Annotated in this window: 102 protein-coding genes and 1 tRNA gene (2 of these 103 running past the window's edge); 59 read left to right on the top strand and 44 right to left on the bottom strand. The window is 72.5% G+C overall.

What is annotated here, in order from left to right; translation table 11 throughout:
- Nucleotides 1-458, bottom strand: partial view of a pyridoxal phosphate-dependent aminotransferase gene (locus AB5J51_RS19470; RefSeq protein ID WP_369778165.1) — the 5' end (the start) only. Its footprint begins 733 nt before the window's first position; only the first 458 of its 1,191 coding nucleotides appear in the window; it begins with the start codon at nt 456-458; the stop codon falls past the left edge of the window.
- 687 nt (nt 459-1,145) lie between these two features.
- Here AB5J51_RS19470 and AB5J51_RS19465 point away from each other — a divergent pair.
- From AB5J51_RS19465 to fbaA, 6 genes are all read left to right on the top strand, one after another.
- Nucleotides 1,146-1,688, top strand: coding sequence for a DUF2617 family protein (locus tag AB5J51_RS19465; protein ID WP_369778164.1), 543 nt, complete (start codon nt 1,146-1,148; stop codon nt 1,686-1,688).
- Between the two features lie 139 nt (nt 1,689-1,827).
- Entirely contained in the window at nt 1,828-3,468 is a 1,641-nt protein-coding gene (locus tag AB5J51_RS19460; RefSeq protein ID WP_078987792.1) for a polyamine aminopropyltransferase, read from the top strand.
- 47 nt (nt 3,469-3,515) lie between these two features.
- Entirely contained in the window at nt 3,516-4,409 is an 894-nt protein-coding gene (locus AB5J51_RS19455) for an SRPBCC domain-containing protein (RefSeq protein WP_369778163.1), read from the top strand.
- A gap of 15 nt (nt 4,410-4,424) precedes the next feature.
- The gene (locus AB5J51_RS19450) at nt 4,425-5,213 is read left to right on the top strand and encodes an aldose epimerase (RefSeq protein WP_053789596.1); all 789 of its coding nucleotides are present in this window, start codon (nt 4,425-4,427) and stop codon (nt 5,211-5,213) included.
- Between the two features lie 31 nt (nt 5,214-5,244).
- Nucleotides 5,245-5,808, top strand: coding sequence for an orotate phosphoribosyltransferase (gene pyrE / locus AB5J51_RS19445; RefSeq protein ID WP_234382703.1), 564 nt, complete (start codon nt 5,245-5,247; stop codon nt 5,806-5,808).
- A 245-nt stretch (nt 5,809-6,053) separates the two neighbouring features.
- Nucleotides 6,054-7,076 (top strand): class II fructose-bisphosphate aldolase, encoded by a 1,023-nt coding sequence (fbaA, locus tag AB5J51_RS19440; RefSeq protein WP_030299162.1) that lies wholly within the window; start codon nt 6,054-6,056, stop codon nt 7,074-7,076.
- 76 nt (nt 7,077-7,152) lie between these two features.
- Here fbaA and AB5J51_RS19435 read toward each other — a convergent pair whose 3' ends face one another.
- Nucleotides 7,153-8,385: a transposase gene (locus AB5J51_RS19435; protein ID WP_063785281.1), complete on the bottom strand. Its 1,233-nt coding sequence runs from the start codon at nt 8,383-8,385 to the stop codon at nt 7,153-7,155.
- Nucleotides 8,386-8,584: 199 nt separating this feature from the next.
- Between AB5J51_RS19435 and AB5J51_RS19430 the strand changes: the two genes are divergently transcribed.
- From AB5J51_RS19430 to AB5J51_RS19415, 4 genes are all read left to right on the top strand, one after another.
- On the top strand, nt 8,585-8,998 hold the full coding sequence (locus tag AB5J51_RS19430) for a DUF3151 domain-containing protein (protein ID WP_030299166.1): 414 nt from the start codon (nt 8,585-8,587) through the stop codon (nt 8,996-8,998).
- A 202-nt stretch (nt 8,999-9,200) separates the two neighbouring features.
- On the top strand, nt 9,201-10,046 hold the full coding sequence (locus AB5J51_RS19425; RefSeq protein ID WP_030299170.1) for a tryptophan 2,3-dioxygenase family protein: 846 nt from the start codon (nt 9,201-9,203) through the stop codon (nt 10,044-10,046).
- The gene (gene kynU, locus AB5J51_RS19420) at nt 10,039-11,244 is read left to right on the top strand and encodes a kynureninase (RefSeq protein WP_053789594.1); all 1,206 of its coding nucleotides are present in this window, start codon (nt 10,039-10,041) and stop codon (nt 11,242-11,244) included. Before AB5J51_RS19425 ends, kynU begins: the two co-directional genes overlap by 8 nt.
- Nucleotides 11,245-11,410: 166 nt before the next feature.
- Entirely contained in the window at nt 11,411-12,295 is an 885-nt protein-coding gene (locus AB5J51_RS19415; RefSeq protein WP_053789593.1) for a S9 family peptidase, read from the top strand.
- Here the strand turns inward: AB5J51_RS19415 and AB5J51_RS19410 are convergent.
- Nucleotides 12,220-12,696, bottom strand: a complete 477-nt coding sequence (locus AB5J51_RS19410) for a hypothetical protein (protein WP_369778162.1) — start codon at nt 12,694-12,696, stop codon at nt 12,220-12,222. The two genes, AB5J51_RS19415 and AB5J51_RS19410, sit on opposite strands and share 76 nt — an antisense overlap.
- Before the next feature lie 248 nt (nt 12,697-12,944).
- Here AB5J51_RS19410 and AB5J51_RS19405 point away from each other — a divergent pair, with 248 nt between their 5' ends.
- Complete coding sequence (locus tag AB5J51_RS19405) at nt 12,945-14,603, top strand: PKD domain-containing protein (protein ID WP_369778161.1); 1,659 nt, start codon at nt 12,945-12,947, stop codon at nt 14,601-14,603.
- Nucleotides 14,604-14,709: 106 nt separating this feature from the next.
- Here AB5J51_RS19405 and wrbA read toward each other — a convergent pair whose 3' ends face one another.
- On the bottom strand, nt 14,710-15,321 hold the full coding sequence (wrbA, locus tag AB5J51_RS19400) for an NAD(P)H:quinone oxidoreductase (RefSeq protein ID WP_369778160.1): 612 nt from the start codon (nt 15,319-15,321) through the stop codon (nt 14,710-14,712).
- 97 nt (nt 15,322-15,418) lie between these two features.
- On the opposite strand from wrbA, the gene AB5J51_RS19395 reads away from it, so the two are divergent.
- Nucleotides 15,419-16,033 (top strand): TetR/AcrR family transcriptional regulator, encoded by a 615-nt coding sequence (locus tag AB5J51_RS19395; RefSeq protein ID WP_369778159.1) that lies wholly within the window; start codon nt 15,419-15,421, stop codon nt 16,031-16,033.
- 101 nt (nt 16,034-16,134) lie between these two features.
- Nucleotides 16,135-17,796, top strand: coding sequence for a hypothetical protein (locus AB5J51_RS19390; protein WP_369778158.1), 1,662 nt, complete (start codon nt 16,135-16,137; stop codon nt 17,794-17,796).
- 91 nt (nt 17,797-17,887) lie between these two features.
- On the opposite strand, the gene AB5J51_RS19385 is transcribed toward AB5J51_RS19390, so the two are convergent.
- Nucleotides 17,888-18,385, bottom strand: a complete 498-nt coding sequence (locus AB5J51_RS19385) for a DUF4232 domain-containing protein (RefSeq protein WP_369778157.1) — start codon at nt 18,383-18,385, stop codon at nt 17,888-17,890.
- Nucleotides 18,386-18,622: 237 nt separating this feature from the next.
- A complete protein-coding gene (locus tag AB5J51_RS19380) occupies nt 18,623-19,906 on the bottom strand; it encodes an adenylosuccinate synthase (RefSeq protein ID WP_030299184.1) in 1,284 nt (427 codons plus the stop codon).
- A 184-nt stretch (nt 19,907-20,090) separates the two neighbouring features.
- Between AB5J51_RS19380 and AB5J51_RS19375 the strand changes: the two genes are divergently transcribed.
- The gene (locus tag AB5J51_RS19375; protein ID WP_053789587.1) at nt 20,091-20,885 is read left to right on the top strand and encodes a hypothetical protein; all 795 of its coding nucleotides are present in this window, start codon (nt 20,091-20,093) and stop codon (nt 20,883-20,885) included.
- A gap of 51 nt (nt 20,886-20,936) precedes the next feature.
- On the opposite strand, the gene AB5J51_RS19370 is transcribed toward AB5J51_RS19375, so the two are convergent.
- On the bottom strand, nt 20,937-21,437 hold the full coding sequence (locus tag AB5J51_RS19370) for a GbsR/MarR family transcriptional regulator (RefSeq protein WP_053789586.1): 501 nt from the start codon (nt 21,435-21,437) through the stop codon (nt 20,937-20,939).
- Between the two features lie 75 nt (nt 21,438-21,512).
- Here AB5J51_RS19370 and AB5J51_RS19365 point away from each other — a divergent pair, with 75 nt between their 5' ends.
- Nucleotides 21,513-22,496: an ABC transporter ATP-binding protein gene (locus tag AB5J51_RS19365; protein WP_133897365.1), complete on the top strand. Its 984-nt coding sequence runs from the start codon at nt 21,513-21,515 to the stop codon at nt 22,494-22,496.
- On the top strand, nt 22,493-24,067 hold the full coding sequence (locus AB5J51_RS19360) for an ABC transporter permease (RefSeq protein WP_369778156.1): 1,575 nt from the start codon (nt 22,493-22,495) through the stop codon (nt 24,065-24,067). Before AB5J51_RS19365 ends, AB5J51_RS19360 begins: the two co-directional genes overlap by 4 nt.
- 65 nt (nt 24,068-24,132) lie before the next feature.
- On the opposite strand, the gene AB5J51_RS19355 is transcribed toward AB5J51_RS19360, so the two are convergent.
- The 7 genes from AB5J51_RS19355 to AB5J51_RS19325 form a co-directional block, all read right to left on the bottom strand.
- Nucleotides 24,133-25,329 (bottom strand): cytochrome P450, encoded by a 1,197-nt coding sequence (locus AB5J51_RS19355; RefSeq protein ID WP_053789583.1) that lies wholly within the window; start codon nt 25,327-25,329, stop codon nt 24,133-24,135.
- A 53-nt stretch (nt 25,330-25,382) separates the two neighbouring features.
- Complete coding sequence (locus AB5J51_RS19350; protein ID WP_053789582.1) at nt 25,383-26,042, bottom strand: response regulator transcription factor; 660 nt, start codon at nt 26,040-26,042, stop codon at nt 25,383-25,385.
- A complete protein-coding gene (locus tag AB5J51_RS19345) occupies nt 26,039-27,400 on the bottom strand; it encodes a sensor histidine kinase (protein ID WP_369778155.1) in 1,362 nt (453 codons plus the stop codon). Before AB5J51_RS19345 ends, AB5J51_RS19350 begins: the two co-directional genes overlap by 4 nt.
- An 87-nt stretch (nt 27,401-27,487) precedes the next feature.
- Nucleotides 27,488-28,168, bottom strand: coding sequence for a response regulator transcription factor (locus tag AB5J51_RS19340; RefSeq protein WP_053789580.1), 681 nt, complete (start codon nt 28,166-28,168; stop codon nt 27,488-27,490).
- Nucleotides 28,165-29,538 (bottom strand): sensor histidine kinase, encoded by a 1,374-nt coding sequence (locus AB5J51_RS19335; protein WP_369778154.1) that lies wholly within the window; start codon nt 29,536-29,538, stop codon nt 28,165-28,167. Before AB5J51_RS19335 ends, AB5J51_RS19340 begins: the two co-directional genes overlap by 4 nt.
- A gap of 10 nt (nt 29,539-29,548) precedes the next feature.
- Complete coding sequence (locus AB5J51_RS19330; RefSeq protein ID WP_369778153.1) at nt 29,549-30,778, bottom strand: acyltransferase; 1,230 nt, start codon at nt 30,776-30,778, stop codon at nt 29,549-29,551.
- Nucleotides 30,771-31,691, bottom strand: coding sequence for an alpha/beta hydrolase (locus tag AB5J51_RS19325; RefSeq protein WP_324616761.1), 921 nt, complete (start codon nt 31,689-31,691; stop codon nt 30,771-30,773). The genes AB5J51_RS19330 and AB5J51_RS19325 overlap by 8 nt, the downstream gene beginning before the upstream one ends.
- A 337-nt stretch (nt 31,692-32,028) precedes the next feature.
- On the opposite strand from AB5J51_RS19325, the gene AB5J51_RS19320 reads away from it, so the two are divergent.
- A complete protein-coding gene (locus AB5J51_RS19320; RefSeq protein WP_234382700.1) occupies nt 32,029-32,562 on the top strand; it encodes an HIT family protein in 534 nt (177 codons plus the stop codon).
- A gap of 88 nt (nt 32,563-32,650) precedes the next feature.
- Here AB5J51_RS19320 and AB5J51_RS19315 read toward each other — a convergent pair whose 3' ends face one another.
- The 4 genes from AB5J51_RS19315 to AB5J51_RS19300 all read right to left on the bottom strand — a co-directional run bounded on the left by AB5J51_RS19315 (nt 32,651) and on the right by AB5J51_RS19300 (nt 34,883).
- Complete coding sequence (locus tag AB5J51_RS19315; RefSeq protein WP_369778152.1) at nt 32,651-33,253, bottom strand: LysE family translocator; 603 nt, start codon at nt 33,251-33,253, stop codon at nt 32,651-32,653.
- Between the two features lie 5 nt (nt 33,254-33,258).
- A complete protein-coding gene (locus AB5J51_RS19310; protein ID WP_369778151.1) occupies nt 33,259-33,672 on the bottom strand; it encodes a nuclear transport factor 2 family protein in 414 nt (137 codons plus the stop codon).
- Nucleotides 33,673-33,784: 112 nt separating this feature from the next.
- The gene (locus AB5J51_RS19305; protein ID WP_369778150.1) at nt 33,785-34,261 is read right to left on the bottom strand and encodes a MarR family winged helix-turn-helix transcriptional regulator; all 477 of its coding nucleotides are present in this window, start codon (nt 34,259-34,261) and stop codon (nt 33,785-33,787) included.
- Nucleotides 34,254-34,883 (bottom strand): DJ-1/PfpI family protein, encoded by a 630-nt coding sequence (locus AB5J51_RS19300; RefSeq protein ID WP_053784967.1) that lies wholly within the window; start codon nt 34,881-34,883, stop codon nt 34,254-34,256. The genes AB5J51_RS19305 and AB5J51_RS19300 overlap by 8 nt, the downstream gene beginning before the upstream one ends.
- Before the next feature lie 199 nt (nt 34,884-35,082).
- Here AB5J51_RS19300 and AB5J51_RS19295 point away from each other — a divergent pair, with 199 nt between their 5' ends.
- The 4 genes from AB5J51_RS19295 to AB5J51_RS19280 all read left to right on the top strand — a co-directional run bounded on the left by AB5J51_RS19295 (nt 35,083) and on the right by AB5J51_RS19280 (nt 40,567).
- Nucleotides 35,083-36,465, top strand: a complete 1,383-nt coding sequence (locus AB5J51_RS19295; protein ID WP_369778148.1) for an aspartate aminotransferase family protein — start codon at nt 35,083-35,085, stop codon at nt 36,463-36,465.
- Between the two features lie 119 nt (nt 36,466-36,584).
- The gene (locus tag AB5J51_RS19290) at nt 36,585-37,265 is read left to right on the top strand and encodes a GntR family transcriptional regulator (RefSeq protein WP_053784965.1); all 681 of its coding nucleotides are present in this window, start codon (nt 36,585-36,587) and stop codon (nt 37,263-37,265) included.
- Complete coding sequence (locus AB5J51_RS19285; RefSeq protein ID WP_369778147.1) at nt 37,262-39,763, top strand: glycosyltransferase; 2,502 nt, start codon at nt 37,262-37,264, stop codon at nt 39,761-39,763. Before AB5J51_RS19290 ends, AB5J51_RS19285 begins: the two co-directional genes overlap by 4 nt.
- A 153-nt stretch (nt 39,764-39,916) precedes the next feature.
- Nucleotides 39,917-40,567, top strand: a complete 651-nt coding sequence (locus AB5J51_RS19280; RefSeq protein WP_133897356.1) for a hypothetical protein — start codon at nt 39,917-39,919, stop codon at nt 40,565-40,567.
- A 197-nt stretch (nt 40,568-40,764) separates the two neighbouring features.
- Here AB5J51_RS19280 and AB5J51_RS19275 read toward each other — a convergent pair whose 3' ends face one another.
- On the bottom strand, nt 40,765-41,529 hold the full coding sequence (locus tag AB5J51_RS19275; protein WP_133897355.1) for an SLATT domain-containing protein: 765 nt from the start codon (nt 41,527-41,529) through the stop codon (nt 40,765-40,767).
- A gap of 267 nt (nt 41,530-41,796) precedes the next feature.
- Here AB5J51_RS19275 and AB5J51_RS19270 point away from each other — a divergent pair, with 267 nt between their 5' ends.
- The 7 genes from AB5J51_RS19270 to AB5J51_RS19240 all read left to right on the top strand — a co-directional run bounded on the left by AB5J51_RS19270 (nt 41,797) and on the right by AB5J51_RS19240 (nt 47,965).
- On the top strand, nt 41,797-42,141 hold the full coding sequence (locus tag AB5J51_RS19270; RefSeq protein WP_078987490.1) for a YbaB/EbfC family nucleoid-associated protein: 345 nt from the start codon (nt 41,797-41,799) through the stop codon (nt 42,139-42,141).
- Nucleotides 42,142-42,177: 36 nt separating this feature from the next.
- Entirely contained in the window at nt 42,178-42,777 is a 600-nt protein-coding gene (gene recR / locus AB5J51_RS19265; protein WP_030152816.1) for a recombination mediator RecR, read from the top strand.
- A complete protein-coding gene (locus AB5J51_RS19260; RefSeq protein WP_133897354.1) occupies nt 42,770-43,426 on the top strand; it encodes a DUF5063 domain-containing protein in 657 nt (218 codons plus the stop codon). The genes recR and AB5J51_RS19260 overlap by 8 nt, the downstream gene beginning before the upstream one ends.
- Nucleotides 43,427-43,554: 128 nt before the next feature.
- Complete coding sequence (locus AB5J51_RS19255; protein WP_030299221.1) at nt 43,555-44,829, top strand: aspartate kinase; 1,275 nt, start codon at nt 43,555-43,557, stop codon at nt 44,827-44,829.
- A complete protein-coding gene (locus tag AB5J51_RS19250; protein ID WP_369778145.1) occupies nt 44,826-45,902 on the top strand; it encodes an aspartate-semialdehyde dehydrogenase in 1,077 nt (358 codons plus the stop codon). The genes AB5J51_RS19255 and AB5J51_RS19250 overlap by 4 nt, the downstream gene beginning before the upstream one ends.
- Before the next feature lie 171 nt (nt 45,903-46,073).
- Nucleotides 46,074-46,868 carry a SigE family RNA polymerase sigma factor gene (locus AB5J51_RS19245; protein ID WP_369778144.1) on the top strand — a complete coding sequence of 265 codons (795 nt, stop codon included), beginning with the start codon at nt 46,074-46,076 and terminating at the stop codon, nt 46,866-46,868.
- Entirely contained in the window at nt 46,865-47,965 is a 1,101-nt protein-coding gene (locus AB5J51_RS19240) for a hypothetical protein (protein ID WP_133897351.1), read from the top strand. The genes AB5J51_RS19245 and AB5J51_RS19240 overlap by 4 nt, the downstream gene beginning before the upstream one ends.
- Here AB5J51_RS19240 and AB5J51_RS19235 read toward each other — a convergent pair.
- Together AB5J51_RS19235 and AB5J51_RS19230 are read right to left on the bottom strand one after the other, a co-directional pair.
- On the bottom strand, nt 47,937-48,749 hold the full coding sequence (locus tag AB5J51_RS19235; RefSeq protein WP_369778143.1) for an SURF1 family protein: 813 nt from the start codon (nt 48,747-48,749) through the stop codon (nt 47,937-47,939). The two genes, AB5J51_RS19240 and AB5J51_RS19235, sit on opposite strands and share 29 nt — an antisense overlap.
- Before the next feature lie 55 nt (nt 48,750-48,804).
- Nucleotides 48,805-50,598, bottom strand: coding sequence for a prolyl oligopeptidase family serine peptidase (locus tag AB5J51_RS19230; protein WP_136224696.1), 1,794 nt, complete (start codon nt 50,596-50,598; stop codon nt 48,805-48,807).
- A 102-nt stretch (nt 50,599-50,700) separates the two neighbouring features.
- Here AB5J51_RS19230 and AB5J51_RS19225 point away from each other — a divergent pair, with 102 nt between their 5' ends.
- From AB5J51_RS19225 to AB5J51_RS19150, 16 genes are all read left to right on the top strand, one after another.
- Nucleotides 50,701-50,865 (top strand): hypothetical protein, encoded by a 165-nt coding sequence (locus AB5J51_RS19225; protein WP_159047224.1) that lies wholly within the window; start codon nt 50,701-50,703, stop codon nt 50,863-50,865.
- 89 nt (nt 50,866-50,954) lie between these two features.
- Nucleotides 50,955-51,122, top strand: coding sequence for a hypothetical protein (locus tag AB5J51_RS19220; protein WP_158710036.1), 168 nt, complete (start codon nt 50,955-50,957; stop codon nt 51,120-51,122).
- A 78-nt stretch (nt 51,123-51,200) separates the two neighbouring features.
- The gene (codA, locus tag AB5J51_RS19215) at nt 51,201-52,496 is read left to right on the top strand and encodes a cytosine deaminase (RefSeq protein WP_279592238.1); all 1,296 of its coding nucleotides are present in this window, start codon (nt 51,201-51,203) and stop codon (nt 52,494-52,496) included.
- Between the two features lie 32 nt (nt 52,497-52,528).
- Nucleotides 52,529-53,059, top strand: coding sequence for a DUF5956 family protein (locus AB5J51_RS19210; RefSeq protein WP_053787787.1), 531 nt, complete (start codon nt 52,529-52,531; stop codon nt 53,057-53,059).
- Between the two features lie 601 nt (nt 53,060-53,660).
- Nucleotides 53,661-54,443, top strand: a complete 783-nt coding sequence (locus tag AB5J51_RS19205) for a hypothetical protein (RefSeq protein ID WP_136224694.1) — start codon at nt 53,661-53,663, stop codon at nt 54,441-54,443.
- Entirely contained in the window at nt 54,443-54,766 is a 324-nt protein-coding gene (locus AB5J51_RS19200) for a PqqD family protein (protein WP_133897347.1), read from the top strand. Before AB5J51_RS19205 ends, AB5J51_RS19200 begins: the two co-directional genes overlap by 1 nt.
- Before the next feature lie 64 nt (nt 54,767-54,830).
- Nucleotides 54,831-56,870: a BTAD domain-containing putative transcriptional regulator gene (locus AB5J51_RS19195; RefSeq protein ID WP_078987491.1), complete on the top strand. Its 2,040-nt coding sequence runs from the start codon at nt 54,831-54,833 to the stop codon at nt 56,868-56,870.
- Nucleotides 56,871-57,001: 131 nt separating this feature from the next.
- On the top strand, nt 57,002-58,309 hold the full coding sequence (purB, locus tag AB5J51_RS19190; RefSeq protein ID WP_369778142.1) for an adenylosuccinate lyase: 1,308 nt from the start codon (nt 57,002-57,004) through the stop codon (nt 58,307-58,309).
- Complete coding sequence (locus AB5J51_RS19185) at nt 58,296-58,700, top strand: GNAT family N-acetyltransferase (protein ID WP_030299240.1); 405 nt, start codon at nt 58,296-58,298, stop codon at nt 58,698-58,700. Before purB ends, AB5J51_RS19185 begins: the two co-directional genes overlap by 14 nt.
- 66 nt (nt 58,701-58,766) lie before the next feature.
- A complete protein-coding gene (locus AB5J51_RS19180) occupies nt 58,767-60,545 on the top strand; it encodes a hypothetical protein (protein ID WP_136224691.1) in 1,779 nt (592 codons plus the stop codon).
- Nucleotides 60,535-61,992, top strand: coding sequence for an amidase (locus AB5J51_RS19175; protein WP_369778140.1), 1,458 nt, complete (start codon nt 60,535-60,537; stop codon nt 61,990-61,992). The genes AB5J51_RS19180 and AB5J51_RS19175 overlap by 11 nt, the downstream gene beginning before the upstream one ends.
- Nucleotides 61,989-63,560, top strand: a complete 1,572-nt coding sequence (locus AB5J51_RS19170) for a glutamine synthetase family protein (RefSeq protein WP_369778139.1) — start codon at nt 61,989-61,991, stop codon at nt 63,558-63,560. The genes AB5J51_RS19175 and AB5J51_RS19170 overlap by 4 nt, the downstream gene beginning before the upstream one ends.
- Nucleotides 63,538-65,472 carry an FAD/NAD(P)-binding protein gene (locus AB5J51_RS19165; RefSeq protein ID WP_369778138.1) on the top strand — a complete coding sequence of 645 codons (1,935 nt, stop codon included), beginning with the start codon at nt 63,538-63,540 and terminating at the stop codon, nt 65,470-65,472. The genes AB5J51_RS19170 and AB5J51_RS19165 overlap by 23 nt, the downstream gene beginning before the upstream one ends.
- Nucleotides 65,472-66,989 (top strand): lyase family protein, encoded by a 1,518-nt coding sequence (locus AB5J51_RS19160; RefSeq protein ID WP_369778137.1) that lies wholly within the window; start codon nt 65,472-65,474, stop codon nt 66,987-66,989. Before AB5J51_RS19165 ends, AB5J51_RS19160 begins: the two co-directional genes overlap by 1 nt.
- 61 nt (nt 66,990-67,050) lie before the next feature.
- Complete coding sequence (locus AB5J51_RS19155; RefSeq protein ID WP_053787794.1) at nt 67,051-67,713, top strand: hypothetical protein; 663 nt, start codon at nt 67,051-67,053, stop codon at nt 67,711-67,713.
- Complete coding sequence (locus AB5J51_RS19150; RefSeq protein ID WP_369778136.1) at nt 67,713-68,936, top strand: MFS transporter; 1,224 nt, start codon at nt 67,713-67,715, stop codon at nt 68,934-68,936. The genes AB5J51_RS19155 and AB5J51_RS19150 overlap by 1 nt, the downstream gene beginning before the upstream one ends.
- Before the next feature lie 44 nt (nt 68,937-68,980).
- Here AB5J51_RS19150 and AB5J51_RS19145 read toward each other — a convergent pair whose 3' ends face one another.
- The 9 genes from AB5J51_RS19145 to asnB all read right to left on the bottom strand — a co-directional run bounded on the left by AB5J51_RS19145 (nt 68,981) and on the right by asnB (nt 79,253).
- Nucleotides 68,981-70,180, bottom strand: coding sequence for a GNAT family N-acetyltransferase (locus AB5J51_RS19145; RefSeq protein WP_369778135.1), 1,200 nt, complete (start codon nt 70,178-70,180; stop codon nt 68,981-68,983).
- Between the two features lie 55 nt (nt 70,181-70,235).
- Nucleotides 70,236-71,285 carry a methyltransferase gene (locus tag AB5J51_RS19140; RefSeq protein WP_369778134.1) on the bottom strand — a complete coding sequence of 350 codons (1,050 nt, stop codon included), beginning with the start codon at nt 71,283-71,285 and terminating at the stop codon, nt 70,236-70,238.
- The gene (locus AB5J51_RS19135) at nt 71,282-72,193 is read right to left on the bottom strand and encodes a TauD/TfdA family dioxygenase (RefSeq protein WP_369778133.1); all 912 of its coding nucleotides are present in this window, start codon (nt 72,191-72,193) and stop codon (nt 71,282-71,284) included. The genes AB5J51_RS19140 and AB5J51_RS19135 overlap by 4 nt, the downstream gene beginning before the upstream one ends.
- A complete protein-coding gene (locus tag AB5J51_RS19130; RefSeq protein ID WP_053787799.1) occupies nt 72,194-73,531 on the bottom strand; it encodes a biotin carboxylase N-terminal domain-containing protein in 1,338 nt (445 codons plus the stop codon). It lies immediately after the preceding gene.
- A gap of 20 nt (nt 73,532-73,551) precedes the next feature.
- Nucleotides 73,552-74,313: a metallophosphoesterase gene (locus tag AB5J51_RS19125; protein ID WP_369778132.1), complete on the bottom strand. Its 762-nt coding sequence runs from the start codon at nt 74,311-74,313 to the stop codon at nt 73,552-73,554.
- Nucleotides 74,310-75,422 (bottom strand): phosphonopyruvate decarboxylase, encoded by a 1,113-nt coding sequence (gene aepY / locus AB5J51_RS19120; RefSeq protein WP_369778131.1) that lies wholly within the window; start codon nt 75,420-75,422, stop codon nt 74,310-74,312. Before aepY ends, AB5J51_RS19125 begins: the two co-directional genes overlap by 4 nt.
- Nucleotides 75,419-76,273, bottom strand: coding sequence for an isocitrate lyase/phosphoenolpyruvate mutase family protein (locus AB5J51_RS19115; RefSeq protein WP_240805351.1), 855 nt, complete (start codon nt 76,271-76,273; stop codon nt 75,419-75,421). Before AB5J51_RS19115 ends, aepY begins: the two co-directional genes overlap by 4 nt.
- Nucleotides 76,273-76,974, bottom strand: coding sequence for a class I SAM-dependent methyltransferase (locus AB5J51_RS19110; RefSeq protein ID WP_053787803.1), 702 nt, complete (start codon nt 76,972-76,974; stop codon nt 76,273-76,275). Before AB5J51_RS19110 ends, AB5J51_RS19115 begins: the two co-directional genes overlap by 1 nt.
- A 95-nt stretch (nt 76,975-77,069) precedes the next feature.
- Nucleotides 77,070-79,253 (bottom strand): asparagine synthase (glutamine-hydrolyzing), encoded by a 2,184-nt coding sequence (gene asnB / locus AB5J51_RS19105; protein ID WP_053787804.1) that lies wholly within the window; start codon nt 79,251-79,253, stop codon nt 77,070-77,072.
- 444 nt (nt 79,254-79,697) lie between these two features.
- On the opposite strand from asnB, the gene AB5J51_RS19100 reads away from it, so the two are divergent.
- Nucleotides 79,698-80,312, top strand: a complete 615-nt coding sequence (locus tag AB5J51_RS19100; protein ID WP_369778130.1) for an SUKH-4 family immunity protein — start codon at nt 79,698-79,700, stop codon at nt 80,310-80,312.
- Nucleotides 80,313-80,780: 468 nt separating this feature from the next.
- Here the strand turns inward: AB5J51_RS19100 and AB5J51_RS19095 are convergent.
- Together AB5J51_RS19095 and AB5J51_RS19090 are read right to left on the bottom strand one after the other, a co-directional pair.
- Nucleotides 80,781-80,854: transfer RNA gene (locus AB5J51_RS19095), tRNA-Pro, on the bottom strand.
- A gap of 165 nt (nt 80,855-81,019) precedes the next feature.
- Complete coding sequence (locus AB5J51_RS19090) at nt 81,020-81,958, bottom strand: metallophosphoesterase (protein WP_053787824.1); 939 nt, start codon at nt 81,956-81,958, stop codon at nt 81,020-81,022.
- A gap of 67 nt (nt 81,959-82,025) precedes the next feature.
- On the opposite strand from AB5J51_RS19090, the gene AB5J51_RS19085 reads away from it, so the two are divergent.
- Nucleotides 82,026-82,487, top strand: a complete 462-nt coding sequence (locus AB5J51_RS19085; RefSeq protein WP_053787825.1) for a GatB/YqeY domain-containing protein — start codon at nt 82,026-82,028, stop codon at nt 82,485-82,487.
- Nucleotides 82,488-82,565: 78 nt separating this feature from the next.
- On the opposite strand, the gene AB5J51_RS19080 is transcribed toward AB5J51_RS19085, so the two are convergent.
- Nucleotides 82,566-84,860 carry a transglycosylase domain-containing protein gene (locus tag AB5J51_RS19080; RefSeq protein WP_053787826.1) on the bottom strand — a complete coding sequence of 765 codons (2,295 nt, stop codon included), beginning with the start codon at nt 84,858-84,860 and terminating at the stop codon, nt 82,566-82,568.
- A gap of 397 nt (nt 84,861-85,257) precedes the next feature.
- On the opposite strand from AB5J51_RS19080, the gene AB5J51_RS19075 reads away from it, so the two are divergent.
- The gene (locus tag AB5J51_RS19075; protein ID WP_030299276.1) at nt 85,258-85,608 is read left to right on the top strand and encodes a WhiB family transcriptional regulator; all 351 of its coding nucleotides are present in this window, start codon (nt 85,258-85,260) and stop codon (nt 85,606-85,608) included.
- A gap of 63 nt (nt 85,609-85,671) precedes the next feature.
- On the opposite strand, the gene AB5J51_RS19070 is transcribed toward AB5J51_RS19075, so the two are convergent.
- Together AB5J51_RS19070 and AB5J51_RS19065 are read right to left on the bottom strand one after the other, a co-directional pair.
- Entirely contained in the window at nt 85,672-86,883 is a 1,212-nt protein-coding gene (locus AB5J51_RS19070) for an ArsA family ATPase (protein WP_234382315.1), read from the bottom strand.
- A gap of 35 nt (nt 86,884-86,918) precedes the next feature.
- Nucleotides 86,919-87,899, bottom strand: coding sequence for an ArsA-related P-loop ATPase (locus tag AB5J51_RS19065; protein ID WP_053787828.1), 981 nt, complete (start codon nt 87,897-87,899; stop codon nt 86,919-86,921).
- A gap of 100 nt (nt 87,900-87,999) precedes the next feature.
- Between AB5J51_RS19065 and AB5J51_RS19060 the strand changes: the two genes are divergently transcribed.
- The 5 genes from AB5J51_RS19060 to AB5J51_RS19040 all read left to right on the top strand — a co-directional run bounded on the left by AB5J51_RS19060 (nt 88,000) and on the right by AB5J51_RS19040 (nt 90,958).
- Entirely contained in the window at nt 88,000-88,161 is a 162-nt protein-coding gene (locus AB5J51_RS19060; protein WP_007264966.1) for a DUF4177 domain-containing protein, read from the top strand.
- A complete protein-coding gene (locus AB5J51_RS19055) occupies nt 88,158-88,628 on the top strand; it encodes a RidA family protein (RefSeq protein ID WP_369778129.1) in 471 nt (156 codons plus the stop codon). The genes AB5J51_RS19060 and AB5J51_RS19055 overlap by 4 nt, the downstream gene beginning before the upstream one ends.
- A 301-nt stretch (nt 88,629-88,929) precedes the next feature.
- Nucleotides 88,930-89,829: an NUDIX hydrolase gene (locus AB5J51_RS19050; RefSeq protein WP_053787830.1), complete on the top strand. Its 900-nt coding sequence runs from the start codon at nt 88,930-88,932 to the stop codon at nt 89,827-89,829.
- Nucleotides 89,826-90,671: an MBL fold metallo-hydrolase gene (locus AB5J51_RS19045; RefSeq protein ID WP_053787831.1), complete on the top strand. Its 846-nt coding sequence runs from the start codon at nt 89,826-89,828 to the stop codon at nt 90,669-90,671. Before AB5J51_RS19050 ends, AB5J51_RS19045 begins: the two co-directional genes overlap by 4 nt.
- A complete protein-coding gene (locus tag AB5J51_RS19040; protein WP_136224679.1) occupies nt 90,668-90,958 on the top strand; it encodes a hypothetical protein in 291 nt (96 codons plus the stop codon). Before AB5J51_RS19045 ends, AB5J51_RS19040 begins: the two co-directional genes overlap by 4 nt.
- A gap of 8 nt (nt 90,959-90,966) precedes the next feature.
- Here the strand turns inward: AB5J51_RS19040 and AB5J51_RS19035 are convergent, their stop codons facing one another.
- Together AB5J51_RS19035 and AB5J51_RS19030 are read right to left on the bottom strand one after the other, a co-directional pair.
- Nucleotides 90,967-91,767: a nucleotidyltransferase domain-containing protein gene (locus AB5J51_RS19035; RefSeq protein ID WP_133897327.1), complete on the bottom strand. Its 801-nt coding sequence runs from the start codon at nt 91,765-91,767 to the stop codon at nt 90,967-90,969.
- A 182-nt stretch (nt 91,768-91,949) separates the two neighbouring features.
- Nucleotides 91,950-92,624: a Crp/Fnr family transcriptional regulator gene (locus tag AB5J51_RS19030; RefSeq protein ID WP_003981529.1), complete on the bottom strand. Its 675-nt coding sequence runs from the start codon at nt 92,622-92,624 to the stop codon at nt 91,950-91,952.
- A 353-nt stretch (nt 92,625-92,977) separates the two neighbouring features.
- On the opposite strand from AB5J51_RS19030, the gene nth reads away from it, so the two are divergent.
- From nth to AB5J51_RS19015, 3 genes are all read left to right on the top strand, one after another.
- A complete protein-coding gene (gene nth, locus AB5J51_RS19025; protein ID WP_369780277.1) occupies nt 92,978-93,745 on the top strand; it encodes an endonuclease III in 768 nt (255 codons plus the stop codon).
- Between the two features lie 366 nt (nt 93,746-94,111).
- Nucleotides 94,112-94,753: a CoA pyrophosphatase gene (locus AB5J51_RS19020; protein ID WP_136224755.1), complete on the top strand. Its 642-nt coding sequence runs from the start codon at nt 94,112-94,114 to the stop codon at nt 94,751-94,753.
- A 13-nt stretch (nt 94,754-94,766) separates the two neighbouring features.
- Nucleotides 94,767-95,969 (top strand): MarP family serine protease, encoded by a 1,203-nt coding sequence (locus AB5J51_RS19015; protein ID WP_030299293.1) that lies wholly within the window; start codon nt 94,767-94,769, stop codon nt 95,967-95,969.
- Nucleotides 95,970-96,325: 356 nt separating this feature from the next.
- Here AB5J51_RS19015 and AB5J51_RS19010 read toward each other — a convergent pair whose 3' ends face one another.
- The 5 genes from AB5J51_RS19010 to AB5J51_RS18990 form a co-directional block, all read right to left on the bottom strand.
- A complete protein-coding gene (locus AB5J51_RS19010; protein ID WP_053787835.1) occupies nt 96,326-97,285 on the bottom strand; it encodes an alpha/beta fold hydrolase in 960 nt (319 codons plus the stop codon).
- Nucleotides 97,282-97,740 (bottom strand): phage holin family protein, encoded by a 459-nt coding sequence (locus tag AB5J51_RS19005; RefSeq protein ID WP_053787836.1) that lies wholly within the window; start codon nt 97,738-97,740, stop codon nt 97,282-97,284. The genes AB5J51_RS19010 and AB5J51_RS19005 overlap by 4 nt, the downstream gene beginning before the upstream one ends.
- A 96-nt stretch (nt 97,741-97,836) precedes the next feature.
- Nucleotides 97,837-99,300 carry a Na+/H+ antiporter NhaA gene (nhaA, locus tag AB5J51_RS19000; RefSeq protein ID WP_369778128.1) on the bottom strand — a complete coding sequence of 488 codons (1,464 nt, stop codon included), beginning with the start codon at nt 99,298-99,300 and terminating at the stop codon, nt 97,837-97,839.
- 182 nt (nt 99,301-99,482) lie between these two features.
- The gene (gene acs, locus AB5J51_RS18995; RefSeq protein ID WP_078987498.1) at nt 99,483-101,480 is read right to left on the bottom strand and encodes an acetate--CoA ligase; all 1,998 of its coding nucleotides are present in this window, start codon (nt 101,478-101,480) and stop codon (nt 99,483-99,485) included.
- Nucleotides 101,481-101,710: 230 nt separating this feature from the next.
- Nucleotides 101,711-104,242 (bottom strand): SulP family inorganic anion transporter, encoded by a 2,532-nt coding sequence (locus AB5J51_RS18990; RefSeq protein WP_369778127.1) that lies wholly within the window; start codon nt 104,240-104,242, stop codon nt 101,711-101,713.
- Between the two features lie 233 nt (nt 104,243-104,475).
- Here AB5J51_RS18990 and AB5J51_RS18985 point away from each other — a divergent pair, with 233 nt between their 5' ends.
- Nucleotides 104,476-105,789 carry a hypothetical protein gene (locus tag AB5J51_RS18985; RefSeq protein ID WP_369778126.1) on the top strand — a complete coding sequence of 438 codons (1,314 nt, stop codon included), beginning with the start codon at nt 104,476-104,478 and terminating at the stop codon, nt 105,787-105,789.
- Here the strand turns inward: AB5J51_RS18985 and AB5J51_RS18980 are convergent.
- Complete coding sequence (locus AB5J51_RS18980; RefSeq protein ID WP_053787867.1) at nt 105,743-106,783, bottom strand: ATP-binding protein; 1,041 nt, start codon at nt 106,781-106,783, stop codon at nt 105,743-105,745. The genes AB5J51_RS18985 and AB5J51_RS18980 overlap by 47 nt on opposite strands.
- Nucleotides 106,784-106,892: 109 nt before the next feature.
- On the opposite strand from AB5J51_RS18980, the gene AB5J51_RS18975 reads away from it, so the two are divergent.
- Nucleotides 106,893-107,714: an oxidoreductase gene (locus AB5J51_RS18975; RefSeq protein WP_369778125.1), complete on the top strand. Its 822-nt coding sequence runs from the start codon at nt 106,893-106,895 to the stop codon at nt 107,712-107,714.
- Nucleotides 107,715-109,955: 2,241 nt separating this feature from the next.
- Here AB5J51_RS18975 and AB5J51_RS18970 read toward each other — a convergent pair.
- A complete protein-coding gene (locus AB5J51_RS18970; RefSeq protein WP_234382326.1) occupies nt 109,956-110,792 on the bottom strand; it encodes an HAD family phosphatase in 837 nt (278 codons plus the stop codon).
- Between the two features lie 543 nt (nt 110,793-111,335).
- On the opposite strand from AB5J51_RS18970, the gene ssd reads away from it, so the two are divergent.
- Nucleotides 111,336-112,508: a septum site-determining protein Ssd gene (ssd, locus tag AB5J51_RS18965; RefSeq protein ID WP_369780276.1), complete on the top strand. Its 1,173-nt coding sequence runs from the start codon at nt 111,336-111,338 to the stop codon at nt 112,506-112,508.
- Nucleotides 112,505-112,851 carry the 5' end (the start) of a TadA family conjugal transfer-associated ATPase gene (locus tag AB5J51_RS18960; protein WP_369778124.1) on the top strand. The gene runs 802 nt beyond the window's last position, so only the first 347 of its 1,149 coding nucleotides appear in the window; its start codon is at nt 112,505-112,507; the stop codon falls past the right edge of the window. Before ssd ends, AB5J51_RS18960 begins: the two co-directional genes overlap by 4 nt.

The raw sequence follows: 112,851 nt of genomic DNA, 5'->3' as shown, positions 1-112,851 counted from the left end.
CGCAGGGTGACCGGCACGCGGGTGGCGCCGGCCATCGCGATGCAGGCCGCGTACGAGTCGTAGTACGGCTCCAGCGCGATGACCTCGTCGCCGGGTTCGAGCAGGGCGAGCAGCGAGGCGGCGATGGCCTCCGTCGCGCCGGCGGTGACCAGGACCTCCGTGTCCGGGTCGGGGGCCAGGCCGTAGAACCGCTGCTGGTGCCGGGCGATCGCGGTGCGCAGCTCCGGGATGCCGGGGCCGGGCGGGTACTGGTTGCCCAGGCCCGAGAGCACGGCGCGGGAGGCGGCCTCGGCGATCTCGGCGGGGCCGTCCGTGTCGGGGAAGCCCTGGCCCAGGTTGATCGACCCGGTGCGGGCGGCCAGGGCCGACATCTCCGCGAAGATCGTCGTACCGAAGGAGGCCAGGCGGCGGTTCAGGAGGGGGCGGCTGCCGCCCACGGGTGCGCTCATGGGCGCCATCCTGCGGGGAACCTCTGGACTTGCTCAAGTGTGCTTTGGCCCGGGTGGCGTGCGGGCATCCCCCCTTCACACCCCGGGGGACCGGGGCGGGAACGTGAACGGGGGTTGGGTGTCATGTCTGTCTTCGGCTTGGTGTTGGTGGCGCTGGTCGTCCTGGGTTTCGTGCTCCTGGTGCGCAAGGTGGCCCGCGCCTGGACCGGCGCCGATTCCGGCTCGGGCTCCCGCTCTTCGTGGTGGGCGAACGGTGGCGGGGGTTCCAGCTCGTGCGGGGGCGGCTCGTCCTGCGGTTCCTCCTCGTCGTGCGGTGGGGGCTCGTCCTCCTGCGGCGGCGGCGGAGGATGCGGTTCCAGCTGACACGGGGCAGCTGGCGCCGCGTGCGTCGGGGCGCCCGACGGCGCTAACTGCCGTCGGGCGCCCTCATGTTCGGTGCTCCCGGTCCGCTGCGGTGCGACGCGCGGGACGCCCGAGGTTGAACACGTGAACTGTGTAGCCCCCGGGGGGATGTAAACCCAATCAAGTTGGGTAAAAACGCTGTGAGTGCCGTGCCTTTCATGATTCCCTCGGTTGAGTAGACCAGTCCTCGGACCTCCCTGGACTTCCTGTGGACCCGTGCCGGTGTCCCCCCACCCGTTGACTACCGCTGGCGGGCCCCGGCCCATCTCCCTCGCGCGTTTGCGGAGCCGACTCATGCTCACGACCCTCCAGACCACCTATACCGACACGCGTGCCGCCGATCTCGCCTGGGCCCTGGGTCGGGACCGGCTGCCCGCCCTGGCCGTACTGAACCTCGAACTGGCGGGTGCGAAGGTGGAGTTGCGCCTGCTCGGCGCCTCGCACCAAGTGCTCCTGGAGGAGGGCCGGGTGCTCTGCTCGGAGACGGTCGCCTGCATGCCCGGCAGCAGTACGCCGCTGCCGCTCGGCGTGGCCAAGAGGATGGGGGGCTGGGAGTACGAGTTCGCCGCGCGGGTCGAGACCCTGTCGCAGGGCTCCTTCGCGGGACGTGCGCAGGAGCTGCTGGCGCTGGTCGCGGATCACCCGAACGGATTGGCCGGAACCTTTCCCGGCAGCCCGCACGCCTTCACCGCCATGCTCGCGCAGCGCCACGAGGGGCAGGTGCGCTGGCGCACCTGGCACGCGTACCCGCAGGAAGGCCAGTTGGTGGCCACTCGTACGAGGGTCGGTGTGCGCGTGGGCGCATCCGCGGGCGCCCTGGAGCCCGCCGCAGGGTAGTGCGGGACTGGGCTGGGCGTTCCGGGGCGCGGGCGCCGCACGCGTGCCCACGCGGTTACGCCAACCGGCTGGAACAGTAGGTCACTTGCACCCATGTGGGTGACTGGATGCGAGTGGGCGGTGACGTACCGTTCGCTTCATGATCGACCGTTCCGTCCCGCGCCGGGTGCTCCCGGCTCCGGAGCCGGGGGGCGTGGCGAGCCTCCCGGCCGCCCTGCCCGTACGGCCCCGGACCGGCCGACTCCTCGTCCTGGCCACCGTGTTCGTCTGCGCCGCCTGCGGGCTCGTGTACGAGCTGGAGCTGCTCGCCCTCGGCTCCTACCTCATCGGCGATTCCGTCACCCAGGCGTCCGTCGTGCTGTCCGTCATGGTCTTCGCGATGGGGGTCGGCTCCCTGCTGGCCAAACGGCTGCGCAGGCGGCCCGCGTTCGGATTCGCCGTCATCGAGGCGGGCCTCGCCCTGCTCGGCGGGCTCTCGGCGATAGCGCTGTACGCGAGCTTCGCGTGGCTGGGCGAGTCCCGGCCCGCCCTCGTCGCGTTCTCGTTCACGATCGGCGTGCTCATCGGCGCCGAGATCCCGCTGCTGATGGTCCTCATCCAGCGGATCCGCCGGCAGGACGCGGGCGGCGCCGTCGCCGACCTGTTCGCCGCCGACTACGTGGGCGCCCTGGTCGGCGGGCTGGCCTTCCCGTTCCTGCTGCTGCCGGTGCTCGGCCAGCTCACCGGCGCCATGCTGACCGGCACCGTCAACGCGGTCGTCGGCGCGGGCCTGGTCCTGTGGCTGTTCCGCCGCGACCTGAGCCGGCGCTCCCGCTGGCTGCTCATCACCGCGAACGTCACCGTGCTGGCCGTCCTCGCCTGCGCGACCGTCCTCGCCGACGACTTCGAACGGGTCGCCCGGCGCGCCGTCTACGGCGGCGAGGTCCGGGTCGCACGGCAGACCGGCGTCCAGGAGCTGGTGCTGACCGGCCCCGCCACCGGCTCCCCGCGCTCCCTCGACCTGTTCCTCGACGGCCGGCTGCGGGTCAGCGGCTACGACGAGTACCGCTACCACGAGGCCCTCGTGCACCCCGCGATGACCGGCCCGCACACCCGGGTCCTGGTCCTCGGCGGCGGCGACGGGCTCGCCGCGCGCGAGGTGCTGCGCTACCGCGACGTCGCCTCCGTCACCGTCGTCGAGCTCGACCCCGGCGTGGTCCGGCTCGCCCGCACCGACCCGATGCTGTCCGCGCTCAACGGCCGGGTGTACGAGGACCCGCGCCTCGGGGTCGTCACGCAGGACGCGTTCCGCTGGCTGCGGGGGCGGGCCGCGCGGGACCGGTACGACGTCATCGTCTCCGACCTCCCCGACCCGGGCATCACCCCCAGCACGAAGCTGTACTCGCAGGAGTTCTACGGGCTCGCGGCCCGGGCCCTGCGCCCCGGCGGGCGGCTCGCCGTGCACGCCGGACCGCTGGCCACGCGCCCGCGTACGTACTGGACGGTCGAGGCCACCCTGCGCGCGGCCGGCCTGCGCACCGCTCCCTACAGCGCCGGTGGCCGGCTCTCCGGCTTCGCCGCCGGCCCCGACCGTAGCCTCGGCACGGCCGACGCGCTGCCGCAGGACTGGGGCTTCGTACTGGCCGGCCGGGAACAGGTCCCCGAGCTGCGCGTCGACCGCGACACGCCGGGGCTGCGCTCGCTGTCCACGCAGTCACTTCGGGACGCCGCGCGCGACGCGGAGCGCACCAGGGTGGCGGGCCTGCCGCCCTCGACGCTCCCGCACCCGCGGTATTCGTAAGCGCCGGACCGGGTGCGGGAGGGTCTCTCGTCGGTAGGCTCGACCACATGGAGCATCAGGTGTTCGTTCCGGTACCGGTAGACGACCTCCGCGCCGTGCTGCGCGACCCCGCCCTGGTGGCCCGCTGCGTACCCGGGCTCCAGCAGGACGCGGACGCCGCGTCCGGGCCCGTGTCGGGCCGCCTCAAAGTGCGGGTCGGCGGGAACACCGTCACCTACCGCGGGGCCCTGTCCGTCACCGAACGGGATCCGTACGTCTTCACCGTGGCCGGTGAGGGCACGGAGATCCGCGGCAGCGGGGCCGTCAAGCTGTCCCTGGCGCTGCTGCTGACCCCGGTGGACGACGGGACACGGCTGGGGTTCACCGCCGAGGCCGCCGCCGACGGGCGGGCCGCCGCCTTCGCACCGGAGGCCACCGCCACCGCCGTCCAGCGGCTCCTGGACCGGGCCGCCGAGCAGCTCGCGGCGCTGGCTGCCGAAACGGCGGAGCCGGTGACCGACGTGATCGCCGAGGCTGAGGAGGCGGAGGGCGACGCACCCGGCGCGGAGGACGGGGACGACGGCGGCGTCACGGAGGTCACGGCCTCCGTCTTCGACACCGAGGTGCCGCCCCCTTCCCTGGGCCCCTTCATGGACGGCGACTTCGAGGGCCTCCCGGACTTCGGCCAGATCGGCGAGGGCGGCCAGATCGGGCAGAGCGGGGAGATCGACGGGTTCGGCGCAGCCGCGCAGCCCCCCGCCGAGGCCGCCCACGCCCGCCGCACCATGATCGGCCGCAGCGCCGAGGAAGTGGACCACGCGCCCCCGCGCGGCCGCTACGCCCCGGTTCCCGCACCCGCGAACTCCAGTGCCGGTGCGAACCTGCGCTGGATCGCCCCGGCGGCCGCCCTGGCGCTGGCCTCGGCGGTCGTGGTCGGCCGAGCCCTGCGCCGCCGCCGCTGATCTAGAGTCGGCTGCATGAGTACGCAACTGAGCGCAGGCGGCGTCGAGGTGACCGTCGACCAGGAGAACGGCTGCCGGATCAGCAGCCTGCGCATCGACGGCACGGAGCTGCTGCGCCAGGGTGCCCATTACGGATGCTTCCCGATGGTCCCGTGGTGCGGGCGCACCGCGAACGGACGGTTCCAGGACGGGGCCGTGGTCCACCAGCTGCCGCTCAACCATCCGCCGCACGCCCTCCACGGCTTCGCCCGCGACGCGCCCTGGCGCGCCGCCCGGGTGGCCGCCACCGAGGCGGCGTTCACGTACGACCTCGTCGAGCCCTGGCCGTACCCGGGCCGGGTCACGCAGATCGTCGAGCTGGGCCCCGACTCGCTGACCCTCACCCTGGGCGTGGAGACGTACCAGGACTCCTTCCCGGCCCAGGCGGGCTGGCACCCCTGGTTCCAGCGCAACCTCGGCGCCGGCGGCGAGGACGTACGCCTCGACTTCGCCCCCGCCTGGCAGGAGGAGCGCGGCCCCGACCACCTGCCCACCGGCAAGCGCATCGACCCCCTGCCCGGCCCCTGGGACGACTGCTTCGGCATGCCGGAAGGCGTCGAGGTCACCCTGACCTGGCCCGGCGCGCTCGAACTGAAGATCAGCAGCCGGGCGGAATGGGTGGTCGTGTACGACGAGCAGCCCGAGGCCGTCTGCGTGGAGCCGCAGTCCGGGCCGCCGAACGGGCTGAACACCCTGCCGCGCCTGGTCAGCCCCGTGGACCCGCTGGAGATCTCCACGACGTGGACCTGGCGGCGGCTGTCCTAGCCCGGGCCGCGGCGCAACTAAGCTCGGGGCCATGAGTGACGTCAACGAAGTAATGCCGTCAGGCACACGCGATGCGCTTCTGCAGCAGATCAAGGACAAGGCCGTCGTGCACGGCAAGGTGACCCTCTCCTCCGGCAAGGAGGCCGACTACTACATCGACCTCCGCCGGATCACCCTGGACGGCGAGGCCGCCCCGATGGTCGGCCAGGTCATGCTCGACCTCACCGCCGACCTGGACTTCGACTGCGTCGGCGGTCTGACCCTGGGCGCCGACCCGGTGGCGACCTCGATGCTCCACGCGTCCGCCGCGCGCGGGGGACGCCTCGATGCCTTCGTCGTCCGCAAGGCGCAGAAGGCCCACGGCATGCAGCGCCGTATCGAGGGCACCGACGTGAAGGGCAAGCGCTGCCTGGTCGTCGAGGACACCTCGACCACCGGTGGGTCCCCGCTGACCGCCGTCGAGGCCGTCCGCGAGGCCGGCGGCGAGGTCGTCGCCGTCGCCACGATCGTGGACCGCGGAGCCGCGGACGCCATCGCCGAGGCGGGTCTGCCGTACCTCACCGGGTACCAGCTCGCCGACCTCGACCTGGCCTGATCCCGTCCGATCGCGCCCGATCTCGCATTCTGGCCTCCCGGAGAACTGGTGACTTAGGTCCCCGGGGCTCCGGGCACAGGTCCTGACCTGCTCTTTCCCGGCCGGACCGAATGTTTCACGTGAAACGGTCCAGCCTGCACGGGTGGAGTGTCGCGCAGAGTCTGGAAGGATGAGCCCGACGGTTACGTCGCCCCCAGGTCAGGGCCAGCAATCGCACACTCCCCGCACATCCAAGGAGCGGACAGATGCCCATCGCAACCCCCGAGGTCTACAACGAGATGCTCGACCGGGCGAAGGCAGGCAAGTTTGCCTACCCGGCGATCAACGTGACCTCGACCCAGACCCTGCACGCTGCACTGCGCGGCTTCGCGGAGGCCGAGAGCGACGGCATCATCCAGATCTCCACCGGTGGTGCGGAGTTCCTGGGTGGCCAGTACAAGAAGGACATGGTCACGGGCGCGGTCGCCCTGGCCGAGTTCGCGCACATCGTGGCGGCGAAGTACGACGTCACCGTCGCGCTGCACACCGACCACTGCCCCAAGGACAAGCTGGACGGTTACGTCCGCCCGCTGCTCGAGGTCTCCGCCGAGCGCGTGGCCAAGGGCCTGAACCCGCTCTTCCAGTCGCACATGTGGGACGGCTCCGCCGAGACCCTGGCCGACAACCTGGCCATCGGCCAGGAGCTGCTCGCCAAGGCCGCCGCCGCGAAGATCATCCTCGAGGTCGAGATCACCCCGACCGGCGGCGAGGAGGACGGCGTCACCCACGAGATCAACGACGAGCTGTACACCACCGTCGAGGACGCGATCCGCACCGCCGAGGCCCTGGGCCTGGGCGAGAAGGGCCGCTACCTGCTGGCCGCCTCCTTCGGCAACGTGCACGGCGTCTACAAGCCGGGCAACGTCGTCCTGCGTCCCGAGCTGCTGAAGGACCTGCAGCAGGGTGTCGGCGAGAAGTACGGCAAGACCAGCCCGTTCGACTTCGTCTTCCACGGCGGCTCCGGCTCCTCCGAGCAGGAGATCGCCACCGCGCTGGAGAACGGCGTCGTGAAGATGAACCTCGACACCGACACCCAGTACGCCTTCACCCGCCCGGTCGCGGACCACATGTTCCGCAACTACGACGGTGTCCTGAAGGTCGACGGCGAGGTCGGCAAGAAGTCCACCTACGACCCGCGCACCTGGGGCAAGCTCGCCGAGGCGAGCATGGCCAAGCGCGTCACCGAGGCGTGCGCGAACCTGCGCTCGACGGGCACGAAGCTGAAGTAGCACCCGCTCCGCCCGCTCCACCTGCTGTGCCTAAGGGCCCGGCCCACCGTCTTGCGAGCGTGGGCCGGGCCCTTCGTCAGCGGGTGGCCAGGGTCGGGTGCTGGGGGCGCGGGCGGCGGACCAGGCTGTGCCGCGCGGGAACCGGGGGAGCCACCGGCTCCAGGCAGCGGGCCGCGTGGGCCACCGAGGCGAGGGTCACGTGCCGGTGCCAGCCCGGCAGGGAGCGGCCGGAGAAGTCCCGGAGCCCGATCTCCTGCACGCTGAGGCCGGCCGCCGCCGACACCCGGTGCGCCGTCTTCGTCATCCGCACCAGCGCCCCCGGATCCGTGCGCACCATGTCCGTGACCCACAGCTGCGTCGGCAGCCGCCGGGCCGACTCCCACTCGCCGAACAGCAGCACCTCGCGCCGCCGCCCCGGAGCCGGATCCGGCACCATCACCCGGACCGCCGCGACCAGCGAGGTCCGCCGCGCCCCCGGTGCGTCCGGAGCCGCCCACTGCACCGGCATCCGCAGCCCCCTGACGTTCTGCAGGATGTCCCGCGCGGCGAGCGTGCCCGCTCCGAAGCCCGGCAGCCGCGGGTCCGTCACCAGCAGCCGCGCCTCGGGGCTGATCCGCCCCACCACCGGCACCCGCGCCTCCGCGAACCGGTTCAGGGTGGCCCGCGTCGCGATGTCCCGGATGTCCAGCACCACCGGCCGCGTCGCCAGGCCCGACTCCCGCAGGGTGTCGAGCACGCCCGTCACCGCGCACTCCTCGTAGCCCTCGTACGACTCGGTCTGCGCGGCCTCCGGCTCCTCGCCGAGGAACAGCCGCCAACCCACGGGCGTGACCACCCCCGGCGAGGTGAACCACATCCCGAACGCCTGCTGCCCGCGGAACATCTGCCCCCGGTGCGGGTCGAAGCGGTGCCCCGCCCCCACCGAGTGCTCCCCGCCCTTCGGGATCGCCATCGGCTGCGCGACCCACACGTCGAGCGGAGCGGCCTGCCCCAGGTACTGCGCCAGGGCCGCGCGGATCGGCTGCCAGTCCCAGGTCGACGCCGCGATGAAGTGGTGCAGGCTCTGCTCCGCCGCCGTGGCGCCGGCCCCCGCCCCCAGCTGCTGCGCGATGTTGCGGATCGACTTGCGGCCCTCCGCCCCGAGCAGCCCGCGTACGTACTGGCGTCCCCGCTCCCGCTGGTCCTTGCGCCGCAAGGACGTGAACACCGCCGCGCACAGCTCCTCGACGGCCTCGTCCGCGAGCTTCCGTCGTCCCGCCGGGACACCCTGGTACGTGCTGCTGCTCGCGCTGCTGATGGTGGTGTTCACGACTCCCCCTTCGTCGATGGCCCTCCTACCGTCCGCCCGCGGCCCCCTCGCCGGGGAGGTGCGCCGGGCACACGACTGGGCCGACTGGTGGTGGGGGGCCCACCACCCCTCACCCACGGGAGCCGCAGCGGTGGTTGGACCACCGTCCGTACGCGCCACCACCGCACCGCGGAGGGGCCCGATACCCCAGACTTGGACCATGTCCATTCACCAGAACCTGCTCGGGGGCCCCGCCCCCACCCACCTCCCCGACGAGCCGGGCCGCGAGGCCCTCGCCGCGGGCACGCCCGCCGTCGAGGTGGCCGCCGCGCACCCGACCTCGTCCCTCGCCTGGGCGACCCTCGCCGACGAGGCGTTCGCCGCCGGCCGCACCGTCGAGTCGTACGCGTACGCCCGTACGGGCTACCACCGCGGCCTCGACGCCTTGCGCCGCGCGGGCTGGAAGGGCCACGGCCCGGTGCCGTGGGAGCACGAGCCGAACCGCGGCTTCCTGCGCGCCCTGTACGCCCTGTCCCGGGCAGCCGAAGCGATCGGCGAGAAGGAGGAGTACGAGCGCTGCTCGACCTTCCTGCGCGACTCGTCCGAGACGGCGGCGGACGTCCTCGGCGCCTGAGCCGCGCGCAGACCTACGCGATCGGGGCCCCGCGCCGGGGCCCCGATCGGCCACAGTGTCCCAAAAGTGACCGTGACCCCGGTCACACCGCGCTGGAGGGAGTCCGGCAACCGGTCCTATGATGCGGGCAGGGGACCGGGGCTCCACTCACCCATCGGAAGGAGCGGACCGCTACCCGGAAGCACGTGTCGAGGAGACAGCGATGTCGAACACCCTTGATGCCTCCGGAGCCGGTTCGGACACCCCGAACCTCGACTTCGCCGGCACGACCCCGTACGAGGACTACGTCCAGGCGGACGTCCTCACCCACCTCCAGCACCTGCGCTCGGACGACCCGGGCGAGATGGTCTTCCTGGTGACGACCCAGGTCATGGAGCTGTGGTTCACGGTCATCGTCCACGAATGGGAGACGGCCGCGAAGGCCCTCCGCGAGGACCGCATCCCCGTCGCGATGGATGCGCTGAAACGATCCCTCCGCGAGCTCGAGGCCCTCAACGCCTCCTGGCGCCCGCTCGCCCAGCTCACCCCGGGCCAGTTCAACGCCTACCGCGCCGCCCTCGGCGAGGGCTCCGGCTTCCAGTCGGCGATGTACCGCCGCATGGAATTCCTGCTCGGCGAGAAGTCGGCCTCCATGCTCGTCCCGCACCGCGGCGCCCCGCGCGTCCACGCGGAGCTGGAGAAGGCCCTCCAGGAGCCCAGCCTCTACGACGAGGTGCTGCGCCTGCTGGCCCGCCGCGGCCTGCCGGTCCCGGCCGAGGTCCTGGACCGCGACCTCTCCCAGCGGTACGAGCCCTCGCCCGAGGTCGAGGCCGTCTGGACCTCCCTGTACGCGGACCCCGACGCCCAGCTCGACCTCCACCGCCTCGGCGAGGTCCTCACGGACGTCGCGGAGCTCGTCTGGCGCTGGCGCAACGACCACCTGGTCGCCACCCGCCGCGCGATGGGCGCCAAGACCGGCACGGGCGGCTCGGCCGGCGTGACCTGGCTCGAGAAGCGCGCCACGAAGAACGTCTTCCCCGAGCTCTGGACGGCGCGAAGCCATGTCTGACGCGAACTTCTCGGCGGACCTGGCCGCCCGCGCCGCGGAACTGGACACCGCCGACGAGCTCGGCAAGCTCCGCGACCGCTTCTCGCTCCCCGACGGCGTCGTCTACCTGGACGGCAACTCCCTCGGCGCCCTCCCGACCGGCGTCGCGCAGCGCATCGCCCAGGTCATCACCCACGAGTGGGGTACGGAGCTCATCCAGTCCTGGAGCACCGGCACTTGGTGGACCGCCCCCGAGCGGATCGGCGACAAGCTGTCCCCGCTCATCGGCGCCGCCCCCGGGCAGACGGTCGTCGGCGACTCCACCAGCGTCAACCTGTTCAAGGCCCTGGTCGGCGCCGCCCGCCTGGCCCGCCCGGGCCGCACGCAGCTGCTGGTCGACGCGTCCACCTTCCCCACCGACGGCTACATCGCCGAGTCGGCCGCCCGCATGACCGGCCTCACCGTCGTCCCGGTCGACCCGTCCCACGCGGTCGGGGCGATGGGGGAGGACACCGCCGTCGTCCTCCTCAACCACGTCGACTACCGCACCGGCCGCCTCCACGACCTCCCGGCCCTGACCGCGGCGGCCCGCGCCGCCGGGGCCGTCACCGTCTGGGACCTGTGCCACTCGGCCGGCGCCCTCCCCGTCGACCTCGACGAGCACGCCGTCGACCTCGCGGTCGGCTGTACGTACAAGTACCTCAACGGCGGCCCCGGTTCCCCGGCGTACCTCTACATCGCCGCACGCCACCAGGCCGCGTTCGACTCCCCGCTGCCCGGCTGGAACGGCCACGCGGAACCCTTCGCTATGACCCCGGACTACGCCCCGGCGGCCGGTGCGATACGCGGCCGGGTCGGCACTCCGGACATCCTGTCCATGCTGGCCCTCGAAGCGGCGCTCGACGCCTGGGACGGGGTCCCGATCGAAGCCGTACGGGCCAAGTCCCTTGCCCTGACGGACTTCTTCCTGGAGTGCGTGGCGGCGTACGTCCCGGCCGGCAAGGTCGAATCGGTCACCCCGGCCGAGCACGACCGGCGCGGCAGCCAGGTCTCGCTGCGCACCGAGAACGCCCGTGAGGTCATGGACGACCTGATCTCCCGCGGTGTGATCGGGGACTTCCGTGCACCGGACGTCCTGCGCTTCGGTTTCACCCCGCTCTACGTCGGTTTCGCCGATGCGGAGCGTGCCGCCCGGACACTGGGTCACATTTTCGGGTGATGTAGGGGCGAAACGTCACGGCAACCGGGCGGGCGGGGCTTCGGCTCCGTCCGCCCCCGCACATCCCGTCCCTGACCGCCGCCCACCACGGAAGGTTCTGTTCCGGCCTGATACGGTCCCGCTCTGCCGGAACACCAGTCCCACGCGTTACCGAGAGGTTGAGCCGATGACGGACCCCGCAGTCGAACGGGACGCCGCCGAGGCCGCCTCGGCCTTCGCCCACCCGCCGGTCGCCCCCGACGCGACCGGGTCGTACGGGGACCACCCCGACCAGCTGATCGACTTCTACGCCCCGCGCGGCGACACCACGACGGGTGCGGCCCCGCTGGTCGTGGTCCTGCACGGCGGTGCGTGGCGGGCCCCGTACGACCGGCACCACATCACCCCGCTCGCGGACTTCCTGGCCCGCCGGGGTTTCGCCGTCGCCAACGTCGAGTACCGGCGCGGCAGTTCCCTGCCCCGCCAGAACGCCGGGGGCCACGTGGCCGGCCGCTGGCCGGAGACCTTCGACGACGTCGCCGCCGCGATGGACGCCCTCCCGGACCTGGCAGCGGCCCACCTCCCGCAGGCCGACCCGCGCCGTACGGTCATCACCGGTCACTCCGCGGGCGGCCACCTCGCACTGTGGGCCGCAGCCCGGCACGTCCTGCCGCCCGAGTCCCCGGCCGCCTGGAGGCTGTCTTCCCCGCCGCTGCTGCGCGGCGTGGTGGCGCTGGCCCCCATCGCGGACTTCGTGGCCGCGGAGGAGCTGGGTGTGTGCGGCGGCGCGTCCGCGCAGCTGCTGGGCGGCGCCGACCAGTGGGCGGAGCGCCTGCCGTTCGCGGACCCGGCGGCCCTGCTGCCGACCGGGATCGCGACGGCCGTCGTCCATGGCCGGGAGGACATCGTGGTCCCGTCGTCGGTGGCCGAGTCGTACGTGGCGGCCGCGGCCAAGGCCGGGGAGACCGTGGGCCTGACCCTGCTGGACGGCATCGGTCATTTCCCGCTGATCGACCCGGCCGCGGACGCCTGCGCCGTGGTGGCCGAGGAGATCTCGCAGCTCGCCTGGTAGAGGCCGGCGGCCCGGTACAGCAGCAGGGCGTGCACGAACCGGTCCTCCCGCGTCGGGGGACACCGCCAGGCCGGCGGCCAGGCGCCCTCGAGGGCCGGGACGGGGATGTACGTGGTCCGGCGCGGCCCCGACGCGAGCCGCGTGAAGCCCGGTGGCCAGATCCGGTACGCGGCACTCCCGACCGGGATCAGGAAGTACACGGGCCGCTTCCCGTTGGCCTGCACGACGATCGGGCCGGGGTCACCGCCAGTGAGCGTGACGAGGAGATCGGCCAGGTCGCGTCCCATGTCACCGTCCACACGTACGGCGTCAAACAGCACTCCTGCCTTGCGCATTCCGATACCGGTGGCCGGAGTCCAGCTGGGCGTGCGGGAGTTGGGTGCGTGACGTTCAGTGTTCATGGCCCCAGCATGATGGCTCAGGTCCACCGTTTTTCACGTCTCGGACTTGATAGGTGAGAACTCTGCGAGGGCGCTATGCGCTGGAGACCGTTTGAGTTCACTTCGCTGCGAGCGTGCTCCCCGCCGGGACCCCGGGGCGACGTCCGAATCGCTGTGTACGCTGATCGCGCTTCGCACTGAATCGCGTTCAAAAACGAAAACATGGGGGGCCGGTGCGCAATCGCCGACTCGTAATGTCCGCTGCCCTGATGGCGGCGGGTCTCGGACTCATCCCGGGCATGGCCTCGGCGGCGGTCGGCCCGTCCGCACCCGCCGCGCCCGTCCGGGCGGAGCTCGGGAAGACCGCACTGAAGACGTATCACAGCCCCGCCGACCGTTCCGTCCGCACGGCGCTGCCCACAGCCGGGAACAAGGCTGCCGCCGCGCAGGCGCAGTCCGCTGCCGGCAACCCGCAGCTGGACCTCGACATCAGCGGCTCCACCCACACCGCGCTCGGCCTCGAGGTCAAGTCCACGATCACGAGCGAGGACGTGCCGCTCGACGTGACCATCGACTGGGGCGACGGCAAGACGGACAAGGTGACCACCAAGGGCTCCGGCGAGAGGTGGGACGCGCACACGTACACCGAGGTCGGCGAGTACCAGGTGAAGGTGACGGTGATCGACGCCGCGAACGGGGTCCAGTCCGTCAACGGGTTCACGCACCTCACTCACGGAACCGAGTTCAACCCGTACGCCCCGACCCGGCTGCTGGACACCCGCAACGGCACCGGCACGAAGGCGGGCAAGGTCGCCGGTCGCGGCACGACCCGCGTGAAGGTGACCGGCATCGGCGGCATTCCCGCCGGCGGTTCCGGCTCGGCCTCCGGCGTGGAGGCGGTCGCCCTCAACGTCACGGTCACGAACACGGCGGAGCCGGGCCACATCACGGTGTGGGAGGGCGACGGCGACGACACCGGGGTCCCCACCACGTCGAACCTCAACTACGCGGCCGGCCAGTCCGTCTCGAACCTGGTCATCGTGCCGGTCGGCGCCGACGGCTACGTCGACCTCTTCAACGGCGGATGGGCCCCGGCGGACCTGGTCGTCGACATCACGGGCTACTTCGCCCACACCCCGGCCAGCGGCTACACCACGATGGCCCCGACGCGGTTCGTCGACACCCGCGACGGGCTCGGCACGCCCCAGGGCCGGCTCGCCGGCCGCAAGTCCTTCGGCGCGCAGATCGGCGGCGTGAAGGGGGTTCCCAAGGGGGTCACGGCGGTGGCGCTCAACGTGACGGTGACCAACCCCAAGGACGCCGGTCACCTGTCCCTGTACCCGGGCGGCGGCACGCTCCCGACCGCGTCCAGCCTGAACTTCGCGGCCGGTGAGACGGTGGCCAACTCGGTGATCGTGCCGGTCGGCCCGGACGGGACGGTCAACGTGTTCAACGGCTCGTGGTCCCCCGCCGACGTGGTGGTCGACGTCGTCGGCTACTACAGCAAGGACGGCAAGGCGGCCTACTCGCCGACGGGCAACTACCGGTACCTCGACACCCGTGTGCCCGGCGACTGGTACCCGGGCGGGAAGTTCCCGGCCCGCGGGTACATCGCGAAGGGGTTCGCGGTCATCGACGACCCGGCGGGCGACGAGGCCTACGTCATGAACACGACGGTCACCAACACGACGGACGCGGGGTTCCTCTCGGTGGCCCCGAGCCCGTTCCCGTGGCTGGTGAACGACCAGCCCGGTGCACCCGTACCGCCGCGTCCGGTGTCCTCCAACCTGAACTGGACCGCGGGCAAGACCGTCGCGAACCTGGCACAGGCGAGCGACGGCGAGCACGGTGTGATCCACTTCTGGAACCAGGGCTGGAAGGACGCCGACCTCATCGTCGACGTCTACGGCGTCTACCAGACCAGGTGATCCCCCGGGCGCACGGGCGCCCGGAACAGCGCTGAGGGGCCCGTCCGATCTGCCGATCGGACGGGCCCCTCCCCGTGCGCCGGGTGCCTGCGTACCCCACTCGGCGTCAGGTGAGGTCGGCCGTGGCGGCCAGGCGGGTGGCGAAGGTGGCCAGGCGCTCGCCCTGGTAGCGGGCCGCGGTCAGGGTCTCCTCGCTGACGGCGCCGCTGCTGGCCGGGTGCGAGGTGCCGTACGGGTTGCCGCCGGCGCCGAAGACGACCGGGTGGGTGAAACCGGGCGAGACGATGACCGAGCCCCAGTGGTGGAAGGTGTTGTAGAGGGCGAGCAGCGTGGACTCGTTGCCGCCGTGCGCGTTGTGCGCGCTGGTGAAGCCGGTGGCCGGCTTGTCGGCGAGGGCGCCCTGCTGCCAGAGGCCGCCCGTGGTGTCGAGGAACTGCTTCAGCTGGCCCGCGATGTTGCCGTACCGGGTCGGCGAGCCGATCGCGTACGCGTTGGCCCAGACGAGGTCGTCGAGGGTGGCGACCTCGACGTCCTGGGTGTCCTCGACGTGCCGGCGCCATGCCGGGTTCGAGTCGATGGCCGCGTCGGGGGCGAGTTCGGGCACCCGGCGCAGGCGCACCTCGGCGCCCGCCTTCTCGGCGCCTTCGGCCACGGCCTTGGCGAGCTCGTGGACGTTTCCGGTGGAGGAGTAGTAGACGACCGCGACCTTGGCGCTCATGGTGAGGACCCCATCTGTAAATGGATTGCTATCCGGTTCGGTGTGAGTAAAGCGGATAGTCATCCGCTTGGCAAGAGGTGTCCGGTAGCCTCGGGGTATGAGCCGCATCGAACTCCCGGTCACGGGACAGGCCCCGCCCGAGCGTGCGGACGCCGCCAGGAACAGGCGGAAGATCCTCGACGCGGCGGCGCGGCTGGTCGCCGAGCAGGGGCCGGACGCCGTGACCATGAACGCCGTCGCCCATGCCGCCGGCATGGGGGTCGGTACGGTCTACCGCCGCTTCGGCGACGTGAGCAGCCTGCTGTTCGCGCTTCTCGACGACGACGAGCGGCGCTTCCAGGAGGCCTTCATGAGCGGGCCGGCCCCGCTCGGCCCCGAAGCGCCGCCCGCGGTCCGGCTGCGTGCCTTCCTGCACACCCTGGCCGAACGGCTCGTCGAGCAGCGTGCCGTGATGGCCGTGGCCGAGGCCGCTTCGCCGGGCGCCCGGTACGCCAGCGGTGCGTACCTGACCATGCACACGCACGTCACGATGCTGCTGCGCCAGGCCCGCCCGGAGGCCGACGCACCGGTCCTGGCGCACCTGCTCCTGGCCCCGTTCGTGCCGAGCCTGTTCGAGCACCTCATGGCGCGGGACGTGCAGGTCGGGCAGATCAAGGCGGGCATCGACGCCTTGCTCGGTGCCGGGCGGGAACCCGGTGGATCAAGCCACTGACCGTCTGTACGCTGAGTGGGATTTCGAACCTGTTCAAGGTTCGGCACCAGACCAAGGGGGGAACGGTGCTCCGTCGCCGTCTCATGTTTTCCGCTGCCCTCGTGGCGGCGGGTGTAGGCCTCGTATCCGGAACGGCCCACGCGGCCGACCCGGTCGCGCCCGCCGCCCACGGGGCGGCCGCGGCGCCCGGTGCGAACCCGGGCAAGGGCGGGACGCTGCCCGGGGGCAAGACCTTCTCCAGCCCTGCCGACCGTACGGTCCGCACACCGCTGCCCGGATCGGGGGCCGGGGCGGCCGCTGCGGGGGCGCGGGAGGCCTCGCGTGACGCCTACCTCGCGATCGACCTGGAAGCCACCGCGCCCACCGCGCACTCGATCGACCTGCGGACCCTCGTCACGGGCGAACCCGCCGAACTCGACATCACCATCGCCTGGGGCGACGGGACCACGGACCGGCTCACCGCCTCCAGCTCGGGCTCCGACTGGCGCAACACCGAGCACAAGTACGCCAAGGTCGGCGCGTACGCCGTCACGGTCACCGTGAAGGACACCACGAACGGCGTCCAGGCCGTAAACCGGCTCGACTTCGTCACCTCGGGCAGCGAGTTCACCCCGCACGCGCCCACCCGGCTGCTGGACACCCGCGCGGGCCTCGGCGCCGCGCAGGCCAAGGTCGCGGGGCGGGGCTCGGTGGTCCTGAAGGTCGGGGGCGCCGCGAAGGTCCCCGTCGGGGTCCGCGCAGTGGTCCTCAACGTCACCGCCACCAACGCCACGGGAGCCGGCCACGTCGTGGCCCAGCCCCGCGACTACGGCTTCGACGAGGGGTCGAACCTGAACTACGCCGCGGGGCAGACCGTTGCGAACCAGGTCATCGTGCCGGTCGGCGAGGACGGCTCCGTGCACCTGATCAACGGCGGCTGGGAGCCGGTCGACCTGCTCGCGGACGTCACCGGCTACTTCACGGCGTCGACCGCCAGCGGCTACACCACCCTGGACCCGGTCCGCGCCGTCGACACCCGGGAGGGCCTCGGTACCGCGAAGGGCCAGGTCCCCGGCTACGGCACCTTCGGGGTCGACATCGCCGGGCGCGGTGGCGTACCGAAGGGCGCCACCGCCGTGGCGCTCAACCTGACGGTGACCAACCCCCGGGCAGCCGGACACCTGACCGCGTACCCGGGCGGGCAGGCGGCCCCGTCCACGTCGAGCCTGAACTTCACCGCCGGTCAGACGGTCGCCAACTCGGTGATCGTGCCGATCGGCCCCGACGGGAAGATCACCATCCGCAACGGCAGCTGGGACCGGGCCGACGTGGTGGCCGACGTGGTCGGCTACTACAGCACCGAGAGCAGGTCCGCCCTCGTGTCCATCGCGGGGCCGTACCGGATCATGGACACCCGCAAGGACAGCTGGGGCCGGAAGGCCGGCCCGATCCCGGCCCGTACGTACCTCCCCGTGCGACTCGACGGCGATACGACGAACTCCGACATCGACGGCTGGGTGCTGAACACCACGGTCACCAACACCACCGGGGCGGGCTTCCTTTCGGTCGCCGCCGACCCGAACACGTGGCCCGACTACCTGAAGGGCACCGCGGTCACGCCGCAGCGGCCCGTCTCCTCGTCCCTGAACTGGACTGCGGGCCAGACCGTCCCGAACCTGGTGCAGACCTCCGGGGGCAAGGGGGGCATGGTCGACTTCTGGAACCAGGGCTGGCAGGACATCGACCTGGTCTTCGACCTGCTCGGCTGGTACCAGACGGTCTGACCCGACGACGGGCAGGCAAAGGGGCGGTGCGCCGTACGGTGCACCGCCCTTTCGGTGCACCGCCTCTTCGGTGCAGCTGTGCGGGCGGCACTCAGTCCGAAGCCTCCACCGGGCTTATCTCGAACATTCCGCACACCCTCAGGTTGTAGTGGATCTCCTCGGCCACGCCGCTGTTGGGCGGGTAGACCTTGACGTAGGTCGACTTGGGCCGGCACTTCGGCGCCACGTCCGGGCTGTTGGTGCGCATGATTGCGGTCACGGTGTCGTCGGGGCCGAGGAACACCGTACTGATCGGCTCGCCGGTGCGGATCGCGGAAGTGCCGATCTGGCGGTGCCGGGCATCCGTGACGCTGACGCCCGGGTATCCGCGCAACGCGCAGGTCTTGCCTGTGGTGTTGGTGAACAGGATCGGGTAGTTGACCGACTCACCGGTGGCGTCCGGCTCGCCGACGGCCAGTTCCAGGTCGGCCACACGGCAGGTCGGGGTCGTCGGCAGGGCCGACGCCTGGGTGGCGCCCATCAAGGCGCCGGTGGTGGTCAGGAGGGCTGCGGCAGCAAGGGCCGCCGCCCGGGGCAGGGCGTTGCTCATGGCAAACTCCTGTGCCAGCTAAGGGAATTGCCCGCTACCGGCGCGAAGTGATGCGCATGCCGTCGAGGGAGAAGTGGGCGCACCCTCGCGGAGGTCTGACCGAGCGGTGCGCTCCCGCGGCTGAACGGCGCGGGCCTGATGACACCAGTTTACCGGCCGGGGGCTCCCGCGGCCTTTCGGCGGCGGACACGCCGGAGGGGCGGTGCGCCACCGGCGCACCGCCCCTCCGCGGTGCTGCTACAGGAACGAGTTGATCTCGATCGTCTCGGTACGGCCGGGGCCGACGCCGATCGCGGAGATCGGGGCGCCCGACATCTCCTCGAGGGCCTTCACGTACGCCTGGGCGTTCTTCGGGAGGTCCGCGAACGTCTTGGCCTTGGTGATGTCCTCGGACCAGCCGGGGAGGTTTTCGTAGATCGGCTTCGCGTGGTGGAAGTCCGTCTGGGAGTACGGGAGCTCCTCGACGCGCTTGCCGTCGATCTCGTAGGCGACGCAGACCGGGATCTGCTCCCAACCGGTCAGCACGTCCAGCTTGGTGAGGAAGAAGTCCGTCAGACCGTTCACGCGGGTGGCATAACGGGCGATCGGCGCGTCGAACCAGCCGCAGCGGCGGTCGCGGCCGGTGGTCACGCCGCGCTCGCCGCCGATGCGGCGCAGGTCCTCGCCGTCCTGGTCGAACAGCTCGGTCGGGAACGGGCCGGCGCCGACGCGGGTCGTGTAGGCCTTCAGGATGCCGATGACACGGCTGATCTTCGTCGGGCCCACGCCGGTGCCGGTGCAGGCGCCGCCGGCGGTCGGGTTGGAGGACGTGACGAAGGGGTACGTGCCGTGGTCGACGTCGAGCAGGGTGCCCTGGCCGCCCTCGAACAGCACGACCTTGTCCTCGTCGAGCGCGTTGTTGAGGATCAGCGTGGTGTCGGCGACGTACGGCTTGATCTGCTCCGCGTACTGGAGCATCTCCTCCACGATCGCGGCGGCCTCGATGGCGCGGCGGTTGTAGAGCTTCGCGAGGAGCTGGTTCTTGCCCTCGAGCGCCGCTTCGACCTTCTGGGTGAGGATCGACTCGTCGTACAGGTCCTGGACGCGGATGCCGATGCGGTTGATCTTGTCCGCGTACGTCGGGCCGATGCCGCGGCCGGTCGTGCCGATCTTGCGCTTGCCGAGGAAGCGCTCGCCGACCTTGTCGAGGGTGACGTTGTACGGCGTGATCAGGTGCGCGTTACCGCTGATCAGCAGCTTGGAGGTGTCGATGCCGCGCTCGTTCAGACCGCGCAGCTCGGAGAGCAGGACGGCCGGGTCGACGACGACGCCGTTGCCGATGACAGGGGTGCATCCGGGGGAGAGGATGCCGGAAGGGAGAAGGTGCAGCGCGTACTTCTGGTCGCCTACGACGACCGTGTGGCCGGCGTTGTTGCCACCCTGGTAGCGCACCACATAATCAACGGATCCACCGAGCAGGTCGGTGGCCTTTCCCTTGCCCTCGTCACCCCACTGAGCTCCGAGCAGCACAAGAGCGGGCACAGGCGTACACCTCTTCCGGATGGGGCATGTCCAAGGTCAGGGGGCGTACGACGATGTACACCGCAGGCTGAGCCGTCGGACCGGTACCCCGGAATAGACGAAGGCCCTGGCGCAATAGCGCAAGGGCCTCTTGCACAAAGATGCTACCCGAGGAAGGACCGAGGTGTCGGCTCCAGAGCCCACCATGAGCCATGCGGGCGCGCCGGTAGGCGGCCTGCTCGTGCTCGTCGACCCGGTCGCCCGCCGTCTTGACGGCGAGTCCGTGCGGATCGCGAAGGATGTTCTGTCAGCGGGCGCGGCAGCGAAAATCTGCCTCCCGGACTCGCAGGAGGAGTTTGCGCGGGCACTTGCCCGCCGGGGTCATCGGCAGCCGGTGATCGTGGGCGACGACCGTGCGCTGGTCCGGGCCGTGGGGCTGCTGTACCGGGAGCGGAGGCTGGGCGAGGGCGCCCTGTCGCTGGTCCCGGTCGGCCCCGCGGGCTCGCTGGGGCTGGCCCGGTCCCTGGGCGTACCGCTGTCCGCGGTGGCGGCGGCGCGGTCGGTGCTGGACGGGGCCGTGCGGATGCGGGACCTGCTGGTGGACGACAGCGACGGGGTGGTGCTCGGGGATCTGCGGATTCCACCCGTCCGGGCGGTACCGCGGCCGTCCGTCTGGACTGCGTACCGCTCGCTGGTGCGGACGCTGGTCCCGTCGGGGACGGCGGCGGGGCACCGGCTGCGGGTGGAGGTGGACGGGCGGGTCCTGGTGGACGTGGACCGGGTGGTGGAGGACCTCCGGGTGGTGCCGGTGTCGTCCGACGGTGTGGCCGAGGTGACGGTCCGGCTGGCCGGCGGGCCTTCGCTGCGGGCGAGGGCGGGTTCGGTGACGGTGTCGGGCTCGGACTTCCGCTACCGGGCGGACGCGCTGGTGGCGGGCCCGGTCCGGCGCCGCACCTGGACCCTCCGCCCGGCGGCCTGGTCCCTGACACTGCCGCGCTGACGCGGAACCCGGCCCCGCCCGGAGTCCGGGGCACCGGCCCCCGGCCCCGGGCTACGGCAGGTTCAGGGTGGCCCGGTGGGCGCGCCAGCGGTCCATCATCCCGGCCATCTCGCCCTGCAGGAACTCGAAGAACTCCGCCGTCTCCGCCATCCGCACCCCCGCCGGGCTGTCCGCGCCCAGCCCGGCGACCCCGTCGCGCAGCGTCTTCTCGAAGAGGGTCAGCACCTGGTCCCGCCGGGTGAACGTCTCGTACCAGAGCTCGTTGTGCAGCACGTACCGGTCCCGCCGCGAGCCCGGCTCGCGCTCCCGGCTGACCATGGTCACCTGCGTCAGGTACGCCACGGCCCCCGACACCGCCGCCGGACTGATCTGCAGCGCCTCGCTCAGCTCCGCCGAGGTCATCGATCCGCTGTCGCTCGCGAGCAGCTGCGCGAAGACCCGCGAGGCCATCCGCTGCATTCCCGCCTCGGTCAGCTGCGCGGCGAACCGCTCCACGAAGCGGGAGACCGCCTCGTCGTTCCGTACGTCCTGCGCCTGCGCCTGTACATCCATGTCGTCCGCCACCCTCCTGACTTTATACGTTTCCCTAGCTTCACAAGTTTGTGAAAGTAGCGTACGTTCAGAATCATGACGAAGGCAATCACCGTCGCCGGACTGCACAAGGCGTTCGGCCGCACCCACGCACTGGACGGACTCGACCTCTCCGTCGCCACCGGCGAGGTCCACGGCTTCCTCGGCCCCAACGGCGCCGGCAAGTCCACCGCCATCCGGGTCCTGCTGGGCCTGCTGCGCGCCGACTCCGGAACCGCCGAGCTGCTCGGCGGCGACCCCTGGGCCGACGCCGTGGAACTGCACCGCCGCGTCGCCTACGTCCCCGGCGACGTCACCCTGTGGCGCAACCTCTCCGGCGGCGAGGTCATCGACCTCTACGGGCGCCTGCATCGAGGGAGCCGCGCGGAGCGCGTCAGGCAGGGTGGCGGCGGGCGACGGGCGGGCGGCCTGGACCGGGCCCGGCGCGCCGAGCTCGTCGAGCGGTTCGAGCTGGACCCCACCAAGAAGGGGCGTACGTACTCCAAGGGCAACCGGCAGAAGGTCGCGCTCGTCGCCGCCTTCGCCTCCGAGGCCGAGCTGCTCATCCTCGACGAGCCCACCTCCGGCCTGGACCCGCTGATGGAGGAGGTCTTCCAGGGCTGTGTCGCCGAGGCGCGCGCCGCCGGGCGGACCGTCCTGCTCAGCTCGCACATCCTCAGCGAGGTCGAGGCCCTCTGCGACCGGGTCAGCATCATCCGCAAGGGCCGCACGGTGGAGACGGGCACCCTGGCCGACCTGCGGCACCTGACCCGTACGTCGATCAGCGCCGAGCTCGCCGGCCCGCCGAACGGCATCGCGCACCTGCCGGGCGTGTACGACGTGGAGGTCCAGGGGCTGAAGGTCCGCCTCCAGGCCGACACGGACAAGCTGGACGCCGTACTGCGCTCGCTCGCCGAGTCCGGTGTGCGGTCGCTGACCTCGACGCCGCCCACGCTCGAGGAGCTCTTCCTGCGGCACTACGCGGACGACGTGCACGGCAACGGCGGGAGCGGGAACGTGAAGGCGGGCGTGTCGCGATGAAGGACCAACTGGCCGGCACCGGGACGCTGCTGCGGCTCGCGCTCCGCCGCGACCGCGTGATGATGCCGGTCTGGATCATGGTCGTGGCGATGCTGGTGCTCAGCCTGCCCGCCTCGCTGGAGTCGGTGTACGGGACGGCCGGCGAACGGGCCCGCCTGCTCGGCACGATGAACACCAACGGCTCGCTGCGCGCCCTGTACGGGCCGGTCTTCGGCGACTCGGTCGGCGCCCTGACCGCATGGCGCGGCGGGGTCTTCGCCGGCGTGCTCGCCGGGATCATGAGCCTGGCCGTCGTGGTCCGGCACACCCGCGAGGAGGAGGAGACGGGCCGTCAGGAGCTGCTCTCCGCCGCGATGGTGGGACGCCGGGCGCCGCTGACGGCCGCGCTGCTGGCGGCCCTGACGGCCAATGCGCTGGCCGCGCTCCTGGTGGCGGGGGGACTCGCCGGGCGCGGTGCGGGCGGTGCGCTCGCCCTCGGGCTCGGCATCGGCGCCACCGGGATGCTGTTCGCGGCCCTGGCCGCCATCGCGGCGCAGCTCACCGAGAGCGCGCGGCTCGCGAAGGGGCTCACGGGTGCACTGATCGGCGCGGCGTTCGTGCTGCGCGCCGCCGGCGACGCCGGTACCACCGGCGGTGAGAGCGCGCTGACCTGGCTGTCGCCGCTGGGCTGGCTGGAGCACGTGCGGGCCTTCGCGGCCGAACGCTGGTGGGTGCTCGGCCTGTTCGCGGCGGCCGTGGCGGTGCAGGTGGCGGCGGCGTATGCGCTGGCCGGCCGCCGTGACCTCGGCATGAGCTTCCTGCCGGCCCGGCCGGGCCCGGCGGAGGGCGGGCTCGGCAGCGCGGGTGCGCTGGCCTGGCGGCTCCAGCGGGGCGGCCTGATCGGCTGGAGCCTCGGGTTCCTGGCGGCCGGGGTGGTGTTCGGCGGGATGACGGACGGGGCCACGCAGCTGGTCGGCGACAACGAACGGACCCGCGAGATCATCGAGCGGATGGGCGGGCAGAGCGGTATCGCCGATGCCTTCCTCGCGACGATGGCCGGGATGCTCGGCATGGTCGCCGCCCTGTACATCGTCTCGGCGGTGCTGCGGCTGAGCGCGGAGGAGTCGGGGCAGCGCGCCGAACCGCTGCTCGCGAACGCGGTCGGCCGGCTGCGGTGGGCCGGCGGCCACCTGGCCGTGGCGTTCGGCGGCTCGGCGCTGATCCTGCTGCTGGCGGGGCTGGGGCTCGGCGTCGGGCACGGCCAGGACGTGGGCGCGGCGGTGGGCGCCTGCCTGGCCCAACTCCCGGCGGTGTGGGTGATCGGCGCCCTCGCGGCCCTCCTGCACGGCGCCGCCCCGAAGTACGCGGTGGCCGCCTGGGCGGTGGCCGGGGCCGCACTGACGCTGGGCTGGATCGGCCCGGCGCTGAACCTCCCGCAGGCCGTCCTGAACCTCTCGCCCTTCGCCCACCTGCCCAAGCTGCCGGGCGCGGAATCCCTGGCCTGGGCCCCGATGCTGCTGCTGACCGCGCTGGCGGCGGCCCTGCTGGCGGCCGGCCTGACGGCACTGCGCCGCCGCGACCTGGCCGCGTAGGGGCGCCCGTCAGAACGCAGAACGCAGAACGCAGGACTCAGAACGCAGGACTCAGGACTCAGGACTCAGAACTCCACGAGGAGTTCTTCCAGACCGCGGATGACGTATCCGTCCCGCCACCGGGGCTCCCGTACGAGCTTCAGGGGCGGGACGCCGTCCGCCAGCAGGGCCCCGAACGAGGCGGTCAGCTCACGTCGCGCGAGCGGAGCGCCCAGGCAGTAGTGGATCCCGGCCCCGAAGCTCAGATGCGGATTGTCGGCCCGTACGAGGTCCAGGGCGTCGGGGTCGTCGAACCGGGCGGGATCCCGGTTCGCGGACCCGAAGAGCAGCGCGACCTCGGCTCCGCGGGGGATGACCGTGTCACCGATCCGGATGTCGTCCAGCACCCAGCGCTCGAACATCTGCAGGGGTGTGTCGTAGCGCATGAGTTCATCCACAGCTGTGGACAACTTTTCGGAATCGAGCGAGGCGCGCTGCTCGGGGTGCCGGAAAAGGGTCCACCAGCCGTTGACGGTCGTGTTCACGGTGGCCTCGTGGCCGGCGTTCAGCAGGAGCACGCAGGTGGAGATCATCTCCTGCTCGCTGAGCCGGCCCTCCTCATCGTGGGCGGCGATCAGCCCGGAGATCAAATCCTCGCCGGGCTCCTTGCGCCGCTCCGCGATCAGCTCGCGCAGATAGGCGCTGAACTCCACGCTCGCCCGTACCGCCCGCCGGGCGGTCTCCTCGTCCGGCCGGAGCTCGTACATCCCGCAGATGTCCGCCGACCAGGGCCGCAGCAGCGGCCGATCGGCCTCGGGCACCCCGAGCAGCTCGGCGATCACCGCCACGGGCAGCGGCTCGGCGACGACGGTGAGCAGGTCCCCGCCCCCGTCGGCCAGGAGCTGCCCGACGAGCTCCCGGGCGAGCCGGTCCACGGCTGGGGCGAGCTGCTCCACGGTCCGCGGCGTGAACGCCTTGGACACCAGCCGCCGCACGCGTGCGTGCGCGGGATCCTCCAGGTCCAGCAGGCCGTTCCCGTTGAGGACGTGGAAGGGCTCGTGCTCCGGGGGCGGAGCCTCGCGCCCGAACTCCTCGTGCGAGAACCGGTGCAGGTAGGTCCGGCCCAGCCGGCGGTCGCGCAGCAGCGCACTCACGTCGGCATGGTGCGGCACCAGCCACTGCCCGGTGGCTTCGAACCACAGGGCACGGCCCTGCTCGCGGAGCTCCCGGTAGGCGGGGTACGGATCGGCGACAAACGCGGCGTCCCACGGATCAAAGCCCATCCCCGAAGCCTAGGACGTCTCCCCGCACGAAATGTGACCCGTCGTCATGTTGCTCACGCCGGAGTCACCAGCCGGGTCTCGTAGGCGAAGACCGCGGCCTGGGTGCGGTCGCGCAGGCCCAGTTTCACCAGGATCCGGCTCACGTGCGTCTTGATCGTGGACTCCGCGACGATGAGGCGGTCCGCTATCTCCGCGTTGGACAGTCCCTGCGCGATCAGCACCAGCACCTCCGTCTCCCGCTCCGTCAGTTCCCCGACCCCCGCCGGATCCGCGAGCTTCGGCGGGGTCGAGAGCTTCGAGAACTCGAGGATCAGCCGCTTGGTGACCGTGGGCGCCAGCAGCGCCTCACCGGACGCCACCACCCGCACCCCGTCGGCCAGCTGCCGGGCCGAGGCGTCCTTGAGCAGGAACCCGGAGGCCCCGGCCCGCAGGGCCTGGTACACGTACTCGTCGAGGTCGAAGGTCGTCAGGACCAGCACCTTCGCGTCCGTCTCGGAGGCCACGATCTCCCGGGTCGCCTCCAGCCCGTTCATCACCGGCATCCGGATGTCCATCAGGACCACGTCCGGCCGCAGCGCCGCCACCTGGGCGATGGCCTCGCGGCCGTCCACCGCCTCGCCGACCACCTCGATGCCGTCCATCGCGTTCAGCAGGACGGAGAAGCCCTCCCGGACCATCATCTGGTCGTCGACGATCAGGACCCTGATCGTCATGCCGACCGCCCCGATTCGTGCCCCGATTCCTGCGCCGGCTCCTGCGCACCGTCCTGCCGTCCGCGCGCCGGTATGAACACCGCCACCTCGTACCCGCCCGCCGCGGTCGCCCCGGCCGTCATCTCCCCCTCCAGCATGGCCACCCGCTCCCGCATCCCGGTGATCCCGTGCCCGGCGCCCGGCGAGGGCCGCACGCCCCCGGTCGCCGCCGCATTGACGACCCGTATGCCCAACCCGCCCAGCACGTACGAGACCTCGACCGAGGCGGCCGCCCCCGGCGCGTGGCGCAGGGTGTTGCTCAGTGCCTCCTGGATGATCCGGTACGCCGACAGCTCGACGCCCGGCGGCAGCTCCCGCACCGCACCCGTGACCGTCTTCTCCACGCTCAGCCCGGCCTCCCGCACATTGGCCAGCAGCCCGTCCAGCGAGGCCAGCGTCGGCTGCGGGGCGTCCGGCGCCTCGTAGTCCGCGGAGCGCACCACACCCAGCACCCGGCGCAGTTCCGTCAGCGCCGCCACCGCGTTCTCCCGGATGGTGACGAACGCCGCCTCCAGCTCCGGCGGCGGATTCTTCACCCGGTACGGCGCGGCCTCGGCCTGGATCGCCACCACCGACATGTGGTGTGCCACCACGTCGTGCAGCTCCCGCGCGATCGTCGTCCGCTCCTCCAGCAGCGTCCGCCGGTCCCGCTCGACGGCCGTCACCTCCTGCTGCGCACTGACCTCCTGCTCCGCCTCCCGGCGGATGTTGCGGACGGTGACCACCAGCAGGGAGACCGCCAGGAGGAAGGCCATCGGCATGATCTCGACGGGCTCCCCCCGGCCGAGCACGACCGGTATCGCGAGCCCGATCCCCAGGGTGATCAGCCACATCCAGCCGGCCGCCCGGGGCCTGGTGCGCATCGCCGCGATGGTCACCGTGACGAAGTAGGAGGCGAAGGCACCCGGCGACCAGGGCCACACGTCGTTGTTGGAGCCGACCACCGCGAGCACCCCGGTGACGACCCCGGCCGCCCAGAACGCCCCCACCGGCCGCACCAGGGTCATCAGCACCGGCGTGGCCGCGATCAGCCCCATCACGAGCGAGCTGCTCGGTGCGACGAACTCGCCGGCGCTGGCGGACGTGAGCATCACCACGAGGAACGCCAGGAAACCCACGACCGCATGCGGCAGATGGGCCAGCGACGGCCGTATCCGCTCCGGCAGCCGCCGCGTCACCGGCCCGTCGGTGCGCATCTGCGGCAGCGGCCGGTACGCGAAGGCGTCCGTGATCAGATCCTGGCGCAGACTCTGGAACAGGCCGGAGGCCATCCGGAACTCGGGTGTCCGGGGGGTCGCCCGGGATGTCGTCTCGGTCATGCACACACCGTAGGTCGGCCGCCCCCTCGTCCGCGTCGCCGCTGAAGGGGATATCCCCGCCTCCCTCTCAGGTACTACCCCGGCTACTCAGTAGCCCGTCGGACGGACCAGACCCGTCTCGTACGCGAACACCGCGGCCTGGGTGCGGTCCCGCAGGCCCAGCTTCACCAGGATCCGCCCCACATGGGTCTTCACGGTCTGCTCGGCCACGACGAGGTGCCCGGCGATCTCCGCGTTGGACAGGCCCTGGGCGATCAGCGACAGCACCTCGGTCTCCCGCTCGGTCAGCTCGTCGATCCGCGCCCTCGAGGGCGCCCGCGGCGCCCCCATCCGGGAGAACTCCGTGATCAGCCGCTTGGTGATGTTCGGCGAGAGCAGCGCCTCGCCGGCCGCCACCACCCGGACCGCCTCGGCGAGCTGGTCGGCCGACGCGTCCTTCAGGAGGAACCCGGAGGCCCCGGCGCGCAGCGCCTCGTACACGTACTCGTCGAGGTCGAAGGTGGTCAGTACCAGCACCTTGACGGTGGCGTCCGGGGCCGCCGTGATGACGGAGGTCGCCTCGATGCCGCCCATCCCGGGCATGCGGATGTCCATCAGGACCACGTCCGGGCCGAGTTCTGCGACCTTCGCCACCGCATCGGCGCCGTCCACGGCCTGGCCGACGACCTCGATGTCGGGCTGGGCGTTGAGGAGGACGGTGAAGCCCTGCCGGACCATCATCTGGTCGTCGGCGATCATCACCCTGATCGGGTCGGCCGGAGTGCTCATGCTTCCTGTTCGTCCTTCTTCGTCTCGGGATCCATGGGGAGCACGGCGCTCACCTCGTACCCGCCACCGGGGCGCGGACCGGAGGCGAGCTCGCCCCCCAGCATGCCCGCCCGCTCCCGCATCCCCAGCAGACCGTGCCCGGCGCCCTGCGAGGGCGGGGCGGGCCGGGTCGGTGCGCTGTTGGCGATGCACAGGTGCAGCTCGCGCGGCCCGTACGCGATGCCGACCTCCACCCGCGAACCGGGCGCATGGCGCAGGCAGTTGCTCAGCGCCTCCTGCACGATCCGGTACGCGGTGAGCTCGACGCCCGGGGCGAGCGCCCGCCGGATGCCCGCGATCTCGGTGGTGACGGCCAGCCCGGCGCTGCGCACGTTGTCCACCAGGCCGTCCAGTTCGGCGAGGGTGGGCTGCGGATGGTGCGGGTTCGCCGGATCGTCCGGCTGCTCGGAGCGCAGCACGCCCAGCACCCGGCGCAGTTCCGTCAGCGCCTCCAGGGCGTTCTCCCGAATGCCGGCCAGGTTCTCCTTGAGCTCCGCGGAGGGGTTCTCCACCAGGTGCGGGGCGACCTGGGCCTGGATGGAGATCACCGACATGTGGTGGGCGACGACGTCGTGCAGCTCGCGGGCGATCCGGTTGCGCTCCTCCAGCAGGGTGCGCTGGGCGCGCTCCTCCTCGGTGAGCGTTTCCTGCTCGACGAGCTTCCCGCGGGCCAGGCGCGTGGCCCGCAGGGCGTACCCGAGGATGCCCGCGAACCCGTAGAGGGGAAGCGCCACCAGGACGCTGCTCTGGCCGTGCTCCGGCTTCCAGAACACCTCGGCCAGACCGGTGAGGACGACGGGGACACCGACGACCGCGACGGTCACCCGCGGCGGCACGCGCAGGGCGACCAGCAGCAGCACCGGTGCGAAGGCGATCAGCCCTCCGCCCGTCCAGGGCCAGGTCTGTCCCGCACCGACGTTGGCGTGGATCAGCCAAGCGCTCAGCCCGCCTGCCAGCAGGCCGAGCCACCAGCCGGCGATCGGCCGGAACATCGCGAGCATGATGGAGGCGCCGGTCAGGAGCGCCGCCACCAGCGGTGGACCGCCGGTGACGTGGTAGTGGTCGCCCATCTGCTCCGTGGTGAGGAAACCGAAGAAGAGGGCGACATAGCCGACCGCGAGGTGCGGCAGCCGGTTCAGCCAACGCGGCCGGGACATCTTGGGCAGCGGGTCCCACTCCAGGGTGAGCAGGTCCTGACCGACGGCTCGCAGCAACCCGCCCCGAGGCGCGGGGACTCGGCCGCCCTGCGGGTCCCGCGCCAGGGCTTTGACCGCGCCCGGACCCGGGCCTCGGCCTGCGGACGCGGCCGACGGCTCGCTCTGCTCGTTCACGCCGTCCACCCTAGGCATGGTTGATCACCTCCTCGGATGTCACCCGGGACCGGGGCGCCGTCCCGGGGCCCGGAACCGTCCGGGAGCCCGTGACCGGGCGGGAGGAGGCGCTTCGCTTCGGCCGCCTGGCCTGCTCGTACGTACGGAACGCGGCCCAGCAGACGCCCAGCGCGGCGGCGAACACCGGTAGCCACAGCAGCCGGGCGGCTATCCACTGCACAGAGTCGGGCACGGTGTGCAGCCCGGGCAGATCGGCGGGGGCCAGCAGGCCCAGGGCGGTGACGGCCATCATCGCGGTCTGGTGCCACAGGAAGACCGTCATCGCGGAGAGGTTCATCAGGGCCACCTTCGCCCAGGCCCTGGGCCGCCGCATGGCCCGGTCCAGCGGCCCGCGGAGCAGCAGGGCCAGCCCGCACTGGGCCAGGCCGAACGCGACGGCGGCCAGCGTCGGCGGGTTCAGGTTCGATATCGGGGCCCCGGGGACACCGACCATGGACGCCGGATACCCGCCCCACAGGACGAGCCCGAAGGTCGCGGCCGCGCCCCCGCCCACCAGCAGCGCGGCCGGGGTGCGGCGGGCGAACGCACCGCGGGACCAGGCGGCGCCGAGGGTGTAGGGGACGAGCCAGCCGGCGGCGACATTGACCCCGCCGATCCACTCCGGCCCGCCGAAGCCGAACCGCCACACGTCCACGCCCGCCACCACCGCCAGCGGCCACAGCGGACTGAGCCGGACCACGAGCGGGGTGGCGGCGGTGAGCACGGCGAAGACGAGGAGGAACCAGAGGGGGGAGAGGACGAGCTTGACCAGTGTCTGGACGGTGCTCAGCTCCGCCCCGCCGAGCAGCATCCCGCCCGCCGTGACGGACCAGAGGGCGAGCACCGCGGCGACCGGCCGGAACAGCCGGGACAGCCGCTGCCCGACCCAGGCCCCGTACGGGACCCCGCGCTCGCGCGCCGAGGCATGGCCGCGGGCGGCGACATGGCCGCCGACCAGGAAGAACACGGCCAGTGTCTGGAACAGCCAGGACACCGGCGCCAGCCACGGCAGATGGGCCAGGGGACTGGTGGTGCTCAGGCCCCCGTCGGCGGTGGTCAGGGCGGTCACCAGCCAGTGGCCCAGCACCACGCCGAGGATGGCGAAGGCCCGCAGCGCGTCCACCGTGCGGTCCCGGCCGGGCGGTGTGCCGGCGTCGATGCGGTCCGCGAGGACGGACCAGCGGGCGCGGAGCTCACGCACGGGGTACCTCCGGGGTGGTCGGGGCGGCGGTGGCCAAGGCGATGCGGGTCAGGCTGTCGAGGGACGCGGTGCCGGGCTTGAGGTAGTCGCTGTGCCCGCCGGGGCCGGCCTCGAAGGGCCGGGCTCCGAAGGCGGGGTCGACGGGGTCGGTGCCGAAGCCGACCCCGCCCACGCGGACATGGGGGACATGGCCGATCCAGTCGGCGCCGCCCCGCCCGGCCCAGACCCGGGCGCCGGTCGGCAGCTCGGCGGCGGATCCGGCGCCCGTGCCGGGACTGCCGAACAGGGCGATGTCGGTGACCTGGGGGCCGGTGCCGGTCCGGGCGCAGACCACGGAGCCGTACGAGTGGCACAGCAGCGAGAACCGGGCACCGGGGGCGGCGTCCTGCCCCAGGCGATCGAGGAAGGGGCCCAGTTCGGCGGCGGCCACGTCCGCCCGGTCCGCGCTCAGGACGGTCGTGCTGACCGTGCCCGGGGTGTCGTACCCGAGCCAGGCGACCACGGCGGAGCGCGGGTGCTCGGCCCGGAGGCGCTGCTGCAGGGCGACCGCTCCGGCACGGAACCTCTGGTAGGTGTCCAGCGTGGTGTCGGAACCGGGCACCAGGACGGCGACCCGGTCAGCGGTCTCCAGATCGCCGAGCACCTCGACGGCCCGCCCCTTGCCGCGGCCGTCGAAGGCGAGGAACCGGGCCGTCCCGTCGGCTTCCATGGCGCGCAGCTTCGCGGCGCGGCCCGTGCGGCCGGCGTCCTGCGCCATGCGGGCCGCCTCGGCGAGGTTGGCGCGGTTGCCGTCGTACCGGTCCGGGAGAGCGGTGTGTTCGGCGAAGCCGACGGGCGAGGGCGCGGGGACATCGGGAGAGGCGGCGGCGGACACGGGGAGCACGACGGCCGCGGCGACGAGGCCGGCGAGCAAGGTGCGAAGCAGCCGGCCGCGGGGGCGTCCGGCACGGCCCCCTGCGGTGCTACCTGCGGGGCGACCTGCTGTGCCTCCTGCGCGGCGTCCTGCGGGGCGGGTCATGGCTGGGTCCCTTTTCCTTCGCTCGGTCCAGAGGGGCTGCACTCGCGAGGGGCTGACCCCGCGTCTTCTCCGGTTCCGAAGTTAGGAATTGAGGGGCATCGTCGGCGTCCCGCTGGGGAGCCGTCTTTGCGGATAGCTCTCAGGTATGACAAGGGAAACCTGAGAGCCACGGGCACAGCGGGCGGTCGTCCCCCGGGCGGTATCCCACAGGCGGTCGACTACGGTCCCTGGGATGACCAACGACAACAACCGCAACCACGGCAACAAGGGGAACCACAACGCCAGTCGCCCCGCCGACTGGCGCAACGACCGCATAGGCAGCGCGCATCGGGGCGAGAACCCGACCGTCCTGCGCCGCCTCGACCAGGGATTCGCCGTGATCGGCGACCGGCAGTTCCTCCCCGGGTACGCGGTCCTGCTGACCGACGACCCGTCGGTGACCCGGCTCTCCGACCTCCCCCGGGCGCGCAGGACGGCGTACCTCGCCGACATGGACCGCCTCGCCGAGGCCGTCGAACGGGCCTGCCGCCGCCTCGACCCCGCCTTCCGTCGGGTGAACATCGAGATCCTGGGCAACACCGACCCGTACCTCCACGCCCACATCTGGCCGCGTTACGAGTGGGAGCCCGCCGACATGGTCCGCATGCCGGTGTGGCTGTACGGGCAGGAGGAGTACTGGAGGGGGAGCCGGTACGAGCTGGCGGACCGGCACGACGCTCTGCGCGTCGCCATCGGGGAGGAGCTGGACCGGCTGGGCGAGGGCTGACGCCCCCGAGTCCCGAGTCCCGACCCCCAACCGCCGAGCGCCGAGCCTCAACCCCCGCACCGCCCCTGCGCCCCGGGTACCACGGCTGCTACGGCGTCGTCGCCACGCGGATGCCGAAGCCGATCAGGACCACGCCCGTCGCCCGGTCCAGGGCGCGGCGGACGCGCGGCCGGGCGAAGAAGCGCCGGGCGCGCGAGAGGACGTACACGTACGTGCCGAGCCAGGCCACCGTCAGGACGAGGTGGATCAGGACGAGCAGCGCCATGCCGGTGGCCGGCCGGAGGCCGGACGGGGCGAGGGCGGGCAGCAGGCCGGTGTAGAAGACGGCGATCTTCGGGTTGAGGGCGTTGCTGACCAGGCCCGTCCGCCAGGCGCTGCCCGCGGAGCCGCGTACGGGGGCCGGCTCCGCGCCGGGCCGGCGCAGGGACTGGACGCCGAGGAAGCAGAGGTATGCGGCACCCGCGAGCTTCACCGCCAGGTACACCTCGGCCGAGGCGGCGAGCAGCGCGGCGAGTCCGGCGACGGTGAGGGCGCCCCACAGGAGGAGCCCGGCGGCGATCCCGGCGACGGTGCGCAGCCCGTCGGCGCGGCCGCGGGAGACCGCGCGCTTCGTCACGACGGCCATGTCGGGGCCGGGGACGAGGGTGAGCAGTGCCAGGACGCCGGTCGCGGTCAGGAGTTGCGTGAGCACGCGGCTCAGTCTGCCACCGGGTGCTCCGCCAGATGCTGCGCGAGCGGTTCGACGAGGGCCGCGCGCCAGCGGGGGGCCGGGTCCTGGCCGGGGCTGGTCCAGTACTCGCGGGCGCCGACGATCTCTCCGTCCTGGACGGTCCACAGGGACACGGCGCGGTAGACGACGTGCTCCTGGCGGATCTCGACCTCGGTGACGACGACGTCCCCGTCCGCGAGGATGCGCAGGAGTTCGACTGATCTCTCGTCCGTGTAAGCCTCGTCGCTGTTCACGGCGATGAAGTTGTCCCGGCCGACGATGCGTTCGCCGCTGACGGGCCATTCGATGACTGCGTCTTCGGCGATGAAACGGGATACGGCGGGCCAGTCGCGGGCGTCTATCCGCTCCCACAGTCGAGTTATCACGGTCAGCGGCTCCATGGGGGGCAGTGTGCGGTGGGGCCGTCGGGGGCAACAAGCTTTGCCTGCAGGATTATTGACCTCGACACAATCCGAGGGGCGGCGGCCGCGCGCCGCGTGCCGCCGCCGCTCATCACGCGTCGGCCAGCAGCGTGTCCAGGGCCCTCGTGAGACGGTCCAGGACCTCGACCGTCTCCGCGAAGGCGGCCTCGCCCAGTTCATCGGTCAGTCGGGCGGCCAGGGCGGCGTGGGCCGGGGTGATGCGGGCGACCGCGGCGCGGCCCTCCTCCGTCGGGCGGAGCAGTTTCGCGCGGCGGTGGGCCGGGTTCGGGACGTACTCCGCGAGACCCTTGGCCGCCAGCAGGTCCGCGATGCGCTGGACGCTCTGCCGGGTGATGCCCATGACCCGGGCGATGCCCGCCACCGGCAGGGGCTCCTGGAGCACCGCGCCGAGCACCTGCCACCAGGCCGCGGTCAGCCCGGCCGGCCGGGCCAGTTCCTCCGAGAGCGCGAGGAACCGGCCGTTCAGCCCGAACACCCCGAGCGCGGTCCGGCTCAGCAGGTCCTGCCGGGCCCGTACCGACGAAGCGGAAGGCAGGGGATCAGGCATCGCCGCGCTCCGCAGCCGCCATCAGCACCGGGAACGCGCTCGCGTCCGAGTCGTGGAACAGGCGGTACCAGGCGTCCAGGACATCCGGCTCGTAGACGTCCAGCCGGGCGAAGACCTCCCGGGCGAAGGCCACCGGTTCCGTCGGGCCCGCCGTGATGAGGTCGCCGTCGGTCACCGCGTCGGCCTCGACGTACCGCTCGGCGCCCGCGTAGCCCGGCTGGTGCGCCAGGTACATGGCGGCCGCGCTGGTGTGGGCGCGGGCGTCGAGCAGGCCCTCCCGGGCGAGACCTGCCGTGGCCCCGCAGATGGCCGCGACCGGGACCCCGGCCGCCAGGAACTCGCGGGCCTTGGCCGCGAAGGGGGCCAGGTCGTCGCCGGAGTCCCAGAGCGAGGCGCCGGCCAGGACGAGGAGCGAGGAGTCCGCGGGGGAGAGGTCCGCGAGGGCCAGGTCGGGCTGGATGCGGACGCCGCCCATGGTGGTGACCGGCGTCCCGGCGGCGAAGCCGACCGTACGGACCTGGTGGCCGCGCTGGGCCAGATGTGCCGTGGTGTGCCCGGTCTCCCAGTCCGCGTACGTGTCGTAGACCGCCAGGTGGACCGGCTTGGTGGTGGGAGTGGTCATCTCGTCGCCTCCTCCGTCTGCACTTCATCGGGCATGACAGCAGACTGACATGTCGACAGTGTGCTGTCAATTACTCGTCATCACCTGTCGATCACCGCCTTCCGTGCAGACACGTGCAGACAGACTGCCGAGACCGGGCCCCCACCCCCATACAGTCCGCCGATATCCCTTCCCACCTGCGCACTTTTAGCGTGGCCGCATGACCCCTCACGTCGCCTCCGACGCCTCCGGCACCTCCCGCGCCGACGGCGCGGCCGTCAAGGCCGCCGACCGCGCCCACGTCTTCCACTCCTGGTCCGCCCAGGCCCTGATCGACCCGCTCGCCGTCGCCGGGGCCGAGGGGTCGTACTTCTGGGACTACGAGGGCAACCGCTTCCTCGACTTCTCCTCCCAGCTGGTGAACACCAACATCGGCCACCAGCACCCCAAGGTCGTCGCCGCGATCCAGGAGCAGGCCGCCCGGCTCTGCACCCTCGCGCCCGGCTTCGCCGTCGACGTCCGCTCCGAGGCCGCACGCCTCATCGCCGAGCGGACCCCGGGCGACCTGGACAAGGTCTTCTTCACCAACGGCGGCGCCGAGGCCGTCGAGAACGCCGTACGGATGGCCCGGCTGCACACCGGCCGCCAGAAGGTGCTCTCCACGTACCGCTCCTACCACGGGGCCACCGCCGCGGCGATCAACCTGACCGGCGACCCGCGCCGCTGGCCCTCCGACACGGCCGCCGCCGGGGTCGTGCACTTCTGGGGCCCGTTCCTCTACCGCTCGCCGTTCCACGCCGCCACCGAGGCCGAGGAGTGCGAGCGGGCCCTCGCGCACCTCGCCGACACCATCGCCTTCGAGGGGCCGGCGACCATCGCCGCGATCATCCTGGAGAGCGTGCCCGGCACCGCCGGGATCATGACCCCGCCCGCCGGCTACCTCGCGGGCGTGCGCGAGCTCTGCGACCGCCACGGCATCGTCTTCATCCTCGACGAGGTCATGTCCGGCTTCGGCCGGACCGGCAAGTGGTTCGCCGCCCAGCACTGGGACGTCATCCCCGACCTGATCACCTTCGCCAAGGGCGTGAACAGCGGGTACGTGCCGCTCGGCGGCGTCGCCATCTCCGGCGCCATCGCCGAGACGTTCGCCACGCGCCCGTACCCGGGCGGTCTGACGTACTCCGGCCACCCCCTGGCCTGCGCGGCCGCCGTGGCGACGATCAACGCCATGGAGGAGGAGGGCGTCGTCGAGCACGCCGCGCACCTCGGCGAGAACGTGATCGGGCCGGCGCTCGCCGAGATCGCCGAGCGGCACCCGTCGGTCGGGGAGGTCCGCGGCCTGGGCGCGTTCTGGGCCCTGGAGCTCGTACGGGACAAGGAGACGCGCGAGCCGCTCGTCCCGTACAACGCGGCGGGCGCCGACAACGCGCCGATGGCCGAATTCGCGGCGGCCTGCAAGGCCTCCGGCCTGTGGCCCTTCGTGAACATGAACCGGACGCACGTCGTCCCGCCGTGCACCATCACGGAGGCCGAGGCCAAGGAGGGCCTGGCCCTGCTGGACGAGGCACTGACGGTCGCGGACCGGCACACCACGTCCGCGTGAGCGGAGGCAGCTGACCGGCAACGGTCCGCCAACGGTCCGCGAACGGTCCGCGTTCGATCGGTTTCAGCCGCGCTGCCTGGCCTAAGGTGTCCGAAGTTCACTTAAGGAGACGGACCCCTATGCCAGGCAGCGGAGCTGTCACCCGCAACACACTTCGCCAGCAGATCGCGGACGCGCTGCGTGACGAGGTGCTCGCGGGACGCCTGCCACCGGGCACCGAGTTCACGGTCAAGCAGATCGCCGAGCAGTACGAGGTCTCCGCGACCCCCGTACGCGAGGCACTCGTCGACCTCTCGGCCCAGGGGCTGCTGGAATCGGTCCAGCACCGGGGTTTCCGCGTGCGTGTCTACACCGTGGACGACTACCGGGGGATGATCGAGGCCCGTACGCTCATCGTGGACGGGATCTTCCGGCGGCTCGTCGAGCGCGGCACCGCGCCCGGCTCCGGCGAAATGCTGGTGTCGGTGCGCCGTCGTGCCGAGGAGGCGTGCCGGGCCGCGCAGAGCGGCTCGCTCGAAGTGCTGATCGGCTACGACCTGCGCTTCTGGAGGGAGCTGAGCGGGCTGGTCGGCAACACGTACATCTCGGAGTTCCTGCACCGGATCCGGGTGCAGTGCTGGGTCTTCGCCGTACCGCACCTGAAGGCGGCCCCGGATCTCCACACCGGACTGTGGTCCGGGCACAACGAACTGGTCGACGCGGTGACCCGCGCCGACGCGGACGAGGTACGCAGCCTCGTGTACGCGTACAACCAGCACGGACTGGACTGGGCCGCGGGCCTGAAGGCGGCCGGCGCATGAGCGGCCCGGCAGCGGCCGGCGACACCGCCGGCACCGGAGCGGCCACCGCCTGGCTGGGCGCCGTCGGGCTCTCCGTCGTCATCCCCGCCCACGAAGACGAGCACCGGATCGGCGCGACCCTCGACGCCGTCCGCGAGCACCTCGACGCCCGACTCGGCACCGGACCCGGCGACTGGGAGCTCGTCGTCGTCGACGACGGCTCCGCCGACGGCACTGCCTCCGTCGTCCGGGCCGCGGCCGCCGAGGAGCCCCGGATCCGGCTGGTCCGCTCCGAGGACCACCGCGGCAGGGGAGCGGCGCTGCGTGCCGGAGTACTGGCCTGCGCCGGGGAACGGGTGCTGCTGACCGGCGCCGGGCTCACGACGCCCCTGGCCGAGCTGGACCGGCTGGAGCAGGCGCTGGGCCAGGACGGCCAGGACGGCCAGGACAGCCGGGACGACCAGGACAACCAGGCGAACCAGGAGAACCAGAGCGGCGGCGAGCCCCCGGCCGCCGTCCTCGGCCGGACGGGAAACCGCCTGGTCCGCGCCCTGGGCATGCCCGGGGTACCGGGATTCCGCGCCGACACCTGCGGCTTCGCCCTGTTCGACGGGGACCGGGCGCGCGCCGCCTTCGGCGCCTGCGTCCTCGACGGCCCGGCCGTCGACGCCGAGGTGCTGCGCTGGATGCGCCGCCAGGGCTGGCAGGTCGCCGAGGTGCCGGTACGCCGTACGACGCGCCCTGCGGCCCCCCGCCGGACCCCCGGCGACCGGCGCCGGGCGCTCGTGGAGCTGTTCCGGCTGAACGCCGGCGGCCTCGCCGTCGCCGCCGTCTTCCTCGCCCTCTCCGTCTACGTTTTCCACGGCCTGTGGGCGGACCTCGACGGGCGCTACCTCAAGGACGCGCTCCAGGACCAGAACCAGTGGGAGTGGTTCGTCGGCGTCGCCACCGACAACATCACCCACCTGCGCAATCCGCTCTTCACCACCGCCCAGGGCATGCCCGAGGGCGTGAACCTGATGGCCAACGCGACCATGCTCGGCCTGACCGTCCCGCTGATCCCGGTCACGCTCCTGTTCGGGGAGACCGTCACGTTCGCGCTGGTCCTCACGCTCGGCATGGCCGCCAGCGCCTGGACCTGGTACTGGCTGATCCGCCGCCGGTTCGTGCACAGCCGCTGGGCCGCCGCCGCGGGCGGGGCGCTCGCCGCGTTCGCGCCGCCGATGGTCTCGCACGCCAACGGCCACCCGAACTTCGTCGTCCTGTTCATGATCCCGCTGATCATCGACCGGGCCCTGCGCCTGTGCGAGGGGCGGAATCAAGGTCGCAACGTGGTCCGGGACGGTGTCCTGCTGGGCCTGTTCGCGACGTACCAGATCTTCCTGGGCGAGGAGCCGCTGCTCATCGCCGCGCTCGGCATGCTGGTCTTCTCGCTGGCGTACCTGCTGGTCGACCGCCAGCGCGCTCTCGAGGCCGCGCGGCCGCTGGGCCTCGGCCTGGTCATCGCCGCGGGCGTCTGCGTGCCGCTGCTGGTCTTCCCGCTGTACTGGCAGTTCTTCGGCCCGCAGAGCTACCACTCGGTCCTGCACGGGGACAACGCCGGGAACAGCCCGCGCGCCCTGGTCGAGTACGCCGCCCGCTCCCTCTTCGGCGACGCCGAGACGGCGGGCCGGCTCTCGCTGAACACCACCGAGCAGAACGCCTTCTACGGGTGGCCGCTGCTCGCCTTCGGCGTGGCCGTGTGCGTGTGGATGTGGCAGCGCAAGGTCGTCCGCGCGCTCGCGATCACGGGTGTCGTGGCGCTGGCGCTGTCCCTCGGGCCCTGGGTGCCCGTGCCGCGGACGGACGTGGTGCTGCCGGGGCCGTGGCGTCTGATGGTCGAGCTGCCGCTGTTCGAGTCGGTGATCGAGGGGCGCGTGGCGATGGTGTGCGCCCCGGTGCTGGGCGTGCTGCTCGCGCTCGCGCTGGACCGGATCGTACGGGTCCGGCCGCGCGAGCTGCGCACGCTCGGCCTGCTCGGGGTGGCGGCCGCGCTGATCCCGGTGCTGCCGCTGCCGCTGGCCGTACGGGAGCGGGCGCCGGTGCCGGCGTTCATCGCCTCGGGCGCGTGGAAGGGCTACGTCAAGGACGGCGAGGCACTCGTTCCGGTACCGCTGCCCGACCCGGGGCAGGCGGACGCGCTGCACTGGCAGGTCGAGGCCGGCTTCGGCTTCCGGCTGGCCGGCGGTTACTACAACGGCCCGTGGGGGCCCGACCGGATCGGCATCTACGGGGCCACCCCGCGGCACCTCTCGAACCTCCTGCGGGACGTCCGGTACGGGGCGCAGCCGCCGGAGATCACCCCGCAGTGGCGGGAGCAGGCCCGGCAGGACCTGGAGTTCTGGAAGGCGGGCGCGGTCGTCCTGCCGTTCCAGGACCGGGGGATCGAGCTGCGGGACATGATCAGCGAGCTGGTCGGGCGGCAGCCGGAGAAGGTGCACGACGTGTGGGTCTGGAGGGTGGGCCCGGGGCAGGTGTAGCGGGCGGCTGCGGCGCGGGTTCCGCCTGGTCGCGGCCACTGCTCCGCCGCAGGTTCGCCAAGGGTTCCGCCCCAGGTTCTGCGCAGCCCTTCGCGGAGGGTGTTCGGCGCACTACGCTGGCCGGATCGGCGACAACGACTGATCGGAGCCCGCGTGGCCTGTGACCTGTGGCTGGTCCCCCTTGTCGACGTGCTGTGCCACAGCCCCGACAACCCCTTCGCGGAAGAGATCGCCTCGTACGACAAGGCGCTGGGCGAGGCGGGGCTGCCGTCCGTGCCCGTGTTCGCGTACATGCCGGGTCTGAGCGGGGACGTGGCCCCCGTCGCCGGCTTCGACTACGACGCCCTGCACTTCCTGCGGCGGGCGTACCTGCTGCAGATCTGCGGGCTGCCGGTGACGCCGGTGGACGAGCTGGGCGGGGACTACGAGCAGCTGCTGGAGATGTTCGAGCCCACGGCGCAGCAGTCGCATCTGGTGTGGCACTACGACCACGCAGGGGCGTACGTGCCGGTGGACTTTGCGGTTCCGCTGGCGAACGAGGAGCTGTTGGCCGGGGGCGGGCCGCTGGGGTCGGCGCAGGGGCTGCTGCGGGAGCTGATGGTGGTGGCGCCGGCGATCGGGATCGACCCGGGGAATCCGCCGGTGGCGCCGGTGGCGCCGGGGCGGGCCACGTCGCTGGAGGAGCCGGCGGGGCCGATTCCTTACGACGAGAGTCCCTTTGCGCGGGAGCGGCACGTCTGGCTGGGGCTGCATGCGGCTGCGACGCGGAGCCTGGGGCAGGGCTCGATGATCATCTTCAGCTGAGCGCCCATGCCGGCGGGGCGGGGGGTGCCGGGTTCCGCTGCGCGGGGCCTTCTCCCCCCGCCCTTTCTCCGTATCCGGGGGCAGGGCCCCGGACCCCGGGTCCGGGTGCGGCGCCGTTGCGGGGGCGCTGCCACGGGGGTCCGGGGGCGCTGCCCCCGGACCCCCGCGCCTCAAACGCCGGCGGGGCTGGATTGGCGTCAGCGGGGCTGTTCCGGGGGGCGTTGGCGGGGCATGTTGGGGCGGGTGCCCGGGGGGAGGGGGAAGCGGGTCGGGGGGAGGCCGGCATCGGCCCGGGACGACGGGGCGCCGAGCGACTGCATGACCAGCGGCGCCGGACCCGAGGAGAACTCCACCATCCACTCCGCGGTCTCGGACCGCACCAGCTCCGTCACGTCCTCCGAGAAGCGGCGCAGCACGGTGAGGCACCGCTCCGCCGCCTCGCTCGCCGTGCCCTCCGTGGGGCCCAGGACCTCCCGTACGTTCTCCGAGGCCCAGTCGAACTGGAGCGTCTGGAGACGGCGCTGCACCGCCTGCGCCGTGGCGACGTCCCGCATCCAGCCCGACGTCAGGCCGAAGAACCGGTCGCAGGCCAGGCACGCCGCGGCCAGCAGCAGCGAGAGGTAGCCGTACGGCATCGCGCCCGGAGCGGACCCCGTGAGCGCCAGCAGCGGCATCGAGGCACCGGCGATCGCCCCCGCCGCCGCGCCGACCCGCAGGATCCGTGCGCCCCGGCGCTTCCACGCGCGGTCGGACAAGTACCACTCCGCGGTGCGCAGCGCATCGGCCTCGACCCGCCGGTAGAGCTCGTCCAGCCGCTCGGCCGGCTCGCCCCAGTCCCCGAGGGGGAACGGTCCGCCGGTCAGATCGCCCGCCGCCATCGGTCCGCTGCCCTCCTCCCGGGAGTCCCGGGGCTCCCGGGGATCCCGGGGTGGCCCCTCGGGCTGCATCTCCGGCTGGCTCACCCGGCACTCCCTCTGCCTGCGCTGACGTGTGGTGGTGCGCGTGTGCGCAATGATGCGCATGCTCTTCCTACCTTCGAATGGCGGCCGATGGGCGACGAATCCCCGGTTTTCCGCCCGCAAGGAGGTCTCCATCAGGTACGCGCACGCCCCGTCTCTCACTCGAAAGAGTTGGTCCTCACGGCGTAGGGCGCGCCGCGCGGGGAGCACGTAGGCTCGGATTGACCAAGCTGACCCAGTCTTGGACCGACGTGACGGAGTGAGTGACCTGTGATTCCCGGTGGTGGCCAGCCCAACATGCAGCAGCTGCTCCAGCAGGCCCAGAAGATGCAGCAGGACCTCGCCGCAGCGCAGGAAGCCCTTGCGCAGGCCGAGGTCGAGGGCCAGGCCGGCGGCGGCCTGGTGAAGGCGACCGTCACCGGTTCCGGTGAGCTGCGTGCGCTGGTGATCGACCCGAAGGCGGTGGACCCGGAAGACACCGAAACCCTTGCCGACCTCGTCGTCGCGGCGGTCCAGGCGGCCAACGAGAACGCCCAGGCGCTGCAGCAGGAGAAGCTGGGCCCGCTGGCCCAGGGCCTGGGCGGCGGCAGCGGCATCCCCGGCCTCCCGTTCTAGTCCCTCCATCCCACCCCTACCGAAAGAAGGCAGTCCGTGTACGAAGGCGTGGTCCAGGACCTGATCGACGAACTGGGCAGGCTGCCCGGCGTCGGGCCCAAGAGCGCGCAGCGGATCGCCTTCCACATCCTGCAGGCCGAGCCCACCGACGTCCGCCGCCTCGCGCACGCGCTGCTCGAGGTGAAGGACAAGGTCCGGTTCTGCGCCGTGTGCGGGAACGTGGCGCAGGAGGAGCGGTGCAACATCTGCCGCGATCCGCGCCGCGACACCACGGTCATCTGCGTGGTCGAGGAGCCGAAGGACGTCGTCGCGATCGAGCGGACCCGCGAGTTCCGGGGCAGGTACCACGTCCTCGGTGGCGCGATCAGCCCGATCGAGGGCGTCGGACCGGACGACCTGCGCATCCGCGAGCTGCTGGCGCGCCTGGCGGACGGCGAGGTGACCGAGCTGATCCTCGCCACCGACCCGAACCTGGAGGGCGAGGCGACCGCCACCTACCTCGCCCGCATGATCAAGCCCATGGGCCTGAAGGTCACCCGCCTGGCCAGCGGGCTCCCCGTCGGGGGAGATCTGGAGTACGCGGACGAGGTCACGCTCGGGCGGGCCTTTGAAGGAAGGCGACTTCTCGATGTCTGACGCAACGCTGCACGCCTTGGGCCAGGATCCGGACGACTTCGCCGTCCAGATCGCGGACCAGATCGAGTCGTTCATCGTCGCGGTCACCGAGGTGGCCAAGGGCGAGGACCCGGACAGCGCGGTGCCCTTCCTCCTGCTGGAGGTGTCCCAGCTGCTGCTGGCGGGCGGCCGGCTGGGCGCGTACCAGGACGTCCTGCCCGACGAGCGCTACGAGCCCGACCTCGGCCCGGAGCCGGACGTGGAGGAGCTGCGGGAGCGGTTCGCGTACATGCTGGAGCCGGTCGACGTGTACTCCGAGGTCTTCGACCCCTACGAGCCGCGCAAGGCCCCGGTCGCGCACCGGATCTCCGACGATCTGGCCGACGTGGTGGCGGACCTGCGGCACGGGCTGGGGCACTACCGCGCGGGCCGGACGACCGAGGCGCTGTGGTGGTGGCAGTTCTCCTACTTCACCAACTGGGGCCCGACGGCCTCGGCCACCCTGCGGGCCCTGCAGTCGCTGGTGGCGCACGTACGCCTGAACCAGCCGCTGGAGGCCCTGGACGGACTGGACACCGACGAGGACCTGGCCGAGGACGATCTCGCCGAGCAGGCCGGACGGGTGATGGCCGAGGAAATCGGTGCACGGCTGGGCGTGCACGGGAAGTAGGGAACCCGGCGGGCAGGCGGGGAACCCGGACTTTGATCTGTTCGTCTCATGATGTGGTACGAAGCGGTCGGATCGCGGCCGCTCGTTACACTGCACCAGCAATGAGACGGACTGAGCGAGGAGCGCACGTGGGCCTTGTCGTGCAGAAGTACGGAGGCTCCTCCGTAGCCGATGCCGAAGGCATCAAGCGCGTCGCCAAGCGGATCGTGGATGCCAAGAAGAACGGCCACCAGGTGGTCGTCGTGGTTTCCGCGATGGGCGACACGACGGACGAGCTGATCGATCTCGCCGAGCAGGTATCCCCGATGCCTGCCGGGCGCGAATTCGACATGCTGCTGACCGCCGGAGAGCGTATCTCCATGGCCCTGCTGGCCATGGCGATCAAAAACCTGGGCCACGAGGCCCAGTCGTTCACCGGCAGCCAGGCAGGCGTCATCACCGACTCGGTCCACAACAAAGCGCGCATCATCGATGTCACGCCGGGCCGGATCCGCACTGCGCTGGACGAGGGCAACATCGCCATCGTCGCCGGCTTCCAGGGCGTGTCGGCGGACAGCAAGGACATCACCACCCTCGGCCGTGGCGGCTCGGACACGACCGCCGTCGCGCTCGCCGCGGCGCTGGACGCCGAGGTCTGCGAGATCTACACCGACGTCGACGGCGTCTTCACCGCGGACCCCCGCGTCGTGAAGAAGGCCCGGAAGATCGACTGGATCTCCTCCGAGGACATGCTGGAGCTCGCCGCCTCCGGTTCCAAGGTGCTTCTGCACCGCTGTGTCGAGTACGCACGCCGATACAACATCCCGATCCACGTCCGCTCGTCCTTCTCGGGACTGCCGGGCACCTGGGTCAGCAACGAGAATCCGCAAGGGGACGAGCAGGTGGAGCACGCCATCATCTCCGGAGTCGCTCACGACGTCTCCGAAGCCAAGATCACGGTCGTCGGCGTCCCGGACAAGCCGGGCGAGGCCGCGGCGATCTTCCGCGCCATCGCGGACGCCGAGATCAACATCGACATGATCGTGCAGAACGTGTCCGCTGCGTCCACGGGTCTGACGGACATCTCCTTCACCCTCCCCAAGGCCGAGGGCCACAAGGCCATCGAGGCCCTGGAGAAGGCGAAGGGCAAGATCGGCTTCGACTCCCTGCGCTACGACGACCAGATCGGCAAGATCTCCCTGGTCGGCGCGGGCATGAAGACGAACCCGGGCGTCACCGCCTCGTTCTTCCAGGCGCTGTCCGACGCGGGCGTGAACATCGAGCTGATCTCGACCTCCGAGATCCGCATCTCGGTCGTGACCCGCCAGGACGACGTCAACGAGGCCGTCCGCGCCGTGCACACGGCCTTCGGCCTCGACTCCGACAGCGACGAGGCCGTCGTCTACGGAGGCACCGGACGATGACCACGACCCGGTCGACCCCGGCTCCGGCGCTCGCCGTGGTCGGGGCGACCGGAGCAGTCGGCTCCGTGGTGCTCCAGATCCTGTCCCAGCGGGCGGACGTCTGGGGCGACATACGCCTGATCGCCTCCCCGCGCTCGGCCGGCCGCACGCTGGCCGTGCGCGGCGAGGAGAGCGAGGTGCTCGCCCTCACCGAGGACGCCTTCGACGGCTTCGGGCAGGGCGACGTGGTGCTGTTCCTGACCCCGGCCGAGGTCTCGGCACGCTGGGCCCCCGTCGTCGTCACGCGCGGGGCCGTCGCCGTCGACCAGTCCGCGGCCTTCCGGGAGGACCCGGAGGTGCCGCTCGTGGTGCCCGAGGTCAATGCGCAGAACGTACGGACGCGGCCGCGCGGGATCGTCGCGAGCCCGGACTGCGTCACCGCCTCGATGATCGCGGCCCTGGGCGCGCTGCACGCCGAGTACGCGCTGGCCGACCTGACCGTGTCCTCGTACCAGGCCGCGAGCGCGGCCGGCCGGGCCGGCTCCGAGGCGCTGCGCCGCCAGCTGTCGCTCGTCGCCGGGACCTCCCTGGGGGAGCAGACCGGGGACGTGCGCCGCGCCGTGGGCGAGGACGCAGGCCCCTTCGCGGCTCCGCTCGCCCTGAACGTGGTCCCGTGGTCCGGCGAGCTGCGGGACGGCGGCTGGTCCTCGCACGAGCTGGCCGTACGGGCACAGACCCGCCGGGTCCTGCACCTGGACGCGCTGCCGGTGGCGGTGACCTGCGTACAGGTGCCGGTGCTGACCGGGCACTCGCTGAGCGTCCGGGCGCGGTTCGAGGCCGAGGTGGACGCCTCCCGCGCCCGGGAGGTCCTGGAGGCCGCGCCCGGCGTGGTCGTCGTGGACGACCCGGCGGCGGGGGAGTTCCCGACTCCGGTGGACGCGGCGGGGACGGATCCGGCGTGGGTGGGGCGGCTGCGGGCCTCGCTCGACGATCCGCGCTCCCTGGAGTTCTTCGTGTGCGCCGACAATCTCCGCAACGGTGCCGCCCTGAATGCCACTCAGATCGCGGAACTGATCGCTGGTGAATTCGCGTAATTCACTTTGTAGGATCAGTGCTGATCCCTTGATCAAGGTGATGGCCTGACTGCCGCCTGGAGACGGGCAGGGCAATCGGGAAGAGCGGGTACGCATGAGGGCAAGAGGGATTTTGCTGGTGAGGCTGCCTCGCGCGTACAACCCTGGTGGGGGGACGCGTGTCCAACTGGCGTGGCAGAGGCACTTCTCGACTTCGCCGTCGTACCGGCGCGCAGCGCAATCAGTGCGCCGCGCCGGCGTCTCCGTGTGCCCGCGTCCGGCGGCTACCCGGTGATCGTTCCCGTCCCGCAGTCCGCGGTGCCGCCGCTCGCCGCACCCTCCGCCGTACCGATCCGGGGCGGCCGCGTGCCCGCGCCCCGCGATAGCGCGGAGGCCGCGGGGAGCGGGGAGGAGGCGTCCGCCCCCACCGAGCAGGCCGCTGCCGCGGCGGTCGCGGCCGAGGCGGTCGCCGCCGAGCCGGCCGTCGTCGCCGGCACCACGGTCGACCACCTCACCGAGACCTACCAGGCCCACTACCGCTCGCTGCTCGGCCTGGCCGCGCTGCTCCTCGACGACACCGCCTCCTGCGAGGACGTCGTCCAGGAGGCGTTCATCCGCGTCCACTCGGCCCGCAACCGGGTTCGCGATCGGGACAAGACACTGGCGTATCTGCGCCAGACCGTCGTCAACCTCTCGCGCTCCGCGCTGCGCCGCCGCATCCTCGGCCTGAAGCTGCTCTCGAAGCCGATGCCGGACATGGCCAGTGCCGAAGAGGGCGCGTACGACCAGCTGGAACGGGACGATCTCATCAAGGCGATGCGCGGACTCCAGCGGCGTCAGCGCGAGGTGCTGGTGCTGCGGTACTTCGCGGACATGACGGAGGCCCAGGTCGCGGAGACGCTCGGCGTCTCGCTCGGCTCGGTCAAGGCGTACGGATCGCGGGGCATTGCCGCGCTGCGGGTGGCGATGGAGGCTGCGCAGTCATGATGGACGACCACACCCCGCCGGGCGGGGCGGGCGAGGAGCAGGCGCTGCGGAGCCTGCTGCGCGGGGCCGTTGAGGGACTGGAGCCCTCCGAGGGCGCGCTCGAGCGGCTGCGGTACGCCGTCCCCGTGCGCAGGACCCGCAAGCGGCAGGCCCTCGTCGGGGCGGCGGCGGCCGTGCTGCTGGCCGGGACGGCGATCCCGGCGGCGCTGCACCTGCACATCACCGGCGGCGAGGGCAGCGCGGCCGACCACTCCGCCATGGCCGGGCACGGCGAGGAGCCCGGCGCCACGGCGGGCGGCAGCACCTCCGACCCGCACCAGAACGGCCCGGGATCCCCGTCCAAGTCCGCCGAGGCCGCCGGCAAGGGCGTGGAGACGGGCGGCGCCGGCGTGCACCAGGACCAGGAGTACGGCGGGTCCCCGACCGGCGGCGGTACGGAAGGCCCGGCCACCGCGGGAGCCTCGGCGGGCGCCTCGGCCGGCACCGGCCCGATGCCCCCGGCGGCGGCGACCGGACTGCCCGGGTGCAGCGCGGAGCAGCTCGGCGTGCAGGGCAGCGCCAAGGCCCCGGAGGCCGACGGCAAGGTGTACGGCAGCTTCAAGGTCACCAACGTCTCGGCGCGCGGCTGCACCGTCGTCGGCCCGGACACCGTGACCGCGGCTTCGGTGACGGCCTCGGCGCCCGGCCAGGGCTCGGGGGTCAGCGTGGTCGGCCACACGGCGGGGGATCCGGCGGCCGGGCTGCCCGATCCGTCGGCGGAGACGCCGCTGCTGCTGCTCCAGCCGCACACGGCGTACGAGGTCCGCTTCGCGTGGGTGCCCTCGGCGCAGTCCTGCCCGGCGGCCTCGCCCGACCCGGGCCCCAAGCCCCCGGTGGACGGCGCCCAGGACACCGGGCAGCGCGCCCCGGACACCGCCGCGGCGGCCGGCCCGGAGCCGGACACCGGCCGTACCGCCCCGGACACCGGGGTGGAGGTGACCCACACGCCGAACACGGCGCTGCCGGGGGCGCCGACCACGCAGACGAAGATCCCCGCGGCGTGCGGGGGGACGGTCTACCGGACGGGCGTCATTCCGCTGGACGCGCCGAAGCCCTAGCGGGGGCGGGCTCCGTCGAACGCTCGGCAGGCTCCGGCAGCAGCCCCGCCTCGGCGTCGCGCAGGGTCTCCACCTCGCGCCGGTAGAGCCGGAACCACATGAACAGCACGAAGGCGGCGAAGACGAACCACTCGCCGGTGTAGCCGAGGTTCTGGAAGGCCTTCAGGTCGAGTCCGGTGTTGCTCGGCGCCTGCGCGGGCACCGGGGTCAGCCCGTCCGCCGGGGTCTGCACCGTCAGCCAGGCGTCGTACAGCCCGTACGGCACGAGGTTGACCAGCGAGGCCGCCCCGATCACCCCGAGCTGCCCGGCCGGGAGTCCGCCCGAGGCGTACACGCCCTTGCTGCCTGCGCTCTCCGAGGCCTGGAGCGCGCCCGTCACCTCGACCCGCCCGGTCGGGGCGGCCGGAGCCCGGGCCGCGTCCGCCGCGCCCGGCAGCCAGCCCCGGACCACGGGGACGGCCTTGCCGGTGTCGGTCCGCAGCAGGGTCAGCACGTAGAAGCCGGACTTCCCGTCGAGCCGGCGCTCGGGGACCAGCAGCTGGTCGGCGTACTCGCCGGACACGGAGGCGAGCCGTCCGGAGGTCTTCTTGTCCACCGGGAGCAGGGAGTCCAGCGGCGCGGCCGCCTGGTCGGCGGGGCGTGCCCCTGCCGCCTCCTTGTGACTGTCGACGCGGTCCTCGAACCGGCCGAGCTGCCAGGTCCCCATGAAAAGGCAGACGGGGACGGCGAGCGCGACGAAGACGTTGATCCCCCACCACCGCGGGGTCAGGAGAAACCGGTGCACCCCACCACCGTACGGGGGGTGCACCGGATCACCGGGGCCGGGGCCGGGTCACGCCTTACCGCGGCAGGTGCTTCTGCACGAACTCCAGCTCCATCCGGACCTGCTTGATCCGCTCCTCCACGACGAGCGAGCCGTGCCCGGCGTCGTACCGGTACACCTCGTGCACCGCCCCGCGCGCCGCCAGCCGGTCGACGTAGTTCTCGATCTGCCGGATCGGGCAGCGCGGGTCGTTGACGCCCGCCGCGATGTGGACGGGGGCCTTCACCGCGTCGACGTACGTGAGCGGGGAGGACGCCTCGAAGCGGTCCGGGACCTCCTCCGGCGTGCCGCCGAAGAGGGTGCGGTCCAGGGACTTCAGCGCCTCCATCTCGTCGTGGTACGCCGTGACGTAGTCGGCGACGGGCACGGCGGCCAGGCCCACGGCCCAGGCCTCGGGCTGCACGCCCAGGCCCAGCAGGGCCAGGTAGCCGCCCCAGGAGCCGCCGGAGAGCACCAGGCGCGCCGGGTCGGCGAGGCCGGAGGCCACCGCCCACTCCCGGACGGCCGTGATGTCCTCGAGCTCGATCAGGCCGACGCGGTGCTTGAGGGCGTCGGTCCACTCGCGGCCGTAGCCCGTCGAGCCCCGGTAGTTGACCCGGACCACCGCGAAGCCGTGGTCCAGCCAGGCCGCCGGGGTCGCCGCGAAGGAGTCGCTGTCGTGGTGGGTGGGGCCGCCGTGCACCTCGAAGATCGTCGGGAAGGGGCCGTCGCCGTGGCCCACGGGCCGCTGCGCCAGGGCGTGGATCCGCCCGCCGGGGCCGTCCACCCACACGTCCTCCACCGGCACCGAGCCGGGCGGCCGGAACCCCGGCGGGTCCAGGACGACCCCGCCCGCCGTGGAGCGTACGGAAGCGGGCTCGGCCGCCGAGGACCACTGGTACTCGACCGTGCCGTCGGGCCGGGCCGTCGCACCCGAGACCGTGCCGGGCGGGGTCTCCACCCGGGCGAGCTCCTGCGCGGCCAGGTCGTAGCGCCAGAGCTCGCTGCGCGCCTCGAAGCTGTGCGCGATCAGCAGTGCGGAGCCGTCCGGGTACCACTCGGCGCTCACGTCGCCCGGCAGCTCGATCGCCAGGTCCTGCTCGGCGCCGGTGGCCACGTCCCAGACCATCGGCTCCCAGCGGCCGCGCCGCTGGTGGCCGACCAGCAGCCTGGTGTCGCCGGCGACCGGCGCGAAGCCGAGCACCTCCAGGCCCAGCTCCACCGTGCCGCCGCGGGAGTCGTCGAGCTCGGCGACCGTGGCGCCGTCGAGGGTGACCACGCGCAGGGCCGAGTGCATGGCGTCCCCGTGCTCGGTGTGCTCGATCGCGATCAGGGTGCCGTCGCGGGAGAGGTCGCCGACGCCGGCCGACTCCCGGTGCCGGTAGATCACCACGGGCTCGGCGGCGTCCGGACGCACCACGTGGATGGTCGAACCGTCCTCGTCGGTGGAGCGGCCGACGACCGAGGTCCCGTCGCGCCCGATGGCGAGCCCGCCGGGGTACGAGGGCTCCAGCCCGGGGGTGGCCGGCTCGTCGGGGCCGCCCGCGAAGGGCTGGCGCACCCAGGTGCCGAACTCGTCGCCGTCGGTGTCGGAGAACCACCAGATCCACTCGCCGTCGGGCGAGAGGGTTCCGTCGGTGGTCCCGTTGGGGCGGTCGGTGGCCTGCCGCTGCGTGCCGGTGGCGCGGTCCCAGGCGTAGAGCTCGTAGGTCCCGGTGGCGTTCGAGACGAAGAGAGAGCGGTCCGGTGCGTCCTCGGCCCAGTCGGGCAACCCGACGCGCGGCGCCCGGAAGCGCTTCTCCCAGTCCGGCATGGCCGTGTTGTCAGTCATACCCCCCATGTAACCCGATTGGCACTGTCGGATGGTCGTGAAGGGCCGGAGGCGGCAGCGTGGGCGGGGTCCCACCCAGCCGTTTTCCAGTGAGGAGCGATCATGGCGAAGAAGCGCAAGGAGTCGACTCAGGAGAACCTTCGGTCGTCGGAGTCCGGGACCCCGCAGAAGCCGGCGCAGCTGATCGAGGACGTCCGACAGGCCCAGACGGAGGCCATGAAGGAAGACCGGATGCGCGAGCAGCGCCGTAAGGGCGGGCGCGGCTGACCCTGGCCCCCGCCCCGGATGCCGCCTCCTGCGAACGGGGGGACAGTGGAGGGCGTAGGCCCTCCGGCGTGTCCCGAGGAGGAGTGATCATGGCCAGGAAGGCTCGTACCGGCACGGCGCAGGCGGCGGAGCGCGCGCACGAGCGGGCGAAGAACACGGCGGCCGAGGCGCGCGCCAAAGCCGCGGTCAGAGACGTGCAGTCCGTCGCGGCGAAGACGAGGGGCATGCAGCAGAAGGCCCAGGCCAAGCGCGGCTGAGCCGCTGCCGTTGCCGATTCACCGGTCGTGGCCTGTGGTTTCCCCGGAAACCACGGGCCACGGTCGTAGGGTGGCCGCATGCGGATGATCGTCCGGGGCGCCCGGCTGCTGCACAGTGACGGCCTGTACGACGTCGAGGTCGCCGAGGACGGCCGGATCGCGCGGGTGGTCCCGTACGACGACCAGAAGGAGCCGCCGGCCACCGGCGTGCTGATCGAGGCGCACGGCGGACTGCTGTCGCCGCCCTTCGTCGAGCCGCACATCCACCTGGACACGGCCCTGACCGCGGGCGAGCCGCGCCCGAACGCCTCCGGGACGCTGTGGGAGGGCATCGCCTGCTGGAGCGAGCGCAAGCAGACCCTGACCCGCGAGGACGTCGTCGCCCGGGCGACGGAGGTGCTGCGCTGGCAGGCGGCCCAGGGGGTGCTGCACGTACGGACGCACTGCGACGTCACCGACCCGGGGCTGACCGCGCTGGACGCGCTGCTGGAGGTCCGCGACCGGGTCCGGGAGTTCCTGACCCTGCAGATCGTCGCCTTCCCGCAGGAGGGCATCGTCTCCTTCCCGGACGGCGAGGCGCTGCTGCGCGAGGCCGTCGCACGCGGGGCCGACGTCGTCGGGGCGATCCCGCACTTCGAGGACACCCGCGAGGACGGAGTGGCGTCGCTGGGCATCGCCTTCGCCGTGGCCGAGGAGCGCGGGCTGCGCGTGGACGCCCACTGCGACGAGATCGACGACGAGCAGTCCCGGTTCGTGGAGGTGCTGGCCGCGCTCGCGCTGCGCACCGGGCTGCGGGAGCGGGCGACGGCCTCGCACACGACGGCGATGGGCTCCTACGGCGGCGCGTACAGCTTCAAACTCCAGCGGCTGCTGTCGCGCTCCGGGATCAACCTGGTCTCCAACCCGTTCGCGAACCTCAACCTCCAGGGGCGTTTCGACGGCTACCCCCGCAGGCGCGGCCTCACCCAGGTCAAGGAGATGCTGGCCGCCGGAGTCAACGTGGCCTTCGGCCACGACGACGTGATGGACCCGTGGAACGCGCTCGGCACCGGCAACCCGCTCCAGACCGCCCTCGTCGGGCTGTACGCGGCGCAGCTCACGGGAGCGGAGGAGATCCCGGTGGCCTTCGAGATGGTGACGGAGCGTGCGGCGCGGGTGCTGGGCCTGTCCGGGGCGGAGTACGGCATCGCGGAGGGCGCGCCCGCCTCCTTCGTGCTGCTGCCGGCCGAGACCCCCGCCGAGGCGCTCCGCCGCCAGGTCCGGCCGCGGTACGTCGTCTCGCACGGGACGGTCCTCGCCGAGACGCGGCCGGCGCCGACCCGGCTGAACTGGCCGGGGGAGCCTCCGTCGGAGGTCGACTTCCGCCGGTCGTAGGCCCGCGCCCCCGCCGGCGGTAGCCTGCGCGCATGTCGTGGGACTCGTGGGACGAGGACGGAACACCGCACCCGCTCGCGCTGCGCCGCACCGGCCGCAGCGAGCAGGAGCCGGACCGGCTGCCCGAGGTCCGGGAGCTGGAGGTGCTCGGCTGGGAGCCCGCGCCCGAGGACATGCTGTGGGTGTTCCTCCCGTACGTGTGGCCGCCGGCGGCCCGGACCTGGATCCCGGACCGCTCCACGCACTGGGCGGTGGAGACCCGGCTGGACGGCCACGGGCACATCACCGCCGTGGAGGCCGCCCCGCTCGCCGAGCGCGACCTGCACGACCTCGACTGGGAGGCGGAGGAGGTGCTCACGGAGCTCGGCCTCCCGCACCGGCCGCCGGGCCGCCTGTGGCTGCTGCGCCCGCCCGGCTCCCTCCCCACGGTCGGGGCGGTCCTCGACCACCTCCGGGCGGTGGCGGAGGAACGCGGGGTGGAGGTCCGGGCCTCGGCCGAGTTCCTCGCGCTGACCCGGGCCGAACTCGCCGCCCTGGCCGCCGGATCCGGGAGCGGCACGTAAGGGCTGTCCCGTGATCCCCGGCGGGCGCAGGGATCACGGGACAGCCCTTAGGCCTGGATCGCATCGCCTGCTGATTTCGCCCGCGGAATCCTCGCCACCGGTGGCGAGAACCTGCGCGCGTCCGTGCGCCGCCCGTGCCTGCGCGGGGCCCGCCGCGGCGCCGCCGCAGCGGCCGCGGCGGAGCCGTTTTCCACCGTGCGCCCGCGGATTGCGGCGGGTCGTGGGGCCCGTACCGCATTCCTGATGTTGTCCTTACAGACCTCATGGCGCCTGCCGTGTAAAGTCCAATTCTCGCCACGAGTTGCTTCTGGACGAGGCTGAAGAAGCGTCAATATGCTGGCCTGCAAGGAAGTTCAAGAGTTGTGTAATGTGACTGACGTCGCATCATTCGGACTGCCGCGGCGTTAACGATCATTGCTAGAGTCCAAAAATGGCCAGCCGATTTTTCGGGTGTGCCGGAATTGGCCTCGGGATCGGAGATCACCATTCCGAGGCGCGCCGCCCGTTCGGACTCCGTGGCGGCGACCCAAGTGGAACCAGAGCGCGCCGCCGGCCGATGATCTCGGTCGCGGCGGGCCGAGACGGGGAAGGGCCGTGCCTCATGACGTATGACACCTCCGGGGTAATCGCTGCGTTAGGGAGCCGCAACCTGCTTCCGGACGAGTACGAGACGGTGTTCGCGAGCGGCTCCCTGATCAGAGGCTGGGGCAACCCCACCAGCGACCTCGACGTCCACGTGGTCACCAAGGACGTCTGGGTCAGCACGATCGACGAGACCAACCACGTCGCCCTGGAGCCGAACACGCTCCAGTACGAGGGCACGTTCGTGGACGGCCGCCGATGGGACATCGAGTACTGGACGTCGTCCCAGCTGGAGCAGGTCCTCTCGAAGGTCTCCCGGGAGCAGTTCGCCGACGACCAGGGCACCTGGCGCACCCTGAGCTACCACGAGATCGCCATGCTGGAGCGGCTCCCGTACGCCGCCGCCGCCGATGACGGCGCCTGGCTGGCGGCCACCCGCGAGCGGCTCGCGGCCTCGGCCCACCGGTCGGTGCTGATCGTGAACTCGCTCAAGCAGGCGGACAGTTACACCGAGGACGCGGCCGGCCAGATCGCCCGGGGCGACCTGTACAGCGCGGTCATCGCAGCCAAGAACGCCTTCAACCACGCCGTCGACGCGCTCCAGGCGAGCCTCGGCCAGTTCGGCAGCCTGTGGCCGAAGTGGCGGGCCCGGCGGATGGAGATCCTCAACCCCGCGCTGCTGCCGTTCGACGCGTACTGGGCCATCGAGACGATGCGCTCCTTCGACCCGGACAACCCGCAGAAGTGGGTCGAGGAGACCATCGCCGTCTGCCAGCGGATCTCCATGGAGGTGTCGGTCTGATGCCGCTCGACGAAACTCCGCTCGATAAGAACCTGCAGGTAGGGCCCGGTTCGGTGGCCTCGCTCCCGCTGAACGTGAAGATCCGCAACCACCGCGGTACGACGGTGGTCGGCGGGTACGAGCACTTCTTCGAGCTGACCGCGTCCGCCGCCCACATCTGGAGGCAGATCGACGGAAAGCGCACCGTGCGCGATATCGCCGCGCTGATCGCCGAGGAATACGAGATCGATCAGGAATCCGTGGTGCAGGACATCGTCGAGCTCTTCACGGAACTCGCGCAGCACGATGTCCTGAACATTGCGCAAGGCGATTCTCGGAGCTGAATTCCACAAGGGGCCACCGCCTCCTGCACATTTGCCCGTGGGTTTGAAATTTCGGGGGCATCACATGCTGGACGATCTCCAGTTCGATGTATTCGGTCCGCTGACCGTACGGCGGAACGGCGAGTTATTAGAGATTCCTCAGGCGAAACACCGGGTCGTGCTGGCGGCCCTGCTGCTCCGCGCCAACCGCACCCTCACCGCGGAGGAGCTCATCCAGCAGCTGTGGGGCGGCGAACCCCCGCTGACCGCACGCAAGACGCTCCAGGGGTACATCGCCCGCCTGCGCAAGGTGCTGGGCGCCGACGTGGTCGTCAGCCGGGCTTCCGGCTACGCGATCGCGATCGACGGCGAGCGGCTCGACCTCGACCGGTTCAATCTCCTCCTGCACAAGGCGGAACTCAGCGCCGAACCGGCCGAACGCGCCGGGCTGTTCCGGTCGGCGTTGGAGCAGACCAATGGCACCCCGCTCGTCGACATCCCCTCGGAATACCTCCACCAGGGCGACGGGGCGGCCTTGCTCGAACGCTGGTTGAATGCCACGGAAAGCTGGGCCGACGCCGAAATGGCCGTGGGGCGCTGCGCCGAGGTCCTGCCCCGGCTCAGGGCCCTCGTATCCGAACACCCTTTCAGGGAAAGCGCGTGGGGCCGGCTGATGACGGCCCTGTACAAGGCGGGGCGGCAGGGCGAGGCCCTCGCCACGTACCAGGAGGCCCGGCGCCTGCTGTCGGAGGAGCTCGGCGTGGAACCCGGCGAGGAACTCCGCGCCGCCCACCGGCAGATCCTCGCCGGGCCCGCCGCCCGGTCCGACGGCGAGCCGGATCCGGCGCCGCGCGCCCCGGCCGGCAGCGGGAGCGGCAACGGCGGTGGCGGCGGGGGCCCGCGCCGGGTCGCCGGCGCCGCCGAGCCTGCGGCCTCCCCGTACACCCTCCCGCCGCGCCTCGCCGAGTTCGCCCGGCCCGGCATCGAGGCCGAGCTGATCCAGCGGCTGCGGGACGTCTCCCGGGACGGCGCGGAGCGCACCGTCCCGCAGACGCTCAACCTGTACGGGGCCGCCGGGGTCGGCAAGACCACCATGGCGGTCCGGGTCGCCCACGCCGTCAGCCCCGTCTTCCCCGACGGCCAGCTGTACGTCGAACTCCAGCGCGGGGACGGCTTCCGCGAGCCGGCGGACGTGCTGGGCGAGCTGGTGCGCGCGCTCGGGGTCGCCCCCGGCGCGGTGCCCGCGGAGTTCGCCGAACGGGTGGCCCTGTACCGGGGGCTGCTCTCCCACCGGCGGGTGCTGATCGTGCTGGACGGGGCGCGCGACGAGGCCCAGGTACGGCCGCTGCTGCCGGCCTCGCCGACCTGCGCGGCCGTGGTGACCAGCCTGGAGATGCTGTCCACCCTGGGCGGCACCCGGCACGTACGCCTCGGGCTGCTGTCAGCGGAGGAGTCCCGCGAGATCCTGGCCCGGATCGTCGGCCGCGAGCGGGTGGCGGCCGAGGAGGGGGCCGCACAGGACCTGGTGCGGTACTGCGGGCGGCTGCCCCTGGCCATCCGGATCGTCGGCGCGCGCCTGCTGGAGCGGCCGCACTGGCGCCTGGAGACGCTCGCCCGGCGACTGGAGTCGGACCGCAGGAGGCTCGACGAGCTGGTGGTCGGCGACCTCGGCGTCCGCGAGAGCCTGGCGGTCGGCTACGCCGCCCTGGACGCCCCCGAGCGGAGGGCGTTCCGGCTGCTCAGCCTGCTGGAGATGGCCTCGTTCCCGGTACGGGTGGCCGCGGCCGCGCTGGGCCTGCCGGACGACCGCGCGGAGGAGACCCTCGAGCGGCTGACCGCGCAGCACCTGCTGGACGCCGACTTCGTCAAGGGCAGCGGGGTGCGCTTCTCGTACCACCCGCTCGTCCGGCTGTACGCGCGGGAGCTCACGTTCGACGTGGACTCGATGCAGAGCCGGCACGGCGCGGTGCAGAACGCACTGGCCGCCTGGTACACGAGGCCGGCCGGAGCGCTGGTCCCGCTGCGGGCCACTGCGTCGCCCGGGACCGGACCGGCCGTACGCGCCGGAGCCGGAGCCGCCTTTCCCGCTGCCGCCCTGCCACCGGAGCTCGGCTTCACCGCCTGAGCCCCACGACCCCACGACACGACCCGCCCCACACGATCCCCACACCCCCCACGTCCCGTCCCCCGCCCGGCCGCCCGAGGTGTGTCACCCCTCGGTTCCCGGCCCACGGGGAGATCCGAGGAGAACCGACCTTGATCGAACGCTATTCCACTCCGGAGATGGCCGCGCTCTGGACCGAGGAGCACAAGTACGAAACCTGGACGCGCGTCGAAGTGCTCGCGACCACGGCCCAGGTCGAACTGGGCGTCGTGGACCAGGGCAGCCTGGACGACATCCGCCGCGCCCCCGTCCCCGCCGTCGCCCGCATCCGGGAGCTGGAGCTCACCCGCGACCACGAGATCCTCGCGTTCCTCGCGGCCTACACGGAGACGATGCCCGCCGCCTCCGCCCGGTGGGTGCACCACGGGATGACGAGCTACGACCTCGTCGACACCTCTCTCGGACACATCCTGGCGCGCAGTTGCGACCTCGTGCTGAACGCCGCCCGTACGTTCGCCGAACTGCTCGTGGAGCGCGCCCTGGAGCACTGGGACACGGTGTGCATCGCCCGCACCCACGGCATCCACGCCGAGCCCACCACGTTCGGCCAGAAGCTCGCCGTGCACGCCTTCGCCCTGCACCGCAGCATCGCCCGGCTGACCGCGGCCCGCGCCGCCGTCGCCGTGGGCACCGTCTCCGGGCCCGTGGGCACGTACGCGCACATCTCCCCGTACGTCGAGGAGTGGGTCTGCGGGCAACTCGGGCTCGGCGTAGAGCCGATGCCGACCCAGGTGGTGGCGCGCGACCGGCATGCCGAGCTGCTCTCCGCGCTCGCCGTGACGGGGGCCGTCGTCGAGCAGTTCGCCCTCGAGATGCGGATGCTGCAGCGCACCGAGGTCGGCGAGGTCGACGAGCCGCGCACCAGCGCCTACCAGGGGTCGAGCGCGATGCCCCACAAGCGCAACCCGACGACGAGCGAGCGGCTGTGCGGCCTCGCCCGGATCCTGCGCTCCCACGCCGGCGCGGCCTACGAGAACGTCGCGCTGTGGCACGAGCGGGACCTCGCGCACTCCTCCGTGGAGCGCGTCATCCTGCCCGACAGCCTGACCGTGGCCCACTACCAGCTCGTCTCGGCCGCCGGGCTGCTGCGCGGGCTGCGGGTGTTCCCCGAGCGCATGGCGCGCAACATCGACGCCACCCGGGGCCTGGTCTACAGCTCCGAGGTGTTCCTGGACCTGGTCGACCGGGGCCGGGACCGCGAGGAGGCCTACCGGCTGGTCCAGGCCGCGGCCACCGAGGCGTGGGAGACCGGCACGAGCCTCGCCGAGGGCCTCGGCTCCCGCGGCGTGGACGTCACCGGTGAGCAAATGGACCCGCGGCGGTTCCTCGGCAACCGCGACCACCTGAAATCCCGACTGATCGAACTGAGCAAGGAGCTGCAGGACCATGTGGAAGTGTGAGCCCGTCGTCGGTGCCAGCCTCGACGTCACCGAAGTCACCGCCCTGTACCGCGCGTCCACCCTCGGGGAACGCCGTCCCGTCGAGGACGTCGAGCGGTTCACCCGGATGCTCGCCGGCGCCAACCTCGTGATCACGGCGCGCCTCGACGGCCGGCTCATCGGCATCGCGCGCTCGATCACCGACGGCTCGTACGTCACGTACCTGAGCGACATCGCCGTCGACGCCGAGTTCCAGCGGCGCGGCGTGGGCCGGGACCTGATCCGGGCCACCCGAGAGGCCGCGCCGCAGGCCAAGCTCGTGCTGCTCTCGGCGCCGGCCGCCGTCGCGTACTACCCCCACATCGGGTTCACCCGCCACGAGTCCGCATGGACCCTCGATGCGCTCGGCTGAACCCGGGCCCCGCGGGGTCGGCCGTCCTTCCCCGATCCCGAACCGCCGTCGAATGACGTTCCGTAGGTGACGACAATGCAGCTGAAGACGCCCGGATTCGATGCCCAGGTCAAGGCGGCCGCCGAGCGGGCGCGAGCCTGCGGCCTGGCCGCCGATGCGATACGGATAGCGGCCACCCTCGACGGGATGGTCCCCGAGCAGGTCGGCCGAGCGGCCATGGGGCTCGGTGAGCGCGTGTACACGGAGATCGCCGAGTCCCAGGTGGCCGGTTTCGCCCCGACCGGCGGCCCCGAGGCCGGGGACGGGGCCGGTGACCCGGCCCGCGCCGAAGCCGGCACCGGGGCCGACAGCGCCGCCGGGGACCTGCTGATGCTGACCGGGACCGGGCGGCTGCGCGTCGTCCCGGCCGGTACGCAGCCCGCCGGCGGCGCGGACGGCGAGCCGCTCGGCACCCTCAAGTGGCAGTCCCGGCCGGAGTCCCTGGGCCGGCTGTGGGCCCTGGCCCAGGACGTCCAGCGGCTGCAGTTCGAGGAGATCCACCGCTGGCTCGCGCAGCAGGGCGCCGAGCCGGTCCGCGAGCGGATCGACGCCGTCGCGCACGCCCTGGTCCACATGGCCCCGGTGCTGCTGTACGTCGGCGACCGCTTCTACAGCAACCTCGGCAAGTTCAGCAATCTGCCCGGGCGTTCGATGGCTCCCGGGGCCGAAGGGTCCGTGCTCACCGCGCTCCGGGAGACCCCGGCCGCGCACTGGTCCCCCGAGGACGCCACCTTCGTCGTGTGCATGTACGCGCTCATCAGCTCGGGCTCCCCGGTCCGGGCCGAGGAGTTCAACGGCGTACAGCTGGCCCCGGACCGGCTGTCGGACTTCCTCCGCGAGCGCATCGAGGCGTACGGGGCCGAGCTCCCGGACCTCGCCGGCGAGCCGACGGGCGCCGCGCTCGACGCCCTGGCCGCCGCCTGCGCCGGCGGGCGGGCGGAGCTGTTACGCCGCGGCGCCGTGCTCTACCGGGAGATCAACGGCGCCTCCCTGCACAAGCGGGAGCGGATCATGGCCGAGCCGCTCGGCTGGGACGAGCTCCCGGCGCCGGTGGCGGGCCTGCTCTCCGGCGTCGCGGGCCGGCCCTTCCCCGTCGCGGCCTCGCCCGAGACGGTGCGGGCGTACGCCGAGGAGGTCGTGGAACGCGTCGTACGGCTGGCCCCGCCCGCCGGGTTCACCAGCGCGTACGAGGGGTTCCTCCACCGGTTCTTCGAGACGCTGGCCGACGCCCTGGACTGCGACGTCGTGATGGGCCGCGGCCCCAAGAGCGTCGCCGTGCTGCACAGCGACCACCCGGCCGAGGACCGGATGGCCCTGGCCACCCGCGACTTCTACTGCTGCGTCGCGCCCGGCGCCGCCTTCGCGCGGAAGTTCGCCGACGACCCGTCCCAACTCGCCCGGACCCTCTCCGCGTACAGCGCGCGGATGCGCTACAACACCTGGCACTACCTGCCGCACAGCATGTCCTGGACCGAGGATTCCCCGGGCCGCGACGACTGGTTCTTCGCGCCGATGACGGCCGACATCACCAACTGGTCCGACCAGCACCACACCGGGCACGTCACGTTCGGCGTCCGGCACGCCCTGCGCGTCCCGCTCGGCATCGTGCTGGAGGGCGGGTACCGTCCCGGCCTGTACGACCTGCGGCTGCTGCGCACCTCCGGCGCCGAGTTCGAGCTGCCCCACCTGCGGGCGGCCATGGTGACGGGCCGGGTCCAGGCGCTGCTGCACCAGGCGGCCGCCGACCGGGGCCTGGAGGTCGGCGACTTCGACAACGGCTGGTACCGGGCCTTCCATGGCTCCTGAGCTGCAGTACGCCGACATCCGCAGCCTCCGCGCGGCGTACGGGGACGGCAGCCTGCTGCCCTCGGAGCACCTGGCCGCCACCTTCGCGCTGCTGGACCGGTGGGAGCCGCGGATCGGGGCGTTCCTGACCCTCGCCCGTGAGCGCGCCACGGCCGAGGCGGAGGCCGCGGACCGGCTGCTCCGCCGGTACGGGAAGGCCGTCTGGGCGGACCGGCCGCTGCTCGGCATGCCCGTCTCGGTCAAGGACCTGACCCCGACGGAGGGCATCCGGACCACCCGCGGCTCCCTGCTGCACGCCGACGCCGTGCCCGACCGGGACGCACCGGCGGTGGCCCGGCTGCGGGCCGCGGGCGCCCTGGTCATCGGCAAGACCAACACCACCGAGGGCGGGTGGAGCGCGGCCGGGGTGAACCGGCTGCAGGGTCCGACGCGCAATCCGTGGGATCCCGCCCGTACCCCCGGCGGGTCCAGCGCCGGTGCGGCCGCCTCGGTGGCCGTGGGCATCGGCGTGGGCGCCACCGGCACCGACGGCGCCGGGTCGATCCGCATCCCCGCCTCGTTCTGCGGGGTCGTCGGGTTCAAGCCCTCGCTGGGCCGGATCCCGTACGTGCCGCAGAGCCCGGAGGAGCTGTCCCACCTGGGGCCGCTGACCCGGACGGTGGCCGACGCGGCCCTGCTCACGCAGGTGATGTCCGGCTACGACGCGGGCGATCCGCTGTCCTTCGGGGTGCCCGGCGAGCCGACCGGGGACCCCGAGGCCGCGGCCGGGCGGCTCCCCCGGCTGCGCATCGGCTGGATCCCCTCGCTGGGCGATCCCGCGCCGCAGCCCGGCATCGCGGCCACCGTCCTGCGGGCGGTCGAGGCGCTGGCCGCCCGGGGGCACACGGTCGAGGAGATCCCGCCGCCGTTCGAGGACCCGTACCCGGCGCTGGAGACGATCCTGGCGGGCTGGGAGGCGGCCGCCCACGCGCGCGACCTGGACGAGGTCGCAGACCGCCTCGACCCGGGCCGGCTCGAGGTCATCCGGTACGGGCGCGGGCTGAGCGCCGCCCGGCTGGCCCGGGCGTACGAGGCGCGCGCCGTGCTGCGGGCCCGCAGCCAGGCCCTGATGGAGCGGTACGACCTGCTGGCCATGCCGACCGTGGCCATCGAGCCGTTCGCCGCCGAGCTCCACGAGCCGCCGGACCCGGTCCGCAAGGGCGCCCTGTCCTGGCTGGCGTGGGCGCCCGAGGCCTACACGTTCAACCTGACCGGCCAGCCCGCGGTGTCCGTCCCGGCGGGCCGCTCGCCCGGGGGCCTGCCCGTCGGCCTGCAACTGGTGGGCGGCCGTCACGACGACCTGCGGGTCCTGGCCGCCGCGTACCAGCTGGAACAGGCGCACCCCTGGCACCACGAGTACGCAGCACTCACCGCACCACGCCCGGAAACCGAAGGGGAACCGACATGACGAAGCCCACCACCGCGCGGGAAGCCGGCGAGCGCCGCTACGCCCGCTTCGCCACCGGCAGCGTCGGCTTCGTCGAGCGGCACGGCCTGTGGAACGCGGAGCAGCGGGCCGCGGCGGACGCCCTGGAGGAGACCCTGTCGGGCCTCGAGTTCGTCCGGGTCGGCTTCGGCGACCCGCACGGGCTGATGCGCTCCAAGACCCTCACGGTCGACGCCTTCCGCACGGCGCTGCGCAACGGCATCGACATGAGCCCCGGCCCGTTCGTCTTCGACACCGGGCACGCCGTGGGCGTCGACTTCTTCGCTCCCGGCGGCGGCATCGGCATCCCCGAACTGACCGGAGCCGGCGACTTCCTGATCGTCCCCGATCCGCTCACCTTCAAGGTGCTGCCGTACACCGAGGCGGCCACCGGCTGGGTCATCGCCGACGAGTACCTGCGCGACGGCAGCGCCCACCCGCTCTCCAGCCGGGCCGTGCTGCGCCGCCAGTGCGCCCGGGCCGCCGAGCGCGGCCTGAGCTACGTCGTCGGCCTGGAGGTGGAGTGGTACGTGACCCGGCTGGCCGACGCCCGGGAGCACGGCCCGGCGGCCGCCTCGGCCACGGCCGCCGCGGCGGTCGGCGGGTTCGGCGTGCAGGGTGAACCGCCCGCCGTCGAACCGGTCAACAGCGGCTACCAGTTCAACCTCGACACCTTCACCGACGGCCTCATGCACGTCATCACCCCGCTGGCGCGCGCCCTGCGCGAGCTCGGTCTGCCGCTGCGCACCGTCGAGCACGAATCGGGGCCGGGCCAGCTGGAGTTCACCTTCAGCCCGATGAACGGCCTCGACGCCGCCGACGCCATGCTGCTGTTCCGTACGGTCGCCAAGCAGGTCTGCGCCCGCCTCGGCCACCACGCCTCGTTCATGGCGCTGCCCCGGCTGGAGCGCTTCGACCCGAGCGGCTGGCACCTGCACCAGTCGCTGTTCGACACGGCCGCCGACCGCAACGCCTTCGTACCGCAGGAGGGCGCGGCCCTGCTGTCGGACGAGGGGCTCGGCTACGTCGCCGGGCTGCTCGAACACGCCGCGGACATCGCGCTGTTCGCCATCCCGACCGTCAACGGGTACCGCCGGCTCGACGAGCAGTTCTCGCTCTCCCCGGACCGGGTCGTGTGGAGCGCCGAGAACCGGGGCGCCCTGGTCCGCGTGCTCGGCGGCCCCGGCGAGGAGTCCACGCACCTCGAGAACCGGATCGGCGAGCCCTGCGCCAACCCGTACCTCTACCTCGGCTCGCAGCTCGCCGCGGGCCTCGACGGCATCGTGCGCGGGCTGCGGCCGGGCGGTCTCGCGCAGGACCCGCACGCCCCCACGGAGGCGGCCCTGCCGCGCGACCTGGCCGAGGCCGTGGCCGCGATGGAGGGCAGCGCCCTGGCCCGGGACCTGCTGGGCAAGCCGCTCCACGACTGCCTCGCGCAGCTCAAGCGCAGCGAGGTGTCGCGGTTCGGCGCCTGGCTGGCCGGCTCGGATCCCGCCGGGCCGGGCGAGACCACCGTATGGGAGCACCGTGAGTACTTCGGCGCCTACTGACGCGGGCTCGCCCGGGGACGGCTGGTGGACCGTCTGCATCGTCGGGTCCGGACCCCGGGGGCTGTCCGTCCTCGAACGGCTCGCGGCCAACGCGGACGAGCTGCTGCCGGCCGGGGTGCGGCTGCGGGTCCACCTCGTGGACCCGCGGCCCGGCAGCGGGCAGGTGTGGCGCTCCGACCAGTCGGAGCTCCTGCTCATGAACACGGTCGCCTCCCAGGTGACCCTCTTCACCGACGACAGCGTGACGATGGACGGCCCCGTGCGGCCCGGTCCCAGCCTGGCCGCATGGGCCGCCGCCGCCGGCGAGGAGGGGCCGGGCCCCGACGCCTATCCCACCCGGGCCCTGTACGGGCGCTACCTGGAGTGGGTGCTGCGCAGCGTGGTCCGGCGGACCCCGGCGGACGTCCGTACGCACGCCGCGCGCGCCGTCCGGCTCGACGCGGATCCGGACGCCTGCGCGGCCGGCCGGGACCGGGTGACCCTGGACGACGGCACGGTGCTGTCCGGGCTGGACGCGGTCGTGCTGGCCCAAGGGCACCTGCCGGTCTCCCCGACCCCTGCCGAGGCCGCCTTCGCACGGTTCGCGGCCCGCCGGGGGCTGTTCTACCTGCCCCCGGGGAACCCGGCCGAGGCCGGGCTGGACGGGATCGGGGCGGGCGAGCCGGTCCTGCTGCGCGGTCTCGGACTCAACTTCTTCGACCACATGTCCCTGCTGACGGAGGGCCGCGGCGGGGTCTTCGAAGCCAAGGACGCCGGGCTGGTCTACCACCGCTCCGGGCGCGAGCCCGTGCTGTACGCCGGATCGCGCCGCGGTGTGCCGTACCAGGCCCGCGGGGAGAACCAGAAGGGTGCGCACGGCCGGCACGTCCCCCTCGTCCTGACCCCGGCCGTGCTGGACCGGCTGCGCCGCAAGCCCGGCCTGACGTTCCGGCGTGACATCTGGCCGCTGGTGTCGCAGGAGGTGGAGAGCGTCTACTACGCGGCGCTGCTGCGGGCCGACGGCCGCCCCCGGGCCGCGGCGCGGCTGCTCGCGCTGAGCGCCTCCGGGCCCTGGACCGCGTACGCCCGCGACCGGCTGCTCGACGCGCTGGGCGTGCCGCCCGGGCGGCGCTGGGACTGGGAGCGCGTCGCCCGGCCCTGCGCGGACCGCGTCTTCGCCGACCGTGCCGAGTTCACCGGATGGCTGCTGGAACACCTGCGCCGGGACGTCGCCGAGGCGCGTGCGGGCAACGTCGACGGGCCGTACAAGGCGGCGCTCGACGTGCTGCGGGACCTGCGCAACGAGGTGCGGCTGCTGGTCGACCACGGGGGGATATCCGGTGCGGACTACCGCGACGAACTGACCGGCTCCTACGGGCCGTTGAACGCGTACCTGTCCATCGGCCCGCCGCCCCGCCGGATCCAGGAGGCGATCGCGCTGATCGAGGCCGGCGTACTGACCGTGCTCGGCCCCGGTGCCGAGTTCGCCTCGGACGAGGCCGCCGGCCGTTTCACGGCCCGCTCGCCCCGGGTGGGCGAAGGCGCGGTGCACGCCCGGGCGTTCATCGAGGCGAGACTGCCCGAGCCCGATGTGGTGCGCACCGGCGATCCGCTGCTGGGATACCTCTACGCGACGGGCCAGTGCACCCCGTACGTGATCGACGACGAGCGCGGACCGTACCGGACCGGCGGGATCGCGGTCACGCAGCGCCCCTACCGGATCATCGACGCGGCCGGTGCACCGCACGAGCGGCGCTTCGCGTACGGGGTGCCCACGGAGGGCGTGCACTGGGTGACGGCCGCCGGGGCGCGGCCGGGCGTCGACTCGGTGATCCTCGGCGACTCCGACGCGATGGCCCGCAGCATCCTCGGCCTCGCCCACGGTGCCGCCGACCGCGGCCGGCCTTTCGACACCCTGACGAGGAGCACGTGATGGACGGCCTGAAGACGACCCCGGACCGCGGACCCGGCACCGGAAGGCAGGCCGGAGCGGACACCGGCCTGCTCTCGCCGGTCCGCGCCGGTACCGCCACAGAGGCGGCCCTGACCGACAGCGCCTGGGCGCAGGCGATGCTCGACGCGGAGGCCGCCCTGGCCCGGGCCCAGTCCCGGCTGGGCACCGTGCCCGCGAAGGCGGCCGAGACCATCACGGCGTGCGCCCGCGCCGAGGCGATCGACCTGCCCGCACTGGCCGTACGGGCGCGCGGCGCCGGAAATCCGGTGGTCGCCCTGGTCGAGGAGCTGACGGCGCTGGTCGCGGCCGAAGACCCCGCGGCGGCCGAGTACGTGCACCGCGGCTCCACCAGCCAGGACATCCTCGACACCGGCGCGATGCTGGTCACGGCCCGTACCCTGCGCCTGGTCCGCGGCGAGCTCGACCGGACCGCCGCGGCCCTGGCCCGGCTGGCCGACGAGCACCGCGGCACGCCCGCGGCGGCCCGCACGCTCGGCCAGCACGCCGTCCCCACCACGTTCGGCCTCAAGGCGGCGGGCTGGCTCGTCGCCGTGCTCGACGCACGCCGCCGGGTCGCGGCCCTCCTCGACGGGGGGCTTCCGGTCCAGCTCGGCGGGGCCGCGGGCACCCTCGCGGGCTACCTCGCCTACGCGCAGCAGGCCCCCGCCGAAGCGGACGGCGGCAGCCGGCCCGGCGCGGACCCCGGCGCGTACGCCGGGGAGCTGATCGGCCTCTTCGCCGCCGAGACGGGCCTCGCCGAGCCCGTCCTGCCCTGGCACACCCTGCGCACCCCGATCAGCGACACCGGGGCCGTCCTCGCGCACGCCGCGGTGGCGCTCGGCAAGTTCGCCACCGATGTGCAGACGCTGGCCCGCACCGAGCTCGGCGAGGTGGCCGAGCCCGCCGGGGTCGGCCGGGGCGTCTCCTCCGCCATGCCGCAGAAGCGCAACCCGGTGCTCGCCGCGATGATCCGCTCGGCCGCGCTCCAGGTGCCCTCGCTGGTCCTCACGCTGACGCACTGCGCGGCCGCCGCCGAGGACGAACGGCCCGCCGGAGCCTGGCACGGCGAGTGGCAGCCGCTGCGCGAGGCGCTGCGGCTGGTCGGCGGGGCCGCCTGCACGGCGGCGGAGCTGGCCGAGGGGCTGGAGGTGCACCCGGCCCGGATGGAGGCCAACCTGCGGCTCACCGGCGGGGCCGTGGTCACCGAGCGGCTGGCCGCCGTACTGGCCCCCGTGCTCGGCAAGGCCGGCGCCAAGCGGCTGGTGAGCCGCGTGGCCGTGGACGCAGGGGCCGGGGGCGCCGGGGGTTCCGGTACCGCGGACTCCCTCGTGGACAAGCTCCTCGCCGACGCGCCCGAGCTGGCCGCGGAGTTCACCGCCGGCGAGCTGGCGCGCCTGCTCAGCCCCGCCGAGTACACCGGCGCCGCCGAGGCGCTGGTCGAACGGGCCCGGGCGTACCACCGCAGCACGCCCGGCACCCGCGGCACCACCGCATGACTTCCGTACGGCGATGGCCCGTGGCGGACCTTCCGAAGGGATTTGAACAGTGATCGTTGCGATGGACGGACCCGACGGCGCGGGCAAGAGCACGCAGGTCAAGCGGCTGCGGAGCTGGGCCGAGAGCCAGGGCCTGTCGTTCCGCGTCGTGGGCAAGTGGCAGGTCTTCGAGGAGGCGGAGGTACCGCAGGCCCGTTTCCTGCGCGGCACCGCCCTCGACGAACTGCGCGTCTGCATCGCCGAGATGCCGAACCCGGCCCGGATGCTCTTCCTCGGCTGGCTCAACACCCTGGCCGCGGAACGCGCCCGCGCCGCCGAGGCGGACCTCGTCGTCCTCGACGGGTACTGGGTCAAGCACGCCGCCACCGAACTGCTGGCGGGCTGCCCCCAGTCCCTCGTGGACGCGATCGTGGACGCCATGGCCCCGGTGGACACCGTCGTCTTCTTCGACGTCACGCCCGAGGAGGCGCTGCGCCGCAAGAAGGGCGACATCACCCCGTACGAATGCGGCCGCGACCCGCAGTGCCGGCCGGAGAGCTTCCTGGCGCACCAGACGGCCACCCGCGCTGTCATGCTCGACTGGGCGGCCCTGCGCGGCTGGGACGTCGTACGGGCGAACACCGCCGAGGCCGCGGCGCAGCAGCTGCGCAAGCTGCTCGCGCCCAAGCTGGGGGTCGAGGTCAACCCCCGTCCCGCGGGCGCCGACGCCCCGGCCGGACACTGATGCTGCGCGACGGGCAGGGCCTGCGGCGCGGTCTGGCGGCCGCGCTGTTCGTCCGCTACCTCGGGGCGGGCAGCTGGGCACCCCTCCAAGTCCTGTTCTTCGTCCGGTCCGTGGGCCTGTCCACCGGCAACGTCGTCATGGGGCTGACGGCGGCCGGGCTGGCGGGCCTCGTCGCCGGGCCGGTCGTCGGCCGGCTCGCCGACCGGTTCGGGCCGCGCGAGGTGGGCATCGCCGGCCTGGTCGCCCAGGCGGGCGCCGCGGGCGCACTGCTGCTGGTGGAGGGCATGCCCGGGTTCCTCGTGGTGATCACCCTGATCGCCCTGGGGCGCGGTGCGTTCCCCGCGATCAGCGGGGCGCTGATCGCGTACGTCGGCGGCGAGGACAGGGTCGCGTACCGGGCCAGGATCTACTCCCTGCAGAACCTCGCCATGGTCTCCGGCTCGCTGCTCGGCGGGCTGGCGCTGCAGGCCGACACCCGTACCGCCTATGTGATCGCGATCTGTGCCGACGTCGTCTCGTACCTCGTCGCCGCGCTGCTGGTGGCCCGCCTGCCGCACCTGCCGCCGGTGCCCAGGGAGCCGGGGGGCGGGCAGCGCTACGCCCTGGCCGACCGCCCGTTCCTCGCCGTCAGCGTGCTCGCGGGGACCCTCGTCATGTTCGACGTCTTCATGACCGTGCTGATGCCGGTGTGGATCGCCGAGTACACGGACGCGCCGCGCTGGACCGTGTCGCTGGTCTTCGCGCTCAGCTGCGCGCTCGTGGTCCTGCTCCAGACCAGGGTCGCCAGGGGGGTCGAGACCCCGCGCGACGGTGCGCTGGCCATGCGGCGCAGCGGGCCGGTCATCGCCCTGGCCATGGGGCTGGTCTTCGCCGCCGCGCACGTGCCGGTGTACGCGGCGACGGGGCTGATCCTGATCGGCACGGCGGCGCTGACCTTCGGGGAGATGCTGTTCACGGCGGGGGAGTACGCGCTGTCGTTCGGGCTGGCTCCCGAGCACGCCCAGGGCGAGTACCAGGGCGTGTTCTCCGTCGGGGTCGGCATCGGCGGGGCCGTGGCGCCGGCCGTGCTGAACGCGCTGTGCCTGAGCGCGGGCCCGCTGGGGTGGGTCGCGCTCGTCGCCATCATGGTCACGGCCGGGGCGGCGGTGCCGCCGGTGGCGGCGATCGCCGAACGCGGCCGGGCCCTGCGGGAGAAGGACCGGGAGCCCAGACCGGCCGGGTGAGCGTCGCGGCCGGCCTGGGCCCGTCTTCGGGCGGCTGCGGGGGCCTACCGGCCGCGCGCGTCCACCAGCTGCGCCACCCGCGACTCGATCCCCGGGTCGTGGGAGGCGAACTCCGCGCGCCGTGCCTTCTCCTCGGCGCGTACGCGGTCCAGGACCGGCCCGGTCCACGGGGCGTCCAGGACGACGCCCCACAGGGGCCGGAGGCGCGCGGCCCGGGACACCTTGGCCTGGAAGGCGTCGCAGCTCAGGTCCACGGAGCGGTAGCCGTGGGCCGCCGCGTACTGCACGGCCTCGTAGTAGGTGAGGTTGAAGTACAGCTTGGCCTCGCGCGCGATGGAGTCGTCCAGCCCGTGCGAGCGGGCGTACATCGTGTCCCCCCAGAAGAAGTACTGGGTGAAGCCCACCATCCGGTCGCCCTGGTAGGCCGCCAGGATCCGGCAGTTGTCGTCGAACAGCGTGGCCTGCTGGGCGAAGCGCTCCGACTCGCTCGCGTCCGTGACGGGATGGCCGTAACGGATCAGCACCTGGGCGGAGAGCGGGCCGAGCAGCTGGTGGCATTCGGAGAGGCGCTTCACCTCGGTACGGCAGCCGGCATCGGTGTAGCGGCGCATCTCCCGGCGGATGGACGTGAACTGGTGCGAGGTGAACCGCCTGCGGTACCCCTCCAGGCCGTCGGGGTCGACGGGCAGGACCGCGGTCGCGTCCATCATCACCACCTGGTCCCGCGGGCCCAGCAGCGGCAGCAGCCGCTCCACCGACTCGTCGGTGAGGTAGAGGAGGGCAGCCAGGGCGCCGTCGGCGGCGCCCAGGGCGCGGAAGCGGTCCAGGACGGTGCGCACGCCCGCCGTGGCGAGCGGCCCGGCGGTGCCCGGGGCGACGATCACCTCGCTCGTGTAGCCGAGGCGGGTGCCGCCCAGGAGCAGCGGGCGCTCGGGCGTGGCGGGCTCGGCGGCGCCGGGGAACAGGACGGCGGGATCGTAGAAGTGCGGGACCTTCCCGGTGAAGCGGTGGGTGGGCAGGCCGGCGACGTACGAGCTGGCCGAGGAGGCGACCAGGTGGCGGGAGCCGGAGTCGTGCAGCTCCTCGCCGTAGAGCAGCCAGCGGTGGCTCGAGTAGAGGGCGGCGTCACCGGCGAGTGCGTTCCACTCGTCGACGTCCGCGTCGCGTATCGAGGTGAGCTCGACGAGCTCCGGGCCCCGCGGGTCCTGCGTACCGTCGGCCACGCCGTCCGTCCCTGCCGTCACGCTGTGCGTCCTTCCCGATCACGAACTGATGCTGCGCTGGTCGTCCCGGTCAGCTTCACCCGGGCGCCCGGTCGAGGATGCGAAAGTCGGCCATTCCGCCGTCGATGCGCAGGTAGGCGAGCCGGGCGGCCGTCGCGCCGCGGCGGGCGTACATGCCGACGGCGGCGGCGGTGAGTTCCTCGGGGTCGGCCTGCGGGTCGGTCTCCAGGTGGTCCGACACGGTCGTCTGGACGAGGTCGGAGTCGGCGTCCACCGCCATGCGCTCGGTCAGCGTGACCGTGAGGCCGTAGCCGTTCTCCGCGGCCCAGGCGCGCAGTTCGCCGCCGATGACGAGCTCCCGGTCCGCCTGGAGGAGGAGCCCGGTCAGATGGGCCGTCCCGCCCGCGGCCAGGTGCCGGGGCAGTCCGGCGAGGACCCGGCGGCCGATGCCGAACCCGTCCTCGCCTCCTTCGTGGGCGGCCTCCTCGCCGCGGGCCGACAGGGTCGGCAGGAAGGGGACGTTGGCGATCACGCGGTCGTACGGCTCCACCCCGGTCGGGAGCGGGTCGTACAGGTCGCCGACGAGGACCTCGATCCGGTCGTCCATCCCGTTGATCTCCGCGTTGAGCCGGGCCACTTCGGCCGTCTCGGGCAGCAGCTCCACCAGCGTGGCCCCGGCCCCCCGCTGCGCGGCCACCAGCCCCTGGAACCCCGGCCCGGAGCAGAGGTCGAGGACGCGGTCCCCCGCCCGGCAGCCGGTGCGGCGGGCCAGGGCGACGGAGTCCCGGCCGAAGTAGTGGCGCACGGGGAAGGGGCTCGGCGGCTCCGCGAAGAGCCACACCCCCGCGGAGCGGAACAGGCTGACGTCGACCAGCCGGACCTCGTCCCCGCGCCGGACGGCGACCCCGCTCCCGACCAGGGCGGGCAGCGCCTGCGCCAGGGCGGCCGGCAGCCGGTCGGCCGCCGCGGGCTCCCCGAGCAGCAGGAACCCGGCGAGGGCGCGCAGCTCCCCGTCGAGGCCGCGGGTGGCGGCGGCCCATTGGAGGCGGTCCACCGAGTCCCCGGGGAAATCGGCCAGGAACTCGGCCAGCCCGGAGCGTTCGAGCGCGGCGACGAACCGCGTCACAGGAGGGCCCCGGCCGCGGCGGCACCCTCGCCGTGTTCCGGGAGCCCGATCCAGGTGCGCAGCATCAGCCGGCCGCCGTCGACCGGCTTCCCGTCGTCGAACGCGGTCCGGCCGTGCACGATCGACCGGTTGTCAATGAAGATCATCTCGCCGGGCGCGAGCCGCCCGTGCGTCTGCAGATCCCGCCGGTCCAGCAGCGAGTCCAGCAGGTCCAGCGCCTTGACCTGCTCGGGCGTCAACGGCGGTACGTGCGGATGCCGGTGCCCGATCTCGATGTAGTCCCGCAGGTAGTACATCCGCTCCCGGCCGCCCCTGAACTCCAGGACGGGACGCTCGGTCGTCAGCGGCACCCCCGGGGTGTCGTCCCGGGTGTCGAAGTGGACGGGCAGCCGCAGCGCCGCGAGCTCCTCGGGGTGGGCCCGCAGGATCTCCAGCAGATCGCTCACGTGCACCGTGACCAGCGCTCCGCCGCTGGAGGCCTGCCGGAAGCAGAACAGCGTGAAAATGTCCGGAAGCCGCCCCGGCCGGTGCGCCGCGTCCGTGTGCAGGCTGCCGCCCTGCCGGCTGTCCGAGTAGCGGCCCGTCGCACCCTCGCCGAGTCGCACGCCCCGGTCCCGTACGTCCCGCAGCAGGGCCCCCGCACCGTCCTGCGGCAGCAGGTCCCCGGCCAGCCGGGAGACCGCCACCGTGAACCGGCGCGCCTGCTCCTCGGTGAGGTGGTCCAGGCCGCCGAGCACGAAGTACCCGGGGCGGGCGTCGAGGTGGCACCGCACGTACTGCCGGATGGTCTCCCCGAACTCCCGGTACCAGTCCGCGCGTACGTCCTCCTCCCCGCTCTCGGCGACGGCCGTCGCCAGGGTGCGGTCGACGGGGTGGCGGACGGTCGAGAACGGATCGTTGCTGTTCATTCAGACTCCCAAGGCCTGGCTGCCGAGACGCTCCGGGACCAGTCCCGAACCGCGCAGCCACACGGCTATCTCTTCCGCGCAGTGCGCGACCCCCGAAACCCCGCTGCCCCCGACGGCCCGCAGCACCGCCCCGGCCGTCGCGCCGCGGCTGTCACCGCAGGCCAGGACCTGGGTGACGATGTTGTCGAGCAGGACCGGCCTGCGCACGTCGAGGGCGCAGTTGTACGTCACCCCCGGCTCGGGGGCCAGCTCCAGGGCGGTGATCCGGCCGGGCGCCCCGTCCGCCGCCGGCTCGATGAACAGCCGGGCCTCCAGACAGTGCGTGTCCCGGTCGACGCGGATGCGGCCGGGGGCGGGCACCGCGCCCTGCGCGAGCTCCATCTGGAGGGCCACCACGTCCAGTCCGGTCTGCGCCTCGCACATCCGGTAGGCCAGCGGCAGCCGGCCGTTGACCTCCAGGAAGTAGTGGCCGCGGGCCCCGACGATGAACTCGACCGTCGCCACGCCCCGCAGCCCCATCCCGGTGACGAGCCGGGCCGTGTCCCTGCGCATCCGCTCCAGCAGCTCCGGCGCCACGCCCTCGACCGGGGAGGCCTCCAGCAGCTTCATGCTGCCGTCGACCAGCAGGCTCTCCCGCTCGCCGAGCGGGTGCACGGTCCCGGCGTCGTCGACGGCGACGGTGACCCCGACCACCCGCCCCTGCTCCACGTACCGCTCGGCGTACCAGTCGGTGCCCTCGCCGCCGGCCGCGGCCGCGTGCCCGCCCGAGCCCCCGTCCCTGCCGTCGTCCTCGTCCCGGGCGATCAGGGCGAGTGCCCGCTCCGCCTCGGCCTCCGTCTGCACGATGCGCACGCCGAGGCCGCCGCAGCCGGTGACCGGCTTGAGGATGACGGGCAGCCCGATCTCCTTGACCAGGGCGGCTATCTGCCGGTGCCCCGTCGCGTGCGGCAGTACGGGCAGGCCGAGCCGGTCGGCGGTGGCGACCGCGTGGTCCTTGTCGCGGGCCGCCGCGAGCACCTCGGCCGTCGGCCCGATGAAGGCGATCCCGGCCGCGGCGAGCTGCCGGGGCAGCTCCGGGTCCTCCGCAAGAGCCCCGTAGCCCGGGTAGACCGCGTCGGCGCCGCAGCGCCGGGCCGCCTCGACGATCCGGCCCACGTGGTCGTACGTCTCCGCGAGCCCGGTGCCCTCGAGGTACTCGCACCCGTCCGCGGCGAGCGTGTGGAGCCGCTGGGGGTCCGACAGGGCGACGACGGCGATCGGTGACCATCCCAGCGTGCGGAAGGTGTCGACGGCCCGGGCCGCGATCGCACCGCGGTTGGCGATCAGGACTCTTTTCATGGCCTGCTCTCAGCCTTCTCTCAGTGGTCGGGATGCGGCCGGCCGAGCGCCCGGTAGTGCGTGACCAGCCGCCGCCGGTCGTCGAGCACGTGGAACGCCAGCGCCGGGGCCAGTTCGTAGTCCACGGCGGGCCGGCCCTCGAACGGCAGCGGGACGGTGGAGGCCACCCCGGGCGCCACCAGCAGCGGAAGACCCGCGAACGTCGTGGCCGCGGCGACGTGCGCATGCCCGCACAGCAGGGCCACGACCTGCGGGTGCCGTTCCAGCACCGCGGCGAGGCGCTCCTCGCCGAACTGCCGGACCCGGTCCACGTACGGGGTGTGCAGGTCGACCGGCGGGTGGTGGAAGCAGACGAAGACGGGCAGTTCGCCGCCCTCGGCGGTCAGCGTCTCGTCGAGCCACCGCAGGGTCCGGTCGCTGAGCAGGCCCTCGTCGCTGCCCGGGATCGTCGAGTCGCACAGCACGAAGACGGCCCCGGGCGTACGGACGACCTGGTTCAGCTCCTCGTCCTCCGGCTCGCCGTCGAGCAGGCCGGTGCGGAACGCGCCGCGCTCGTCGTGGTTGCCGGGCAGCACCAGCACCGGGTAGGGCAGGTCGAACAGCTTGCGGGCCTGCGCGTACTCGTCCGCCGTCCCGTGGTCGGCGATGTCCCCGGAGACGAGGACGGCGTCGAGGGGGCCGGGCAGGTCGCGCAGGTAGTTCATGACCGTCAGCGCGCGCTGCGTGGCGCGCTCCGAGAGGTCCAGGTGCAGATCGCTGACGTGGGCGATGACGGTGGTCACGGCAGGTCGTCCTTCCGGGATGCGGTCGCCGCGGCCTGGAAGCGGGCCCTGACCTCGGCGTTGGTGTGCGCCGACGTTACCCGCGGCGGGGTGGCCCCACCCCTGCCGATGTGCAGGGCCACCAGGTGCGGGCCGGGCACCCCCTCGATCTCGGCCATGTGCGCGGTGACTTCCTTGGCCGTGCGGCAGACCCGTCCCGTGCGGTATCCGGCCGCCAGCGCCAACTCGTCCCAGCGCATGGCCACATCGCGGGTGCGCTGGCCGCCGGTGGAGTCGTACGCGCCGTTGTCGAGCACGAAGTGGGTCAGGTTCGCGGGGCGCCGCTCGCCGACGAGCGCGAGCCCGCCGAGGTGCATCACCGCCGCGCCGTCGCCGTCGATGACCACGACCTGCTGGTCGGGGCGGTTCAGGGCCGTGCCCAGGCCGAGCCCGATCGCGTGCCCCATCGAGCCCTGCATGTAGAAGTTCCGCGGGTTGTCGACGATCCCGAACAGCTCCCGGCTGATCATGCCGGTGGTGCTGTAGACCAGTGCGTCGCCCAGGTGCCCGGCGATGGCGGACACCGCTTCCCGCCGGTCCATCTCCGCGTCCGAGGCGGCCGCCGGCACCGGGTGGGCGTCCACGGTCTTCGCCGGTACGAGGACGACGAACGACCGGTTCTCGCGGCGGGCCTCCTCCGCGCGGTCGAGGAGCGCGCCCAGGCTCTCCTCGGCCGGGTCGAGGATGCCGTGGGCGACCCCGACGGACTCCAGCACGCCGATGGTCCCGGCGCCCATGGCCGCGTGGTGCGGCTCGTCGTCCTCGGCGTTCGGCCAGCCCCGCAGGCTGACGAAGAGCAGCAGCGGGATCTCGTACGCCATGGTCAGCGAGGTGAGCGGGTCGAGGAGGTTGCCCAGCCCCGAGTTCTGGGCCAGCACCACGGCCCTGGTCCCGCCCAGCTCGGCGCCGGCGGCCATGGACAGGGCGATGCCCTCGTTGGGCGCCGGTACGTAACTGTCCCGCTGCTCCAGCAGCGCGAACGGGCCCTTGAGGAAGGAGCAGGGAACCCCGCTGAAGAACCCGTACCCGCGGCGGTCCAGCTCCGCGCAGAAGAACTCGGCGCTGATCATGCGCTCCACTCCTCCCACCGGTTGACCTGCGTGAGACCGAACAGCTCCTTCATCGGGGCGATGGCGTCCTCGACCCCGCCGGTCCCGCCCTGAAGCCGGATCTCCCCGAGGACGTCGCGCATCGCGGAGACCGAGGCGCGCAGCGCGTGGTTCGCGTAGATCACCATCGAGACCCCCGCTGCCTGCGCCTCGGCGAGGTCCCAGTGCGGATAGGTGGTCGGTACGACGACCACGGGCGTACGGGCCTGCCAGACCTGGAGGAACTCCACGATCTCGGCCGGCGTGGACTCCTTGGAGTGGATCAGGATGGCGTCGGCGCCCGCGTCCGCGTACAGGTGGGCGCGGCGCAGCGCCTCGTCGAGCCCGGCCCCGGCGATGAGCGCCTCGACCCGGGCGACGACGCTGAAGTCCCGGTCGGTCCGGGCCCGTACGGCGGCCTGGATCCGGCCGGCGAACTCGCCCGCGTCCTCGAGGTTCTGGCCGCCACCGAGGAAGCTGTTCCGCTTGGGGAACACCTTGTCCTCGAGGCAGATGCCGCCGATGTCCGCCGCCTCGAACTGGCGGACCGTGCGGACGACGTTGATGTTGCCGCCGAAGCCGGTGTCGCAGTCCGCCAGCAGCGGCAGCGAGGTCGCCTGGTTGACGTGCGAGGAGGCTTCGAGCAGCTCGGACATGGTCAGCAGGCCCAGGTCGGGCAGGGCCCGGGACGCGGAGATCTCGAAACTCGACGCCCACAGGCCGTCGAAGCCCGCCTCCTCGACGAGCAGGGCCGTCAGCGCGTCCCGGGATCCGACGATCCGCGCTATCTCTTCACGCTCCAGCAACTCGCGCAGTCGCGCCGCCTTCGACACTATTCCCCGGCCCTCTGCGCGAAGAGGCCGTGGTTGGTGCCGGCCACGTCCTCCCCGGGCAACTCGAAGACGCAGTGCCAGTGGAAGGAGCCCGGCTTGGCGTGCTCGGCGTCGGTGGCACTGAGCAGCCGGAACCCCGCGTGCAGGCGCAGCAGGTCGGCCGCGTCCACGTACATGTGCGGATGCACCTTGTCGTCGGTGGCCCCGGGCTGGCGGAAGGTGTTGGGGCTCACCTCGTTGCCGCGCCCGTACTCCCCGTTGCGCTTGGAGAGCATCGTGGACTGGTAGATGCCGCCGGGGCGCAGCACGCGCCGGACCTCGTCGAGCACCTTCCCGAGTCCGGCCTCGTCGTTGTGGTAGACCACGTTGAAGGCGAGGACGTAGTCGAAGCTGTCGTCCGCGTACGGAAGTTCGCCGAAGTCGCCGACCTCGAGGCCGACCTGCACCCCGCGCTTGACGCTCTCGTCGCGGGCCGCCCGGACGGCCGCCTCGCTGGCGTCGGTGCCGGAGCTGGTGAACCCCGCCTCCGCGAACCAGAGGGCGTGCCGGCCGACGCCGCAGCCGAGGTCCAGTACGTCCACGGCGCCGAGCTTCTGCAGCCGGGCGGCCTCGTCCACGACCCACGGGTGCGGCCGCGACCAGTCGCCTGTGCGCCCGCTGTCGGTGCGCCAGACCTCGTCCCAGTAGAGATGGGCTGTCATCGGGGTGACCTCACTCGTGATTACTTCCGTACATCCACATCCGGATGCCGATTTCCAATGGGGGGACCGAACGGCGCGGTGCCCGCACCGCGTTCTCAGGCGCTGTCGACCGTCTCCAGCAGGCCCGCTTCGAGCGATCCGTCCAGCAGCGGACGCATCGCGTCGAGCTCGCAGCCGGCGGCGGCGAGCGCCTCCGACAGCGGCCGGCGCCCGTCGAATCCACGCAGCAGCCGCAGCCAGTCCGCGTGGGTCAGGTGGTCGATGACGAACCGGATCCCGCCGTCGACCAGGACGTACGAGGTGTTCGCCTCCTGCACGTCGTCGAGTACGAGCACGCCCTCGGCGAGTCGGAACACCGAGGTGTCCTCGATCCGCGCCTGCGGGAACAGCTCCTGGACCTCGGGGCCCTCGAAGTCCGTGACCTGCAGTTCGTACGGGGCGGGCCCGGACGGGGCCCGGCTGCCCGGGACGTCCACGGCCATCAGGTCGAGGATGCCCAGGTTGACCACGCGCATCAGCAGTTCGACGTGACCGGAGCTCTGGTCCCGCTCCAGCCGGCGCAGGGCGCGGTGGATGTTCGCGCCGTCGAGGTACTGGGCGGCGCGCGGCGAGGACAGCGCCTGCTCCACGAGCTCGTCCCCGTTCCGGGCGAGCATCCGGGTGAAGGTGCGGTGCGTGTGGCGCACCCCCTCGCCCTCGTAGAAGGCGAGCTTGGGCCGGCCGATCACCTCGGCGGGCAGGATGTCCCGTACGGCCTCGCGGATGACCTGCTTGTCCCAGAACAGCCGCTTGCGGTAGGCGCGCGGCACGGTCGCCAGCAGCTCGATGATCCGGTGGTCCAGGAAGGGGACGCGGGCCTCGACGCCGTTGCCGGAGGCGGTGCGGTCCTCGACCCAGAAGTTGTACTGCTGCATGTCCCGGAACTTCCAGGCCAGGTAGGAGCCGTACGGGTCGTCCACCGCGCCGGGTGCGTACGCGCCGACGGCGTCGTCGCTGAGCAGCGGCAGGTCGGTGCCCTCCCACCAGACGGAGACGGCGGACTGCGAGCCGAGGGCCTTGCGGCGGGCCATCGTCCGCAGGTTGCCCTCGAAGTCCTCCCAGTCGCCGCCGCCGGAGAGGGCGACGCTGTAGCCGCCGCTGAACTCGTCGGCGCCGGAGCCGAGCAGGATCGCCTTGAGCTCGGGCCGCTCGGCGCGGGCGAAACGATACATCTCGCTCTTGTAGAACTGCTCCGGGCCGCACTGCGGCGTCTCCATCAGCCACAGCAGGCGCCGCCACTCGTCGGGTGAGGGCACCCGGTCGGCCCCGAAGGCCACCTGGTGGTTGGGCAGTCCGAGCAGGTCGGCGGTGGCGCGGGCGTACTGCGCGTCCTTGTTGACGACGGTGGCGCCGGTCAGCGCGGAGAACGTGTGCAGCCCGGTGTGGGCCGCGAGGGCGGTGATGGCCGCGGAGTCGAGCCCGCCGCTGAGGAAGACGCCGATCTCGGCGTCGGCGATCAGGCACTCCCGCACGGAGGAGGCGAGCAGGTCGCCCATGCTCTGCACGAAGAAGCTCTCGGGGAGGGCGTCGGCCTCGGCCGGCGTGGGCAGCTCCCAGTACCGGTGCACGCGAGTGGCCCCGCCGCGCAGGCTGATGTCGACGATCGCTCCGGACGGCACGTGCTCCACGCCCTTGAACCAGCTGACGGGCTCGTCGTCGGTCATCACCGGCGCGGAGCTGAGCCCCTGGTCGGCGAGGGCACGCGCCCAGTCGAGCTCGCGCGGACAGTCGGGGTGCGCGAAGAGCGCCTTGACCTCGGAGCCGAAGAGCACGGTGTCGCGGTTGCGGTGGACGAACAGCGGCTTGATGCCGAGCCGGTCGCGGGCGAGCAGCAGCCGCTGCTCCCGCAGGTCGATGACGGCGATGCCGAACATCCCCCGCACGTCGTCAAGGAACGCGAGCCCCTTCTCCAAGTACAGATGGAGCAGGACCTCACAGTCACTCTCACTGCGGAAGCGAACCCGCCCCTCGAACCCCTTCCGCAGCTCGCGGTAGTTGTAGATCTCCCCGTTCGCCGCGAGGATGACGTTCCCGTCCTCGCTGATGAACGGCTGCCGCCCGCCCTCGGGGTCGATCAGCGCGAGCCGGGTGAAGGACATGCACGCCGGCCCGGTGTGGTGGAACTGCATGTCGTCCGGCCCGCGCGGCCGCAGCGCATGGGCCATGTCGCGGAGAATCGCGTCGGCCGACCCCGCGAGGGCGCTTCCGTCGGTGTGGGCGAATCCTGCAATTCCGCACATATGGCTTCCGATTCCCCTGTGACGTGGTGACTGGAGCGGACATGCCACGCCCCCCGGTCCGGGAGGCGTGGCATGTGGGTCGCTACTAGCGGACAGCGGCGACGATGGTGCCCTGGTCGACCTTCTTGGCCTCCGGCTTGATGTAAACCTTCATTTCTTTCACCTCCGCTCGGCGTCAGTGGTCATTTGCTGTTGAAGAGCATCCACCGCCCCGGTGTTGCCCCGGTGGCGCGAGGGTGGCGCCCGGGCGTCCCGGCCCGCGCGGGCGGCGTTGTGGCGCAGGTGGCCGGCGAGATCCGGATGGGTCCGCAGGTCGCGGTGCCGGCGAGGAACACGGGGGGGCGCGGCGGAAGTGCCTCGATCCGCAATGCTGTCGCTGTGGCCGCTTCCGTCCACTGAGAGTCCCACGGCGCCTGTACCGCCGCCGAGTCCGGAGTTCCGACCGTGCTTTTCGACGTCACCCGCAGCGAGCTCGCCGACCTTTTCGGCGAGGACCGGCTCGCGACCCTGCCTGCCGGCGTGTTCCCGCCCTCTGCCGCAGACACCGAAGGCGGCCGCCTCCTGCAGACCGTCGGTGTCCCCACCGGGACGCTCCGGCTGGGTGAGCCCGACGAGGGCTCCGGTCGGCTGCCCCTCGTCCAGGACGTCGTCGACGCCGAGGACTTCGACGGCGCCTCGGACGACGCGGGCGGATGGCCCGTCATCGGCTGGCTGCTCAACGCCCACCTCGCCCTCGACCCCGGTTCCGGCAAGGTGCACGCCTTCGACGCCGACGAGGAGACCGTGCAGGAACTCCACACGGACGCCTCCTCCCTCGTCCAGGTCACCCTCCGCTTCCAGCGCCTGCTCGAGGAGTTCACCTTCAGCGGCGACGACGGCGACGAGGAAGCCGACTTCGAGCGTCTGGAGCGCGAGGTCGAGCGCATCCGTCAGGAGACGAGCAGCATCGACCCGCTCCCCTTCCGGGACGAGACCGTCTGGTCGGCGGTCGGCGAGGAGATCGCCGCGGGCCGGCGCTTCAAGGGCGACAGCCCGGGAGCCCGCTCGCTCTACGGGTGATCGCCGGCCGAGCCGCCGGCCGTCCGGAAAGGAGGATCCGGACGCGGTCCCGCCGCACCCCTGTGGAGCGGACCGCAGGCCGAGAAGGCACGGCGGCCGATCGCCCGGCCGTACGGGGGCGTGGATGCTCTGTGGCAGCAGTTCGAAGATCACTCCAGGGACGCCGAGGGAGTCGACACGAAGGAGGCGCGGACCCCGGGGGAGCCGCGGCACGGCTTCGTTTCGATGCCCTCCGGCAAGGGGGGGGCCGCTCGAGGAGATCTCCCGGCTCGTCGGGCACTCCGGGTCGGCCGTCACCGAGGCGGTCTACCGGAACTAGATCCCTGTCCCGTGATCCAGAACGGGACGACCGCCATGGACGAGATCTTCAAGGCCGCTCCGAACCCGCGGCCACTCAGTCAGTCACCCACCAGAAAACAGGTCAGCCACCTACCAGTGCTGGTAGGTGGCTGACCTGGTCTTACTCTGTCGGGGTGGCGGGATTTGAACCCACGACCTCTTCGTCCCGAACGAAGCGCGCTGCCAAGCTGCGCTACACCCCGATCGCCGCCTTGCAGTGGTTGCTGTCCTGGCGACATCGATTACTTTAGCGGACCCTTGGCCGGAGACGAAATCCGGTTTTCGCGAGGGGTGGGGCGGGGACGGTCCGGCGTGACCTGCGCCGGGTCCGGGGCCGGGAAGGCGCAGGTCACCGGGGCGGGCGGCGGCTAGGCCTTCGGGGTCAGGGTGAGGAGCGTGGCCTCCGGGGGGCAGGCGAAGCGGACCGGGGTGTAGCGGTTCGTGCCGCAGCCCGCCGAGACGTGGAGGTAGGCCCGCTTGCCGTCCGTCTCGTACGTGGAGAGCCCCTTCACCCGCTTCGTGTCCAGGTCGCAGTTGGTGACGAGCGCCCCGTAGAAGGGGATGCACAGCTGACCGCCGTGCGTGTGCCCCGCCAGGATCAGCGGGTACCGGTCCGCGGTGAAGGACTCCAGCACCCGCAGGTACGGGGCGTGCACGACGGCCATCGAGAAGTCGGCGTCCGCCTCCGGCCCGCCCGCGACCCGCTCGTAGCGGTCGCGCTTGATGTGCGGGTCGTCCAGGCCGGTGAAGGCCAGCTCGAGGTCGGGCAGTTTCAGGCGGCCGCGCGTGTTGCTGAGGTTCACCCAGCCCGCCGCGTCGAAGGCGTCCCGCATCTCCTCCCACGGGTTGTGCACGGCGCCGACGACCGGCTTGTTGCCGTTCAGCCCGTGCCGCCCCTGGACCTTCTCGATCAGGTAGCGCCCGGGGTTGCGCAGCCGCGGCCCGTAGTAGTCGTTCGACCCGAAGACGTACACGCCCGGGAAGGACATCAGCGGGCCCAGGGCGTCCAGCACCTCGGGGACGCCCTCGGTGTCGGAGAGGTTGTCGCCCGTGTTCACGACGAAGTCCGGGCGCAGGCCGGCCAGCGACTGGAGCCAGGCGCGCTTCTTGTGCTGCCCGCCGACCATGTGGATGTCGGAGACCTGGAGTACGCGCAGCGGGCGCATCCCGGCGGGGAGGACCGGCACGGTGATCCGGCGCAGTCGGAACGACCGCGCCTCGAAACCGGCGGCATAGGCCACACCGGCGGCCCCGACCGCCGCGATCGAAGCGGTGACCTTCAGGGGTGTTCCGTAACGCGCACGCATGGCCCCATGGTCGCAGACCCGGAAAACCGGCGGGCGCCACTGCCCCCGCACCTGGCAGACTCAGCTCATGACCACGCTCAAGGCCAAGCTCCAGGAAGACCTCACCACCGCCATCAGGGCGCGCGACGAGCTGCACTCGTCCACGCTGCGCCTGACCCTCGCTGCCATCACCAAGGAGGAGGTCGCGGGCAAGGAGGCGCGCGTGCTCTCCGACGACGAGGTCCTCAAGGTGATCGCCAAGGAGGCCAAGAAGCGGCGCGAGGCCGCGGACGCCTTCGCGCAGGGCGGTCGTCCCGAGCAGGCCGCGCGCGAGACGGCGGAGGGCGAGTTCCTCGACACCTACCTGCCCAAGCAGCTCAGCGACGAGGAGCTCGGCGCGATCGTGGCGCAGGCCGTCGAGGAGGCCAGGGCCGCGGGTGCCGAGGGGCCGCGGGCCATGGGTGCCGTCATGAAGATCGTGAACCCGAAGGTGGCCGGGCTGGCGGAGGGCGGCCGCGTCGCCGCCGCCGTCAAGAAGCACCTCGCATAGACGGACGAAGTAGACGAAGAAGGGGAGGGCCCCGCCGGCGCGATGCGCGGGCGGGGCCCTCCCCTTCGTCCGTTCCGTCTACGGGCCCTCCGGGCCGCCGATCAGGCCCGGTTCCAGGCTGATGTCCGGGAACGGGTTGGTCGGGGTGTTGCCGCCCGTCGCACCGCCCGTGGCCCCGGCCGCCGTCTGGCCGCCCGGGCGGCCGCCCGGCTTGCCGTCGCCGCCCGGCTTGCCGGGCTTCCCCGGCTTGTTCGGGTTCTGGTTCGGGTTCGGGGTGGGACGGCCGCCACCGGCCGGGATCCCGCTCTCCGGGATGGTCACCGTGGTGAAGTTCGGCGCCTCCCGGCCTTCCAGCGCGCCCGAGACCGCCTGCTTCCAGATCGGGCCGGGCAGCCCGCCGCCGTAGACCTTGTCGTAGTACTGGCCGCCGATGGTGATGTTCTCCATCGACACCTGCTTCGAGCCGCCCGAGCCGACCCACGTCGCGCCCGCCATGTTCGGCGTGTACCCGACGAACCAGGCGTTGTAGCGGCTGTCGGTGGTACCGGTCTTGCCCGCGTTCTGCCGGTCGGTCAGACCCGCCGCGGTACCCGTACCGGAGTCGATCACGCCGAGCAGCAGCGTGTTGACGGTGTCGGCCGTCTTCTCCGCCATCACCCGGTCGCACTGGGACTTCGGCACGGCCAAGGCCTTGCCGTGCGCGTCGGTGATGGACTCCAGGGCGACGGGGGTGCAGTACACGCCGCGGTTGGCGAAGGTGGCGTACGCGTTCGCCATGGTCAGCGGGGACATGCCCTCGGTGCCGAGCGCGATGGCCGGGACCTCGGGGAGCTTCGTGCCGTCGGCCGGGATCACGCCGAGCTTGGTGGTCATCTCGGTCACGGGGCAGAGCCCGAGCGCGTTGTCGGAGATCATCTCCACGAAGTACGTGTTGACCGACTTGGCCATCGCGTCCCTCATGCCGTACGGGCCGACCTCGGACTCCGACTCGTTCTCCACCCGGTCGTGCGAGGTGTTGACCCAGGGCTTGTCGCCGCAGGTCTGCACCGGGCTCGGGTACTCCATGTCGTGCGGGGACGGGTACGTCTTGCCCGCCGACACGCCCCGCTCCAGGGCCGCGGCCGCGACGAACGGCTTGAAGGTCGAACCGGTCGGGAAGCCGAAGTTCGATCCGCCCATCCGCTTGTCCACGGAGAAGTTGATCTGCGTCTCGTTCTTGCCGAAGCCGTACGGCTTGGACTGGCCCATGGCGAGCACCCGGCCGGTGCCCGGCTGCACCAGGGTCACGGCCGTGGCGACCTTGTCGTCCTGGTTGACGTGGTCCTTGATCGACTCGTTGACGGACTCCTGGGACTGCGGGTCCAGCGTCGTACGCACGGTCAGGCCGCCCTGGTTCCAGAGCTTGGCCCGCTCCTCGCGGGTCTTGCCGAACACCGGGTCGGTCAGGAACGTGTTGCGCACGTAGTCGCAGAAGAAGCCCGCGCCCTTGACCGCGGTGATGCAGCCGTTCTTCGGCCGCGTGACCTTCAGCGTCACCGGCTTCTTCTTCGCCTCGTCCGCCTCGGCCTGCGAGATGTCCTTCATGTCGGCCATCCGCTGGAGGACGACGTTGCGGCGCTTCATCGCCTCCTGCGCGTCGTTCACCGGGTCGAACCGGCTCGGCGACTGCACGACGCCCGCCAGCAGCGCCGACTCGTCCAGGGTCAGGTCCTTGGCCGGCTTGCTGAAGTAGCGCTGAGCGGCGGACTCGATTCCGTATGCCTGCTGGCCGAAGTAAGTGATGTTGAGGTAGTTCTCGAGGATCTTCTTCTTCCCGAGCTCCTCCTCGACCTGGATCGAGTACTTCAGCTCGCGGATCTTGCGGCCCAGGCTCTTCTCCTGCGCCTCGCGCACCTTGGTCTCGTCGTCGCCGGCCTCTTCGACGAACACGTTCTTCACGTACTGCTGCGTCAGCGTCGAGGCGCCCTGCGCGGCTCCGCCTTCCTGCGCGTTGCGGTTGACCGCGCGCAGGATGCCCTTCAGGTCGATCGCGCCGTGCTCGTAGAAACGCGAGTCCTCGATCGCGACGATCGCCTTCTGCATGTACGGGGAGATGGCCGTGAGGGGCACCACCTGCCGGTCCCGTGAATAGACCGTGGCGATCAAGCCACCCTCGGCGTCCAGAATCGTCGTGCGCTGGCTCAGCGGCGGTGTCTTGAGATTGGCCGGGATCTCATCGAATCCCTCGACCGTGCCCTTGGCGGCGAGCCCCAGGGCGCCTGCGCCCGGGATCGCGATCCCGGCCAGCACAACTCCGGAGAGAACGGACACCCCGAGGAACTTGGCGGCCTGCTGCGGCCCCGTGAGCCCGGCGCCCGAGCGCTTCTTTCCCATGGAGGGCAGCCTACGTTCTCATTCGCCGGACACGCGCGAATGCCTTGGCCTAAGCTGTCCCCAACTGTCACAGCAGTGCGGTGCGACATCAACCCCTCGGCTTGATTTTCACCCTTCCCGAATGGGGTGGACTTATGTCCGAATCTCGCCCCTCACTCTGACGGTCGCTCGTCCATGGTCCGCCGATTCCACCCGAATTGCCGGAATGGTCGGGCATGTCGCCGGATCACTCCGTCGGGTGATCTGCCGCTTACCCATAGTCCGTTCGGACCATTCAAGATTGGGCCCGTCGGGGGTGTTGCACTGTCCCTGCCTTCCGTAACGTCCTCAACTGGCAGCGGTGAATATGCCGCTACCGCCGTGGGGGAGCCTCGATTCGGGAGAGGACGGCGCCGGGATGGGCTGGGTTACCGACTGGAGTGCGCAGGCAGCCTGCCGCACTACCGATCCGGATGAACTGTTCGTTCAAGGAGCGGCACAGAACAGGGCCAAGGCGGTGTGCACCGGATGTCCGGTGCGGACCGAGTGCCTGGCCGACGCGCTCGACAATCGTGTCGAGTTCGGAGTATGGGGCGGAATGACCGAGCGGGAGCGTCGCGCATTGCTGCGCCGGCGTCCCACCGTCACCTCGTGGCGACGGCTGCTCGAAACCGCCCGCACGGAGTACGAGCGCAGTACGGGCATCCTCACCGTGGATGTCGATGCGGAGATCGACGTTCCGTACGAGACGTACGCGGCAGCCGGGTAGACCCACCCGCGCGGTCCCGCGTACGAATGCCCCCTCACCCGGAGGTATTCGTCGTACGAACGCCTACGCTCCGGCCGGAACCCCGGCCGCGAGTCGCTCTCCGATGGCCCGCAGCCCGGCGAGGTCGTGCACATCGCCGGGCAGGGCGGCCACCTCGGCCACCGCCACCTCGGGGTGCAGCGAGGTGAAGCGATCGCGTGTGCGCTGTTCGCGCGCGATCACCTGCATCCGCTCGGCGTGCAGGCGCAGCAGTCCCGCGGTGATCTCGTCCACGTCGGCCGCCGCCGCGTCGGCCTCCGTGTCCGGGTCACGAAGTCCAGCTTTCCCGGACTCCTGATCGACAATGCCGCCTTCTTCAAGATTCTCTGCAGCGGCCAACGCCCGCTCCGCGGACAGCTGATCGGCGCCGCTGCCGTGCACCCGGTTCAGTACGAGCCCGGCCAGCGGCATCTGCTCCGCGGCCAGCCGCTCCACGAAGTACGCCGCCTCCCGCAGCGCGTCCGGCTCGGGCGCCGCGACCACCAGGAAGGCCGTACCGGGAGCCTGCAGCAGCCGGAACGTCGCGTCCGCGCGGGTGCGGAAACCGCCGAACATCGTGTCCATCGCGGCCACGAACGTCTGCACGTCCTTCAGCAGCGAGGCGCCCATCAGCTTGCTGAGCGTCCCGGTCATCAGGGACATGCCGACGTTGAGGAACTTCATCCCCGCCCGGCCGCCCACCTTCGCCGGAGCCATCAGCACCCGGATGAACTTCCCGTCCAGGAAGGACCCCAGCCGCTTCGGCGCGTCGAGGAAGTCCAGCGCGGACCGGCTCGGCGGGGTGTCCACGACGATCAGGTCCCAGTCGTCGCGGGCCCGCAGCTGGCCCAGCTTCTCCATCGCCATGTACTCCTGCGTGCCCGCGAACCCGGCCGACAGGGACTGGTAGAAGGGGTTGGCGAGGATGGCCTCCGCCCGCTCGGCGTCCGCGTGACCTTCGACGATCTCGTCGAAGGTCCGCTTCATGTCGAGCATCATGGCGTGCAGTTCGCCGCCCTCGACCCCCTTCACCCTGCGCGGGGTGTTGTCCAGCGAGTCGATCCCCATCGACTGGGCGAGCCGCCGCGCCGGGTCGATGGTCAGCACGACCACCTTCCGCCCGCGCTCCGCCGCCCGTACGCCCAGCGCCGCGGCGGTGGTCGTCTTGCCGACCCCGCCGGCGCCGCAGCAGACGATGATCCGCGTCCCGGGGTCGTCCAGCAGCCGGTCCACGGCCAGCCGTGCCGGAGCGTCCATGCCGACGCCCCCCTTCATGCCCGTCGTGGCCCCGCTCATTCCTCGCCCGCCTGCTTCCGCAGCTCCGAGGCCAGCTCGTACAGCCCGGCCAGATCCATCCCCGCGCCGAGCAGGGGGAGTTCGTACGTCGGCACGTCCAGCTGCGCGAGTACGGTGCGCTGCGCGCGCTCCAGCTCCACCCGGCTCGCGTGCTCGGCGGCCTGCGTGAGCAGCGGGTCCACCAGCCGCTCCGCGAGCCCGCCGCGGCGTGCGCCGCCCAGGCCGGCCCGGGACAGGGCCTTGGCCACGTCCGCGCGGCGCTCGCCTGCGGCGGCGCGCAGGGTGTCCTCGTCCAGGTGGTGCGGCCGCACCATGTTGACGACGACCCGCCCCACGGGCAGTCCGGCCGCCTCGAGTTCGGCGATCCCGTCCGCGGTCTCCTGGACGGGCATCTCCTCGAGCAGGGTGACCAGGTGGACGGCCGTCTCCGGGGACTTGAGCACCTTCATGACGGCCTGCGCCTGGTTGTGGATCGGCCCGAACCGAGCCAGCCCCGCCACCTCGTCGTTGACGTTGAGGAAGCGGGTGATCCGCCCGGTCGGCGGGGCGTCCATGATCACGTGGTCGTAGACGTACCGGCCCGCCTTGTCCTTTCGCCGGACCGCCTCGCACGCCTTGCCGGTCAGCAGTACGTCCCGCAGCCCGGGCGCGATGGTCGTCGCGAAGTCGATGGCGCCGAGCTTCTTGAGGGCGCGGCCGGCGGAGCCGAGCTTGTAGAACATCTGGAGGTAGTCCAGCAGGGCCCGCTCGGCATCGATGGCCAGGGCGAAGACCTCCCCGCCGCCCGAGGCGACGGCGATCTTCCGCTCCTCGTACGGGAGCGCCTCCGCGCCGAAGAGCTGCGCGATCCCCTGCCTGCCCTCGACCTCCACCAGAAGCGTCCGTCTGCCCTCGCGCGCGAGGGCGAGCGCGAGTGCCGCGGCGACCGTGGTCTTTCCGGTTCCGCCCTTGCCGCTGACCACCTGGAGCCTGCTCACAGCGTCTGAGCCTAACGACTCGCCCTTCGGGCTGCGCATGAGCCTCCCCCAACCTTCGGCCGGGCGGACCCCCGGGCCGTCAGGCGTTACGCTCGCCCCCATGACCAAGAAGTTCGAATACGCAACGGTCCCGCTGCTGGTCCACGCCACCAAGCAGATCCTGGACACCTGGGGCGAGGACGGCTGGGAGCTCGTCCAGGTCGTACCCGGCCCGAACAACCCCGAGCAGCTCGTGGCCTACCTCAAGCGGGAGAAGGCATGAGCGGCGCTGTCGAGGCGAAGCTGGCCGAGCTGGGCCTGATCCTGCCCGAGGTCGTCCCGCCGCTGGCCACGTACCAGCCGGCCGTGCGGTCGGGCGCGTACGTGTTCACCGCGGGGCAGCTCCCGATGGTCAAGGGCAGCATGCCGGTCACCGGCAAGGTCGGCGCCGAGGTCTCGGCGGAGCAGGCCAAGGAGCTGGCCGCGACCTGCGCGCTGAACGCCCTGGCCGCGGTGAAGTCCGTGATCGGTGACCTCGACAAGATCGTGCGTGTCGTGAAGGTCGTCGGCTTCGTGGCCTCGGCCCCCGACTTCACCGGCCAGCCGGGCGTGCTGAACGGTGCGAGCGAGCTGCTGGGTGCCGTACTCGGCGAAAAGGGCGTCCACGCCCGCAGCGCCGTCGGCGTGGCGGTCCTCCCGCTGGACGCCCCGGTCGAGATCGAGATCCAGGTCGAGGTTTCCGCTTCCTGACGCGCCGTACCTCTTTCCTGACGCGCCGCACTCTTTCCTGACGCGCCGCTCGCGCGCTTCGGCCCTGGCGGGCCTCACCGGCTTCGCGCCGCTGCGCCGGACTCCGTCCGGCGGCCCGCCGGGGCCGTTCGCGTTCCGCCGCCGTCGCTTCTGCGGCCTCCGGCCCGTCCGGCGTTTGAGGTCCGGGTCCGGGCCGAGCCCGGTGAAAGGGAGAAGGGCGGGGCGGGGACGGCCCCCGACCCGGCCCGCCCTCCGAACGGAGGCTCTCGAACATCGGGCCGGATCCCCGTAGCATCCCGACATGCCGAATGGTCAGCACGGTCAGCAGCAGCCCCCCGCCGGGGGCCAGTGGTACCCGCCCGAGTGGCCCGACCGGATCCGCGCGCTCATGGACGGCTCCCTCACCCCGGTGGAGCCCCGACGCGCCGCCACCGTCATGCTGCTCCGCGACACCCCCGACGGCCCCGTCGTGCACATGCTGCGCCGCAAGGCCTCCATGGCCTTCGCGGGCGGCGCGTACGCCTACCCCGGCGGCGGGGTCGACCCCCGCGACGAGGACCACCTCGTCGGCTGGGCCGGCCCGAGCCGGGACGAGTGGGCCGCGCGCCTCGCCACCGATCCCCGGACCGCCCAGGCCATCGTTTGCGGCGCCGTCCGCGAGACCTTCGAGGAGGCGGGCGTCCTGCTCGCCGGCGAGACCGCCGACACCGTCGTCGGCGACACCACCGGCGACGACTGGGAGGCCGACCGTACGGCCCTCGTCGCCCGCGAGCTGTCCTTCGCCGAGTTCCTCGACCGCCGCGGCCTGCGGCTGCGCTCCGACCTGCTCGGCGCCTGGGCCCGCTGGATCACCCCGGAGTTCGAGCCCCGCCGCTACGACACCTGGTTCTTCGTCGCCGCCCTCCCGGAGGGCCAGCGCACCCGCAACGCCTCCACCGAAGCCGACCGGACGGTCTGGATCCGCCCCGCGGACGCCGCCGACGGCTACGACAAGGGCGAGCTGCTGATGATGCCGCCCACCATCTCCACCCTGCGCTCCCTCGAGCCGTACGGGAGCGCCGTCGACGCCCTCACCGCGGCCGCCGCCCAGGACCTGACGCCCGTACTGGCCCAGGCCTCGCTGGAGAACGGCGAACTGGTGCTCAGCTGGCCGGGCCACGACGAGTTCACCAAGCGCGTCCACCCCGGAGGCACCCCGTGACGAATGCGGCCGCTCTGCCCGGACAGCCCCGCGGAATCGTCACCTCAGGGCCCGCCACCGCCCGCGCGGTCAACATCCTGGCCCCCAACGCCTCGGCGATGACCCTGGACGGCACCAACACCTGGCTCGTCTCGGAGCCCGGCTCCGAGCTGGCCGTCGTCATCGATCCCGGCCCCCTCGACGACGTCCACCTGCGCGCGGTCATGGAGACCGCCGAACAGGCGGGCAAGCGGATCGCCCTGACCCTCCTCACCCACGGCCATCCCGACCACGCCGAGGGCGCGGGCCGGTTCGCCGAGCTCACCGGCACCAAGGTCCGCGCCCTGGACCCCGCCCTGCGCCTCGGCGACGAGGGGCTGGGCCCCGGGGACGTGATCCGGACCGGCGGGCTGGAGCTGCGCGTCGTCCCGACCCCCGGCCACACCGCCGACTCGCTCAGCTTCCACCTGCCCGCCGACCGGGCCGTCCTGACCGGCGACACGATCCTCGGCCGGGGCACCACCGTCGTCGCACACCCCGACGGCCGCCTCGGGGACTACCTCGACTCCCTGCGCCGGCTGCGCTCGCTGACGGTGGACGACGGCGTGCACACGGTGCTCCCGGGGCACGGACCGGTCCTGGACGACGCGCAGGGCGCGGTGGAGTTCTACCTGGCCCACCGCGCGCACCGGCTCGCCCAGGTCGAGACCGCGGTGGAGAACGGGTACACGACCCCCGCGGCGGTCGTCGCCCACGTCTACGCGGACGTGGACCGCTCGCTGTGGCCGGCCGCGGAATGGTCCGTACGGGCGCAGCTCGAGTACCTTCAAGATCACGGACTGATCCCGGGGGGACCTGAATGACCACGCTGTTCCTGCTGCTCGCGCTCATCGTCACGGCCTCGTGGATCACCTCTACGGTGACCCTGCGCATGAAGGCCCTCGAACGGCGCTCGGAGCGGCTGGAGCGGCAGCTGGGCCTGCTCCTGGACCACTTCGGCATCGAGGAGCCGGAGCCGGCCGGGATGGACGAGGTACGGGCGCTCGTGCGCGACGGCCGCACGGTCGAGGCCATCCGTGTCCACCGGCGCATCACCGGCGCGGGCCTGCTCGAGGCGAAGCAGGCGGTCGAGGCCCTGACGGAGGCCTGACCGCGTCTTCAGCGGGGCGTCTTCGTGCCGTGCCGGGCGGTGTACTCGTCCGCGAGCCACGGGCCGAGGTCTTCCAGGTACGCGTGCAGCACGGCCGGGTCCCCGGTCGGATCCAGCGCCATCGCGGCCGCGGCCCGCATCTGCGCGGCGCGCTCCGGGTAGTACCGGCCGAAGATCTCCGCGGACTCGGCGAGATCGCTCGTCCAGCCGCCCCACCGGGGCATCACGAGGGTGAACCCGGTGCGCACCAGGTGCCGCGAGAAGTGCCGGCTGAGCCTGCGGTACTCGGCGGGCGTCGACGCGGCTTCCAGCCTGGCCCGCCACCGCGGGAGTACGGCGGCCAGGTCGCCGTTGGTCTCACGGGCGAGCCGGCTGTCCGGGCGGTAGCGCGGGAGGTGCTCGGCCAGGTCGGCGCCGAGCAGCGGGGTGCACAGGCAGGCGAGGAACCAGCCCAGGTCGTCCCGCTCCTGCTCGCTCAGCAGGGTGTCCTTGCCGTGGAGCAGGATGCCGACGCCGTCGATCTCGGGGAAGTCCTGGTCGAGCCCGCGCGCCAGCACCTCGGCGGTGTCCCGGTCCTCGTCGGCGGCCTCGTGGTTCAGAGCGAGGAGCAGGTCGAGGTCGGAGCGCCCCGGGCGCGCCGTCCCGCGCGGCACGGACCCGTACAGGTAGGCGCTGTGGAGCCGCTGCCCGTACGCCTCGCCGATCCGCTCGCGCGCGGCGGCGACGACGGGTTCGAAGGCGCCCTGCACCCGGCCGAGTGACCCCTCGCGCTCGAAGTACCCGTACGCGTCCAGCCCTCTGTGCTCCATGGCCCCACTTTCCTGCCGGCCGGCCGCGTCCGGCCCCGTCGGAGTCCGAGGCGCGGGGTTCGGGGCGGAGCCCCGGGAAGCCCGGCGCAGCCGGGGTCCGCTCGCGCAGCGGTCCCGCACCCGGAAACGGCAGAGGGGCCCCGCCCGACCGGGCAGGACCCCTCCGTGCGAAGCAAAAAGCGTCAGCGGGACCGCTTCGCCAGCCGCTCCACGTCCAGCAGGATCACCGCGCGGGCCTCCAGGCGGAGCCACCCGCGGCCCGCGAAGTCCGCGAGGGCCTTGTTGACCGTCTCGCGGGAGGCGCCGACCAGCTGGGCCAGCTCCTCCTGCGTCAGGTCGTGCACGACGTGGATGCCCTCCTCCGACTGCACGCCGAACCGGCGCGACAGGTCGAGGAGCGCCCGCGCCACACGGCCGGGAACGTCGGAGAAGACCAGGTCGGACATCTGGTCGTTCGTCTTGCGCAGGCGCCGTGCCACCGCACGCAGCAGCGCGGTCGCGACCTCGGGCCGGGCGTTGAGCCACGGCTGCAGGTCGCCGTGGCCGAGGCCGAGCAGCTTGACCTCGGTCAGGGCGGTGGCGGTGGCGGTGCGCGGGCCGGGGTCGAAGAGCGACAGCTCGCCGATCAGCTCGCCGGGGCCGAGGACGGCCAGCATGTTCTCGCGGCCGTCGGGGGAGGTGCGGTGCAGCTTCACCTTGCCCTCGGTCACGACATACAGCCGGTCGCCGGGGTCGCCCTCGTGGAACAGGGCGTCACCGCGTGCGAGGGTCACCTCGCCCATGGAGGCGCGGAGCTCCGCGGCCTGCTCGTCATCGAGCGCCGCGAAGAGCGGGGCGCGCCGCAGAACGTCGTCCACGAGTCTCTCTCCTATGTCGACCAGCTCAGGGGTCCGTGCTCCCCATTTTGCCGGACGGCTCAAACAGTGCGATCAATCACAAGGATGCCGGACGTACGGGCGTGCTGTGCGGCGAGAGGCCAATCAGAGTGGTGTTACCTGAGGTCCAGGCGGGTGTCAGCGCCCGGCCTTAGGCTGGCCGGGTGTCCAATAAGCCGGTGAGAGCACAGGCCAAGGGGTCCGCAGGAGTGACGGGCGCCCCCAATTCAGCTGTGGGCGAACAAGCCCCCGAGAAGGCGTCCGGGAAGCCCCGGAAGGCCCTGCCGAGCCCCCAGGGCAAAGCTTCGGCCAAGAAAACGGAATCGCGCCTGGCGATGGTGCGCCGGGCCCGTCGCATCAATCGCGAGCTGGCCGAGCTCTATCCGTACGCCCATCCCGAGCTCGACTTCCGGAATCCCTTCGAGCTGCTGGTCGCCACGGTCCTCTCCGCCCAGACCACCGACCTGCGCGTGAACCAGACGACCCCGGCCCTGTTCGCCGCCTACCCGACCCCCGAGGACATGGCCGCGGCCGTTCCCGAGGATCTGGAGGAGCTCATCCGGCCGACCGGGTTCTTCCGGGCCAAGGCGCGGTCCCTCCTCGGCCTCTCGCAGGCCCTGCGGGACAACTTCGACGGGAACGTACCGGGCCGGATCGAGGACCTCGTGACGCTGCCCGGAGTGGGCCGCAAGACGGCCAACGTGGTGCTCGGCAACGCGTTCGGCGTCCCGGGCATCACCGTGGACACCCACTTCGGCCGGCTGGTCCGCCGCTGGAAGTGGACCGAGCAGGAGGATCCGGAGAAGGTCGAGGCGGAGATCTGCGGGATCTTCCCGAAGAGCGAGTGGACGATGCTCTCGCACCGCGTCGTCTTCCACGGCCGCCGGATCTGCCACGCCCGCAAGCCCGCCTGCGGCGCCTGCCCGATCGCCCCGCTCTGCCCGGCGTACGGCGAGGGCGAGACGGACCCGGAGAAGGCGAAGAAGCTGCTCAAGTACGAGAAGGGCGGTCAGCCCGGCCAGCGGCTGAGCCCGCCGCCGGACTACCCGGGCCTCCCGGCCCCGCCGCTGGGCGGCGGCCAGGCGGGCTCCACCGCCTCCTGAGCAAGAAGCACGACGCAGCACGAGCACGCAGCAGAGCACGCAGCACGAGCACGCAGCACGGCCGCGGGCCGCCGCACGGCGGCCCGCGGAGGAACGAATCCGGCCCGGCGCTGCGTTGTCCCGGTATCGGGACGGCGACGGTGTCGGCAACGGCAGGGAGCAGGGGTGCCTATGACGCGCGGAGCGCGGGACGAGAGCAGCGTGGCCCAGGCGGCCGCGCCGCCGCAGCAGGGCCAGCCGCAGGCCGCGTCACGGGCCGTCCGGGCCACGGCCCAGGGCCCGGCAGCCCCGGCCCCCGGCGCTCGCGCCCCCGGGCCCGAGGCCCCGTACGAGGACCGCGGCGCCCCGCGCGTCAGCACCCAGGGCCTGCCCGGTTGGCTCGATCCCGTCGTGGAGGCCGTACGGACGGTCCGGCCGACCCAGCTCAGCCGTTTCCTGCCGCCCGAGGACGGCCGGGGCCGCCAGTCCGCCGTACTGATCCTGTTCGGCGAGGGCCCGCGCGGCCCCGAGCTGCTGCTCATGGAGCGCGCCGGGAGCCTGCGCTCGCACCCGGGCCAGCCCTCCTTCCCGGGCGGCGCCCTCGATCCGGAGGACGGCGATCCGCACACCACCGGCCCGCTGCGCGCCGCCCTGCGCGAGGCCGAGGAGGAGACCGGGCTCGACCCCGCCGGCGTCCAGCTCTTCGGCGTCCTGCCGCGGCTCTACATCCCGGTCAGCGAGTTCGTCGTGACCCCGGTGCTCGGCTGGTGGCACGATCCCAGCCCGGTCGGCGTCGTGGATCCGGCCGAGACCGCCCGCGTCTTCACGGTTCCCGTGGCCGATCTCACGAATCCCGATCACCGGGTCACGGCCGTCCATCCGCGCGGCCATCTGGGCCCCGCTTTCACCGTCGAATCCGCTCTGGTCTGGGGTTTTACGGCCGGAGTGATCGACCGGCTCCTGCATTTCGCGGGGTGGGAGCGCCCCTGGGACCGATCGAGGCAGGTCCCGCTCGACTGGCACGCATGAGACGGTGACCCTCGTGAACGTGCTGGACATCCTGTTGCTGGTCGCCGCCGTCTGGTTTGCGATCGTCGGCTACCGCCAGGGCTTCGTCGTCGGCATCCTGTCGGTGATCGGCTTCCTCGGCGGTGGTCTCATCGCCGTGTCCCTGCTCCCGCTGATCTGGGACCGGGTGACCGACAACGGCACCCAGGTGTCCACCACGGTCGTCGTGATCGCCGTGGTCGTGATCATCGTCTGTGCCTCGATCGGGCAGGCCTTCACCACGCATCTGGGCAACCGGCTGCGCCGCCACATCACGTGGTCGCCGGCCCGCGTGGTCGACGCGACCGGCGGGGCCCTGGTCAACGTCGTCGCGATGCTGCTGGTGGCGTGGCTGATCGGCTCGGCGCTCGCCGGGACGTCACTTCCCACGCTGGGCAAGGAAGTCCGCAATTCCAAGGTGCTGCTGGGCGTTTCGCGGGTGCTGCCCGCGCAGGCCAACACCTGGTTCTCGGACTTCAGCTCCACCCTCGCGCGCAGCGGGTTCCCGCAGGTGTTCAGCCCGTTCTCGAACGAGCCGATCACCGAGGTGAAGGCGCCCGACCCGGCGCTCGCCCGCAGCCCCGTCGCCGAGGCGGCCAAGCGCTCGATCGTGAAGGTCGTCGGTACCGCGCCGAGCTGCAGCAAGGTCCTGGAGGGCACCGGCTTCGTCTTCGCGCCCGGCAAGGTGATGACCAACGCGCACGTCGTCGGCGGCGTCGGCGAGCCGACCGTACAGATCGGCGGCGAGGGCAAGCTCTACGACGGCAAGGTCGTGCTCTACGACTGGGAGCGCGACATCGCCGTCCTGGACGTGCCCAAGCTGAAGGCGCCCGCGCTGGAGTTCACCGACAAGGACGCGGCGAGCAGCAGCGACGCGATCGTCGCCGGCTTCCCGGAGAACGGCTCGTACGACGTCCGCGCGGCGCGGGTCCGCGGCCGGATCAACGCCAACGGCCCGGACATCTACCACCGCGGCACCGTCCGGCGCGACGTCTACTCGCTGTACGCGACGGTCCGCCAGGGCAACTCCGGCGGCCCGCTGCTCACGCCCGACGGCAAGGTGTACGGGGTCGTCTTCGCGAAGTCGCTCGACGACCCGAACACCGGGTACGCGCTGACGGCGGACGAGGTCCGCGACGACATCCGGATCGGGAAGGTCTCCGACCGGCGGGTCGACAGCCAGGGCTGCGCCCTCTGATCCGTACGGGCACCTTGCCCGTACGGACCGGGGCGCCGCGCCCGGCTACGTCCGTGGATGCCGCAGGCGGGCCGAGACCCAGCGGGCCCGGCGGCGCAGGATGCGTGGGATCCCGAGGCGGGGGTCGTGGCCGTCCCGGCCCGACCTCCCGTGTGTGCCCGGCGTCGCTGCCGGGCGGCGTTCGCGTGCGGTGTCACCGTAGTCGTGCGTCCAGCCCATACAACGAGCTGTGCCCGGGCCCCAAGGTCGGTAACCCCGTCCCGGGCGGCCAATTGGCCTATGCGCGAGGCAATTGAATGGTCGTAAGACAGTCGTACCGGCCGCCGTGCTGACGGCCGGTCAGACGGCTGGCATGGTCAGCGGTCCGGCTCGGGGTCCTTGAGCCAGTTCACGAGCTCGGTCGAGAACGCGGCGGGATCCTCTTCGTGGGGGAAGTGCCCGAGGCCGTCGAACAGCCGCCAGCGGTACGGGGCTTCGACGTACTCCCCGGAGCCTGCCGCGCTCCGGGTCCGCATCACCGGGTCGAGCGAGCCGTGCAGGTGCAGCGTCGGCACCCGCACCGGCCGCTTCATCCGGCGGTTGAACTGGAGCCCGTCCGGCCGGGCCATCGACCGCATCATCCAGCGGTACGGCTCGATCGAGCAGTGCGCGGTGGACGGGATGCACATCGCCCGCCGGTACACGTCGAGGTCCGCCTCCTCGGGGGGCACGGGCCCGGACCAGTCGCGGATCAGCTCCCCCACGAGCGCTCCGTCGTCGGCGACGAGCTGCCGCTCGGGAATGAACGGCCGCTGGAAGCCCCAGATGTGCGAACTGGCCCGCGTCTGACCGAAGTCGGACAGCATCGCCGAGCGCCAGCGCCGCGGGTGCGGCATCGAGGAGACCACGAGCCGGCGCACCAGCTTGGGCCGCATCACGGCCGCGGTCCAGGCGAGGTAGCCGCCCAGGTCGTGTCCCACGAGGGCGGCGTCGGGCTCGCCGAGCGACCGTACGACCCCGGTGATGTCGAGCGCCAGGTTCGCGGGGTCGTAGCCGCGGGGGGTGCGGTCGCTGCCGCCCACCCCGCGCAGGTCCATCGCGACCGCCCGGTATCCGGCGTCGGCGAGCGCGGTCAGCTGGTGCCGCCACGTCCACCAGAACTGCGGGAAGCCGTGCAGCAGCAGCACCAGCGGCCCGTCGCCCATCTCGGCGACGTGGAACCGGGCCCCGTTGGCCGCGACGTCCCGGTGGGTCACCGTCCTCCCGCCGGGCACATCGATCCGGACCGCCGTCGCGGCGGTGGGCGGAGTGCTGGAGTCCGGTGAGGGCGCTGTCATGAGGACGAGCGTGCCACACCCACGGCCTGGTCACTCACCGACCGCGGGTGCGGCTTGACGGTGCCGACGAGCGCCGCGGTCTGCTTGACGGAGGCGATGGTCCTCTCCGGCGGCTTGACCTTCTTGAACTTCGACACGGCGATCAGCGCCAGCAGGCCCGCGAGCAGCAGGAACGCCACGCCGACGATGAGGAAGGACCAGGCGAGCCCGAGCCCGAGGTTGTGGATCCCGTACGCCGCGGCGAAGCTCAGCACGGGAAGGGAGAACAGGGCGAACACTCCTGCGATCCCGATGGCGGTGCCGCCGATGCCCGCGCGCTTGACGTCCTGGCGGATCTCCGCCTTGGCGAGGGCGATCTCGTCGTGCACCAGGGCGGACATCTCGGCGGTGGCCGAGGCGACCAGCTGGCCGAGTGTGCGCTCGGCTCCTTGCGCCCCTTGGTCCACTGCGCTCATCGCTCTCTCCCTCTGTCATCTGCCGTCGTCTGACGTCGTCTGCTGTCGACACCGTGGGCGGCGGCTGTCCTGCGCCCGTCACAGCGTCAGTTCAGATCATGCCGGACGGTCGCCCTCGGTGCTGGACCCGGTGGCCGCTTCGAGCGCGGCGGCCGCGGCGGTCTCGGCCTTGCGGCGGTGCTCCGCGGCCTTCTCCTCGTAGATCTTCGCCATCCGCAGGTGGTACTCGGGCTTGTCCTGCTCGTAGACGTCCGGGATGCCGTCGCGGTCCTCGTCGCGCTCCTCGTCCTCGGTGAGCGCCCGGTACGTGCGGTTGCGCAGCTTGAGCATGACGCCCGCGACGACGGCGGCGATGAGGGAGCCGAACAGGACGGCGGCCTTGACCTCGTCGGTGAGGGTCTGGTCGCCGGTGAAGGCGAGTTCGCCGATGAGGAGCGAGACGGTGAAGCCGATGCCGGCGAGGGAGGCCACGGCGAGTACGTCCGGCCAGGCCAGGTCCTCGTTGAGCTCCGCCCGGGTGAAGCGGGCGGCCAGCCAGGTGCCGCCGAAGATGCCCACGGCCTTGCCGACGACCAGGCCGAGGACGACGCCGAGGGTCTCGGGCCGGGTGAAGACCTGGGCGATCGCCTTGTCGGAGAGCGAGACCCCGGCGGAGAACAGCGCGAAGAGCGGCACGGCGAGCCCGGCCGAGACGGGCCGCACGAGGTGTTCGATGTGCTCGCCGGGGGACTGGCGCTCGCCTTCCTTGCGCGAGCAGCGGAGCATCAGGCCCATGGCGACGCCGGCGATGGTCGCGTGGACGCCGCTGTTGTACATCAGGCCCCAGATGACCAGGGCGAGCGGGACGTACACGTACCAGCCGTGGACGCCCTTGCGGAGCAGGAACCAGAAGAGGACCAGGCCCAGGACCGCGCCGCCGAGGGCCAGGAAGTCGATCTCGCTGGTGAAGAACACCGCGATGATCATGATGGCGAAGAGGTCGTCGACGACGGCGAGGGTCAGCAGGAAGGCGCGCAGGGCGGACGGCAGTGAGGTGCCGATGACTGCGAGGACGGCCAGGGCGAAGGCGATGTCGGTGGCGGTCGGGACCGCCCAGCCGTCCATCGAGCCGCCGCCCAGGGTGTTGACCAGTACGTAGACCAGCGCGGGCACGGCCATGCCGCAGAGGGCGGCGATCACCGGGAGGGCGGCGGCCTTGGGGTCGCGCAGATCGCCCGCGACGAGCTCGCGTTTGAGCTCGATGCCGGCGACGAAGAAGAAGACGGCGAGCAGGCCGTCGGCCGCCCAGTGCTGGATCGAGAGGTCCAGGCCGAGGGAGGCCGGGCCGATGTGGAAGTTGCGGACGCTGGCGTAGCTGTCCGAGAGGGCGGGGATGTTCGCCCACAGCAGGGCGGCGATCGCGGCCACGAGGAGGAGCACGCCGCCGACGGTCTCGGCGCGCAGGGCGTCGGCCACGAAGCGCCGCTCGGGCAGGGAGAGCCTGCCGAGGAACTTGCGGCTGTGGCGGTCGGTGGGGCTGGGCGTGGCCACGGTGGGACACCTCCGGGTGGTCGACGGCATGACGAACGCTGTTGCCGACCAGACTTCCCGGCGCACCCTGAGAGTTGAATACGTCAAATGTTGACGTTTGCTCTACTTTACAAGGTCCGCGCAGTCGTATCCGGTGATCTTCACCTTAAACGGGCGGAGGGTGTCCGGCGCGCGATGCGCCGGACACCCTCCGCCACCCGGGACCGGGCCCGTCAGTCCTCGCTGGAGGCGCTGGGCAGCTTGCTCTGGATCAGGTCCATGACCGAGGAGTCCGCGAGCGTCGTGACGTCGCCGACCGCCCGGTTCTCCGCGACATCGCGCAGCAGACGCCGCATGATCTTGCCGGAGCGGGTCTTCGGCAGCTCCTGCACCGGCAGGATCCGCTTCGGCTTCGCGATCGGGCCGAGCGTGGCGCCCACGTGGTCGCGCAGGTCCGAGACCAGGCCGTTGGTCTCCGAGGCGCCGCCGCGCAGGATCACGAAGGCCACGATGGCCTGGCCGGTCGTCTCGTCGTTCGCGCCCACGACGGCCGCCTCGGCGACCGACGGGTGGGAGACGAGCGCCGACTCGACCTCGGTGGTCGAGATGTTGTGGCCGGAGACCAGCATCACGTCGTCCACCCGGCCCAGCAGCCAGATGTCGCCGTCCTCGTCCTTCTTGGCGCCGTCGCCCGCGAAGTACTTGCCCTCGAAGCGGGACCAATAGGTGTCGATGAACCGCTGGTCGTCGCCCCAGATGGTGCGCAGCATCGACGGCCACGGCTGGGTGAGGACCAGGTAGCCGCCACCGCCGTTCGGGACCTCGTGGCCCTCGTCGTCCACGACCGTGGCGCCGATCCCCGGCAGCGCGCGCTGCGCCGAGCCCGGCTTGGTCTCGGTGACACCGGGCAGCGGGGAGATCATCATCGCGCCGGTCTCGGTCTGCCACCAGGTGTCCACGATCGGGCAGCGGTCGCCGCCGATGTGCTTGCGGTACCAGATCCAGGCCTCGGGGTTGATCGGCTCGCCGACCGAGCCCAGCACGCGCAGGCTCGACAGGTCGAACTTCGCGGGGATGTCGTCGCCCCACTTCATGAACGTACGGATCGCCGTGGGCGCGGTGTACAGGATGGTGACGCCGTACTTCTGCACGACCTCCCAGAACCGGCCCTGGTGCGGGGTGTCCGGCGTGCCCTCGTACATCACCTGGGTGGCGCCGTTCGCGAGCGGCCCGTAGACGATGTACGAGTGCCCGGTCACCCAGCCGATGTCGGCGGTGCACCAGTAGACGTCGGTCTCCGGCTTGAGGTCGAAGACGGCGTGGTGGGTGTACGCGGCCTGCGTGAGGTAGCCGCCGGAGGTGTGCAGGATGCCCTTGGGCTTGCCCGTGGTCCCCGAGGTGTACAGGATGAACAGCGGGTGCTCGGCGTCGAAGGCCTGCGGGGTGTGCTCGGCGGACTGGCGTCCGACGATCTCGTGCCACCAGACGTCGCGGCCCTCGGTGAAGGCGGTGTCCTGGCCGGTGCGCTGCACGACGAGCACGTGCTCGACCTGCGGGCACTTGGCGACGGCCTCGTCGATGGCGGGCTTGAGGGCGCTGGGCTTGCCCCGGCGGTAGCCGCCGTCGGCGGTGATGACCAGCTTGGCGTCGGCGTCCTGGATGCGGGAGGCCACGGCGTCGGCGGAGAAGCCGCCGAAGACCACCGAGTGCGCGGCGCCGACGCGGGCGCACGCGAGCATCGCGACGACGGCCTCGGGGATCATCGGCAGGTAGACCGCGACCCGGTCGCCGGCCTGGACGCCCAGCTCGGTCAGGGCGTTGGCGGCCTTGGAGACCTCGTCCTTGAGCTCGGCGTAGGTGATCGCGCGGCTGTCACCGGGCTCGCCCTCGAAGTGGATGGCGATGCGGTCGCCGTTGCCGGCCTCGACGTGGCGGTCCACGCAGTTGTACGCGACGTTCAGCTTGCCGTCCGCGAACCACTTGGCGAAGGGCGGGTTGGTCCAGTCGAGCGTCTCGGTCGGCTCGACGTCCCAGGTCAGGCGGCGGGCCTGGGTGGCCCAGAAACCCAGCCGGTCCGCCTCGGCCTCGGTGTACGCAGCCCCTGTCACATTGGCGGCGGCGGCCAGATCGGCAGGCGGTGCGAACCGCCGCTCCTCCTTGAGCAGATTGGCCAGGCTTTCATTGCTCACGACATCTCCCTTTCCCAGGGTGTCCGTTGTGTCCCCGGGCATAGCTCATCAGTCGGCGGCCCTGGTGACAAGGGGTAGCCGGAAATTGGTTTAGACCTATAGCGCGGCCGGGCCCGTGTCGGCCCACGCGCAGAGTGGCCCCTTCCCGCTGCAAGGTGCGGAAAGGGGCCACTCTGTGGCACGGATACCGGAGAGTATCGGTTCAGCCGCGCCCTTGATCCAGATCTGCCGGAGACGGCGATTCGGTCACCATCCGGTCATCATTCGGACGTTCAGACGTGTTGTCCGACGCTGTCGAACACCCGGCAGTCGAAGAAGTCCTCGCCTTCGGACAGCAGGTACGCCTGCGCCTCGCCCACGTGGAAGTACATCCCGTGCAGCTCCAGCGTGCCCTCCGCGAGCCGCCTGGCCACCGATTCGTGCGCCCGAAGGTGCTCCAGCTGCTGCACCACGTTGGTCAGGCACAGCTGCTCCACGGCATCCGCCGGGAGCCGGCCCGCGATCCGGGCCCAGGCGTGGTGGCGGCTGGCCATCCGCTCCAGGCTGGGCAGCCCGTGCCGCAGCCACCGGCGCAAGGGGGTCATCGGGGCCCCGGGCGTGGAGTTCAGCAGCGCCTGCATGGCCCCGCACCCGGAGTGCCCGCACACCGTGATGCTGTCCACTTGGAGGACGTCCACGGCGTACTCGATGGCCGCCGCGACCGAATCGTCCGTCGCCTCGGCGCCCGGCAGGGGCACCAGGTTGCCGACGTTGCGGACCGTGAACAGGTCGCCGGGGCCGCTGGCCGTGATCATGCTGGTCACCAGACGGGAGTCCGCGCAGGTCAGGAAGAGCTGCGAGGGCCGCTGCCCCTCCCGGGCCAGCCGGGCCAGCTCGTCGCGGACGTGCGGCGCGGTGTCCCGCTGGAAGGCGCTGATCCCGCTGGCCAGTTGGCCGGCTCCGCGGCGGCGCGGGGCCGGGGTCTTCGCCGCCTCCACCGCCTCTGCCGCGTCGGGGGCCGCGGCCGCGCCGGGGATCGTGCGCTCGTCCTCCGGGCGGTGGTCGCAGTGGTTCTTCCAGGGGGTCCAGGGGCGGCAGCAGTGGTGCCCGCCGCGCGGGGACCTCTCGGCGTGTTCCGGAGTGCGGTCCGGGTGGTCGGCGTGTTCCGGCCGGTTCGCCCCGGCCATCCGGGTGGTGGAGCGGCCGGTGACCTCGAGCGAGCCCCCGTGCACCAGATGGAAGTCCTGCCAGTCCTGGAGCGTCTCGTACGCCGCGTGGTCCATGAACGAGCCGTCCAGCTCGACCACCACGCGCCCGCCGGGCGGGATCTGGTTCAGCACCCGGCTCAGCCGCGGCACCGCGAGGAAGGTCAACTGCCCACGCGCCCACACCCGGTGGACCCCGCCCTCCACCTCGACCGTGATCCGGGTCCGGGCCAGCCGGTGCAGGGCCATCGCGACGGCCACGGCGATGCCGATGGTGACGCCCGCCAGCACCCCGCCGAGTACGACCGCAGCGATCGTCGTCGCGTAGACGAGGATCTCGCGGTGCCGGCTGACCGTACGCAGATGGGTGGCGTTCACCATCTGCACGCCCAGCGCCATCACCAGGGCGGCCAGCGCGGCGAGCGGGATCAGGTCGAGGACCGGGACGAGCAGCGCCGCCGCCAGCAGGACCCAGAGGCCGTGCAGCATGACCGACCGCCGGGTGGCGGCCCCGGACTTGACGTTCGCCACGCTGCGGACGGCGCCGCCCGCGATGGGCAGCCCTCCCAGCGCGCCGGAGAGGATGTTCGCGGCGCCCTGGCCGCGCAGCTCCCGGTCGAGGTCGGCGCGCGGCGGGCGGTTGCCCGTACGCCGCTGGGAGGCGATCAGCTTGTCGGTGGCGACCGCGGACAGCAGGGATTCCACGCTGCCGACCAGGGTGACCGTCAGGACGGCCGCGACGATGCCGAGGACGGGCCCCGCGGGCAGCTCGGGCAGGGCGTGGCTGCGCCAGGACGGCAGGTCCACCCGGGGCAGGCTGAGCCCGGCCAGCGCGGCGAACGCCGTGGCCGTGGCGACGGCGGCGAGCGCGGCCGGCACCTTGCGCAGGGCGAGCCCCACCCGCCCGGGCAGCCGCGGCCAGCCGAGCAGTACGACCAGGGTCACGGCGCTGACGCCGAGCGCCGCCGGGTGCAGGTGGGCCAACTGGCCGGGCAGCCCCTTGACGTTGGCGACGGCGGAGCTCTGCGGGGTGCCGCCGAGGACGATGTGCAGCTGGGCCAGCGCGATCGTGACGCCGACGCCCGCGAGCATGCCGTGCACGATCGCCGGGCTGACCATGAGCGCGGACCGGGCGGTGCGCAGCGCGGCGAGCCCGAGCTGGCAGCAGCCGGCGACCACGGTGATGGCGCAGGTGGTGCGCCAGCCGTAGCGCTGGATCAACTCGGCCGTGACGACGGTGAGTCCGGTCGCCGGCCCGCTCACCAGGAGGGGCGTGCCGCCCAATCGCCCGGCCACGATCCCGCCGACGGCCGCTGCGACCAGGCCCGCCTGGAGCGGGGCGCCGGTGGCCAGGGCGATGCCGAGGGAGAGCGGCAGGGCGATCAGGAAGACGGTCAGGGAGGCGGAGAGATCGGCGTGGAAGTCGGCGCGGTGGCCCCTGCGGGGCGCGCCGCCGCCCTTGCCGCCGGTGGTGCTGCCGGCCTTGTGGCCGAAGTCGCTGCCGGTGTCGCCGGTGTCGCCGGTGTTGCTGGCGGTCGGGCCGTCGGGTGTGTCGCAGGGGTTGCTGCCGGGCTTGCGCTCGATCTCGTCGGCGGCGGGCAGGGGGGAGGTGGCTGTCATAGGTTCCCGTCTCCTCTACGGAGGGATGAAGCGGCGGGAGTCTCAACACTCAGTAAATGAAAGGTAATGGAGAGTAAAGGATCGTGGGGGGTAATAGGGGCAAACGGCTTACGAAATAGCACCCAAGGGTGATTAAGCATTTTGTCCGGCTTGTCACATCATCTTCACGGCGGACCGCATGGGACGTTGCGGCGCGGAAGACCCGCAATGGAACCGCGAGGAGAGGTGGACGGATGATCGCCGCCACGAAGAAGATCGCCGGCGGCCTGGTCGCCACGGCGCTGGTGCTGGGCGTCGCCGGGTGCAGCACCTCGGAACCCGCCAAACCCCCCTCCCCCGGGGGGCCGAACGGCAAGAAGGGCGCCGCCGCCCCGGAGGCCGCCCCCGGCAGTGTCAACCGGCTCATCGGCGACGGCTCGACGGCGTACACGGGTGCGCAGCCGAACGTGCAGAAGCCGCAGAAGCTGAAGCCCGGCGAGAAGCCGCCGCAGTTCGTGGTGTTCTCGTGGGACGGGGCCGGAGAGGACAGCCAGAAGCTCTTCTCGCACTTCCGCGAGGTCGGCAAGAAGTACAACGCCCGGATGACGTACTTCCTCAGCGGCGTGTACATGCTCCCGGAAGAGAAACGTTCCCTCTATACGGCCCCGCAGCACGAGTCCGGCCGCTCCGACATCGGCTTCGGCGATCTCGAGGGCATCAAGGACACGGCCACCCAGGTCCGCGCGGCCTGGCTCGAGGGCAACGAGATCGGCACCCACTTCAACGGCCACTTCTGCGGCCCCGACGGCGGCGTCGGCACCTGGTCCGTGCCGGAGTGGAAGAGCGAGATCAACCAGGCCAAGTCCTTCGTCAAGAACTGGAAGACCAACACGCCGGACCTGAAGGGCCTGGAGCCGCTCCCGTTCGACTACGACAAGGAGCTCATCGGCGCCCGGACCCCGTGCCTCGAAGGCCAGAAGAACTTCATGCTGGCGGCCAAGGGCATGGGTTTCCGCTACGACTCCAGCGGCATCAGCAAGCAGATCTGGCCGAAGAAGACGGACGGGCTCTGGGACGTCCCGCTCCAGCTGGTGCCCATGCCGGGCCGCGCCTTCGACACCCTGAGCATGGACTACAACTACCTGGTCAACCAGTCCGGGACGACCACGCAGGGCGACCCCTCGCAGCACGCGTACTGGGGCGAGCAGATGCGCGAAGGGCTCCAGCAGGCCTTCGACCGGGTCTACCAGGGCAACCGCGCGCCGCTGATCATCGGCAACCACTTCGAGTCCTGGAACGGCGGCACGTACATGAAGGCCGTCGAGGACTCCATCCAGTCGATGTGCACGCAGAAGGAGGTCCGCTGCGTGCCGTTCCGCGAGCTGGTCGACTGGCTCGATGCGCAGGACCCGAAGGTCCTGGAGTGGATGCGCGGCCTCGACGTGGGCGAGGCGCCCAAGGAGGGCTGGACGAAGTTCCTGACGGCGGGGCCGCCGGCCAAGCCGGCCGCCCCCGCCGGGGTCAAGCCGGCTGCGGAGCCGGCCGAAGAGGATGCGGACGAGGACTGACGAGGTCCGGGGCCGCCGGCTCGCAGCCGGTGGTCTCCCGCAGGACGAAACCGGGGTCGACCTGGGCGGCCAGGTCGACCCCCGTCTTGGCGTTGCCCCAGCTCTCCGCGTTCCGCAGGTGGAAATGGACCATCTGCTCGGTGTACCGCTCCCAGTCGCGGTGGGCGTACGAGTCGTCGGCCGCGTCCTGGAGGGCCTGCAGGGCCAGCCGGTTGCTCGCCTCGAGCAGCTCGAACGCCGCCGGGCGGCCCTTCTCCATCGCCCGGACCCAGTCGGAGTGCCCGACGGTGACGAGCAGGTCCTCTCCGACCTCGTCCTGGAGGAACTCGATGTCGTCCGTGCCCTGCACCTTGTTGCCGATGACCTTGAGCGCGACCCCGAAGTCCCGGGCGTACTCCTTGTACTGGCGGTAGACCGAGATGCCCTTGCGGGTCGGCTCGGCGACCAGGAAGGTCACGTCGAAGCGGGTGAACATGCCCGAGGCGAAGGAGTCCGAGCCGGCGGTCATGTCGACCACGACGTACTCGTCCGGGCCGTCGACCAGGTGGTTGAGGCAGAGTTCGACCGCCCCGACCTTGGAGTGGTAGCAGGCGACGCCGAGGTCCGCCTCGGTGAACGGCCCGGTGGCCATCAGCCGGACGGGTTCCCCGTCGAGCAGCAGCGTGCGCGCGCAGGCCTCGTACACCGGGTTGTCCTCGGTGACCCGCAGCAGGCGCGATCCGGCGCCGGGCGGCGTGGTCTTGATCATCGTGTCGGCGGAGGCGATGCGCGGGTTGGAGCCCCGCAGGTACTCCTTGATCAGGGGCAGGTGCGCGCCCAGGGCGGGCAGCGCGGCGGCCTCGTCCTCGCCGAGTCCGAGCGCGGCGCCCAGGTGCTGGTTGATGTCGGCGTCCACCGCGACGACGGGGGCCTCATTGGCGGCGAGGTGGCGGATGAAGAGGGAGGACAGGGTCGTCTTGCCGCTGCCGCCCTTTCCCACGAAAGCGATCTTCATGTTCACGAAGAGTAGTCCGTCGGTCGCTTTGTGTGGTGCATGTAAGTGAAGAAGGCCACTCCAAGGAGGGGTCGGTGGGGAGGAGGTCCAGTGCGTAGGCTCCCTACTTATGAGTAGCGCTTCTGACCCGCTGGCCGCCCTGGGTTCGCTCCCCGGCGTCGCCGAATCCGTGGATTCCGTACGCAAGGCCGTGGACCGCGTCTACGGGCACCGGGTGATGCGCCGGCGCAGCGGAGAGATCACCTCGGAGGCCGCGCTGCGCGGGGCCCGTGCGAGCGCGGCGCTGTCCGGGGCGGACTGGGCGCTGGAGGAGGTGCGCCGCCGGACCGACTTCGGGGCGGAGCCGGAGGCGCGCACGGTGGGCGCCGCGCTGCGCCTGACGGCGGAGGCCGGGCAGCTGCTGAGCATCTGGCGCCAGTCGCCGCTGCGGGTGCTGGCGCGCCTGCACCTGGTGGCTTCGGGGTCCACGGCCGACGGTGACGTGGTGGGACGCCCGCGACTGGCGGGCGAGTCGGTGGACGAGCCCCTGATCACCGCTGCCCTCCCGAGCGCGCAGGAGGTGGCGGGCCGCCTGGACGGCCTGTCCCGGCTGATCATCGCGGGCGGCTCGGCTCCGGCGCTGCTCACGTCGGCGGTGGTGCACGGCGAATTGCTGGCGCTGCGTCCGTTCGGCTCATACAACGGCCTGGTGGCGCGGGCGGCGGAGCGGATCGTGCTGATCAACAGCGGTCTGGACCCGAAGGCGATCTGCCCGGCGGAGGTCGGCCACGCGGAGCAGGGCCGGGACGCGTACTTGGCCGCCTTCGAGGGCTACGTCTCCGGGACGGCGGAGGGAATGGCGGCCTGGATCGCGCACTGCGGCCGCGCGATCGAGCTCGGCGTCCGCGAGTCGACGGCGGTCTGCGAGGCCCTGCAGCGCGGCGCGGCGTAGGGGCGGCTGCGGACGCAGGGCCGCGGACACGGGGCCGGGGACGCAGGGCCGCGGACACGGGGCCGCGGACACGGGGCCGCGGAAAAAGGCCGCGGACACAGGGTTGCGGCGACACCGTCTTGCTTTGGTGTCGCCGCTGGCATTTACGCCCAGTTACCAAGCGTCCTCGATATTTGCCCATCAGGTCGGGGACTTTGCCCGTTACCTGGTGCGGCTGGCCCGTAATCGACGGGTCGACGTCGCGTGGGTGCTCGGCGTTCATGCTTCGGTCCGTGGGCCTTACTGCGTTTTAAAGATGATCCTCTCGGATGTTCTTTGGTCTCGCGGGCCGTTGACTCCTTTGTACTCCGCTTCGCTGACAAGCGGAACCCCTCCCCGCTTTTTTTACTTTCCGGGACGTCCCAGCTCGAACCGGACACCCCGCATCCCCGCAGCTCAGGCCCCCTAAGTCACCCCGGGCCCCGCCTTGCCACCCCCGCGGGGGCCACCCACCCATCGCTGACGGAGCCGCCCCTCCCCGCCCGCCGAAACTGACCTCAGCGGCCCTGCGGGAGCGGTCACTCACCAGCCCGGCGGGGCCGCCCATCCAGCCTTGCGGGAACCGCCACTACCGGGCTGCCGAAACTCGCCCACGCCGCCTTGCCTTGCCGGATCTGGCATTCCCGGGTCACCGAAACTCGCCCACGCCGCCTTGCGGGATCCGGCGTTCCCGGGCCACCGGAACTGACCTCAGCGGCCCTGCCGGCGCCGGAATTCCCCGCCCGCCGGAGCGGGCGCATGCGGCCTTGCGGGAGCTGGAATTCCCTAGCCTGCGGGCCGGCCATCCAGCCTCGCCGGAGCCACCGCTCCTGCTCCGCCGGGTCTGGCCCCCGCCGCCTTGCGGGAGCCGGCATTCCCGGGCCGCCGGAACAGGCACATGCGGCCCTGCGGGAGCCGGCATTCCGGCCCTAGGGGGTGTCGTCAAAGTAGCGTCGTCCGCCCGTGAGGGCGGGGCCGGCGGGGTCTGGTGCGTGTGATCGCAAGGCGGAGGTGGGGGTCCCCCCGCCGAAGGCAGGGGGAGGAGGCGACGCTCGCGTCGTCGACCGACGACAACGCCGCGAGCGCGCGTGCCAGACCCCGCCGGCCTGGGGGCACCTCCCAGCGGTAGCTGGGGAGGGACTTTGACGACACCCCCTAGCCCTGGCGGGGCCGGCCCCCAGTCCTGCCAGGGCCCCCTCCTGGTCTGCCGAAACCGGTCCACGCCGCCGTGTCGGAGCCGGCCCTGCCAGAGAGCCGACCCGCGCCACCTTGCCGGAGGCGGCATACGCGGCCTCGGCAGCGCCGACATGCAGGGCTCCGGCGTTCCTGCGCACTCGGCCGGGTCGGAGCCGACACGCCGATCATTGGGCCGCACACCCCGCCCGGCGGGGCGGCACATCCAGCCCAGCCGGCGTTTGGGGCGCGGGGGCACGGGGGCGCGGGGGCGGAGGCCCCGGGTCCTTGAGCCGCGCCGGCTATGACGGCGCGGCTCCGCGCGGAGCCTTGCGGTCTTTGCCCCGGGTCGACGGTTGCGGCGCGGGTCCGGCGGAGTCCTTGGGCCCACGGCCCACGACCCGCGCCGACGACGGCGGCGCGGCTCCGGGCGGAGCCTCCGGGGCTTTGGCCGCGCACCGGTGATGGCGGCGCGTCCCGGCGGAGAGCCCTGGGTCTTTGAGCCGTGCCGACGATCGCGGCACGGGTCCCGGCGGAGCCTCCGGGTCTTTGAGTCGCGTCGGCGGTGGCGGCGCGCCTCCGGGCGGAGCCTCCGGGGCTTTGAGCCGCGCACCGGCGATGGCGGCGTGGGTCCCGGCGGAGCCCCCGGGTCTTTGAGTCGCGTCGGCGGTGGCGGCGCGCCTCCGGGCGGAGCCTCCGGGGCTTTGAGCCGCGCACCGGCGATGGCGGCGCGGGTCCCCGCGGAGCCCCGGGTCTTGAGCAGCGTCGGCGGCTGCGGCGCGGGTCCGCGGCGCAGCCCGGGGGCTCCCAGCCCGCCCGGCGTTTGAGGGCCGGGTCCGGGCAGAGCCCGGTGAACGGGAGAAGGGCGGGGCGGGGAGAGAAGCCCCGCGCAGCGGCGCCCCCATCGGCGGCATGCCACGGGGCGCCGCAGGGCGGGACCAGGCCGCCACCCGGCGCGACCTGGCTGCCACCCGGCGGGAACCGGCGGCCGGCGGGATCAGGGCAGGACCCCGCGCCCGACGGGATCGGGGCGGCGGCCCCGGGGCCGCGTCAGGCGGGCGAGGCGGCGGCCAGGGCAGTGGCCCGCCGCCGGCTGGCGTACCAGACCAGCCCGGCGGTAGCCGCAGCCGCACCCACCGCCGCCGCAGCGACCAGCGCCGGCCGCGCCGGCATCGACAGCCCGGGCAGCCGCTGCTTCAACCGCACCGGCCGGTTGAACACCAGCACCGGCCACTCCCGCGCCACCGCCTCCTTGCGCAGCGCCCGGTCGGGATTGACCGCATGCGGATGTCCGACCGCCTCCAGCATCGGGATGTCGGTCACCGAGTCGCTGTACGCGTAGCACCGCGAGAGGTCGTACCCCTCGGACTCCGCGAGCTCCCGCACGGCCTCGGCCTTGGTGGGCCCGTAGGCGTAGTACTCGATCTCGCCGGTGAAGCAGCCGTCCTCGCCTATGACCATCCGCGTGGCGACGACCCGGTCTGCGCCGAGCATCTCGCCGATCGGCTCGACGACTTCCGCGCCTGAGGTCGACACGATCACCACGTCGCGGCCCGCGGTGTGGTGCGCCTCGATCAGCGAGGCGGCCTCGTCGTAGATCAGCGGGTCGATGAGGTCGTGCAGGGTCTCGGCGACGATCTCCCGCACCTGCTGGACGTTCCACCCCTTGCAGAGGGAGGACAGATACTCACGCATCCGTTCCATCTGATCGTGGTCGGCGCCGCCGACCAGGTAGATGAACTGGGTATACGCAGTACGCAGCACGGCTCGGCGGTTGATCAGGCCGCCCTGGTAGAAGGACTTGCTGAACGTCAGAGTGCTTGACTTCGCAATGACCGTCTTGTCCAGGTCGAAGAAGGCTGCGGTGCGGGGCGACGAGTGCGGCAAGGGCTGGATTTCCACGCCCCGAGCATATGCGCCCACCATTCGGCGTAAGGTGTGGCGCGTGGGTTTGCCTGAGAAGGCTCTCGGGTACACCATGGAAGTCACGGATCGTTCGCGACCGTGCTAACCCGGTCTGGCTCCTCCCCCCCCGAGTCGGACCGTGGGGACGACCCCCGCTCTCCCCCCCGGCGGGGGTCGTCGCATGTCCGGACGCGGTTCGCGTCCCTGCCTTCGGCCCCAAGTGACCATTCCTGCAGCCCTCCTTCCTCGGCGGGCCCTGCGCGGCGAAGGCCCTCACCCCCTCATACGCGTGACGCTGCGTAGTCGTTCCGCCGCGCTCTGGAACTCCCCTGTTGGGGTGATGGAGTTATTCACAGGGCGTCAGTTGTCCACAGTTTTGGGGCAAGATCCACTTCATTTTCCGGATCGCTGCACGGTGATTCCAGCCGCGAAGTCCGCGGTGTTGGGATTTGCAGTGAGAAGGGGGCGGAGATCGTGGCTGGATCGAAGTCGTGTGAAGTGCCGGAGCGCGCGGAAGCAGGCGGAATCAGGCCATTGGGCGCTCCGGGCGCGGTCGTGCCCGCCGGCGGGCGGCCGCTGATCATCACCGAGGACCCGCTGCTGCTCGACGATCTGCTGCGGCTGTGCGCCGCTGCGGGCGCCGAGCCGCATGTGCACCATGCGGTGCCGGAGCAAAGCGGAGGCGGTGGTGGCGGAAGCGGCGGCAGGGGTGAAAGCGGTTCCGGGGATGCCGGGGAGGCGCCCGGAAGCGTCGGATGGGAGTCCGCGCCGCTCGTGCTCGTCGGGGACGATGCCGCCCGCCGGGTGCGCGGTGCCCCGCGCCGCGGCGGAGTGCTGCTCGTCGGCAGGGATCTGGACGACCCCCTCGTGTGGCAGCGGGCGGTGGAGATCGGCGCCGAGGAGGTGCTCCGGCTGCCCGATGCGGAGAGCCGGCTCGTCGACCGCATCGCCGATGTGGTGGAGGGAGCCGGGAAACCCGCCCTCGCCGTCGGGGTGATCGGCGGCAGCGGCGGGGCCGGAGCCTCCACCCTCGCGTGCGCCCTCGCCCTGCGGGCCGCCCGCGCCGGGGAGCGGACCATCCTCATCGACGGTGACCCCCTCGGCGGCGGCATGGACGTGCTGCTCGGCGGCGAGAGCGCCGAAGGGCTGCGCTGGCCGGACTTCGCGGGCTCCCGGGGCCGGGTGGGCGCCGCCGCACTGGAGGAGTCCCTGCCGGAGCTGCATGCGCTGCGGGTGCTCAGCTGGGACCGCGGGGACCGTGTGGTGGTGCCGCCTGCGGCCATGCGCTCCGTGCTGGCCGCCGCGCGCCGCCGGGGCGGCGTCGTGGTGGTCGACCTGCCCCGGCGGGTGGACGAAGCCGTGGCCGAGGCGCTGGCGCAGCTGGACCTGGTGCTGATGGTGGTGCCGGGCGAGTTGCGGGCCGTGGCCGCCGCGGGGCGGGTCGCGGCCGGGGTGAGGATGGTGGCCCGGGATGTCCGTGTGGTCGTACGGGGCCGCTGTCCGGGCGGGCTCGATGCCGAGTCGGTGGCCGGGCTGCTGGGGGTGCCGCTGGCCGGCGAGGTGCCGGTCGAGGTGGGGCTGCCGGGGCGGGTTGCCGAGGGGGAACCGCCGGGCGGGCAGGGGCGCGGCGCGCTGGCCCGGTTCTGCGACGGCTTCTGGCGGCGGGCGCTCGGTCCCGCCCAGGGGGTGGCGGCATGAGCGCCGTGCTCCTGGACGCGGTGCGCCAGCGGCTCGCCGAGAGCGGGGCGGAGCCGACCCCGGCCCGGGTGGCGGCGGCCCTGCGGGCACAGGGCCGGCTGCTCGGTGATGCGGAAGTGCTGGGTGTGGCGGCCGAGTTGCGGTCCGAACTGGTCGGAGCCGGCCCGCTGGAGGCCCTGCTCGCCGACCCGGAGGTCACCGATGTCCTCGTGGCCGCCCCGGACCGGGTGTGGGTGGACCGCGGCGGCGGGCTGGAGCTGACCGGGGTGACGTTCGCCGACACCGATGCCGTGCGCAGGCTCGCCCAGAGGCTGGCCGCCGTCGCAGGCCGGCGCCTGGACGA

The organism is Streptomyces sp. R33 (assembly GCF_041200175.1).
In the GTDB taxonomy this organism is placed as follows: domain Bacteria; phylum Actinomycetota; class Actinomycetes; order Streptomycetales; family Streptomycetaceae; genus Streptomyces; species Streptomyces katrae_B.
Note: the sequence above shows the minus strand (reverse complement) of the source record. Positions and strands in the feature narration are given on the sequence as shown.

What these genes read in the sequence shown, in the direction of transcription:
- AB5J51_RS19410 (WP_369778162.1), bottom strand. Translation starts at nt 12,696, where the DNA reads ATGAACACTGAACGTCACGCACCCAACTCCCGCACGCCCAGCTGGACT.
- AB5J51_RS19080 (WP_053787826.1), bottom strand. Translation starts at nt 84,860, where the DNA reads ATGGGAAAGAAGCGCTCGGGCGCCGGGCTCACGGGGCCGCAGCAGGCC.
- AB5J51_RS19305 (WP_369778150.1), bottom strand. Translation starts at nt 34,261, where the DNA reads ATGCCTGATCCCCTGCCTTCCGCTTCGTCGGTACGGGCCCGGCAGGAC.
- AB5J51_RS19110 (WP_053787803.1), bottom strand. Translation starts at nt 76,974, where the DNA reads ATGACAGCCCATCTCTACTGGGACGAGGTCTGGCGCACCGACAGCGGG.
- AB5J51_RS19055 (WP_369778129.1), top strand. Translation starts at nt 88,158, where the DNA reads ATGAGCGGCGCTGTCGAGGCGAAGCTGGCCGAGCTGGGCCTGATCCTG.
- AB5J51_RS19450 (WP_053789596.1), top strand. Translation starts at nt 4,425, where the DNA reads ATGAGTACGCAACTGAGCGCAGGCGGCGTCGAGGTGACCGTCGACCAG.
- fbaA (WP_030299162.1), top strand. Translation starts at nt 6,054, where the DNA reads ATGCCCATCGCAACCCCCGAGGTCTACAACGAGATGCTCGACCGGGCG.
- AB5J51_RS19350 (WP_053789582.1), bottom strand. Translation starts at nt 26,042, where the DNA reads ATGACGATCAGGGTCCTGATCGTCGACGACCAGATGATGGTCCGGGAG.
- AB5J51_RS19430 (WP_030299166.1), top strand. Translation starts at nt 8,585, where the DNA reads ATGTCCATTCACCAGAACCTGCTCGGGGGCCCCGCCCCCACCCACCTC.
- AB5J51_RS19415 (WP_053789593.1), top strand. Translation starts at nt 11,411, where the DNA reads ATGACGGACCCCGCAGTCGAACGGGACGCCGCCGAGGCCGCCTCGGCC.
- AB5J51_RS19170 (WP_369778139.1), top strand. Translation starts at nt 61,989, where the DNA reads ATGACGAAGCCCACCACCGCGCGGGAAGCCGGCGAGCGCCGCTACGCC.
- AB5J51_RS19345 (WP_369778155.1), bottom strand. Translation starts at nt 27,400, where the DNA reads ATGACCGAGACGACATCCCGGGCGACCCCCCGGACACCCGAGTTCCGG.
- AB5J51_RS18980 (WP_053787867.1), bottom strand. Translation starts at nt 106,783, where the DNA reads ATGAAGATCGCTTTCGTGGGAAAGGGCGGCAGCGGCAAGACGACCCTG.
- AB5J51_RS19205 (WP_136224694.1), top strand. Translation starts at nt 53,661, where the DNA reads ATGACGTATGACACCTCCGGGGTAATCGCTGCGTTAGGGAGCCGCAAC.
- kynU (WP_053789594.1), top strand. Translation starts at nt 10,039, where the DNA reads ATGTCTGACGCGAACTTCTCGGCGGACCTGGCCGCCCGCGCCGCGGAA.
- AB5J51_RS19050 (WP_053787830.1), top strand. Translation starts at nt 88,930, where the DNA reads ATGCCGAATGGTCAGCACGGTCAGCAGCAGCCCCCCGCCGGGGGCCAG.
- AB5J51_RS19035 (WP_133897327.1), bottom strand. Translation starts at nt 91,767, where the DNA reads ATGGAGCACAGAGGGCTGGACGCGTACGGGTACTTCGAGCGCGAGGGG.
- AB5J51_RS19465 (WP_369778164.1), top strand. Translation starts at nt 1,146, where the DNA reads ATGCTCACGACCCTCCAGACCACCTATACCGACACGCGTGCCGCCGAT.
- AB5J51_RS19135 (WP_369778133.1), bottom strand. Translation starts at nt 72,193, where the DNA reads ATGAACAGCAACGATCCGTTCTCGACCGTCCGCCACCCCGTCGACCGC.
- AB5J51_RS19460 (WP_078987792.1), top strand. Translation starts at nt 1,828, where the DNA reads ATGATCGACCGTTCCGTCCCGCGCCGGGTGCTCCCGGCTCCGGAGCCG.
- asnB (WP_053787804.1), bottom strand. Translation starts at nt 79,253, where the DNA reads ATGTGCGGAATTGCAGGATTCGCCCACACCGACGGAAGCGCCCTCGCG.
- AB5J51_RS18975 (WP_369778125.1), top strand. Translation starts at nt 106,893, where the DNA reads ATGAGTAGCGCTTCTGACCCGCTGGCCGCCCTGGGTTCGCTCCCCGGC.
- AB5J51_RS19425 (WP_030299170.1), top strand. Translation starts at nt 9,201, where the DNA reads ATGTCGAACACCCTTGATGCCTCCGGAGCCGGTTCGGACACCCCGAAC.
- AB5J51_RS19130 (WP_053787799.1), bottom strand. Translation starts at nt 73,531, where the DNA reads ATGAAAAGAGTCCTGATCGCCAACCGCGGTGCGATCGCGGCCCGGGCC.
- AB5J51_RS19285 (WP_369778147.1), top strand. Translation starts at nt 37,262, where the DNA reads ATGAGCGGCCCGGCAGCGGCCGGCGACACCGCCGGCACCGGAGCGGCC.
- AB5J51_RS19290 (WP_053784965.1), top strand. Translation starts at nt 36,585, where the DNA reads ATGCCAGGCAGCGGAGCTGTCACCCGCAACACACTTCGCCAGCAGATC.
- AB5J51_RS19160 (WP_369778137.1), top strand. Translation starts at nt 65,472, where the DNA reads ATGGACGGCCTGAAGACGACCCCGGACCGCGGACCCGGCACCGGAAGG.
- nth (WP_369780277.1), top strand. Translation starts at nt 92,978, where the DNA reads ATGGTGCGCCGGGCCCGTCGCATCAATCGCGAGCTGGCCGAGCTCTAT.
- AB5J51_RS19375 (WP_053789587.1), top strand. Translation starts at nt 20,091, where the DNA reads ATGAGCCATGCGGGCGCGCCGGTAGGCGGCCTGCTCGTGCTCGTCGAC.
- AB5J51_RS19220 (WP_158710036.1), top strand. Translation starts at nt 50,955, where the DNA reads ATGGCCAGGAAGGCTCGTACCGGCACGGCGCAGGCGGCGGAGCGCGCG.
- AB5J51_RS19455 (WP_369778163.1), top strand. Translation starts at nt 3,516, where the DNA reads ATGGAGCATCAGGTGTTCGTTCCGGTACCGGTAGACGACCTCCGCGCC.
- wrbA (WP_369778160.1), bottom strand. Translation starts at nt 15,321, where the DNA reads ATGAGCGCCAAGGTCGCGGTCGTCTACTACTCCTCCACCGGAAACGTC.
- AB5J51_RS19225 (WP_159047224.1), top strand. Translation starts at nt 50,701, where the DNA reads ATGGCGAAGAAGCGCAAGGAGTCGACTCAGGAGAACCTTCGGTCGTCG.
- AB5J51_RS19010 (WP_053787835.1), bottom strand. Translation starts at nt 97,285, where the DNA reads ATGACAGCGCCCTCACCGGACTCCAGCACTCCGCCCACCGCCGCGACG.
- AB5J51_RS19075 (WP_030299276.1), top strand. Translation starts at nt 85,258, where the DNA reads ATGGGCTGGGTTACCGACTGGAGTGCGCAGGCAGCCTGCCGCACTACC.
- pyrE (WP_234382703.1), top strand. Translation starts at nt 5,245, where the DNA reads ATGAGTGACGTCAACGAAGTAATGCCGTCAGGCACACGCGATGCGCTT.
- AB5J51_RS19195 (WP_078987491.1), top strand. Translation starts at nt 54,831, where the DNA reads ATGCTGGACGATCTCCAGTTCGATGTATTCGGTCCGCTGACCGTACGG.
- AB5J51_RS19155 (WP_053787794.1), top strand. Translation starts at nt 67,051, where the DNA reads ATGGACGGACCCGACGGCGCGGGCAAGAGCACGCAGGTCAAGCGGCTG.
- AB5J51_RS19060 (WP_007264966.1), top strand. Translation starts at nt 88,000, where the DNA reads ATGACCAAGAAGTTCGAATACGCAACGGTCCCGCTGCTGGTCCACGCC.
- AB5J51_RS19310 (WP_369778151.1), bottom strand. Translation starts at nt 33,672, where the DNA reads ATGGAGCCGCTGACCGTGATAACTCGACTGTGGGAGCGGATAGACGCC.
- AB5J51_RS19355 (WP_053789583.1), bottom strand. Translation starts at nt 25,329, where the DNA reads ATGGGCTTTGATCCGTGGGACGCCGCGTTTGTCGCCGATCCGTACCCC.
- AB5J51_RS19150 (WP_369778136.1), top strand. Translation starts at nt 67,713, where the DNA reads ATGCTGCGCGACGGGCAGGGCCTGCGGCGCGGTCTGGCGGCCGCGCTG.
- AB5J51_RS19240 (WP_133897351.1), top strand. Translation starts at nt 46,865, where the DNA reads ATGATGGACGACCACACCCCGCCGGGCGGGGCGGGCGAGGAGCAGGCG.
- AB5J51_RS19320 (WP_234382700.1), top strand. Translation starts at nt 32,029, where the DNA reads ATGACCAACGACAACAACCGCAACCACGGCAACAAGGGGAACCACAAC.
- AB5J51_RS19085 (WP_053787825.1), top strand. Translation starts at nt 82,026, where the DNA reads ATGACCACGCTCAAGGCCAAGCTCCAGGAAGACCTCACCACCGCCATC.
- AB5J51_RS19360 (WP_369778156.1), top strand. Translation starts at nt 22,493, where the DNA reads ATGAAGGACCAACTGGCCGGCACCGGGACGCTGCTGCGGCTCGCGCTC.
- AB5J51_RS19040 (WP_136224679.1), top strand. Translation starts at nt 90,668, where the DNA reads ATGACCACGCTGTTCCTGCTGCTCGCGCTCATCGTCACGGCCTCGTGG.
- acs (WP_078987498.1), bottom strand. Translation starts at nt 101,480, where the DNA reads ATGCCCGGGGACACAACGGACACCCTGGGAAAGGGAGATGTCGTGAGC.
- AB5J51_RS19365 (WP_133897365.1), top strand. Translation starts at nt 21,513, where the DNA reads ATGACGAAGGCAATCACCGTCGCCGGACTGCACAAGGCGTTCGGCCGC.
- AB5J51_RS19175 (WP_369778140.1), top strand. Translation starts at nt 60,535, where the DNA reads ATGGCTCCTGAGCTGCAGTACGCCGACATCCGCAGCCTCCGCGCGGCG.
- AB5J51_RS19405 (WP_369778161.1), top strand. Translation starts at nt 12,945, where the DNA reads ATGGCGGCGGGTCTCGGACTCATCCCGGGCATGGCCTCGGCGGCGGTC.
- AB5J51_RS19395 (WP_369778159.1), top strand. Translation starts at nt 15,419, where the DNA reads ATGAGCCGCATCGAACTCCCGGTCACGGGACAGGCCCCGCCCGAGCGT.
- AB5J51_RS19230 (WP_136224696.1), bottom strand. Translation starts at nt 50,598, where the DNA reads ATGACTGACAACACGGCCATGCCGGACTGGGAGAAGCGCTTCCGGGCG.
- AB5J51_RS19385 (WP_369778157.1), bottom strand. Translation starts at nt 18,385, where the DNA reads ATGAGCAACGCCCTGCCCCGGGCGGCGGCCCTTGCTGCCGCAGCCCTC.
- AB5J51_RS19005 (WP_053787836.1), bottom strand. Translation starts at nt 97,740, where the DNA reads ATGAGCGCAGTGGACCAAGGGGCGCAAGGAGCCGAGCGCACACTCGGC.
- AB5J51_RS19300 (WP_053784967.1), bottom strand. Translation starts at nt 34,883, where the DNA reads ATGACCACTCCCACCACCAAGCCGGTCCACCTGGCGGTCTACGACACG.
- AB5J51_RS19070 (WP_234382315.1), bottom strand. Translation starts at nt 86,883, where the DNA reads ATGGACGCTCCGGCACGGCTGGCCGTGGACCGGCTGCTGGACGACCCC.
- AB5J51_RS19200 (WP_133897347.1), top strand. Translation starts at nt 54,443, where the DNA reads ATGCCGCTCGACGAAACTCCGCTCGATAAGAACCTGCAGGTAGGGCCC.
- AB5J51_RS18990 (WP_369778127.1), bottom strand. Translation starts at nt 104,242, where the DNA reads ATGACAGCCACCTCCCCCCTGCCCGCCGCCGACGAGATCGAGCGCAAG.
- AB5J51_RS19295 (WP_369778148.1), top strand. Translation starts at nt 35,083, where the DNA reads ATGACCCCTCACGTCGCCTCCGACGCCTCCGGCACCTCCCGCGCCGAC.
- aepY (WP_369778131.1), bottom strand. Translation starts at nt 75,422, where the DNA reads ATGATCAGCGCCGAGTTCTTCTGCGCGGAGCTGGACCGCCGCGGGTAC.
- nhaA (WP_369778128.1), bottom strand. Translation starts at nt 99,300, where the DNA reads ATGCCGTCGACCACCCGGAGGTGTCCCACCGTGGCCACGCCCAGCCCC.
- AB5J51_RS19260 (WP_133897354.1), top strand. Translation starts at nt 42,770, where the DNA reads ATGTCTGACGCAACGCTGCACGCCTTGGGCCAGGATCCGGACGACTTC.
- AB5J51_RS19185 (WP_030299240.1), top strand. Translation starts at nt 58,296, where the DNA reads ATGTGGAAGTGTGAGCCCGTCGTCGGTGCCAGCCTCGACGTCACCGAA.
- AB5J51_RS19250 (WP_369778145.1), top strand. Translation starts at nt 44,826, where the DNA reads ATGACCACGACCCGGTCGACCCCGGCTCCGGCGCTCGCCGTGGTCGGG.
- AB5J51_RS18985 (WP_369778126.1), top strand. Translation starts at nt 104,476, where the DNA reads ATGATCGCCGCCACGAAGAAGATCGCCGGCGGCCTGGTCGCCACGGCG.
- AB5J51_RS19210 (WP_053787787.1), top strand. Translation starts at nt 52,529, where the DNA reads ATGTCGTGGGACTCGTGGGACGAGGACGGAACACCGCACCCGCTCGCG.
- AB5J51_RS19090 (WP_053787824.1), bottom strand. Translation starts at nt 81,958, where the DNA reads ATGCGTGCGCGTTACGGAACACCCCTGAAGGTCACCGCTTCGATCGCG.
- codA (WP_279592238.1), top strand. Translation starts at nt 51,201, where the DNA reads ATGCGGATGATCGTCCGGGGCGCCCGGCTGCTGCACAGTGACGGCCTG.
- AB5J51_RS19340 (WP_053789580.1), bottom strand. Translation starts at nt 28,168, where the DNA reads ATGAGCACTCCGGCCGACCCGATCAGGGTGATGATCGCCGACGACCAG.
- AB5J51_RS19370 (WP_053789586.1), bottom strand. Translation starts at nt 21,437, where the DNA reads ATGGATGTACAGGCGCAGGCGCAGGACGTACGGAACGACGAGGCGGTC.